General features: G+C 42.7%; 92 protein-coding genes, 1 other RNA gene and 2 riboswitches (1 of these 95 running past the window's edge). Of the genes, 58 read left to right on the top strand and 35 right to left on the bottom strand.

Features of this window, described 5'->3' with window-relative positions:
• The 3 genes from B6K83_RS10740 to B6K83_RS10730 all read right to left on the bottom strand — a co-directional run.
• On the bottom strand, nt 1-936 hold the 5' portion of the coding sequence (locus B6K83_RS10740; RefSeq protein WP_085284915.1) for an AbgT family transporter. Its footprint begins 639 nt before the window's first position; only the first 936 of its 1575 coding nucleotides appear in the window; its start codon is at nt 934-936; the stop codon falls past the left edge of the window.
• A 312-nt stretch (nt 937-1248) separates the two neighbouring features.
• Nucleotides 1249-2592, bottom strand: a complete 1344-nt coding sequence (locus B6K83_RS18655; RefSeq protein ID WP_085284914.1) for a S9 family peptidase — start codon at nt 2590-2592, stop codon at nt 1249-1251.
• A complete protein-coding gene (locus B6K83_RS10730; RefSeq protein ID WP_085284913.1) occupies nt 2511-3476 on the bottom strand; it encodes a DPP IV N-terminal domain-containing protein in 966 nt (321 codons plus the stop codon). The genes B6K83_RS18655 and B6K83_RS10730 overlap by 82 nt, the downstream gene beginning before the upstream one ends.
• Before the next feature lie 144 nt (nt 3477-3620).
• Between B6K83_RS10730 and B6K83_RS10725 the strand changes: the two genes are divergently transcribed.
• Genes B6K83_RS10725 through B6K83_RS10715 form a run of 3 tightly spaced genes read left to right on the top strand, consistent with a single transcriptional unit; the run spans nt 3621 to nt 6482 of the window.
• Nucleotides 3621-4001 carry a TonB-dependent receptor plug domain-containing protein gene (locus B6K83_RS10725; protein ID WP_085284912.1) on the top strand — a complete coding sequence of 127 codons (381 nt, stop codon included), beginning with the start codon at nt 3621-3623 and terminating at the stop codon, nt 3999-4001.
• Nucleotides 4002-4041: 40 nt separating this feature from the next.
• Nucleotides 4042-5223: a TonB-dependent receptor gene (locus B6K83_RS10720; protein WP_233143950.1), complete on the top strand. Its 1182-nt coding sequence runs from the start codon at nt 4042-4044 to the stop codon at nt 5221-5223.
• Entirely contained in the window at nt 5124-6482 is a 1359-nt protein-coding gene (locus B6K83_RS10715; RefSeq protein ID WP_085284910.1) for a TonB-dependent receptor domain-containing protein, read from the top strand. The genes B6K83_RS10720 and B6K83_RS10715 overlap by 100 nt, the downstream gene beginning before the upstream one ends.
• Before the next feature lie 229 nt (nt 6483-6711).
• Here the strand turns inward: B6K83_RS10715 and B6K83_RS10710 are convergent, their stop codons facing one another.
• The gene (locus B6K83_RS10710; RefSeq protein WP_139175535.1) at nt 6712-7668 is read right to left on the bottom strand and encodes an AEC family transporter; all 957 of its coding nucleotides are present in this window, start codon (nt 7666-7668) and stop codon (nt 6712-6714) included.
• 342 nt (nt 7669-8010) lie between these two features.
• Here B6K83_RS10710 and B6K83_RS10705 point away from each other — a divergent pair, with 342 nt between their 5' ends.
• Genes B6K83_RS10705 through B6K83_RS10685 form a run of 5 tightly spaced genes read left to right on the top strand, consistent with a single transcriptional unit; the run spans nt 8011 to nt 12622 of the window.
• Entirely contained in the window at nt 8011-8841 is an 831-nt protein-coding gene (locus B6K83_RS10705) for a substrate-binding domain-containing protein (protein ID WP_085284908.1), read from the top strand.
• A 9-nt stretch (nt 8842-8850) separates the two neighbouring features.
• Nucleotides 8851-9885 carry a tripartite tricarboxylate transporter substrate-binding protein gene (locus B6K83_RS10700; protein WP_198951680.1) on the top strand — a complete coding sequence of 345 codons (1035 nt, stop codon included), beginning with the start codon at nt 8851-8853 and terminating at the stop codon, nt 9883-9885.
• An 11-nt stretch (nt 9886-9896) separates the two neighbouring features.
• Nucleotides 9897-10349: a tripartite tricarboxylate transporter TctB family protein gene (locus B6K83_RS10695; protein ID WP_198951679.1), complete on the top strand. Its 453-nt coding sequence runs from the start codon at nt 9897-9899 to the stop codon at nt 10347-10349.
• An 11-nt stretch (nt 10350-10360) separates the two neighbouring features.
• The gene (locus tag B6K83_RS10690) at nt 10361-11860 is read left to right on the top strand and encodes a tripartite tricarboxylate transporter permease (protein WP_085284907.1); all 1500 of its coding nucleotides are present in this window, start codon (nt 10361-10363) and stop codon (nt 11858-11860) included.
• Nucleotides 11861-11869: 9 nt separating this feature from the next.
• The gene (locus tag B6K83_RS10685) at nt 11870-12622 is read left to right on the top strand and encodes a sulfite exporter TauE/SafE family protein (RefSeq protein ID WP_139175537.1); all 753 of its coding nucleotides are present in this window, start codon (nt 11870-11872) and stop codon (nt 12620-12622) included.
• A gap of 2 nt (nt 12623-12624) precedes the next feature.
• Here the strand turns inward: B6K83_RS10685 and tcuB are convergent, their stop codons facing one another.
• A complete protein-coding gene (gene tcuB / locus B6K83_RS10680) occupies nt 12625-13782 on the bottom strand; it encodes a tricarballylate utilization 4Fe-4S protein TcuB (RefSeq protein WP_085284905.1) in 1158 nt (385 codons plus the stop codon).
• Nucleotides 13764-15170, bottom strand: a complete 1407-nt coding sequence (gene tcuA, locus B6K83_RS10675; protein WP_085284904.1) for an FAD-dependent tricarballylate dehydrogenase TcuA — start codon at nt 15168-15170, stop codon at nt 13764-13766. Before tcuA ends, tcuB begins: the two co-directional genes overlap by 19 nt.
• A 147-nt stretch (nt 15171-15317) precedes the next feature.
• Here tcuA and B6K83_RS10670 point away from each other — a divergent pair, with 147 nt between their 5' ends.
• On the top strand, nt 15318-16196 hold the full coding sequence (locus tag B6K83_RS10670) for a LysR family transcriptional regulator (RefSeq protein ID WP_158088339.1): 879 nt from the start codon (nt 15318-15320) through the stop codon (nt 16194-16196).
• 3 nt (nt 16197-16199) lie between these two features.
• Here B6K83_RS10670 and B6K83_RS10665 read toward each other — a convergent pair whose 3' ends face one another.
• Together B6K83_RS10665 and B6K83_RS10660 are read right to left on the bottom strand one after the other, a co-directional pair.
• Nucleotides 16200-17561, bottom strand: coding sequence for a sensor histidine kinase (locus B6K83_RS10665; RefSeq protein WP_085284902.1), 1362 nt, complete (start codon nt 17559-17561; stop codon nt 16200-16202).
• A gap of 13 nt (nt 17562-17574) precedes the next feature.
• Complete coding sequence (locus B6K83_RS10660) at nt 17575-18240, bottom strand: response regulator transcription factor (RefSeq protein ID WP_085284901.1); 666 nt, start codon at nt 18238-18240, stop codon at nt 17575-17577.
• Between the two features lie 230 nt (nt 18241-18470).
• Between B6K83_RS10660 and B6K83_RS10655 the strand changes: the two genes are divergently transcribed.
• From B6K83_RS10655 to B6K83_RS10640, 4 genes are all read left to right on the top strand, one after another.
• Nucleotides 18471-21239, top strand: coding sequence for a TonB-dependent receptor (locus B6K83_RS10655; protein ID WP_085284900.1), 2769 nt, complete (start codon nt 18471-18473; stop codon nt 21237-21239).
• Nucleotides 21240-21332: 93 nt separating this feature from the next.
• Nucleotides 21333-21857, top strand: a complete 525-nt coding sequence (locus tag B6K83_RS10650; protein ID WP_092251347.1) for a hypothetical protein — start codon at nt 21333-21335, stop codon at nt 21855-21857.
• Complete coding sequence (locus B6K83_RS10645; RefSeq protein WP_139175539.1) at nt 21857-22951, top strand: Bug family tripartite tricarboxylate transporter substrate binding protein; 1095 nt, start codon at nt 21857-21859, stop codon at nt 22949-22951. The genes B6K83_RS10650 and B6K83_RS10645 overlap by 1 nt, the downstream gene beginning before the upstream one ends.
• 288 nt (nt 22952-23239) lie before the next feature.
• A complete protein-coding gene (locus B6K83_RS10640; protein WP_092251348.1) occupies nt 23240-23743 on the top strand; it encodes a DUF3016 domain-containing protein in 504 nt (167 codons plus the stop codon).
• A gap of 112 nt (nt 23744-23855) precedes the next feature.
• On the opposite strand, the gene B6K83_RS10635 is transcribed toward B6K83_RS10640, so the two are convergent.
• Both B6K83_RS10635 and epmB read right to left on the bottom strand, forming a co-directional pair.
• Entirely contained in the window at nt 23856-24152 is a 297-nt protein-coding gene (locus B6K83_RS10635) for a hypothetical protein (protein WP_085284896.1), read from the bottom strand.
• Nucleotides 24153-24257: 105 nt separating this feature from the next.
• Nucleotides 24258-25274 carry an EF-P beta-lysylation protein EpmB gene (epmB, locus tag B6K83_RS10630; RefSeq protein ID WP_085284954.1) on the bottom strand — a complete coding sequence of 339 codons (1017 nt, stop codon included), beginning with the start codon at nt 25272-25274 and terminating at the stop codon, nt 24258-24260.
• Nucleotides 25275-25332: 58 nt separating this feature from the next.
• Here epmB and efp point away from each other — a divergent pair, with 58 nt between their 5' ends.
• Nucleotides 25333-25905 (top strand): elongation factor P, encoded by a 573-nt coding sequence (gene efp, locus B6K83_RS10625; protein WP_085284895.1) that lies wholly within the window; start codon nt 25333-25335, stop codon nt 25903-25905.
• A gap of 90 nt (nt 25906-25995) precedes the next feature.
• Here efp and B6K83_RS10620 read toward each other — a convergent pair whose 3' ends face one another.
• On the bottom strand, nt 25996-28284 hold the full coding sequence (locus tag B6K83_RS10620; protein ID WP_092251349.1) for a S9 family peptidase: 2289 nt from the start codon (nt 28282-28284) through the stop codon (nt 25996-25998).
• A gap of 184 nt (nt 28285-28468) precedes the next feature.
• On the opposite strand from B6K83_RS10620, the gene B6K83_RS10615 reads away from it, so the two are divergent.
• The 4 genes from B6K83_RS10615 to panP all read left to right on the top strand — a co-directional run bounded on the left by B6K83_RS10615 (nt 28469) and on the right by panP (nt 32951).
• Complete coding sequence (locus B6K83_RS10615) at nt 28469-29413, top strand: ABC transporter ATP-binding protein (protein WP_085284894.1); 945 nt, start codon at nt 28469-28471, stop codon at nt 29411-29413.
• 1 nt (nt 29414) lies between these two features.
• A complete protein-coding gene (locus B6K83_RS10610; protein ID WP_085284893.1) occupies nt 29415-30188 on the top strand; it encodes an ABC transporter permease in 774 nt (257 codons plus the stop codon).
• 21 nt (nt 30189-30209) lie between these two features.
• On the top strand, nt 30210-30899 hold the full coding sequence (gene trmB / locus B6K83_RS10605; RefSeq protein WP_085284892.1) for a tRNA (guanine(46)-N(7))-methyltransferase TrmB: 690 nt from the start codon (nt 30210-30212) through the stop codon (nt 30897-30899).
• Nucleotides 30900-31322: 423 nt separating this feature from the next.
• The gene (panP, locus tag B6K83_RS10600) at nt 31323-32951 is read left to right on the top strand and encodes a pyridoxal-dependent aspartate 1-decarboxylase PanP (protein WP_085284891.1); all 1629 of its coding nucleotides are present in this window, start codon (nt 31323-31325) and stop codon (nt 32949-32951) included.
• A gap of 35 nt (nt 32952-32986) precedes the next feature.
• Here panP and panC read toward each other — a convergent pair whose 3' ends face one another.
• From panC to sfsA, 7 genes are all read right to left on the bottom strand, one after another.
• Entirely contained in the window at nt 32987-33835 is an 849-nt protein-coding gene (gene panC / locus B6K83_RS10595; protein WP_085284890.1) for a pantoate--beta-alanine ligase, read from the bottom strand.
• Nucleotides 33836-33885: 50 nt separating this feature from the next.
• On the bottom strand, nt 33886-34680 hold the full coding sequence (panB, locus tag B6K83_RS10590; protein ID WP_085284889.1) for a 3-methyl-2-oxobutanoate hydroxymethyltransferase: 795 nt from the start codon (nt 34678-34680) through the stop codon (nt 33886-33888).
• A gap of 53 nt (nt 34681-34733) precedes the next feature.
• Nucleotides 34734-35234: a 2-amino-4-hydroxy-6-hydroxymethyldihydropteridine diphosphokinase gene (gene folK / locus B6K83_RS10585; RefSeq protein ID WP_085284888.1), complete on the bottom strand. Its 501-nt coding sequence runs from the start codon at nt 35232-35234 to the stop codon at nt 34734-34736.
• A complete protein-coding gene (gene pcnB / locus B6K83_RS10580; RefSeq protein ID WP_408607210.1) occupies nt 35234-36733 on the bottom strand; it encodes a polynucleotide adenylyltransferase PcnB in 1500 nt (499 codons plus the stop codon). Before pcnB ends, folK begins: the two co-directional genes overlap by 1 nt.
• 100 nt (nt 36734-36833) lie before the next feature.
• The gene (gluQRS, locus tag B6K83_RS10575; protein ID WP_233143944.1) at nt 36834-37751 is read right to left on the bottom strand and encodes a tRNA glutamyl-Q(34) synthetase GluQRS; all 918 of its coding nucleotides are present in this window, start codon (nt 37749-37751) and stop codon (nt 36834-36836) included.
• A gap of 11 nt (nt 37752-37762) precedes the next feature.
• Nucleotides 37763-38203, bottom strand: coding sequence for an RNA polymerase-binding protein DksA (gene dksA / locus B6K83_RS10570; protein WP_085284885.1), 441 nt, complete (start codon nt 38201-38203; stop codon nt 37763-37765).
• A 283-nt stretch (nt 38204-38486) separates the two neighbouring features.
• On the bottom strand, nt 38487-39209 hold the full coding sequence (gene sfsA, locus B6K83_RS10565) for a DNA/RNA nuclease SfsA (RefSeq protein WP_085284884.1): 723 nt from the start codon (nt 39207-39209) through the stop codon (nt 38487-38489).
• A 93-nt stretch (nt 39210-39302) separates the two neighbouring features.
• Between sfsA and pepB the strand changes: the two genes are divergently transcribed.
• Nucleotides 39303-40610, top strand: coding sequence for an aminopeptidase PepB (gene pepB, locus B6K83_RS10560; protein ID WP_085284883.1), 1308 nt, complete (start codon nt 39303-39305; stop codon nt 40608-40610).
• An 85-nt stretch (nt 40611-40695) separates the two neighbouring features.
• On the opposite strand, the gene B6K83_RS10555 is transcribed toward pepB, so the two are convergent.
• Both B6K83_RS10555 and thpR read right to left on the bottom strand, forming a co-directional pair.
• A complete protein-coding gene (locus tag B6K83_RS10555; RefSeq protein ID WP_085284882.1) occupies nt 40696-41106 on the bottom strand; it encodes a hypothetical protein in 411 nt (136 codons plus the stop codon).
• A 113-nt stretch (nt 41107-41219) separates the two neighbouring features.
• Nucleotides 41220-41795: an RNA 2',3'-cyclic phosphodiesterase gene (thpR, locus tag B6K83_RS10550; protein WP_085284881.1), complete on the bottom strand. Its 576-nt coding sequence runs from the start codon at nt 41793-41795 to the stop codon at nt 41220-41222.
• Between the two features lie 130 nt (nt 41796-41925).
• Between thpR and hrpB the strand changes: the two genes are divergently transcribed.
• The 4 genes from hrpB to B6K83_RS10530 all read left to right on the top strand — a co-directional run bounded on the left by hrpB (nt 41926) and on the right by B6K83_RS10530 (nt 47484).
• The gene (gene hrpB / locus B6K83_RS10545; protein WP_085284880.1) at nt 41926-44484 is read left to right on the top strand and encodes an ATP-dependent helicase HrpB; all 2559 of its coding nucleotides are present in this window, start codon (nt 41926-41928) and stop codon (nt 44482-44484) included.
• A 226-nt stretch (nt 44485-44710) separates the two neighbouring features.
• Nucleotides 44711-45316 (top strand): PEP-CTERM sorting domain-containing protein, encoded by a 606-nt coding sequence (locus B6K83_RS10540; protein ID WP_085284879.1) that lies wholly within the window; start codon nt 44711-44713, stop codon nt 45314-45316.
• A gap of 66 nt (nt 45317-45382) precedes the next feature.
• The gene (locus B6K83_RS10535) at nt 45383-46792 is read left to right on the top strand and encodes a superoxide dismutase family protein (RefSeq protein WP_085284878.1); all 1410 of its coding nucleotides are present in this window, start codon (nt 45383-45385) and stop codon (nt 46790-46792) included.
• Between the two features lie 293 nt (nt 46793-47085).
• Complete coding sequence (locus B6K83_RS10530; protein ID WP_233143942.1) at nt 47086-47484, top strand: CBS domain-containing protein; 399 nt, start codon at nt 47086-47088, stop codon at nt 47482-47484.
• Between the two features lie 104 nt (nt 47485-47588).
• Here B6K83_RS10530 and miaA read toward each other — a convergent pair whose 3' ends face one another.
• Nucleotides 47589-48497 carry a tRNA (adenosine(37)-N6)-dimethylallyltransferase MiaA gene (gene miaA / locus B6K83_RS10525; protein WP_085284876.1) on the bottom strand — a complete coding sequence of 303 codons (909 nt, stop codon included), beginning with the start codon at nt 48495-48497 and terminating at the stop codon, nt 47589-47591.
• A 352-nt stretch (nt 48498-48849) separates the two neighbouring features.
• Between miaA and mrcB the strand changes: the two genes are divergently transcribed.
• Nucleotides 48850-51213: a penicillin-binding protein 1B gene (mrcB, locus tag B6K83_RS10520; RefSeq protein ID WP_085284875.1), complete on the top strand. Its 2364-nt coding sequence runs from the start codon at nt 48850-48852 to the stop codon at nt 51211-51213.
• Between the two features lie 235 nt (nt 51214-51448).
• Nucleotides 51449-51868 (top strand): hypothetical protein, encoded by a 420-nt coding sequence (locus tag B6K83_RS10515; protein ID WP_085284874.1) that lies wholly within the window; start codon nt 51449-51451, stop codon nt 51866-51868.
• 372 nt (nt 51869-52240) lie between these two features.
• On the opposite strand, the gene B6K83_RS10510 is transcribed toward B6K83_RS10515, so the two are convergent.
• Genes B6K83_RS10510 through B6K83_RS10495 form a run of 4 tightly spaced genes read right to left on the bottom strand, consistent with a single transcriptional unit; the run spans nt 52241 to nt 55685 of the window.
• Nucleotides 52241-52813 carry a BON domain-containing protein gene (locus B6K83_RS10510; protein WP_085284873.1) on the bottom strand — a complete coding sequence of 191 codons (573 nt, stop codon included), beginning with the start codon at nt 52811-52813 and terminating at the stop codon, nt 52241-52243.
• Nucleotide 52814: 1 nt separating this feature from the next.
• The gene (locus B6K83_RS10505) at nt 52815-53405 is read right to left on the bottom strand and encodes a phosphoheptose isomerase (protein WP_085284872.1); all 591 of its coding nucleotides are present in this window, start codon (nt 53403-53405) and stop codon (nt 52815-52817) included.
• A gap of 41 nt (nt 53406-53446) precedes the next feature.
• On the bottom strand, nt 53447-53821 hold the full coding sequence (locus B6K83_RS10500) for a YraN family protein (protein ID WP_332888834.1): 375 nt from the start codon (nt 53819-53821) through the stop codon (nt 53447-53449).
• Nucleotides 53808-55685, bottom strand: a complete 1878-nt coding sequence (locus B6K83_RS10495; RefSeq protein ID WP_085284871.1) for a penicillin-binding protein activator — start codon at nt 55683-55685, stop codon at nt 53808-53810. The genes B6K83_RS10500 and B6K83_RS10495 overlap by 14 nt, the downstream gene beginning before the upstream one ends.
• Before the next feature lie 62 nt (nt 55686-55747).
• On the opposite strand from B6K83_RS10495, the gene rsmI reads away from it, so the two are divergent.
• The 3 genes from rsmI (at nt 55748) to B6K83_RS10480 (ending at nt 59633) form a co-directional block, all read left to right on the top strand.
• The gene (rsmI, locus tag B6K83_RS10490) at nt 55748-56602 is read left to right on the top strand and encodes a 16S rRNA (cytidine(1402)-2'-O)-methyltransferase (protein WP_085284870.1); all 855 of its coding nucleotides are present in this window, start codon (nt 55748-55750) and stop codon (nt 56600-56602) included.
• Nucleotides 56603-56664: 62 nt separating this feature from the next.
• Nucleotides 56665-57070, top strand: an RNA gene (rnpB, locus tag B6K83_RS10485) — RNase P RNA component class A.
• A 286-nt stretch (nt 57071-57356) separates the two neighbouring features.
• Nucleotides 57357-59633, top strand: a complete 2277-nt coding sequence (locus tag B6K83_RS10480; RefSeq protein WP_085284869.1) for a hypothetical protein — start codon at nt 57357-57359, stop codon at nt 59631-59633.
• Between the two features lie 632 nt (nt 59634-60265).
• Here B6K83_RS10480 and B6K83_RS10475 read toward each other — a convergent pair.
• Together B6K83_RS10475 and putA are read right to left on the bottom strand one after the other, a co-directional pair.
• Nucleotides 60266-60547, bottom strand: coding sequence for a hypothetical protein (locus tag B6K83_RS10475; protein WP_085284868.1), 282 nt, complete (start codon nt 60545-60547; stop codon nt 60266-60268).
• A 206-nt stretch (nt 60548-60753) separates the two neighbouring features.
• Entirely contained in the window at nt 60754-64578 is a 3825-nt protein-coding gene (putA, locus tag B6K83_RS10470; RefSeq protein ID WP_085284867.1) for a bifunctional proline dehydrogenase/L-glutamate gamma-semialdehyde dehydrogenase PutA, read from the bottom strand.
• A gap of 465 nt (nt 64579-65043) precedes the next feature.
• Between putA and B6K83_RS10465 the strand changes: the two genes are divergently transcribed.
• The 13 genes from B6K83_RS10465 to B6K83_RS10410 all read left to right on the top strand — a co-directional run bounded on the left by B6K83_RS10465 (nt 65044) and on the right by B6K83_RS10410 (nt 81569).
• On the top strand, nt 65044-65403 hold the full coding sequence (locus B6K83_RS10465) for a CopL family metal-binding regulatory protein (RefSeq protein WP_139175547.1): 360 nt from the start codon (nt 65044-65046) through the stop codon (nt 65401-65403).
• 150 nt (nt 65404-65553) lie between these two features.
• Nucleotides 65554-66078 (top strand): DUF411 domain-containing protein, encoded by a 525-nt coding sequence (locus B6K83_RS10460; protein WP_085284866.1) that lies wholly within the window; start codon nt 65554-65556, stop codon nt 66076-66078.
• Nucleotides 66078-66227, top strand: coding sequence for a hypothetical protein (locus B6K83_RS18570; RefSeq protein WP_233143937.1), 150 nt, complete (start codon nt 66078-66080; stop codon nt 66225-66227). The genes B6K83_RS10460 and B6K83_RS18570 overlap by 1 nt, the downstream gene beginning before the upstream one ends.
• Nucleotides 66224-67510 carry a TolC family protein gene (locus tag B6K83_RS10455; RefSeq protein WP_233143935.1) on the top strand — a complete coding sequence of 429 codons (1287 nt, stop codon included), beginning with the start codon at nt 66224-66226 and terminating at the stop codon, nt 67508-67510. Before B6K83_RS18570 ends, B6K83_RS10455 begins: the two co-directional genes overlap by 4 nt.
• Nucleotides 67507-69324: an efflux RND transporter periplasmic adaptor subunit gene (locus tag B6K83_RS10450; protein WP_085284865.1), complete on the top strand. Its 1818-nt coding sequence runs from the start codon at nt 67507-67509 to the stop codon at nt 69322-69324. The genes B6K83_RS10455 and B6K83_RS10450 overlap by 4 nt, the downstream gene beginning before the upstream one ends.
• An 18-nt stretch (nt 69325-69342) precedes the next feature.
• A complete protein-coding gene (locus tag B6K83_RS10445; protein ID WP_085284864.1) occupies nt 69343-72525 on the top strand; it encodes an efflux RND transporter permease subunit in 3183 nt (1060 codons plus the stop codon).
• Nucleotides 72500-73213 carry a PepSY domain-containing protein gene (locus B6K83_RS10440; protein ID WP_139175541.1) on the top strand — a complete coding sequence of 238 codons (714 nt, stop codon included), beginning with the start codon at nt 72500-72502 and terminating at the stop codon, nt 73211-73213. The genes B6K83_RS10445 and B6K83_RS10440 overlap by 26 nt, the downstream gene beginning before the upstream one ends.
• Nucleotides 73213-75069 (top strand): 2Fe-2S iron-sulfur cluster-binding protein, encoded by a 1857-nt coding sequence (locus B6K83_RS10435; RefSeq protein ID WP_233143933.1) that lies wholly within the window; start codon nt 73213-73215, stop codon nt 75067-75069. The genes B6K83_RS10440 and B6K83_RS10435 overlap by 1 nt, the downstream gene beginning before the upstream one ends.
• A gap of 68 nt (nt 75070-75137) precedes the next feature.
• Complete coding sequence (locus B6K83_RS10430) at nt 75138-75614, top strand: YybH family protein (protein WP_085284863.1); 477 nt, start codon at nt 75138-75140, stop codon at nt 75612-75614.
• Between the two features lie 119 nt (nt 75615-75733).
• On the top strand, nt 75734-78007 hold the full coding sequence (locus B6K83_RS10425) for a heavy metal translocating P-type ATPase (protein WP_085284862.1): 2274 nt from the start codon (nt 75734-75736) through the stop codon (nt 78005-78007).
• 115 nt (nt 78008-78122) lie between these two features.
• On the top strand, nt 78123-78401 hold the full coding sequence (locus tag B6K83_RS10420) for a cupredoxin domain-containing protein (protein ID WP_233143931.1): 279 nt from the start codon (nt 78123-78125) through the stop codon (nt 78399-78401).
• A gap of 325 nt (nt 78402-78726) precedes the next feature.
• On the top strand, nt 78727-79728 hold the full coding sequence (locus B6K83_RS10415; RefSeq protein WP_139175543.1) for an OprD family outer membrane porin: 1002 nt from the start codon (nt 78727-78729) through the stop codon (nt 79726-79728).
• A 170-nt stretch (nt 79729-79898) separates the two neighbouring features.
• The gene (locus B6K83_RS10410; protein WP_085284860.1) at nt 79899-81569 is read left to right on the top strand and encodes an RluA family pseudouridine synthase; all 1671 of its coding nucleotides are present in this window, start codon (nt 79899-79901) and stop codon (nt 81567-81569) included.
• Between the two features lie 160 nt (nt 81570-81729).
• Here the strand turns inward: B6K83_RS10410 and B6K83_RS10405 are convergent, their stop codons facing one another.
• From B6K83_RS10405 to B6K83_RS10395, 3 genes are all read right to left on the bottom strand, one after another.
• Nucleotides 81730-82197, bottom strand: a complete 468-nt coding sequence (locus B6K83_RS10405; RefSeq protein ID WP_085284859.1) for a 2TM domain-containing protein — start codon at nt 82195-82197, stop codon at nt 81730-81732.
• Between the two features lie 128 nt (nt 82198-82325).
• Nucleotides 82326-87947 carry an ABC transporter substrate-binding protein gene (locus tag B6K83_RS10400; RefSeq protein ID WP_085284858.1) on the bottom strand — a complete coding sequence of 1874 codons (5622 nt, stop codon included), beginning with the start codon at nt 87945-87947 and terminating at the stop codon, nt 82326-82328.
• Between the two features lie 24 nt (nt 87948-87971).
• Nucleotides 87972-88994 carry an HD-GYP domain-containing protein gene (locus B6K83_RS10395; protein ID WP_085284948.1) on the bottom strand — a complete coding sequence of 341 codons (1023 nt, stop codon included), beginning with the start codon at nt 88992-88994 and terminating at the stop codon, nt 87972-87974.
• Between the two features lie 152 nt (nt 88995-89146).
• Between B6K83_RS10395 and cobC the strand changes: the two genes are divergently transcribed.
• The 6 genes from cobC to B6K83_RS10365 all read left to right on the top strand — a co-directional run bounded on the left by cobC (nt 89147) and on the right by B6K83_RS10365 (nt 96369).
• The gene (gene cobC, locus B6K83_RS10390; protein ID WP_085284947.1) at nt 89147-89782 is read left to right on the top strand and encodes an alpha-ribazole phosphatase family protein; all 636 of its coding nucleotides are present in this window, start codon (nt 89147-89149) and stop codon (nt 89780-89782) included.
• Nucleotides 89783-89976: 194 nt separating this feature from the next.
• Nucleotides 89977-90152, top strand: a riboswitch (cobalamin riboswitch).
• Nucleotides 90153-90314: 162 nt separating this feature from the next.
• A complete protein-coding gene (gene cobT / locus B6K83_RS10385) occupies nt 90315-91388 on the top strand; it encodes a nicotinate-nucleotide--dimethylbenzimidazole phosphoribosyltransferase (protein ID WP_085284857.1) in 1074 nt (357 codons plus the stop codon).
• On the top strand, nt 91378-92220 hold the full coding sequence (locus tag B6K83_RS10380) for an adenosylcobinamide-GDP ribazoletransferase (protein WP_085284856.1): 843 nt from the start codon (nt 91378-91380) through the stop codon (nt 92218-92220). Before cobT ends, B6K83_RS10380 begins: the two co-directional genes overlap by 11 nt.
• Entirely contained in the window at nt 92217-92816 is a 600-nt protein-coding gene (cobU, locus tag B6K83_RS10375; RefSeq protein WP_085284855.1) for a bifunctional adenosylcobinamide kinase/adenosylcobinamide-phosphate guanylyltransferase, read from the top strand. Before B6K83_RS10380 ends, cobU begins: the two co-directional genes overlap by 4 nt.
• Entirely contained in the window at nt 92813-94327 is a 1515-nt protein-coding gene (locus tag B6K83_RS10370; protein WP_085284854.1) for a cobyric acid synthase, read from the top strand. Before cobU ends, B6K83_RS10370 begins: the two co-directional genes overlap by 4 nt.
• Nucleotides 94328-94343: 16 nt before the next feature.
• A riboswitch (cobalamin riboswitch) is annotated at nt 94344-94470 on the top strand.
• 69 nt (nt 94471-94539) lie between these two features.
• A complete protein-coding gene (locus tag B6K83_RS10365; RefSeq protein ID WP_085284853.1) occupies nt 94540-96369 on the top strand; it encodes a TonB-dependent receptor domain-containing protein in 1830 nt (609 codons plus the stop codon).
• Nucleotides 96370-96440: 71 nt separating this feature from the next.
• Here B6K83_RS10365 and B6K83_RS10360 read toward each other — a convergent pair whose 3' ends face one another.
• Nucleotides 96441-97520, bottom strand: a complete 1080-nt coding sequence (locus B6K83_RS10360; protein ID WP_085284852.1) for a phosphotransferase enzyme family protein — start codon at nt 97518-97520, stop codon at nt 96441-96443.
• A gap of 95 nt (nt 97521-97615) precedes the next feature.
• Entirely contained in the window at nt 97616-98458 is an 843-nt protein-coding gene (locus B6K83_RS10355; RefSeq protein WP_085284851.1) for a LysR family transcriptional regulator, read from the bottom strand.
• Between the two features lie 129 nt (nt 98459-98587).
• On the opposite strand from B6K83_RS10355, the gene B6K83_RS10350 reads away from it, so the two are divergent.
• The 4 genes from B6K83_RS10350 (at nt 98588) to argR (ending at nt 103745) form a co-directional block, all read left to right on the top strand.
• Entirely contained in the window at nt 98588-99781 is a 1194-nt protein-coding gene (locus B6K83_RS10350) for an acyl-CoA dehydrogenase (RefSeq protein WP_085284850.1), read from the top strand.
• Between the two features lie 153 nt (nt 99782-99934).
• Entirely contained in the window at nt 99935-102139 is a 2205-nt protein-coding gene (locus B6K83_RS10345; protein ID WP_085284849.1) for a dehydrogenase E1 component subunit alpha/beta, read from the top strand.
• On the top strand, nt 102136-103182 hold the full coding sequence (locus B6K83_RS10340) for an ACP S-malonyltransferase (RefSeq protein WP_198951678.1): 1047 nt from the start codon (nt 102136-102138) through the stop codon (nt 103180-103182). The genes B6K83_RS10345 and B6K83_RS10340 overlap by 4 nt, the downstream gene beginning before the upstream one ends.
• Before the next feature lie 86 nt (nt 103183-103268).
• A complete protein-coding gene (argR, locus tag B6K83_RS10335) occupies nt 103269-103745 on the top strand; it encodes a transcriptional regulator ArgR (protein WP_085284847.1) in 477 nt (158 codons plus the stop codon).
• A gap of 19 nt (nt 103746-103764) precedes the next feature.
• Here argR and B6K83_RS10330 read toward each other — a convergent pair whose 3' ends face one another.
• Both B6K83_RS10330 and ispB read right to left on the bottom strand, forming a co-directional pair.
• The gene (locus B6K83_RS10330; protein WP_085284846.1) at nt 103765-104871 is read right to left on the bottom strand and encodes an aldose epimerase family protein; all 1107 of its coding nucleotides are present in this window, start codon (nt 104869-104871) and stop codon (nt 103765-103767) included.
• An 88-nt stretch (nt 104872-104959) separates the two neighbouring features.
• Nucleotides 104960-105931, bottom strand: a complete 972-nt coding sequence (gene ispB / locus B6K83_RS10325; protein WP_085284845.1) for an octaprenyl diphosphate synthase — start codon at nt 105929-105931, stop codon at nt 104960-104962.
• A 245-nt stretch (nt 105932-106176) separates the two neighbouring features.
• On the opposite strand from ispB, the gene rplU reads away from it, so the two are divergent.
• The 7 genes from rplU (at nt 106177) to B6K83_RS10290 (ending at nt 113972) form a co-directional block, all read left to right on the top strand.
• Nucleotides 106177-106488, top strand: coding sequence for a 50S ribosomal protein L21 (rplU, locus tag B6K83_RS10320; RefSeq protein ID WP_085284844.1), 312 nt, complete (start codon nt 106177-106179; stop codon nt 106486-106488).
• A gap of 16 nt (nt 106489-106504) precedes the next feature.
• Nucleotides 106505-106762 (top strand): 50S ribosomal protein L27, encoded by a 258-nt coding sequence (gene rpmA / locus B6K83_RS10315; protein ID WP_085284843.1) that lies wholly within the window; start codon nt 106505-106507, stop codon nt 106760-106762.
• Nucleotides 106763-106928: 166 nt separating this feature from the next.
• Nucleotides 106929-108089, top strand: coding sequence for an Obg family GTPase CgtA (gene cgtA, locus B6K83_RS10310; protein WP_085284842.1), 1161 nt, complete (start codon nt 106929-106931; stop codon nt 108087-108089).
• Nucleotides 108090-108227: 138 nt separating this feature from the next.
• On the top strand, nt 108228-109715 hold the full coding sequence (locus tag B6K83_RS10305; RefSeq protein ID WP_233143921.1) for a site-specific integrase: 1488 nt from the start codon (nt 108228-108230) through the stop codon (nt 109713-109715).
• A gap of 4 nt (nt 109716-109719) precedes the next feature.
• Nucleotides 109720-111555: a hypothetical protein gene (locus B6K83_RS10300; protein ID WP_233143917.1), complete on the top strand. Its 1836-nt coding sequence runs from the start codon at nt 109720-109722 to the stop codon at nt 111553-111555.
• A complete protein-coding gene (locus tag B6K83_RS10295; RefSeq protein WP_074498717.1) occupies nt 111552-113534 on the top strand; it encodes a site-specific integrase in 1983 nt (660 codons plus the stop codon). Before B6K83_RS10300 ends, B6K83_RS10295 begins: the two co-directional genes overlap by 4 nt.
• The gene (locus B6K83_RS10290; RefSeq protein ID WP_074498716.1) at nt 113535-113972 is read left to right on the top strand and encodes a hypothetical protein; all 438 of its coding nucleotides are present in this window, start codon (nt 113535-113537) and stop codon (nt 113970-113972) included.
• Nucleotides 113973-114069: 97 nt separating this feature from the next.
• Here B6K83_RS10290 and B6K83_RS10285 read toward each other — a convergent pair whose 3' ends face one another.
• Nucleotides 114070-115158 (bottom strand): ATP-binding protein, encoded by a 1089-nt coding sequence (locus B6K83_RS10285; protein ID WP_198951677.1) that lies wholly within the window; start codon nt 115156-115158, stop codon nt 114070-114072.
• Nucleotides 115159-115343 lie beyond the last annotated feature (185 nt).

The raw sequence follows: 115343 nt of genomic DNA, 5'->3' as shown, positions 1-115343 counted from the left end.
TTTGACTAAGCCAGTTTCTTGATTTCTTAATATACCGTCGGCAGGCACTATGGTAAGCGCCAGTAAAATGGCTAAGCCAAGGAAGGTGATGCCAGCAAAAGCTAAACCCTTACGCTCTAGTGCAGAAAGGTGCTCAATATTGGCATCTAGTGGCTCGCTGGCTTCATGATCATGATATTTTCCTAAGCGCGGCTCCACCACTTTTTCTGTGATCAGCGTGCCTAAAATCGCGATTAAAAACGTTGAAATCATCATAAAGTACCAGTTAGCCTCAGGGCCAACTTGATAGTTTGGATCAATTAACTGTGCGGCTGGTGTGGTAATGCCAGCTAAAAGAGGATCTATAGTGCCCAAGAGGAGGTTAGCGCTATAACCACCTGATACCCCAGCAAAGGCTGCCGCTAAACCTGCAAGTGGGTGTCGACCTAAGCTGTGAAAGATCATGGCAGCAAGCGGAATTAACACCACATAGCCAAGCTCAGAAGCGGTATTAGACAAAATGGCCGCTAACACTATCATAAAGGTGACTAAACGCTTCGACGCGCCCATCACCATGCCGCGTAGCGCGGCAGACAAAAGCCCTGAGTGCTCGGCAACGCTGACACCAAGTAAAGCCACTAAAACCGTACCTAATGGTGCAAAGTTGGTGAAATTGGTGACTAAGCCGGTGACGATTTTTGCTAACCCTTCACCGTTTAATAAGCTTACTACCTCAATCACACCATCAGGGTCTCGGCCGGCGGCGCCAATGGGGCGCGGGTCAATAGCGCTTAAGCCAAACCAGTCGGCAATACCACTAAAGACAATAATAAATAGACAAAATAAGGCAAATAAGGTGATGGGGTGTGGCAGTAAATTGCCCAAAAATTCAACTGAAGCTAAAAATCGATTAAACCAAGTATCTTTTGGGGCTTGCGGTATAGTTTTTTCGGTCATGAATTTATATCTAAAAATAATCAAAAAGGTGAGGTTAACATTTTCTTGCCATAAATGGCGAAAAAAAGCGTCGGCTTAGTCAGCGATAAAACATACGAGGCTGGTGAAAGAGGTATTTGCGCAATCAAATTAATTGCGCATTATCGGCTAGCGCTCAAGTTGGCCATTTATTGTGTATTGGTAACGAATCAGGGCCATATCGCGTTATAAACACAGCTAGTACACTTTTGCAGTTGTATATGACGCCGTTAATCCCCCTTTAGGGTCTGACAAGTAGCGTCTGATCAGGGGGATTAAACTAAGTCGCGGTATTTATGGCATTAAGTGCTTAATAAAGAACTGCCAGCGTTTTTCAACAAAATAAGGGCTATCATCTAAGACATGGCCCATTTTCGGCATAATGAGTAGGTCGAAATCTTTATTGGCCTCAATCAGCTTGTCCACTAAGCGCAGCGTTGCTGACGGATGAACATTACTGTCTAACTCGCCGTGGGCAAGTAATAACTTACCTTGTAAGCGCTCTACATTGGTGTAGTTAGATTGCTGCTGCCAATGCTCGGTAACCGGCCAACCCATCCAAATTTCATTCCAACCGGTTTTATCAACGCGAAAGTCGTGATTACCCGAGGCACTTACTCCCGCCTTAAAAAAGTCATTATGACGCAGCATTGCCTGCATGGTGTCATAGCCACCGGCACTAAAACCAAAGATACCAACTCGGTTAATATCGAGGTAGGGGCGTTGTTTTGCTAACTGTTTAATGGCCCAAACATGGTCGTCGGTACCGGCTGCTAGGTTTTTATAACTGTGACGATGAAAAGCTTTGCCGCGTTTATTGGTGCCACGACCATCCATTTTAATAACAATAAAGCCTAGCTCAGCTAAAGCCGGGCGCTGGTTGCTAAAGGTATTAAACGACTTAGGGATAAAAAAGTTGTGCGGGCCAGTATAGGTATCATCAATAATGGGATAGCTTTTCTTCGCATCAAAATGGCTTGGCTTATACATTAGACCATACAGTGGCGTCTTACCGTCATCGGCAAGCACTGAAAACGGCTCAGGTGCTTGCCAACCGATTGCGGTTAACGCACTGACATTGGCTTGATCCAATAACGCCAGTTTTTTTCCGCTTTTAGCCGAACGCAACCAAGACTGTGTTGGCGTTTGGCTGTCAGAATAATTATCAACAATATAGCGAAAGTTTGGCGACAAATAAGTATGATGCTCATAAGGCTCAGGAGTCAATAAGGTTAAGTTTAAGCCGTCTAAATTAACGCGATATAAATGACGTAAATAGGGGTCTATGCCTGGTTCTTTACCTGAAGCTTCAAAATATAACTGCCCCTTGGCTTCATCGACGCCTTTTATACTTCTTACCGTAAACTCTCCTTGAGTAATGGCGTTAACAAGCTGTCCGTTGTTGGCGTTATATAAGTAAAGATGTTGATAGCCCGTGCGTTGTGAGCTCCAAATAACCTGCTCAGTTTGACTCAAGTTTTGGTAGGTTTGTACCCAAGGGTCGATAAATTCTGCGTCAGTTTCTTTAATTAATGAAATAACGCGGGCTTCTTTGGCTATAACTTTGCGTAAATGGTATTCGCGGTTGCCACGACGTCGATCATGGTAATAAAACGCGTCGTTATGCCATTTCCCCATAATGCGCCGCCATAGTAGGTTTGCATCACTTTGGGGGCGGCTAATAATGTGCCTTGTTGCTTAGCAACGTCAATTAAATACAGTTGTGCCATTGGCAGGGTTTCATCACCGGCTTGCGGGTAATAATAACTGACGGTATCGACGCTAAAGTCATCGCCAGCGGTACTGTCAGTCAAAGTAAGCTTATTAACACCAGCGCGAAATAGTTTGTAGCTAATTAAGTATTGACTATCGTCAGACCAATAAACTTGTAAATGTTGTTGCGAGTCAAAATTTTTAGCTGCTAATAGTGTTTCAGGGTAAGGGTGCTTAAGGGCATAGGGTGTATTTTCTGTGCCATCTCGAGTTAATTGCTGGCAACTTTCTGTGTCTGCGCGACAAAGTGACAAGTTATAGTGTTCAACTTTGACAAAGTGTTTGCCATTAGGCGATAAATAGCGCTCGCTGCGCTCTGGGGGCGTGTCATTTAAGGTGCAGCGATAAGGCGTGGTATCAATAGCACAATCATAAGCTTGTTGCTCAACAGAGAATGACAGCGCTTTACCATCAAAACTCACATTATGTAGCGGTTTATCTTGCCAGTTTAGCGGAACATCAACGAGTGCCTGCTGCAATTTTTCTTGGCTAAACAGCGCATGCTTTTTGGTGTCAACAACTCTGATGAACTGCTGTCCTTTATTTTGCGAGTAGCGCTCATACCAAAATTCATCCTTAGTATCGGTTAACCATTGAGGACTCAATGATAAATTATGCGCTTTGTTTGCTAAGGTAGTGGCAGTAAATAATCGTGCCCGTTCGATATTTGCGCCTTTATTTACTGTGCTGGGGGTTAACTGGCAACCCAACAAAAGCAAACTTAACAACAACATCAACACTTTATTCATTTTTATTCCTCTTAATTTTTTCGTGTTTATTTGATATTTCTGGATAAAATGCCAATATATTGTATGCAATATATTGGCATTGCATATTTAGTATATTATAGTGTGCGATGTTTAAACAATAATTAAAAAAACGCAGGAAAAGTTATGAACAAAAGCAATAAAATAAATTCGCTGTTCGCTCGGAAAAACATGCTATCGCTGGCCATTGCGGCCGCGGTTACCTCGGTGCCCGTTTACGCCGAAGAAGCTGAGCAAGCGGAGTTAGATGGCGATATTGAAAAAATTGAAGTCACGGGTTCTCGTTTAACGCGAACTACATTTGACGCACCAAGCCCTACAACGGTGATCAGCGCTGAGACAATTCAAATGTCCGGCGCGTTAAATATCAATGATTTACTATCGACTATGCCACAGTTTGGTAAGGGCTTTGACGCCACCGATGGTAACTACTCGTTTGGTAACTCAGGGATAAATGCGCCTGACTTACGAGATTTAGGACCCACACGTACACTTATACCTAATTAATGGTAAGCGTCCTGTATCTATTACTAATGACAGTAATATCATGCTGACTGATATTGGTATTATTCCGACTGAGTTAGTGGAGCGCGTGGAAGTGTTAACCGGTGGTGGTTCAGCAGTCTACGGCTCTGATGCGGTCGCTGGTGTAGTTAACTTTATCTTGAAAAAAGATTTTGAAGGCACGGCAATACGTGCACAAGCCGGTGGTACAGATGCTGGCGGCGCAAGCAGTCGCTCAATGACCATTACCCACGGTTTAAACTTTGACGATGGTCGTGGTAACTTTTCAATGTCGGTTGACTACTTTGACCAAAGTGCCTTGTACTATAAAGACCGTCCAGGCTCAGCGAATACTAAGCGCTATATTCCAAACCCTGAAGATACTGGCCCTAATGATGGCATTCCAGATCAAATAATAGCGACAGACTTAACTTACCCATCGTTTGGCGCTAATGAAAATGTCTATGGCATTTGGAATGGTGCCGCTGGCGGCGCTGACTGGTTCCAAATCAATAACGGTGAGTCTTCTTTGCGAACCCCAGCAGCTAATACGCAAGATGGTTGGTTGGCAACTGACGGCAGTGGTTTTGACCCGTTAGCATGGGGTATGGCAAGAAACCCCTATGATCGTACCAATGCCTATGCCCGTTTTGGCTATGCCTTTGATGAAATGTCTGTGGCCGTCGATGTCATGTACTCAAAAACAAGATCTGAAGATGAAATTGATCCGCCATTTGTTTGGGATACTTGGCAGCATGTCGATACTTTAGCCGCTAATGGTATTGCGATCCCAAGCTCAGTACAAGATAACCTAGACGCGTACGGTGATAGCTGGTTATTGATCCCTTATACCTTTGATGAAGCCGGTGGCCGTGGTCATAAAAACGAGCGCGAATATTTCTCAACCAGTTTAACCCTAGAAGGGGATTTAAACGATAATTGGATGTGGGATGTTTATTTAACCACAGGCTTTACTAAAGCAGAGCTTAAGCGAGAAAATGGCTTACGCAATGACCGCTTTAACAGTGGCAACTTTACCTTAATAGGACCATGTGCAGAGCAAGGCAATTGTCCAAGCTTTAGCCCTTTTGAGCCCCGGCTTCACAAGAAGTTATTGACTACATTATGGCGCACGACACCACCACCACTGATGTTAAGGGTCACGGCTTTGCCGCTAACCTTTCTGGTGACGTCTATGAATTACCTGCCGGTAGCGTGCAAGTGAGTGCCGGTATCGAGGTGCGTTATGAAAGTTTAGATTATCGCCCGTCTGAGCTTTGGTCGTCGGGTAAACTATCATCGCAAATGACCGGTATAGACGATGTTAGCCGTAATATTAAAGAAGTTTATGGTGAGTTTTTAATTCCAGTATTGAGCGACATGGCCTTTGCGAAAAGCTTAGAAATTGAAGGTGCGCTGCGTTACGCTAAGTACTCAACTGAGTCAGCGAGTTTTACCAGCTCAAAGCTGGGTGTTAACTGGGCGATTAATGATGACTTCCGTTTTAGAAGTACTTATTCTCGCGCGGTAAGAGCACCACAGCTCGGTGAAATGTTTGCTGGCACCTCAATTGGTTTTAGCGACTTAACCGACCCGTGTGACTCTGATCAAATTGATGGTGGTCCGTCAGATGGGCGCAGAAAGGCGAATTGTCAGGCATTAGGGATCACTGATGGCTGGGATTCAAACCTAAAAGGCAAGCGTGGTAAGGTTGTTAGTTCTGGTAATACGGAACTCGGTGAAGAAACCGCAACCACCATGACCGCAGGCTTTGTTTTCCAACCCAGTGATGTCGATAACTTAAGAATCTCTATCGATTACTATGATATTGACTTATCAGACCTTATTGTTAGCTTTGGTGCTAGCAGTGTCTTAAGTAACTGTGTTGACTTAGAGTCAATTAACAATGAATATTGTGGCCAAATTGAACGTGCGAGCAATGGTGATGTGTTATCGGTGCGTGATACCTTCTTAAACGCTGATAACTCACGTCGCCGCGGTGTTGACGTGGAAGCCGACTATGCTATCGATATGGCAAAATCATTTGATTTAGCCGGTACCTTTAGAATTGCGATGGGCGTCACTCGTCAATTAGAAAAATCCTATACTGAGTACGACTTTGTTGAAGGTAAGCCGCTTAAATCTGAGTCACTGGGTACCTTAGGAGCGCCGAAATGGAAAGCTGACGTGATGGCGACATACTCAGTCGATGACATCAGTGTGCGTTGGACCACTAAATTTACTCAAGGTGGACCATTTTACGCTGATTTAAACCCTGATCGTTACCAAAACCAGAACATTAGAAACTCAGTTGTGCATAATTTCTGGGTTGGTTATGACATCACACCAGAAGCTAATGTTTACTTAGGTGTTAATAACGTGACTGATGAAACTTGGTTAGATAATCCGTTTACTAACTGGGATCGTCTAAATTACTCGTTATTAGGTCGCGCCTATTACGCGGGTGTAAACTATAAATTTTAATGACGATAGGTTGCACATGAATGTGTCATAAGTAAGGGCATATCCAGGTAATCAATGGTCTTTAAAGCTTACGTTAAGCACGTAAAGTAAAGTATTAAATCTCTCATCGTAAAGCGCTGAGAGATTTTTTTTCGCCAGTAAAAAGATATTAATATCTTTTTACTGGCGAAAGCGTTAATAGGACAATACCTGACACTTTTTCGAGCTAAAGCTAGCTATTATGCTAGTACTAAATTAATGCGAAAGATTTCAATATCGCTAAGCCAATACTGACGGTAAATAATGACGCGACGGTGCTTATAACAATAATGTTAGCGGCCAATGCTTCATTACCTTTCATCGCTTTCACCATGATATAGCTCGCCGCCGCCGTTGGCGTACTCGACATAAGAAATAAAATCCCCAAATCCATTTTTGAAAAACCACTCAGATAACCGATAGTCGTGATGATCATAGGGCTGACGATCAACTTAGCTATCACAGCTACCGAGGCCAGCATTTTTCTGTCTTTCATCTTAGCAAACGACAAGCTAGCCCCAATGCAAAGTAGTGCTAAGGGCAAGGCTAGTTGCCCTAAATAATCTGCTGTTTGCATTAATACCGGATGCACGGGGATAGGCAGTAAATTAATCATCACACCCAGTATAATACCAATGATGAGTGGGTTTTTAACTATGCTTACCATCATATTGATTAGCTTGAGTTTTTTCTCCGTTAGCGTTGTTGTTAAGGTGTAAATAGACAAAATGTTATACAACAGCGACAGTATCGACATAACAATAGAGACTTTGGCAATCGCTGCTTCACCATATAAGTTGACACAAAGCGCTAAACCGATAATCGCTAAGTTGCCTCGAAAAGCGCCTTGCACATAGACGCCTTTATCACGCGGATTTTTAACAAAAACAAAGGCGGTTAGTGTTAACAAAATAAAGACCAACAAGGTGGATAATGACGCATTGGCAATAATTGTCGGGTCAAAAACGCTAGCAATGTCGGTTTTTATCATACTTATACTCAGTAACACTGGCAGCGATATTTTAAACACCAGTATTGCGGCTTGATCGACAAAGGCTTGACCCATAATGCCGCAGTGTTTAAGTAGGCCGCCTAACACCACCATCATAAAAATGGGGCCGGTGACCGAGAAAGAAAAATGGAGAGTTGATAGCAGTTCAGTTAGCAAATTTGGCTCAGTTAGTTAAGTAGTTATAAGAAAATACACGAATTAACGAAATTTTTTTTGCTGATATGACATTGCAGTGTAGCGATTAAATAGCTGTTAAATCAATAGCCTTAGCCTGACATTAAGGTTAAGTCGGCTAAGTCAGTGGCGTTGAACCATAAACAGCAGCTAAGCCCAAAATAGGCTAGTTTCGGCCTTGGCGCTTGCCTGTATGCCTAACGGGGGGAGTGTTTACGGATATGCTATTTATTTATGCCATCAACAATCATAACTGATGAAAGCGGTCTGAAAGAAAACTTTGTTAGCATTATCGGGTAGCAATAATAAAGTCGTGGTTGTTAAATGGTTACTTACTTAAAGATTACCTTAAATAATATAAAGCATCATGTTTTAGCGCTAGTCATTGCTTTTTTGGTCGCGGGTTGCAGCAATGAAGTTCCTGCAGCTAGCGTTAAACAACTACATGTTATTACCTCAGGTGGATTTGCCACCGCTTATAAAGCATTAGCCCCAAAATTTGAGCAGCAAACGGGGATTAAATTAATCACATCTTATGGGTCGTCATCAGGCGGCGCGCCTGACTCTATTCCTGTGCGCTTAGCCGATGGGCAACAATTTGATGTCATTATTTTATCCAAAAATTCATTAGATAATTTACAGTCGTTAGGCTATGTGTTGCCAAATTCAGCGCTTGATTTAGTGCGTTCATCCATTGGTATGGCGGTTAAAGAGGGGGCAAGGGTTCCAGATATCAGTAGTAATGAGGCATTTATCAACACGCTGTTAAATGCCAAGTCTATTGGTTATTCAGCCAGTGCCAGTGGTACATATTTATCAACGGATTTATGGCCTAAACTTGGCATATGGCAAGCTATTAGGGGGAAAAGTAAACGTATATTAAGTGAACGCGTCGCGACAGTTGTTGCCCGTGGCGAAGTAGACATTGGCTTTCAACAAGTCAGTGAAATTTTACCGATAAAAGGCGCTAAGTTTGCCGGAAAAATACCGGCAGATTTTCAAAAATTAACGATATTTTCCACCGGTATCGTCAAAGGCTCTTTATCTGTGCAAGCTGCAGAGCATTTAATCAGATTTTTATCATCGAAAGACGCTGCATCCACGATTCAAATGCAAGGACTTGAGCCATTAGTGCTTGAGCTTGAACATCAGTAAGGTATCCATATGAATAGGCTAATGTTAACAACGCTATTGGCGATTAAGCACAATTATAAAAAAATCATTCCTTTAACTCTTATCCACTGTCTTTTTTTTAGCCATATTGCATTTGCTCAAGAAGAAAGTGAAGACGTGTTTCCAAATAGGCCCATTACTATGGTGGTGGGCTTTGGTGTCGGTGGTGGTACAGATCAAATGGCGAGAAGCCTGTCAAAGTATTACGCCGAAGAGTTAGGGCAGCCGGTACAGGTGGTGAATAAAAAAGGCGCCGGCACCTTGATAGCGGCAAATTATGTGCTGAATAAACCCGACGATGGCTATACCATTTTTGCTTCTGGCTTTAATCCATATTTAACCAATACCATCCTAGAAGGCAATGCCGATTATGGTATTGAAGATTTTGCCTATCTTAATTTTCAGTGGTTTGATGAAGATTTAATTGCGGTATTCAAAGAGAGTAAATATCAAACCTTACAGCAGTTAATGGCAGAAATTCGCACTAAACCCAAAACAGTACGAGCAGCCGTCGTGCGAGGTTCAGGGGGGCACTTAATCGCAAAATTACTGCTCGATGTCACGGGTATTCCACAAGAAAATTTAAATTTAGTGACCTACAACAGTGGCGGTAAAGCCCGTGCCGCGGTTGCTGGAGGTGTTGTTGACTTTATTATCATCAGCGCTAAAGGCTCAGAAAGTATTCGAGAATATATTAGACCGTTGGCGATTATCAGTGATAGCGACAATGAAGACTGGGGCGCGATGGCTATTGGCAAAGCGGTTGCTCCAATGAATGTCGATGTGCCGGTTTTACAAGGCACTATCCGCGGTTTCGCCACCACGACAGCGTTTAAAGAAAAATACCCAGAACGCTTTGCTTATCTTGCCGACGCAATGGAAAGAACCCTACAAAATAAGGAACTACAAGCGTTATTAAAGCGTGCAAGTATTTCAGGGCGATGGACGGGGCCAGAAAAATCAGAAGAGTTAATGAAAGTTAATTTTGAAGTATTTAAAAAATACGCCTACCTGTTAAAGATGTAAGGAATAGCTTGGTGAAAAATAACATATCAAAACATAAGTTAGCTGATTTATTTGTATTAGCGTGTTTATTTTTATTAGTGTGTTGGTACGCTTATGACGCATATTCAGCGTCTAGTCATATTTCCAACTTAATTTTAATTGTCCCTGTGACGGTCATTGTCTTGGTGCTATGTATTATTGAATTTATTCGCATGTTTGCGATTGATGAGGTGACAGAGCAAGATCCAGTTACAACGGTATTACCGGTTATTTTGTTGTTTATTGGTTATGTATTGACCTTAAAGTGGCTCGGTTTCGACGTTGGGACCTTTTTGTTTATTGCCTTATTTTTGTGGCTCCATGGCGAACGCAGAAAAATATGGGTTATTGGTTATAGCCTAGCATTTGCCACCCTAATATCACTGTTTTTTTCAGGCATGTTGCCTTATCCCATGCCGATGCTTGTGCTGTCGACAGCTTATTAAGGACACTTTTTATGATAAATTTTGAAGACTTATATGCAGGCTTATCGTTACTTTTCTCTGATCTTTCACTGTGGCTAATTGTTATCCCTGGCATTCTTATAGGCTTAATATTTGGCGCTATACCAGGCTTGCAAATATCGATGGCAATGGCGATATTTTTACCGCTCACCTTATATATGGACTTTATGCAAGCCATGCTGTTTTTGACGGCAATTTTTACCGGTGGTGGCTTTGGGGGCAGTATTCCCGCGATATTAATGAATATTCCCGGGACTTCCTCCTCGATAGCGACAACATTTGATGGTTACCCTATGTCGAGATCCGGTAAACATAATATCGCATTAGGCATAGGTTTAGCGGCATCTTGTATCGGGGTGATCATTGGTTATACATTACTGCTGTTATTGATAGGGCCAATTTCTGAATTAGTATTGAAATTAGGGCCTGCAGAAATGGCCGCTATTATTTTATGGGGCATTACCCTCATTTCTAGTTTAAGTGGCGTTAATATCAACAAAGGGATTATTTCAGGCTTTATTGGCTTGTTAGTGGGTACGGTAGGTTTTAGTGAAGCAGGTGTTACTCGCGGCACGCTCGGCAGTGTTTACCTACTCGATGGCATTCCCGCTATTCCCGCTATGATGGGTATGTTTGCGGCATCTGAGTTATTTAAATTGGTCAATACTAAATATTTAGTTACCGATAAGGCTTTACGTAAAGTCAGTGTAAAAGAAATACTGGCCGGTTTTAAAATGGCATTTACCTATCCTTGGGTGTTAGTGCGCGGTAGCATTATTGGTGTTTTTGTTGGTGCTGTGCCGGGCGTGGGCTCGTCAGTCGCTAATTTATTATCCTATATTCAAACTAAACGCAAAGATAAAAAACCACAATCATTTGGTAAAGGGAACCCTGCTGGTGTTGTTGCCTCAGAGGCCGCCAATAGTACCTCTGAAGCGGGCTCTATGGCGACATTATTAGCCTTAGGTATTCCAGGAGGCGGTGCAACAGCGGTAATGTTAGCCGCTTTTGCTATGCATAATATTACCGGCGGCCCACAGTTTATTCGCGAACAAACTGATGTCGTGTACGCCATTGTTTTTGCAAACTTTGGCCAAGCATTTTTGCTGATTATTTTAGGCTTAATGTTTATTCCACTATTAGCGAATGTGGTGAAAGTGCCGATGAACTATTTAGTACCATCAGTCTTGTCATTGTCGGTTTTTGGCGCCTTTGGTTTAACCGGTGATTTAACGGGCCCCATTACTGTGATGGTGTTTGCCTTGATTGGTTGGCTGTTTAAACGCTTTGATTATTCTGTACCCGCGGCCGTAATAGGGCTGCTATTAGGCGGTATGGCTGAAGAGTCGTTAATCTATTCTTATCAAATTAGTGGCGGTTTATGGAGCTACATACTCGAACGACCGGTCACTATGGTTATTTTGGTGTTATTGGTATTGTCACTATTTGGCAGTAAGTTAGTCGCTATGCTGACTCGTAAAGTTACGACCTAGGCTAAGGCGTTGTTAATCGAACTTTCGCTGTTGATGTGGCTGGTAGTAATACTAGCCGCCTTTTTTTGTGGCATATTACATGGTGCTACGGGCATGGCTGGCGGCCTAGTGATGACCGCTATACTAACGCAGATTATAGGTATAAAAGCGGCAATCCCAGTGATGACGGTGGGCTTGATTTTGAGTCAAATCAGCCGGGCCTATTTGTATTGGGTTAATGCGGATTGGCAGATAGTTAAGCGAGTTTTACTCTCAGGCTTACCGACGTTAATTCTGGGCTCATATGTCTTTAGCCTGTTATCTCCCCTTACGATCACGGCTATTTTCCTGACTTTTTTGATATTTTCTTTGCCCGTTAAATATTATGCGCGCAATAAAAACATCAAAACAAGCCCTAAGGTACTATCTGTCGCGAGTGTTTTTTGGGGCGCTTTAGCGGGTAATGTTATTGGCCCAAGTTTCTTTCTTGCGCCTTTTGTTCTAGGGATAGGCATTAGTCGACTGACGTTTGTCGGCACCATGGCGATGATCACCACAGTGATGAACTTCACTAAAATCGTGGTGTTTAGCTCGACGGCGATGATGACGCCTAACTTATTAATACTCGGTATTATTGTCGGTATGTTGATGATGCCCGGTAATTGGATAGGTAAAGTTATATTGCATAAAATTGACGATAAAATGCATCTCTTTCTGATCGATTTTTTAACGATACTCGTTATCATCAATTTTATTTATTTACTCTATAGCGGCTTGCGTTAAGCTTATTTTTTTGTGGCTGCTTGCTCATGGTAAAACTTGAGTAAGGCGACAAAACGGTAAAGCGCATGGACAAACTTGCTGTAAGGCAATATCAAAAACAAAGCGAAGACAAAGCCCAGATGTATTATCAGTAACATGCCCATGGCAGACGTCGATCTAAAGCCCAGCAGTAAAAATCCCGTGATGCTAATGCATAATAGCAATAATAAAAACGCATAATCCATGCCCAAATACTTAATAGAGATGATTTTAGGATCAGTGATTATTTTCAGCCAAATTAACCCTAGCGGTCCGACAATTAACCCTAGCCCCCCTAAACTGCCTAAAATAACCGGTAAGCTGATGACGGGAAACGGTGACATAATATCAAGGCTATATTCAAAGAGTGTCGCAACACTGGTGGCTAAAAAGCAAAGCACAAAACCCCACGCCATCGCGTGATGAAAGTATCGACGCGTATTTGAAAACGACTGGTCTTTGGTATGACAACCTTGACCATTGCCACCGTCTAAATATTTCAGTGTGCCTGCCGCGTAGCTCGCTTTGACTAAGACATTGTTGCTAAATATATGGGCGAGCGTAATGGTATTTGCCCGACAAAATTTAATAAAACTGACCAATAGCGCGATAATTGCAAAACCAAAACTTGTGCCGGCTAATGCCACCATTGCTTGATGGCTAATGACTTGATAAAAAGCGCCGGCGCCTAAATGTTGAGTAAAAACTGGTGTGCGGTCTTGAAATAACAGCAAGCTGCTCAGTAGCAATATCATGGCAAGTACCACAGCGATCGCAACCATTAAACCATTGCGATGAAACAATGAGCCTAGCTTTACCGGCCATGCATATTTTTGATAGGTTTCTGCGCGTAATTCGGCCAAGGTTTGCGGTAAGTTAATACTAAATTCATGCGGTGGCGCATACTGGCACGCGTGATAACAGGCACCACAGTTATGGCATAAGTTAGCCAAATACTCTAGGTCATGTTCATTAAAGTTTCGTCTTTGGGTAATGGCTGGAAATACCGCACAAAAGCCTTCGCAGTATCGACAAGCGTTACAAATATTGGCGATACGCTCAGCCTCAACCAGCGCAGTCGATGGCGTGTTGTTGTTTGTTATATCAACTATTTCAACTATGGCTATTTTTTCAACTGACATGCTGCTGCTTCTCCTGCAATTCGACCAAAGACGGCGCCTATCGTCATACCTGTACCTGCACAATATCCTTGGCCGAGAATATTACCGGCCATAATTTCCCCGGCCGCATACATATTTTTACTTGCCGTGCCGTCGTTCATCAGCACTTGCGCTTTGTTATTAACCTTTACGCCTAAGTAGGTGAACGTAATGCCCGGCCTTAATGGATAAACATAATAAGGTGGTTTATTAATCGGTAATGCCCAATTCGTTTTTTCGGGTGTTAACCCCTGCGTACGGCATTGGTCTAATATTTTCGGGTTGTATTGTGCCGTTTTTTTATCTGATGCTAAGGCGTTATTATATTGCGTAACGGTAGCGGTTAGCACACTAGGCTCAATGGCAATTAATTGCGCCAGTTCTTCGATACTGTTCGCTTGCATTGACGGGAATACCGGCGGCATAAATTGCTCGGTCACTTGTGAGTCAATAATAGAATAGGCAATTTGTTCAGGTTGTTGCGCAACTAATCGCCCCCATATAGCATAACGTTTCGGCCAAAAGTCTTCGCCTTCGTCATAGAAGCGTTTGCCGTTTTTATTGACCACGATACTAAAACTAATGCAATCGATACGTGTCACTATGCCGCCGTCATACTTAGGTGAGCGTGCGTCAATAGCAACAGCATGGCATTGCTCAGGTGTCGCAACCGAGGCAACATCTTGAGCCAATAAGCTTTTTAATACGGTGCCTTGGTTAAAAGGTGTGCCGCGTATAATAAAATTGTCAGCGACGCAGCCCCAAATCTCTTTCATCCAGGCTTTATTGGCTTGAAAGCCGCCTGAGGCAAAAATAACGCTATCGGCGGTTATGGTCTGCTTAAAGCCGCGATTAGTTACCGCTGCTGACTTGAAAGCGCCGTCTTCTAGATGAATTGAGGTGACTTCAGCATGATAAAATATTTTCACCCCTATTCGCTCAGCCGTTAGGTACTGGGCATTAATCAGCGCTTTGCCGCCGCCTAAGAAAAAGGCGTTGGTATGACTTAAGCTCAGTGTGCCGCTCAGTGACGGTTGAAAGTGGATACCCATGCGTTGTAACCAGGGTAATAGCGTGGCACTTTGCTCTATCATAAACTCAGTTAACGGCTGATCCATATTACCTTGGGTCACCTTTAAAAGATCATCAAGATACTCTTGCGCAGAATAGCTGTTGTCTAGCGTTGCGGTTGGCGCATTATGCATTACCCGTAAATTTCGCGTATGTTTTGAGTTGCCGCCGCGCTCTTGCTGATCAGAATGTTCAAGTAAAACAACCTGTGCGCCAGCCTCCTGAGCCGCAATTGCTGCGCAAAGCCCAGCATTGCCACCGCCAATAACGAGCACATTCGCGTGGCTTGGTATCGTCATTAAATCACCTCTGTGTTAGGTTTTGTTACAGGTTGGGTTGGTGTTTCTTACGCTATAACTGTTATTGTATAGATGTTAGGCTATTTAACTAGCGAGTTTTATTGACTTAATGTGTAAGTTTTTATTACATATTTGATGAGGGATAGTGTGGAAAGTTATCGTAGATTACCGTCATTAAAGGCATTGCAAACCTTGCAGGCGGTTGTAACGCATAAAAGCATTAGTCAAGCGGCTAAATCATTAAACTTAACGCATTCTGCGGTAAGCCAAAGTATTAAACAACTAGAAGAGGTTTTAGGTTATAAGGTGCTATTGAAAGACGGGCGAAATATAGCTCCAACAAAAAATGCCGATGAATATGTACGTGAAATCAACGATGCATTAACTCATTTATCGCTAGCCACGCAGCGCTTTAAACAGCGAGAGGGCAGCAATATTGTGACCTTGAAAATGGTAACAAGTTTGGCAATGCGTTGGTTTATTCCGCAGCTAAATGAGCTGAAAATGGCTTTTCCAGCACTTGATATTCGACTGGTTTCAGAACACTTTTCAGATATAGACGATTTACCCTTCGACGTTGATGCGGGTGTCGGTTACGGCCTTGAAAAAGACTTTATGCAATTGCATTCGCATAAAGTCTCAAGCAGTGAATTATTATTACTAAGCCAGCGACCCTACTGCAATATTGCTCAGGCGTTACAAGAAAATACCGCTATTTACGTTGCCAGTGAGTTAAGAAAAAATGACTGGCAAGCGTGGTGTCAGGCGCTAGGAATTGAGCAGCCAAGTCATGACAAACGTTTAGTGCTGCCTAATAGCGCACAAGCATTAGAGGCGGTAACTTCTGGGGTCGGCGTATTAGTGAGCCAAAGTATTTTCGTTAAGCCGATGTTAAAAACCAAGTTACTGTATCAAATCGGAGGTTCAGTGGTTAATGACAACCAAGGATATTATTTTTATTATCGCCCAGAACAAATTAATCACAGTGCATTAACGGCACTAGCGCATTGGTTGGCAGCGCGTTAGCATTTATTGTTTATTGGGAAATATACATTCAACACAAGTGCCTTGACCATTACTGGGCGTGGTAATAGTTAATTTACCTTGGTGCGAGGTAATAATTTCAGCGACAATCGCTAACCCTAAGCCTGAGCCTTTAGCGTCACTTTTTAGGCGAAAAAACCGCTCGGTTACTTTTGCTTTAAATTCGTCAGGTATACCTTTGCCGTTATCTGTTACTGATAACACGGCGCAGCCATCGCGTTGCTCGGTTTTTAGTATTATTTGTACGTTTTCACCGGCATGTTTAATGGCATTGCCTAATAGATTTTTAATCACTTCTTCAATAAGCATGGCTATGGCAAACGTAGGCGCAGGCTGTATATCTTGTGTAATATTGGCGTTAGGGTAAGCGTCGGTAATGATGTAACAGGTTTCTTTCGCGACATCAGCTAAGTCAATTGGCGGAAAGTCATATTGTCCAATCGAGATAGATTCAGCATAGGTTAAATTAAGCAGCTGATTGGTTAAACGGGCAATCTTTGTGGCGCTTTTGCTAATTTTATCAAAGGCAATACGTTCACGATCACTTTTGGCGTTTCTTAGCGCTAATTCTGTTTGTGGTAATAATGCCGTTACTGGCGTTCTCAGTTGATGGGCAGCATTTTCAACAAAGCGTTTAGTAAAGGCTAAATGCGCGGTCAGTCGTTCGAGTAAACCGTTGAGTTCAGCGACAAGCCCGGCAATCTCTTTTGGTAGGTTTTCATGTTTTATGGGCTGTAAGTCTGCAGGCGAGCGGTTATGTACTGACTGTTGTACCTTTTTTAATGGCCGTAACGCGAGCGAGACACCAATCGATAATAAGACGCTGGTAATGATAATTAAAATTGCAATACGGTATAAATCATCGATTAAAAAAGCCTGCATGTATTCTTCTCTATCAAGCAGGGTTTGCGCAACATAGGTGGTCATCCAGCCTTGATAAGTGTCATTATTAATCAGTGTTTTTACCGCCGTAACCCGCACCGGTCGATCTAAAAAAGTGGCATCGTAAAACTTCACATTGCTAGCTAAAATATTGAATTCGTCAATGGGCGCTGGAATGTCTTCATAGCCCATGATAAAGGCGTTATCTGGGCCGATAACTTTGTAATAGAGCTCATCGTTGGTGGTGTTTTTTATCACCTCTAAGACATCTTCAGTGAGTAAATCACCGTCTGATGAAATGGCATGTTCCGATATACTAATGGCTAGGGTGATCAGAAGCTTATCGAAAATTTTCTGGGTGTTTTTTTGAATGTCATGATACGAGGTGGCAAAGTGCGCAAAGGACATAAATAGCAGCGGCACAATTAGCCAAGCTAACAATCGAAACTGTAATGATTTAAGCATAGTTATAATTGCGTTAGGTTTGTGTTAGCAAATAACCCAAACCTCGCTTTGTGGTAATAGCGACATTGCATTTACTGAGTTTTTTTCTGAGTCGATGAATATAAATTTCAATGGAAGAAATATCGGCCTCATCATCAAAATTAAAAATATGATCGGCGATACTTTTTTTGCTCATGACCCGACCATTTTTTCGCAGCAATAATTCTAAAACTGAGCGCTCTCGGGGCGTTAGCTCTAGCGGCTGATCTTTTAACCAATATTCTTTGGTGTTTTGATTAAATGCTAAGTGGCCAAATTTTATTTGTGTGCAGCGCTCGTTTGCGGTGCGGCGAAACAATGCTCTAACTCTAGCTTCAAGTTCAGCTAATTGAAACGGCTTAATTAAATAATCGTCAGCCCCTAAATCTAAGCCTTTGACACGTGCTTCAACAGTAATTCTTGCCGAAACAATTAATACCGGTGTATCAGGCTGAATTTTCTTAAAACGCTCTAAGACACTCAAGCCATCCATATCAGGCAAGTTAAGATCTAAAATGAGTAAATTATATTGGCTAACATCAGCAGCGCTCAAGCCAAGTTTTCCAAGCGGAAAATGATCTGAGGTAATGTTCATATGCTGTAATGATTGCTGGATACAATCTGCTATTTCTTCGTTGTCTTCAATAACCAGTGCTTTCATGTATTTGAGTTCATGTGTTTTAATTTTTATTGTGTAACCTTTTGAAAATACAGCTAATTAAAGTATTTGTAATTGAAAGGTAACTGAAAGTTGAGTTGCATATACTATAGGGGAAGTGAAAGAATAGTCCAATGATTTATTGATGTAGTAAAGCAAAAAAATCGCTTTCTTTAAAGTTGCTCTTGAATCTCGCTTTAATCATTTCGTAAAAAACAATTAGGGTAAGAAAAATGCAAAAATCACATATAACAAGATGCATTCAATTAGCAATAATTAGTAATTTAATTGGTTTCAGCAGTGCGGGGCTTGCTGAAGAGGGAGTCGAGAAAAAAACAGAGCGCATTACAGTAACGGGTTCAAACATTCGTAGTAGTAATATCGATATTGAATCGGCATCACCAGTGCAGGTGATGGGAATTGAAGCTATTGAAATGGCCGGTGCAGGGCAAGTTCAAGATTTATTCAAAAATTTATCAGTCAACTCTGGCTCTGAGATGTCAACGAGCCAAAATTCACGACAAGGTCTGTCACAGTTTAGCTTACGTGGCTTAGGTGTCAGTGGTACATTAACCTTAGTCAATGGACGTCGTGCTGGTTTATCACCTGTGGCCAGTGATGACGGCTTCTTTTTTACTGATATCAATCAATACCCAGTGAATATGATTGAGCGCGTTGAAGTATTAACGGATGGGGCATCAGCAACCTATGGTTCTGAGGCCGTCGGTGGTGTTGTTAATATTATTACGCGCAGTAATTTTGAAGGTTTTGAAATTGGTGCTGAAGCGCGAGATTCAAGCAATAGTGCCTATCAATTAAATGCTGCTATCGGCTCTGCTTTCGAAGAAGGCAAGTTTTCAACGTTTATCAACTATTACCAACAAGATGGTAATTTTCGCGGTGACTTTGATTTCATTCAACAGCGCAGTAATAATGGCGGTAATGGTTTAAGTACCGATTCACAATTTGATTCAGGCACCGGCGCGGGTCGTTACCAATTAGCGGAATTAGGCGCTGATGGCAATTATTCGCGCTCGGGGGCGACTGTACCGGATCCACATTGTGCTGATTCAGGGCCAGTAAACTTTGTTGCGGGTAGTAATTGTCGCTACAATTTCATTAACCAACGCCGCTTAATTGCCGAAGAAAGTCGTTTACAAGTTTTTACCCAATTTGATTATGCCTTAAGTGACGATGTCGAGCTTTACTCAGAGTTAAGTTACTCAAGCAATGAAATTCGTGATGCTATCGGTGGCGCGGTGCTCAGAACAACCACACACGATGGCGGCTTTTTAGTACCGGAAGCGCACCCGTTTAACTATTTTGTTAGCGACGGCAGTGGTGGCATTGCTTGGGATGAAGCAGCCGTTGCAGCCGATCCAAGCCAAGCCGTGGATGTTATTGTGCGTCAGCGGCCATTAACGTCAGCATTTGATGGTGATAACGCCGCTGATATTGTGCGTCAATTCGATAATACCCGTACCTTAGTGGGGTTAGATATAGCGTTAACAGACGATTTATATTTGGATATGTCGTACATGTACGCCCGTTCAAAAATGACCGACAGGCAACCCAGAAGTTATAACGCAGACGCATATGCTGGCGCTATCGCCTCTGGCCAGTGGAACCCCTTTGGCTTTGCCAATGCAAACCCTAGCGCTGTGTCTGTCAAAGATGGCGTCAGTGTTTCAGGTAATAGCGATGCTGCATTAGCGTCATTCTCTTCAAATCGAACTTTCGTTACCGAATCAGTGCAAAAAGTCGCTGAAGCAACGGTGAGTGGTGATGTTTTTGAATTAAGCAATGGCAATTTTGTTTCTATGGCGTTTGGTGCGCAATGGCGTGAATTCACCTATTCAGATATTGCTGATAGTCTTTCTGAGTTTCGTTTAGACGGTCGTGCCGATCCGGTATTTTCTATTATTGATGCGAAGCAAGATGTCTATGCCGTATATACCGAGGCGTTAATCCCAGCATCAGATGACTTGGAAATTCAATTAGCCTTGCGTTATGAAGATTACGGTAAGGATGAGGGGGGCGATACAACCGATCCTAAAGTTGGTGTTAAATATCAAGCCACTGACAACGTATTATTACGTGGTTCATGGGGCACGTCATTCCAAGCGCCATCCATCAGAAACACGTCAGGTGCGGTGGGCTCTGGTGCCTTAGATGATTTAGCTAATGGCATAAAAGCTGGTGATCCTTGTAAAGCTGACGCAGACGCACTCAACGCAGCACAAATCACCTTAGGGCGAGACTTAAAACCGCAAAGTTCGACTAACTATAACTTAGGATTAGTCTACGAAGGCGACAATGGTTTTACTACATCGTTAGATTACTTTGTTTATCAGTATGAAGACTTGATTCAAACCGGTGATGATTTTCAAACCATTGTTGATGGCGAGTGTTTAAGCGGTACGTTTAAGCCCGATAGTCGAGTGGTGCGTGATGCCGCGGGTCAGTTAAACAGTGTTACGTCAAGCTTTGTTAATGTTGGCGAAGTTAAAGCGACAGGCTTGGACTGGACCGGACAATATCGTATTGATGATGTCTTTGACGGCGAACTTCGCTTAAACGGTAATGCAACGTATATCACTAAATTTGATATTGCTCTAGATAACTCAGGTACCGCTTTTGATGGTGCCGGTAACCGTAATAGGTTTATTGGCTTTGGTGCTATTCCAGAATTAAGAGCGAATGTTGGCATGAGCTGGATTAGCGAAAATCATATGGCGGGTTTATCGCTGCGCTATATTAGTGATTACCGTGATGATACGCCAGACGAGTTAGGTGAAGATATTGATAGTCAAACCTTAGTTGACGCGCAATATACTATTGTTTTAGATGATGTTATGAATACCACAACGAGTTTTACGCTAGGTGTGAATAATTTATTTGATAAAGAGCCGCCTGCAGTAGATACTCGTATTGCTTATGATGGACAAACGCATGATCCCAGAGGACGCATTGCCTACCTTAGAGCAAAAGTAACTTTTTAAGTTAACTTAACGATGACTAAGCACGGTAGCATTACCGTGCTTAGTGTATAGGGCCTTATGAAAGTAGATTGTAGATTCAAACAAATAATTTTTATGGTATTTTCTCTTGTTGTATTGCCGGTGTTTTCTGCTGACAATACTACGCTGCAAGCACAGGGGAAAGCCTGTAGCGCCATTGCAGCGACCGCCGTTCGACTAGCCTGTTATGACAAATTATTTTTATTTAAAAATGAAAGTAAACAAGCAAGTGCAATCACTCACCCAAGCCAACGAAACTCTCAAGCTATTATTGCCGCAACCGTTGCGTCAAATAACCTTATTACTCCCGCTCAAGATAATGCTAAGCGAAGTGATAATGCCGGTAAGAAATATTTAGCTAGTGTTACAGATAATGGGCAGGCTATTTATTTGTCATTAGTAAAAATGCAAAGAAATAAAGATAATATTCATGTGTTTTATTTTGAAAATGGTCAAATATGGCAACAGTTAGAGCCTTCCTATCTCGCTAAACCTAAGCAATTTCCCATTACCTCACGTTTGACCTCTGGGGCTTTTAGCAGTTATAACTTACGACTTGGTAATAAAGCTAAAAAAATAAAAGTAAAAAGAGTGAAATAGTGCTTAATCTTTTCCGTATTATGGCTTTTTATAGCCTTTACCTCAGTATTTTTGTCGCTGCTAATGCTAATGCTAATGCCAGTGACAGTGTCGACTTTTCAGGAAAAACCATTGAATGGATTGTGCCTTTTAAAAGAGGTGGCGGGGCGGATCAATGGGCGCAATTCAATGCGCCTTACCTGAGCAAGTACTTACCCGGAAACCCTGAGGTTGTGATCAAATATATCCCAGGTAGTGGTTCAATTAAAGCGGCTAATGCTTTTGAAAAAAATGCAGCATCAGACGGTTTGTCATTATTAGGTACATCATCGTCCACTAAGCTACCTTACTTACTCGGTGATAAACGCGTAACTTATGATTTTAGCAAGTGGCAAGTACTATTAATGTATCCGACCGGCGGTGTGGTATATGTATCGCCAAACTTAGGCATTAGTAGCTATTTAGAGATTGCCAAGTTACGGGGTAAAAAACTAATCTATGGCAGCCAAGGCGCGACATCATTGGATATGATCCAACAGTTAGGCTTTGAATTTTTAAATTTACAAGTCAGTACATTTTTTGGTATTAGAGGACGCGCAGCAGGGCGATATGCTTTCGAAAAAGGTATCGCCAATCTCGATACGCAAACCTCGTCTTCTTATCTTAAACATGTGCAGCCTATGGTAGAGCAAGGCCGTGCGATTCCTCTCTACAGTATGGGGGCATTAGATGAACATGGGGCACTGATACGCGACCCGCAATTTCCAGGCTTACCGACATTAGCTGAAGTCTATGAATTACTTGAGGGCCATAAACCGAGTGGCGAAAAGTGGGATAATTGGTTTAGTCTTTTAACCGTAGGCTTTGGCGCGCAAAAATCACTGGTTTTGCCAAAATCTACCCCGCAAAATATTATTGATACCTACCACCAAGCCTTTGAAAAAATATTGATTGATCCTGAATATATGGCGAAAAAAAATGCCGTATTGGGCTCTTATAAACAATTAACCGGTGATGCGGCGGTGCGCCTTTATCAGCAATCTATAAAACCCATGAGTAATCAGTATTGGATCAGGCAGATGTTATTAGAAAAGTTTAATCTGAAAATCAAATAACACCTGTTAATAAAATTTATCTCTAGCCCTCTACAGCCGTGGCAGTTTTTAATTTAAGAAGACAGGTAAACTTATATTTTAGCGAAGTTAATCAATTACTTAGCCAATATGCCGGTGATGTTGATAGTGCGGGTGTAGGAACAACGAACAGGCTATATGGCTGGCTGAGCTGCATAGGCTTGGCTTTATAAATAAGGTTAATATTTTATCGCGCGTTAATGAACAATTAGAACGACACTTTTCCCTGACTGTACGGTCTACTATATTGAAAGTGATAAAGAGGACGAAATGATGAAAAAATTTATTGGATGTTTATTAGGTTTTGCTGCATTGATGACCCAAGTGTCGGCATTACAAGCAGCAGAAGTAGAAGTAAAGTGGACAAACCCAGATAAATATACTGATATTGATGCTGGCGAAGAACACCGAAAACACTTTAAAGCAAGGGTTTTTAAGTCTTTTGAAGAACACTTTGTGAAAATGGCGGCCTTGTTGCCAGCACAGCACAAACTGGTGCTTGATATTACTGATGTTGATTTAGCGGGTGATGTTAACTTTGGTGGTACTCGGCGCATTCGTATCGTCAAAGAGCTGTTTTTTCCACGTTTGGAGTTTAACTATCAATTATTAAATGCTGATAATAGTGTGGTGAAAAGCGCCGAGGTTGCTTTAAAGGATATGAGCTTTTTAATGCATAGTGGTTTGAAGTATCGTAGCAAGTCATTTGGCTACGAGAAAGAGATGTTTGATAAGTGGTTTTATAACACCTTTGCGAATGAGTTAGTGAAATAGCGTTTGTTTTAACGCTCGCTGGGTTTTGATAAATGCAATATGAAAAAACGCAGCTAGGCTGCGTTTTTGTATTTTAGTTAATGCTTAACTTAGCGTTAAGTTAACGCTAAGGTTAGCTCTGTTCAAACTTAGCTAATACGCTAAACAATTGCTCAATCTTTTTCACGATATCAATTAAGGTTTGTTGATCTGAGGTTTTTTGCCAGAACATTAAATCGTTAGCCACTTCTTCCACATAAGGCTGAAAAGTGTTGGCTGAACATTTAAAGCCGGCCTCATCGGTAAATATCGCGGCAAAGCCCGCTTGTTTTTTTTCTCGTAACTGAACTAGTGTTGCATCGGCAGCAAGTGACTTTTTTAAGATGATTGAAATATTTTCTACTAATTGTTTATGTACGGTTTCGCTCATGGTAACCCAAGTGTCTGACTGTTTTCTAATGGCGCTATTATGTCAAATTGTCTGGCCATTTGTTAGTGTCAGCACAATATTTTTCTCGCTTAACTTAAGCTTAGATTAAGGTAAATTGATCGGCGTTTTGCTTGCTTCACCGGCAATTTCACGCACCAGCTTAGGCATTAAAAAGCCGGGTAAAATTGCCATTAACTCTAGGGTGATTTGCTTGGCCACGGTTTCGGGGGTATCAAAATGTGCTACGCCTTGAACTTTATCAAACAAATGCAAGTAATAGGGCTGAATGCCAATATCAAATAAACGCTCACTCAGCTCAGCCAAAGTATTAGCGTTGTCATTAACACCTTTTAGCATCACGCTTTGGTTGAATAACGCAATGCGTGCCGCTCGTAAAGGTTCAATGGCTTGGCTGACATTTTCATCAATTTCATTGGCGTGATTGACATGAAATACAATCGCTACTTTCAATTTGGTATTAGTTAAACTGTGTACTAAAGCAGGCGTTATCCGCTGTGGAATGACAATGGGTAAGCGGGTATGAATACGCAAGCGTTTGATGTGCGGAATTTTTTCTATTTCAGCAATTAACCATTGTAAGTGGTCATCGTTGGCCATTAACGGGTCGCCGCCACTAAAAATTACTTCGTTAATTTCTGGATGAGCAAGTATGTACGTCAGCGCTTGTTGCCAACGCGCCTTATTGGGGCTGTTGTCTGCGTAGGGAAAGTGACGACGAAAGCAATAACGACAATTAATCGCGCAACCGGTTTTCACCATCATTAAGACGCGGTGTTTATATTTGTGTAATAACCCCGGGGCGACGGTATCGTGTTCTTCGAGAGGATCTTCGCTGTAGCCGTCAGTCATTGAAAACTCAGCATCTAAGGGCATTACTTGCTTGAGGATAGGGTCGTTGATGTCACCTTTTTGCATGCGTGCCAGCAAAGGGCGAGGCACTCGCACTGGAAATAGCTTACGGGCAGCAAAGTGTTGTTGATAGGCCGTTGGTGAAATATCAAGCAATTCGAGTAAGATTTTTGGATCAGTAATAACATTGGCTAATTCTTTTTGCCAAGAAGTGTGCAATTTATCACTGATTTGGGTTATTATTTGCGGCATTTCTATATTCAATTTTTAACCTTTACGTGTAGTACGTGAACGAGCGAGCATAATAATTATGGCTAATTTTAGCACTAACCAGTTCAAAGCTGGACTTAAATTAATGATTGATGGTGAACCTTGTAACATTATCGATAATGAAATAGTAAAGCCAGGTAAAGGGCAAGCATTTAACCGCATTAAAATTCGTAAGTTGATATCTGGTAAGGTATTAGAAAAAACTTATAAATCAGGCGAAAGCGTTGAAGGCGCTGATGTTATGGAACAAGATCTTGGCTATTTATATGCTGATGGTGAGTTTTGGCATTTTATGAACAATGAAACCTTTGAGCAAGTTGCCGCCGATGAAAAAGCGGTTGGCGATGTCGCTAAATGGTTAGCCGAAGGCGATATGTGTACTATCACCTTTTGGGATGGCAACCCTATTTCAGTTGCTCCACCAAACTTTGTTGAATTAGAAATTACTGAAACAGACCCAGGCTTGAAAGGCGATACGGCGGGTACGGGCGGCAAACCTGCAACCTTAACCACGGGCGCTGTGGTTCGTGTGCCTTTATTTGTGCAAATCGGCGACGTGGTGAAAGTAGATACTCGCACCGGTGAATATGTTTCACGTGCCGGTAAGTCTTAATTTGCGCGCGATGCGCTTAAATCGCACATGGTTATGAAGAAAGCCTGCATTAGCAGGCTTTTTTATTGCGCTTTGTGCGCTAGACCTGAGTTACTTTAAATGTTCATTAAAATAATTAGTCATCATGGTTTTGAGGTGCAAGCTTGTTCCTTCCCCTTCGCGGATACTGTGACTGCGATTAGGGTAAGACATAAAATCAAACTGGCGATTATGTTTGATTAACTCGTTTATCAACCGCTCTGTGCCTTGGTAGTGCACGTTATCATCGCCGGTGCCGTGCACAAGCAAAAGCTTACCTTGTAAATTTTTTGCGTGAGTGATGGGAGAGCTTTGCTGATAGCTTTCAGCATAGTCGGTTAATAAGCCAGAGTAACGCTCTTGATAAATGCTATCGTATAAACGTTGATCCGCCACGGGCGCTAAAGCGATTCCGACTTGGTATAACTCGGGGTAGCGAAATAACATGTTTAGGGTCATAGAGCCGCCACCCGAGTGCCCCCAAATGCCTACGCGCTCGGTATCAATATAAGACCAACGAGCCGCCATGGCTTTAAGCGCGTCAGCTTGATCGCGTGATGCTAAAATACCTACAGCACCGTAAATAGACTTACGCCATGCGCGACCTTTAGGCGCAGGGGTACCGCGGTTGTCTATCGAGGCAACAATAAAGCCTTGCTCAGTTAACAGTTGATCCCAAAAGTAGGCATTGCCACGCCACTTGTCTTGTGCGGTTTGTCCAGCAGGTTCACCGTATACATAGAAAATTATCGGGTACTTTTTGGTCGCATCAAAATTAGCGGGGCGCATAATATAGCCATCAAGTACAACCCCGTCTTGCGCCGTCACTTGAAAGAACTCATGTTCAGGCTTGGCAAGTTTTGCCATTTGCGCGTGCAACTCTTCATTAGTCATTAATTGCTGTTGCTGTTGATGCCCTTCAACCTTGATCAGCTGTGCTGTTGTAGGGGTGTCAAAACTTGAATGACGATGAATCGCCCACTGCCCATCAGGTGACATTTGGTATTGGTTTATACCCATATACTGTGCTGGCGTTACGCGCTGATTAAGTAAGCTGCCATCAAGTTTACTACGATATAAGTAACGCTGGGCAACATTGTCTGGTGAGGCAATAAAGTAGAGCCAACCCTGTTGCTCATCAATCATGGTGAGCTCAGTAATATCAAACGCGCCATCGGTTAAATTTAGCATGCTAGTGCCATCGCGAGCGACTTTATAGATATGTCGCCAACCGCTGCGCTCGCTTTTCCAAATAAAGTGATTGCCATTGGTTAACCACTGGGCATCGTCATAAAAATCGAGAAAATTTTCTTCTTGCTCGGTTAACACTAAGGAAACTTGACCGGTTTTTATATCAGTTAAATACAGGTGATTAGTATCTTGCTTACGATTAACATGTTGGATCAATACTTGACTTGAATTTCCCGACCAATTCATGCGTGGCACATACATATCACGCGAGTTATTGGGTAACTTAGCCCAAGTCGTCTTGGCCGTTGCTAGATCAACGATACCTATTTTGGCTAACGCATTTTGTTCGCCAACTTTAGGGTATGGAAACCTAGTTAAGCTAGGGTAAAGGGCGTCAGTGTTGTTAATCATGATGAAGTCTTTACTGCCTCGGGTATCTAATTGCCAATAGGCAATGCTGTTACCGTCAGGGCTCCAACGAAAACCATCACGAATAGAGAATTCTTCTTCATATACCCAATCAAATAAGCCGTTAATAATGCCTTCGCTCGCATTGCTGGTGACCTGCTTAATGCTATGATTGCTTAGGCTTTCAACATAAATGTTGTTATCAAATACATAAGCAACTCTGTTACCATCAGGGGAGAACTTGGCAAACATTAGGCTGCTATCTTTGACGTTTTCACCGCCTAAGCGTGTCAGTTTGCGGGTTTTTAGCTTGAGCAGCCAATAATCGCCGCGGCTATTTGAGCGCCAGACTTTTTTACTATTGGTATAAATGAGTAACTGTGAGCGATCATTCGACCAAAGGTAATTATCAATGGCTAGCGGTTCAGTGCTACCTTCAGGAATAAGTTGCTCTGCGGCTATAAGTACGGTGCGCGCTAATGTTTGAGGATGATAAAAAACAATGTCTTCAGCCGAGTGAGTTTGATCCGATTTTGCAGCTATAGGGCGAGACTTTTCCACCGCAGTATAGCCACTGCCATCAGCTAACCAGCGAATTTGACCTAGCCATTGTGATTTAAAGGTTTGTTGATGATAAATTTGATCTAACGTTATAGGCATTGCCTTTTGCTGTTCGTGCTTATTGTCATTTGGCGTATTCTGACAGGCCATCAAGGTGACTGAGAGGGCGGCTAAAGTGCACCAGCGATACAAGTTATTCATGCTATAGAGGGTCCTTTATGGGTGATAGCGCTACTTTAAATAGTATACAATTGCATAGCAAACGTATTTATCGTCACAATTGCGCGCTTGGTCAGAATCTGTACTAGCAACAATAAGCAATGATACATTGAAAATACTTTACTTGCCCCCACGTTAAAGAAACGTAAATTTTTTGAGGTTAGTTATGCCATCAGCATTAGCAATATCAGGATTAGAAAAAACCTACAAAGGCGGCTTTCATGCGCTTAAAGGGATCGAGCTCAACGTTGAGCAGGGCGATTTTTTTGCTTTACTAGGTCCTAATGGTGCCGGCAAATCAACGACTATAGGAATTATTACTTCCTTGGTGAATAAAACGGCCGGTAAAGTCAGTGTTTTTGGCCATGATATTGACCTAGAGCTAGAACAAGCGAAAAGTTTTATCGGCTTAGTGCCGCAAGAGTTCAACTTTAATCAATTTGAGCCGATCATGAAAATACTGCTTAACCAAGCAGGGTACTATGGTGTTGAACGTAGTATTGCCTTAGGGCGTGCGGAAAAGTACTTAAAACAATTGGATTTATGGGATAAGCGCAATGAGCCGGCTCGTCAGCTTTCCGGCGGCATGAAACGGCGTTTAATGATAGCGCGGGCCTTGATGCATGAGCCGAAAATTTTAATTCTCGATGAACCAACAGCTGGCGTAGATATTGAGCTAAGACGCTCGATGTGGAACTTTTTGCGCGAGCTAAATCAGCAAGGTATTACCATCATTTTAACCACACACTATTTAGAAGAAGCAGAAATGCTGTGTCGTAATATCGCCATTATCGACTCGGGTATCATTGTCGAAAATACGGATATGAAATCACTATTGGCTAAGTTAGATATAGAAACCTTTGTTTTTGATTTAAAGCCTAGCACTGCGCTGCAATCGTTTAAGCAATTTAATGCCAGAGCGGTGGACGATCACACCTTGGAAGTTGATGTGAAGAAAAGCCAAACCATCAACCGCGTGTTTGATGAACTCAATAAACACGGACTTGACGTGTTAAGTATGCGCAATAAAAGCAACAGACTAGAAGAGCTATTTGTCAATTTAGTTGGGCGTGGACAGTTAGCTGACGAAAATGTAGTGAAGGAAAAGTAGCATGGCATCATCAAAAAATATTATTGCACTGAAAAGTATTTTACATAAAGAAATTCACCGTTTTATGCGTATTTGGGTGCAAACCCTAGTGCCACCCGCCATCACCATCAGTTTATATTTTGTGATTTTTGGCTCGTTAATCGGCGCGCGTATTGGCGAAATGGCTGGCTTTGATTATATGTCATTTATTGTGCCAGGCTTGATCATGATGAGTGTGATCACGAATTCATATTCTAATGTTGCCTCGTCATTTTTTAGCGCCAAATGGCAACGCAATGTTGAAGAAATGTTAGTCGCCCCCGTGCCGAACTGGGTTATTGTTGCCGGTTATGTTGGTGGTGGCATGGCGCGGGGTATTTTAGTGGGCGGTATAGTCACCTTGGTCGCTATGTTTTTTGTTGATATTCAAATACACAGTTTTGCTATCATCATTATCACTGTGGCGTTGACCTCGGCAACCTTTGCTTTAGGCGGGTTAATTAATGCCATATTTGCCGGCAGCTTTGATGATATCTCGATTATTCCCACCTTTATATTAACGCCGTTAACCTACTTAGGGGGGGTGTTTTATTCCATTAGCTTATTGCCTGAGTTTTGGCAGGGAGTGTCACAAATTAATCCTATCGTCTACATGGTTAACGCGTTTCGATATGGTTTTTTAGGCATATCAGATGTCAGTTTGATACACTCCTTCGCGGTTTTAGGTATTTTTATTGTTAGTTTATACACCATAGCTATGGTATTGATAAGCAAAGGTATTGGGCTTAGAAGCTAACAGATTTTAGGTAACGATTTAATGAACAACACTGAAAGCAGCGGTAACTCAAAAGCCATTATAACCAATCAACCCGGCATTCATGAAAAGCTGGCTGAAATTGTAAATAAGCATATTGCGCATCCCTCGCAAAAGCCAATACAAACTCATACCCAAGCAGCCTTTGATGAAATCAATAACATTGTTCAAGCCTTTGCCGGTGAAGTGATTTTAGATTCATGCTGTGGCGTTGGTCAGAGCACACGCTTATTAGCCAAAGCCAACCCAAATGCCTTAGTGATAGGCGTTGATAAATCAGCGCACAGGATTAATCGTAATGTTGATGAAATTGAGCGCCAAGATGGTCAAGGCTATGTTAGCAATTATCACTTGATCCGCGCCGATTTAAATGATTTTTTTCGTTTGGTAGTTGCGGCAAAATGGCCGGTAAGTAAACACTATATTTTATATCCTAATCCGTGGCCAAAAGCTAAACATATACAAAGACGTTGGCACGGTAGCGCCGTATTTCCTGAATTGATGGCAATTGGTAAAGAAATTATTTTGCGCAGTAATTGGCGGTTGTATTTGCAAGAATTCCAACAGGCGGCAACCATGCTTGACGTGTTTGGCGAGCTCACGCCTGTTCAGCAACAGCAAGCATTAACGCCGTTTGAGGCAAAGTATCAAGCGAGTGGGCAACAGTGCTGGCAACTGGCACTACGCAGATGATACTAGCTGAGTATAATTAACAAAAATTAGTGAAACCGGCAAAATTTTAGCGAATTTGCGCGCTCTTGTGTTTGTGCTTTTGGCTGTTCTTTATGGTTTTATATTTAAATATCAGTTGGTTAGGTTTTTTGGTCTAAATATTGTAATTACCTGAGTATAGCAATGAAATATTTAGGATGAATAACATGACGAGCAATATTAAAAAAACTGTTTTTATGATGGCATTAAGTAGTTTGGCGCTGGTTGAATTAGCTTTGGTGTATGCGGCAACACTACTAGGCTAAGTTGCCATCAACAGTAAATTATTTGCCTTTAAGCTTAACTTTGCATGAAAAAACGAGACATTTGTCTCGTTTTTTATTAAAGTGCCGCACTTGTATAAAAATCAACTTGTCTGGTGCAAGTGGTCAAAAGTGAATAAATATGACGGCGAATAAACGCGCGGCAAAAGCGTCTGAAGAGACTCTACATCGTATTTTTACCATCCCAGTGGCGCCTAATTCAACTTTAGGTCGAATTGAGAATGAAATATCGCAAAACCTAGCAGGCTTTCTTGGTGCGCATATTGCGGCCAGTGATCAAGCCCTTACTGAGATAGAAAAAGATTTTGCTGACTCTCAGATCCCTGAAGATCCTGCTTTTGTTTCCGATCATATGCACCACTTACTGGATAAGTTGGTGGCACAATCTGTCCATACTTCAAGCCCTAATTTTATTGGTCATATGACCTCAGCGCTACCGTACTTTATTCTGCCGCTTTCTAAGTTGATGATAGGTTTGAATCAGAATTTAGTAAAAATAGAAACCTCAAAAGCTTTTACCCCTATGGAGCGGCAAGTATTAGGTATGATGCATCGACTGGTTTATCAAAATGACGATGCTTTTTACCAACAATGGATGCACAGTGCCGCGCATTCGTTAGGGGCATTTTGCTCGGGTGGCACTATTGCCAATTTAACCGCACTTTGGGTTGCTCGCAATAACTTACTTAAGCCAGAAGGTGACTTTAGAGGTGTCGCCCGTGAGGGGCTGTTTAAGGCGCTTAAACACTATCAATATCAAGGCTTGGCTATCCTGGTATCATCTCGTGGTCATTACTCGCTCAAGAAGTCAGCAGACGTCTTAGGTTTAGGGCAAGACAGTGTGATTGCGATCCCCACTGATGAAAATAATAAAATCGATTGCCAATTACTGGCTGCGAAATGTCAACAACTGGCAAATGAGAACATTCAGGTACTGAGTATTGTTGGCGTAGCTGGCACGACAGAAACCGGCAATATTGACCCGCTGCAGGAAATGGCGGCGATAGCCAAACGCTATAACGCGCATTTTCATGTCGATGCGGCTTGGGGCGGAGCAACGTTATTATCGAAAAAATACCGGCCGATGTTGAAAGGCATCGAGTTAGCAGACTCAGTCACCATTGATGCTCATAAGCAAATGTATGTTCCTATGGGCGCGGGGTTAGTGGTGTTTAAAAACCCCGCTTCGGTGGCGGCAATTGAACATCATGCTGAGTATATTTTACGAAAAGGCTCTAAGGATCTCGGTAGCCACACCCTTGAAGGCTCAAGGCCGGGTATGGCGATGTTAGTATATGCGGCACTGCATGTTATTAGCCGTCCAGGCTATGAAATGCTGATCAACAGTAGTATAGAAAAAGCCCATTACTTTGCCTCACTTATTAAACAACATGCCGACTTTGAGTTAGTGACCGAGCCAGAGTTATGCTTGTTAACTTATCGCTATAACCCAGAAAGAGTACAGCAGCGATTGGCCAGTGTGGAGCAATCTCAGCAAGAAGAAATTAATGTGTTATTGGACAAGCTGACTAAGTTTATTCAAAAACGGCAACGGGAAAATGGTAAGTCTTTTGTCTCTCGAACCCGTATTGAAGTAACAAGATATCAAGGACGCAAAACCTTAGTGTTTCGTGTGGTGTTGGCAAACCCATTAACAACGCAGAAAATACTGCAAGATGTGCTGGCTGAGCAAGTACAATTAGCCCAAGAAAGTGAAACCTTTTTACCCCAGTTATTAGCGTTAAGTTAACCTTACTAGCATGGCGTTAGGTAGCGTCAGCTGGCTTAAGGCAAGTTAACGCGCAAATTATCAATTAACCGAGCTTTGCCACAATAAGCTGCAGCTAGAATGACTAACTCTTTATCATCTTCACTGGCCGGTTGCAGGGTACGCGCGTGACAAATGTGCAGGTAATCGGTTTTCAAGCCCGCATCGTCGATAAATTGCGCAGCTTGCTTTGCAAGGCCAACAAAATCATTACTGCTTTGAATTGCTTGCGCCAGCCAGCGCATGTTTTTATTCAAAGCGGGCGCTATTTGCTTTTGTTCTGCGCTTAAATAGCTATTGCGTGAACTTAACGCCAAACCTGAGGCTTCGCGCACGGTTTCCACCGGCACGATTTCTATCGGCATGGATAAGTCTTCTACCATGGTTTGAATAACTTGTACTTGCTGATAGTCTTTCAAACCAAAACAGGCGAGATCGGGTTGCACAATATTAAACAGTTTGCACACGACAGTAGCCACGCCGCGAAAATGTCCAGGGCGACTTTCACCGCAATAGCCAGAAGAAACATTGGGCACTTCAACATAGCTTTGTTTATCTATGCCTTTAGGGTAGATAATATTCGGTGTCGGTGTAAATAATAGATCACAGCCGCTAGCTTGTAGCTTTTCTTGATCGGCCGCCATGGTGCGTGGGTAATTGTCGATGTCCTCATTAACGCCAAATTGCATTGGGTTAACAAAAATACTGACAACCACTATATCGGCAAGCGTGCGCGCTTTTTCGACTAAACTGATATGGCCTTGGTGTAAATTGCCCATAGTGGGCACAAAAGCGATGCGAAGACCTTGTTTGCGCAAGTGTCGAATTTTTTCGCGTAATGCTGGAATATTATCAATTGTTTGCATGGGTATTCTACTTATGACTTAGGCGGCGCTTATGGCAACAAAAACCAGTATTATTTAAAGATATGCTCTGGACCTGGAAAATTGCCATTGCTGACTTCAGTGATATAAAGTTCAATGGCTTTTTTGATGTCACCGGTGTCAATCAAAAAATTACGCGAGAACTTAGGCATATAGCTGCACGAGATCCCTAAGGCATCGTGCATCACTAAAATTTGTCCGTCGGTATCTTTACCAGCCCCTATACCTATCGTAGGAATAGCGACTGCATCAGTAATGGCTTTACCTAAACTGCTTGGGATACACTCTAGTACTAATAACTGTGCGCCAGCCGCTTCGAGGGCTTTAGCGTTGGCTATCATTGCAAGTGCTTGTTCGTTGTCTCGTCCTTGTACTTTAAAACCACCGAAAACATTGACCGATTGCGGGGTTAAGCCAAGATGAGCACAAACCGGAATACCGCGCTCTACAAGCCCTTTAATGGTGCTTTCTAACCATTGACCCCCTTCAATTTTTACCATGCTAGCACCAGACTGCATTAGCTTGGTGGCATTAACATACGCCTGCTCAGGAGTAGCAAAACTCATAAAAGGCATGTCAGCAATAATCAAGGTATTTTCGACACCGCGACTAACACATAAGGTGTGATACGCCATGTCATCAATACTTACAGGTAGCGTATCATCATGTCCTTGTAATACCATGCCAAGTGAATCACCGATCAAAATGGCATGAATACCTGCTTGATCGAACAATTTGGCGAAGCTAGCATCATACGCGGTGATAGTGGTAATTTTTTCACCTTGTTGTTTCATTTTTTTCAAGGTGGCTGTGGTTATTTTGGCCATGTTATTTTCCAGTGATTATACTGCTGTGTTGTCAAGATATTATCATTTTAGAGTTAATAGTCTAACACTAACTTACTGTGAACTTTTAGTCCATTTTTATCAATTTTTTCCGCAAGCGTTAAAATGCTATCGCCATCAGGTAACACTAACTCTGGCGCTATTTCTGCTAAGGGTAACAAGACAAACTCACGCTGTTTAATACCATAATGTGGAATAGTTAAGCGTGGGCTATTGATGACTTGTTGACCAAAGCACAGTATGTCTAAATCGAGCACTCTTGCCCCCCAGCGCTCGCCATCGCGAACACGGCCTGCCGAAGTTTCTATGGCTTGTAATTGCTCGAGTAAAGCAAGCGGAGCTAAGCTCGTTTTGATAGCGGCCACTGCATTCATATAATCGGGTTGATCCTGCGGCCCCATAGGTCGGCTGAAATAAAGTGACGAATGCGCTTTCAGCACACAGTGCGCTAGTTGTGATAGCTTATTTAAAGCTGATAATATTTGCGCTTTAGGGTCGGCTAAGTTACTACCTAAACCAATAAAAACTAATGACATTATGCGTTATTACTCGTGTTTTTAATGCGAGGTTTTCTGCGTTTTCGGGTGCTGCGCCTAGGACCATTTTTACTGGAGACTACGCTTTTCACTAGCCTCTGCTGTGTTTCACTATCGCTGTCTTGGAACTCGCCCCACCATGTCGCCAATGCCTGTAGCTCGGTATTAGCCGTGTTATCTCGCTTGGATGTCTCTATTTCAGCACGCAACAGTAAAAAGTCATAACCGGCCCTAAACTTAGGGTGCTCGAGGGTTTTAAATGCCCGTTTGCCGTCACGGCGTGACAACTTGTCTTGCAATATCCAAATATCTTTCATCACGGCTTGAAAGCGTTTAGGGATGGCAATACTTTGCTGTTGTTCAGACATGATGACACTCAAAGCACTAAAAAAGGCATCTTGTGGGCTTAACTTTTCAGCACTATGCGCTGCTTGAATCTGCGCTTGTAATGGATACCATAGCATGGCAGCAAATAAAAATGCTGGCGTTACCCGTTGCTCATGTAATATGCGTAGGTCAGTATTTTTTAGTGCCAAGTGAATAAAGTCGGCTAAATAGGGCTGTGTTTGTTGTTCAAGCTGGAGTTCAACGGCAGGGAAAAAATATTGAAACAAACGGTATTCGCGTAACAGATGAAAATTCTCACTGGCTTTGCCCGACATAAATAGTTTGAGGAACTCCTCAAATAAACGTGCCGGTGGGATATTCGCCATCAAGGGAGCTAATGACTTAATCGGCGCTTTGGTGTCTTGATGAATACTCATATCCAGTTTGGTGGCAAACCGAATCGCGCGTAACATACGCACAGGGTCTTCACGGTAGCGTGTTTCTGGGTCGCCAATTAAGCGAATTTGCTTTGCGTATACGTCAGCAACACCATTGGCAAAGTCATAAACCTTAAAATCTTTGGCGGAATAATAAAGGGCATTGATAGTAAAGTCGCGTCGTTCGGCGTCTTCTTCTATGCTGCCATAAATATTGTCACGCAATAGCATGCCATCTTCACTTTGCTTTGAGATTTTTTGGTTACTTTGTTGCGCATTATCGCTGTCGTGATGGCCTCTAAAGGTAGCCACTTCGATAATTTCTCGACCAAAAATAATGTGTGCGAGACGAAACCTTCGGCCAATTAAGCGGCAATTTCTAAATAGGGCTTTTATTTGTTCAGGGGTTGCGTTGGTGGCAATGTCGAAGTCTTTAGGTGTTAAGCCCAATAAAATATCACGAACGCCACCACCAACTAAATACGCATCAAAGCCGCCTTTATTCAGGCGATATAATACTTTTAAGGCATTTTGACTGATGTGTTTTCTCGATACCGGGTGTTGATCACGAGCAAGTATATTAGGTTGTGCAAATGACGGCTGATTGCTAGTGGATTTTCGTGTTTTACCCAGTACTTTTTTACACAAGTTGATCACTCTTTTGATAACCAATGGCCTTATTCTATCAATAAAATTTATCGCGCAATGATATAACAGTGTTGAGGAAAAGAGAATGCACGCTAGTTGAAAAATCAACCTTTATTGTCAATCCTATTCAGTGCTTGTGGTTTGGCGGCGTTTTTAGTGACGCAGATGTGCCATGATTTGAGCGTACTTAGTCACCTTGAGGGTAAGTTATTTCAGTGACTTTGGGGACTTGTGCGATTGACCAATGCGAAGTCGCCCAAGCTAAAATTTCTGCTACGCTTGCTGATAGTAATTCACTTGGCGGTTGTTGACCAAGAAATTGTAAAGCAGCAAAGAGCGCTGGGACTGGGTTGTTATTGTCTATCGCGGGCGCTCTATTTTGTTTACTTAATTTGTAGCCTTGAGCTGTTACGGCAAGTGGTACATGGGCATAACGAGGCGCTGGTTGCTGCAATATTTGGTAAAAGCTAAGTTGCCTTGCCGTGGGTTCGAGTAAATCACAGCCGCGAATTACATGACTAATACCTTGGTATATATCGTCAACTACCACCGCCAACTGATAGGCGAATAAGCCGTCTCTTCTGAATACAATAAAGTCTTCTTTGGCCAGCTCAGGGTGGCAGGAAACGCGACCTTGTATAAGATCTTGATACTGTGAAATAGCGGCTGAGTTTTTAACCCGAATGGCACTGTGGTATTCAGGCTGAGCAAGGTTTCGGCAATGACCTAAGTAAATACCGCCATTGGCTTTTATGTCGGCGCGAGTACATTGACAGTAATAACTGAGTTGTTGCTGTTTTAATTCTGCCAAAACTTGACGATAAATTGCGGTTTGTTGGCTTTGATATAAAACGTGTTCGTCCCAATGCAAGCCAAAGCACTCTAGGGTCGTGAGTATGCTTTTACTCGCGCCAGCTTGCTCGCGCGGAGGATCAATATCTTCAATGCGTACTAACCATTGACCGTGATTATGTTTGGCATCTAAATAGCTTGCCAGCGCGGCAATTAAAGAACCAAAGTGCAGCGGGCCTGACGGAGAAGGGGCAAAGCGACCACGGTAACCTGAGGGTCTATCGGGTCGCAATGTATTTGCAAGGTCAACCAAGATGGAGGATTTTAACCGGCGAGTTGACGTTCTTTAATTTCTTGTAAGGTTTTACATTCGATACAAAGGTCGGCGGTTGGACGAGCTTCTAAGCGACGAATGCCAATTTCAATGCCACAAGAGGTACAAAAACCAAAATCATCATCTTCAATCAGTTGTAAGGTTTTTTCAATTTTTTTGATCAGTTTACGTTCACGATCTCGGGTGCGTAACTCTAAGCTAAATTCTTCTTCTTGTGCGGCACGGTCAACAGGATCAGGAAAGTTTGCTGCTTCATCCTGCATATGGGTTACGGTACGATCAACTTCTTCGCGAAGTTGTACACGCCACGCATCAAGGATTTTTTTGAAATGCTCTAGTTGCGCGTCGTTCATGTATTCTTCGTCAGGCTTTTCAACGTAAGGCGTAACACCTGCTAATGCTAAAATACCTAATGCTTTGTTTGCTGGCATGCTAATTCTCCTAATGCTACTAGATCTAAATCGATGAATATGCGTTACTTCGTGTAACTTTATCGCTTGGTTGCATCTGCCAAATTAATTAGACCTGAAATATCCCAACTATATTGTGTTAACTCATATAAAATTCAAGGCTTAGTTAATAAAAACTACGATAAGGTCAAAGATAATGCAGTTATCTATGCGATATTTCAGCCACAAGAAAATATGAGCAAGCCCTTGTAGCAAGTTTTAGGGCTTGACGTCAATCATTATCGTACAAATAGTTACTTAGCGGTTAAATTAGCACCGGCACTTTTGTCGTTAAGGCCATGGAAAAATGATGACCTTGTTGTTTGAACTCAGCTTTATAAGCAAGGATCTCGACCCCTTGCTGGCTAGCTTCAAGTAACAAAGTTGCATATTGCTCATCAATATGAGCGGCAGCTTTGACACTATCGATACCTGAATGTAGTACAGCAAACAGCAATACCGCGCGATGTCCTTGTGCAGCCACTGTCATTAATTCTCGCAGGTGCTTTTGTCCGCGCAATGTTTTTGCATCGGGAAAATAGCCTTGGTTTTCACTCAATAAGGTGACACTTTTAACCTCAACAAAGGTTTTTTGACCCTTGTTATCAGTCAGCTGAAAGTCGATTTTGCTCTTTTCATCACCATAACTTACTTCACGCTTTAATTCTTGATATGGGCAAAGCTCAGTAATAGCTCCTCGGGCTAGAGCTTGCTCTGTTAATTGGTTAGCGCGCAGGGTATTAACGCAAATCCAATGTTGTGCTTGGGTAAAAGTTAGCTCCCAACTATTGGGATATTTGCGTTTTTTATTGCTTGATGTGCTGTACCAAACGGTATCACCCGCTTCAGCACAACCTGTCATGGCACCCGTATTGGCACAGTGTAGGGTAATTTGTTGGCTGTTATTATTTTCATCTATTAGCAGAACATCGGCCAAAAATCGCTTATAACGCTTAATGAGTGTGCTAGGTTGTAATATTAAATTCATTGCTACAATTATGGATAACTCAGTGGTATAGGTTAAATATTTGTATGCTTAGTGTAAACTATCGGCTTAAAAATTAATTATTAAGGTGAGATCATGACCACAGCGAATTCTGCACCCGTCACTATTACATTAACCACAAACAATCAAACTTCAGGGTGGCAGCAAGATAAAACCCTGCAAATTAGCAATGAAGGCATTGCCATTTATCTAGAGCAAGATAGTCAGTTTCGTTTACGAAAAATTCAAATGGCCGCGCGCAGCATAGAAAAGCTTGGTGTTGCACATGCCCAGCTTGCAGGAGATGACTGGGACGAGGCTAGCCAATGGGCGTTTGCCTTGGGATTTAGCTGTGTGAATAAACTGGAAAGTATCACGTTTTGTGGTGCGGCTGAGCTGGTTGAAAGATTAAACAACAAATTGGCCGTTTATGCGTGGAGTCGTGATTTAACCAACCAAACACCCGCCGAACTTTATCCGCTTAAATTAGCTGAGCTCACGTCAAACTACATCAAAAACTTAGCCCCCGCGCATGTAAAAACACGCCTTATACAAGGTAAAGCACTGCAAGATGAACAATGGCAAGGTATTTATAATGTTGGTAAAGGCAGTGTAAATGAGCCCTGTTTATTAGAATTAGATTTTAACCCCAGTAATGATGAAAACACGCCAGTGGCAGCTTGTTTGGTGGGCAAAGGTATAACGTTTGATAGTGGCGGCTACAGTATAAAAAGTAGCGCTGGTATGTTTGACATGAAGTGTGACATGGGCGGCGCAGCAGTTGTTGCCGGAGCCTTAGCCTTGGCCATTAAGCAAGGACTTGCGCAACGGGTGAAGTTATACCTATGTTGTGCAGAGAATATGATCAGTAATGATGCCTATAAATTAGGTGATATTATTACTTATAAAAACGGCGTGACTTGTGAAGTAGCAAATACCGACGCAGAAGGTCGCTTGGTGTTAGCCGACGGTTTATTAGCGGCCAGTGAAACCGGCGCACCTTTGATCATTGACGCCGCCACCTTAACTGGCGCCGCCGTTTTAGCAACAGGCGGTGATTATTCTGCGCTATTCTCACTTGACCCAGCAGCAGCAGCAAAAGCACATAACGCGGCGAAAGCAAGCAATGAAGCGCTATGGCAATTGCCGTTAGAGCCATGGCATCAAGACAAGTGCCCTTCGGTATTTGCTGAAACCGCCAATAGTCGCACGCAAAAGGGCGGTGGCGCAGGTGGTGCGAGCAATGCTGCAGGTTTTCTATCTCGTTTTGTTAACAACGAGGGAGCCGGTTGGCTGCATTTTGATTTGGCGGCGGCCTATAATGCCGATGCCACGAGTTTATGGGCGGCAGGGGCAACGGGTTTAGGTATTGCCACTATCGCAGACTTGATTTCAACGCCATAACTTTCCCGTTGTAATGGTAGTAAGCTGGGTATTGCTCAGCTTGCTTTTTTTATTTTCACTTTTGTCTTTTCAATGTCTCTACCGATTAGCCGGTTTGGCTTTGTGATAAAAATTGTTCTAACCAAGATTTTGCGCTGCTAATATCACTAAAAACATAAAAGGTTATATTACAAGCTTGGTAAATTCTTCGCAGTTGTAACTGCTGAATATCGGCAGTACTACTGTCAATTAACACACTGGCGTTGGCAATTAGCCCATGTTGCACTCGGTATTTATTAACTTTGATCAAGGCTGCTTCTGCTTCAGGTGAAAAAACACTGTTGCCATAAAAGGAAATTAATAAGCCCCAAGGTTGGCCGGCAAATTGCGCACAGGCACCGTACATGTCGTCGATATATTTTTCCGTAACATGGTCATTAAAAGGCCCATAGGCCTCGACTTGCAATATGTTGGTTTGCGACCTGATAGAATAGTTATCCTTGACTATGGTTTCCATGGCTTCACTCCTTGGGTTTATCGGGTGACAAGTGATAGCAGTAATTTATGGGTTTGCCAAGTAAGCAGATTTTTTTAATTTTTCAAGTTTAAATATTTTTTAATTATCAATATTTAAGCTTTTAGTGGCCAGCGTCTTATTGCTTGATAACACACACCTGATGGCGTTGAGTCAGAGTGATACAAACTAAAGCTAGATAAGATGGTTGGCGACTTAAATGGCGCAGCATATAGCGCGTTAAGCTCAGGCATAGCTTGCAATTTTGCGTTTCGATATAGTGTTAAATGGGGGCGATACGCGTGCTGGGTAATGGTGATATCGCATTGAGCGCTCAACTCTACTAGCAGTTTATTAAGCAGAGCGAGCCACTCAGGGCAGCTTGTTGGTTGTAGATGTAAAATTTTTGCTTTGCCAAAGTACCCTAATTGTGTCAAGTGCAGCGCAAAAGTTTGATTTGCGCTCAAGCTAGTGGCGAGGGCTTGTTGGATTGGCCGGCGTTGTTGATCTATCAAGGATATGAGTTGCTGTTGTTGTCGGTTATCGATTAAACCAAGGAACACTAAGGTAATATGTAAGTTTTTCTCATCAACAGCCTTAAATGGCATGGCTAAATGTTGTTGGCGCCAATGAGCAATTTGAGCTTGGTGTTGTGGGCTAATATCGAGCGCAAGAAACATTCTTTTTTTCATGATTACTGCCAATGGTTATTTAGGTGCATAGCCCAACGGTACTAGTGCTAGTGGCTGATATAATCAGCGTAGTGTTATGTTAGTATGAGCACCATAAAAAGCCAACTAATACCCGCTTAAAAAAACAACTATGAGCAATTTAAATAAACTCCCCATTGAAGCCATTAAATCTGACTTTATGGCGACCTTAAACCAGCACAGCACACTCTTATTAACAGCGCCACCTGGGGCGGGTAAATCGACCTGTCTCCCGTTGTGGCTATTAACACTGACCAGTCTAGCCGATAAAAAAATATATTTATTGCAACCGCGCCGACTTGCGGCCAAAAATATTGCCTGTTATTTAGCGCAACAGCTTGGCGAGCCTGTTGGTGAAACCATTGGCTACCGCTTACGCAATGAAAGCAACGTTTCTGAACGTACTCGCTTAGAAGTGATCACCGAGGGCATTTTGACGCAATTTATGCAGCAAGATGTTGAGCTATCGCGCTGTGGTTTGGTGGTATTTGATGAGTTTCATGAGCGTTCATTGCATGGCGACTTAGCTTTTGCACTTTGCCGTGATATTCAACAAGGATTACGAGAGGACTTAAAAATACTCTTGATGTCGGCGACACTGGCCACGCAGTCGATAGCTAAGCAGTTACCTGATGCGAAAACGCTGTGCAGCGAAGGGCGCAGCTTTCCTGTTAGTATTAGTTATCAGGCACCGAGTAATATGCGCCTTTGGCGTCAACACGCCTTGGCGGTGATAAAATCAAAGCTCGTCTCACATCGCGGTTCTATTTTGGTGTTTTTACCCAGCACTGGCGATATTCGTTATTTAGCACAGCAATTACAGCCTAGCATGCCTGATCATAAGCTGTTGTGCCCCTTATACGGGCAGTTGTCGCTAGCGCAGCAGCAACAAGCTATCGCACCTGCGCCTGCAGGATATAGCAAGCTGGTATTGGCCACTAATATTGCCGAAACCAGTTTAACCATAGAAGGGGTTGATTTAGTCATAGATTCTGGCTTAGAAAATGTGGCGATTTATGACGTGCAAACCCTCAGCAATAAACTTACCCAGCGCAGTATTGCCAAAGCCTCTGCCATTCAGCGCGCTGGCCGCGCTGGGCGCTTACAAGCAGGGCATTGTTTACGCTTATATAGTTATGATGACTTTCAACGACGAAATGAACAAGCTAGCAGCGAAATTCAACAAGCTGACTTATTACCTATGTTGATGGAAGTGGCGCGATGGGGGGCGACAGCGTGTCAACAACTGCCGATGATAGAGCTGCCCAATGCCAGTCGAGAAAAATTAGCTTGGCAAGAACTCATTGATTTAGCTTTAGTGTCTGAGCAGCATCAGTTAACAAGGTTAGGCAAGCTAGCGGCGGCCTTACCCTGTCACCCAAGGTTTGCCAAGATGTTGCTGTCAGCCTCACAACTTGAGCAAAGTCAACAAGAGCCGCATTTGCTCAGCTTGGCGTGTTTATATGCCGCATTACTTGAAGAGCGAGATATTTTTACCGCTGAGCAGCGCCAAGCCAATAGTGATATCAGCCTTCGGATGAGCCTACTTTTACAACAGCCCAAAAAAGCTCAGCACAGACGCATCATAGTGCAAGCGCAGCGTTTGTTTCAGACCCTTTGCCAACAAATTGATAGCCGTCAACGAGCCACCGATTTTTGTCAGCAACTCGCGTTATTGCCTTTGACACACTCTGGGTTATTGCTGCTATTAGCCTTTCCTGAGCGTTTAGCGCAACAAAGAGCACAACAAGGTCATTATTTAACCGCTCAAGGCAAAGGCGTGATCATGAGTCTTGATGATGCCTTAGTTGTACAACCGTATTTGGTGCTTGCACAGTACTTTCAGCGGCAACAGCAGTTAACCGTTGCGCTAGCGGCAACAGTAGACTTATCGCAAGCATTGGCTTGGAATATAGTGCAACTTAGCAGTAAAACTCAGCTCGCTTACGAGCAAAAGCAACAGCGCATTCGCAGTACAGAACAACAGATGATTGCTGCTTTAATCATTCGTGAAACCAATAGCAATGAAAAGCCACAACCAGAGCAGTTGCTTGCTTGTTGGTGCCAGCAAATTAGTCAACGCGGCCTTAGTTGGTTGAAATTCGACGCTAGTACGCAAGCATTATTAATGCGCTGGCGCTGGCTCAATCAAACGCAATCGCACTTAGCACTACCTGAGGTGAGTGAGCAGCATTTACTAGCTAACCTAGCACTATGGTTAGGGCCATATTTAGTTAATATCACCCGTAAAACGCAACTTGATAAGCTGAATATGACCGAAATATTAATGGCACAATTAAGCTATCCGCAGCAACAAATGTTAGCGCAATATGCGCCCAGTTACTTTATTGGGCCAACAGGGCGTAAAGGTAAAATTCGTTATTCATTGCAGCAAGCGCCAGTCGTTTCCTTACCGATGCAAGAGCTCTATGGCTTAAGTCAAACACCGTCAGTAGGTGATAGTCGCCATAATAGCGAAGTGCCGCTGATAATCGAAATACTATCGCCGGCGCAGCGACCGATTCAAATCACCCAAGATTTAGTGGCATTTTGGCAGGGAAGTTACCGTGAGGTACAAAAAGACATGAAGGCAAAGTACCCCAAGCACTTTTGGCCAGACGACCCCGCCAATGCTCAAGCAACAAGGAAAATGAAAAAGCAGCTAAAATAACCCTTAGCCGCGAAAGTGAGTCGTCATCGCCGTTTATAACCGATTCCTAGCCAATTTTGTTAGCTTAAATACTAGTTTACTGTTGTCAGTTTTTTTTACACATATTCTCTGTATTATTTTTTGTTTATCTTAAATTGTTGTTAAATAAGTGTAAATACTGATTGGTTTGATTTTTGCTTAAGTGGTGTTGAGGATAATAATAATTGATTTTTCTAAGGATGTATAAATGAAAGCAACAGTATTAGGTTTATTAATGTTTTTAGGGCTGAGTTTTTCAGCCAATGCCGCGCATATTGATGAACTAGGTATTAATATTACCTTAGTGAGTAGTGACGGAAATGGTAACTTTAGTGTCTTGTATGAAGAATACTTTGGTGCCGATGGTTGGATGTGGGGACGTGACAACCCTAACTTATGGAACGCTGACTACAGGGCTAGTGTTTCGGCGTCATTAGCTCAAGGTCCAGGTACTCTTTCAAACCCAGGTAACTTTTTCGCTACATTTGATGGTATTACCGATTTAAATGCTAATGAAACCCTAGGCTTTGGTACCAGTCAAATCAACATGCATTTTGTTAATGACACCACAGATGCCGCACGTTATAGCAAAATACTTGACTTTACTATTACGGGCTTTGATAGAACCCAGTCTTATTTAGTCGACGTCAGCGCGAATGACTGTTGTTACGTAGTTGGCAGTGGCAGCACCTCTTTTAATGGTCAGTTACAGTTTGATATTACTCAGGTTGTTGGTGTGCCAGAGCCGACAACATTAGGCTTAATGTTGCTGGCAACATTCGGACTATTTGGTCGTCAATTAAGAAAGAAATAAACAAGTAAAATTGACAAACAAGGTGGTGTTCAGCCACCTTTTTTATGGGTAAAAAAGGACTATTAGGTGAGCTATTTTAGTGTTGTATTGGTTATCATCATTTTTTTCAGCAATATCGCACAAGCCGATATTATCAAGATTTCGCCAACAGATGTTGCGACATCTTCGCAAAATAAAACCTTACTTGCACAACAAGAGATTAAGCGATTGAGCAGTCAAGTTGAGGCTTTGCTTGCAAAGGAGAAGCCTGCTGCTGCACTTGAGCTTGCAAAATCGTCGGCTTTGAAAATGCCAAATTTGGCAAAAGTGCAGTTTTTTTATGTATCGTTATTAGTATTTTTAGAGCAAAAACCACAAGCGCTTGAGCATTTAGTATTGTTAAAAAAGCGTTTTCCACGTAATGATAACGCATTTTTTATGTCAGGCGTGTTGCACTGGCAACAAGGTGATAGCAATCAGGCCATTAGTGACATGAAAAAAGCCACAGAATTGTCACCAACCACTTTGAAATATTGGTTAATGCTATCGCAAATGAATCATGACGGGGAAGGGCATGGACTGAATGTGCATGTCGGCTCATTACAGGCGCTGTTAGCGGCTGAAAAGTATCATGGAAAAAACACAGATTTACTCTATCGCATTGCCATAACCTATGATGAAGAAAGTAAATCAAAGCAAGCCTTAGCTTATTATGAAAAAGTGCTGGCAATTGACCCTTCACATAATAACGCCAATGCATCATCTGCGATTAACCTATTGAAGATCAATGCACAAGCTGATGTGATTAAGTGGCAGAAAGCAGCCGCATCTAAAGCCTATCGTGATTATATTCGTGGCATTAAATTGATTTATAATCAGTCATTTGATGAAGCTTATCAAGTGCTTAGCGCGCTAAAAGCTGACATGCCGCGAAATGGTCACTTAGATTATTATTTAGCGAAAGCAAGCTTAGCTTTGGCGAATCAAAGTCAAGCGCTTAGTTTTGCAAACGCTGCCATAGATAAGGGTATTTTTCCTTTGGAACAAGGCGAAATGGTGAGTCTGATCGCAAATGTAAAGCCAGCAACTTTTACATTTACAATGCACAAGATTAGCAGTCAAGGTATAGGCGAGGCGATTGGTAATATTGATATTATTGAATTATCGAAAGGCATAGTGATCAAGCCGGCTTTAGCGGGGTTAGCGACGGGTAGCCATGGCTTTCATGTGCACCAAGAGGGCACATGCGACAATGTTGTTGTTGATGGTAAAAGTGTCAGTGGTGGCATGGCTATGGGACATTATATGGGCCATCAACATCATGGCTCACCCGCGGGAGATTTAGCTAATATTGTTTTTGACCAGCAGAAAAAAGCGCAGCAGGCAATTTATGCACCACAGTTAACATTTGCGGAAGTTCAAGGGCGTTCATTTATGATCCATGCCTTGGCGAGTAAAAATGCAGACTTAAGAATTGCTTGTGGTGTTGTGCAATAAAAACACTATAGATGCTGATAGCATTGCTGTATAAGCTTTGCTTAGCAATAATTATTGCTAAGCAAAGCATGTTAGCGATTTATATGCGGCGCAGCATGATAAATCGTTTCACTTGATAGCACTCAGTCGAGTGCTAAATTTTCATTCGTTTTGTGATAAAAGTAATTACCTAAAAAGCAATATTAACTTTCTTTGCAATAGCCGTTTATTTTTTGCCTAGGGTAAATTAGCCTGTTATGGTGCGTAGTTGTCGTTAGTATGCAAGTGAGGGTGCGATGAAAATAAGCTTGTTAATGAGTAAAAACCTGTTTACGGTGGCAATGGATGATGCGATAAGCAAAGTCAAAGATATATTTGAGACAAAAGGTTTTCACCATATGCTAGTGGTAGAGAACGAAAAACTGTGTGGTGTCATCGCCGATCGAGACTTATTAAAAGCTATCAGTCCAAATGTTGATAATTTTGCCGCAAGCAATCAAGACTTAGCAACACTGAATAAGCGAGCGCATCAAATTATGGTGCGTAATCCTATCTCGTTAAGTCAGCATGCCAGTGTTATTGATGCGGTAAAATTGTTTAATGAACACAAAATTACCTGCATTCCTATTGTGGATGAAGAAAACAGGCCGGTTGGCATTGTTTCTTGGCGTGACATTATGCGAGTCATTATTAAAAAGAAAGCGCCGCAATAGCAACAACAAGATAGCCTAAGTTGTTTATTTTAGTCGCATTATCGCAAGGGCGAAAAATATCCATAGTGAATATTAAAATAACGCCTCTATGCAATTAAAGCAGATTATCGGTTATAGCTTGCGATGACTTTCATGGCTTGTGCTGTGGTGTTCTGACCGCCGGTTAACCAGTGAATATGGCTACCATTGCGCTCTAAGCGACGCAGCCAAGTGTCTTGCTTTTTAGAAAACTGATGAATAGCGGCGTTGAGCTTTTGAAAGCAGTCATTTTTAGTTAACTGCCCTTGTAAATGTTGGGCAATAAAGCGGTACTCTAAGCCATAAAACTCTAACGTTTGCCAGCTCACCCCCTGCTCATGCAATTGAGCAACCTCTGCAATTAGCCCTTGTGCCATGCGTGCTTTTAATCGCTGTGTGATGCGTTGGCGAATAAGATCTCTGGGCCATTTGATGGCAAGTATTAACGGCTTAAACTCAGGGATTTGAACAGTGCTGTCATCGACGGCGAGTTCGCCTTGTGCAATTTCAATTGCTCGCACAAGTCGCGCTCGATCGATAAGATCAGTACTGTTATGCTGGACAGGTTTAAGTGTGTGCAATTTCGCGACTAAAGCATCGTGGCTTAAGGTTGCAAGGCTCGCGCGTAATTGCGTGTTTTCGGGCACAGCCACTAATCGGTAACCTTTTAATATTGCATCAACATACAGCGCTGAGCCTCCCGCTAAAATAGCAAGTTTATTTTTTTGGCTAATGCGTTGATAAGCACTGATGGCATCTTGTTGGAATTGATAAACGTTATACTCATAACCAGGGTCGACAATATCAATTAAGTGGTGTGGAATTTCTTGATATTCTTCAAGATCTTTACCACTGCCAATATCTAAGCCACGATACACTTGACGCGAGTCCGCCGAAATAATTTCACCATTTAACCTTCTGGCTAACTCAACCGCTAATTTTGTTTTGCCTGACGCTGTTGAGCCAAGCACAGCCAGCATGTTAAAGGTAGACATAGACCCTCTAAGCTAATTATCAAGATGTGTTGAACGCTGCATTATATCGCTAATTTGCCGACTATGCTCATTTATCCCTGTGTGTGTGTTCTAGTGTCTTGGTTAACTATCATTAGGGATATGCTGTTTGCTGTTTTATTATAGTAGCTAAGACGATATAAAATACATTATGCTATGCAACCTTGCGCCGGTGCAGCACGCCTTTTGGCTGTTATGGTCATTGTTGAAATTGGTTGTATGGCTGGTTAAGCAATAGTTAATTTATCGTCTTGGCTAAAGCCAAATGGCTATCAACAGGTTATAGTAAAACTGGCCCGTAAAAATGCATGTTTTAGAGGCACATTAAGAAAAAATGTCGGCAAAAAAGAACGCTACAAAAGTGACTAAAAGCGCGCACTCGAATCAAAAAAACTCGTCAAAAAGCTCAACCAGTACACGCACCTTAGGCGTCAAGTCGAGGTTACGCTGGTCTGTATGGTTGTTAATTAAAGTAACGATTGCTCTAGTATTTGTGTTGGCGCTGTACAGTATTTATCTCGATGGCAAAGTACGAAGTAAATTTGAAGGACAACGTTGGCAAGTACCCGTACAAGTTTATGGTGCTATTAAAGAATATCGGTTAGGCGATAAGTTAGTGCTTGCTAACTTGAAGCGGGCATTATTAGCAAACCGCTATAAAAAAGTCGCTCAAGTGCACCGGCCGGGTGAATTCGCTTTGTCAAAAAATCGCGCGATTATTTATCGTCGCGCGTTTGACTTTGGTGCAGGCATTGAAGCGGCAACTCCAATAACCATTGATCTTAAACAGAATAAAATTACCGCTATTTTTGTGGCGCAAGATAGCGCTACAGAGGTAAAGTTAGAACCATTATTGCTAGATAGAATTTTACCTGAAAGCAAAGAAGACAGGGTTCTGGTGTCGTTACAAATGGTGCCAGAAAGACTGTTAGATACATTATTACTGGTAGAGGACAGAGACTTTTACTTTCATCATGGAGTTTCACCCTTGGGTATATTAAGGGCGCTATATCAAAACCTTAAAGCAGGCCGAACGGTACAAGGTGGCAGTACTTTAACTCAGCAACTGGTTAAAAATATGTTTTTAACCCGTGATAAAACCTTGTGGCGTAAGGTCAATGAGGCGTTAATGGCGCTGATCTTAGAGTATAGATACAGTAAAGACCAGTTGCTTGAAGCTTATGTTAATGAGGTGTATTTAGGTCAGCACTATGCCAATGGTATTTATGGTTTTGGGCTAGCAGCGGACTTTTATTTTGGTAAGTCAATTCAGTCGTTAAATGTCGAACAAATGGCGATGATCATTGGCCAAGTAAAGGGACCTAGTTACTATGATCCTTGGCGTTACCCAGAGCGAACTATAACGCGCCGTGATCTGGTGTTACGCTTGATGTATCAACAAGAGATTATATCGCAGCATGAATTTGAACAAGCGTTAGAGTCACCGCTGTCGGTTAGAAAGCATCGTCGCTTAACAAAAGAGCAATTTCCTGCTTATATGCAGCTGGTAAAGTCGGAATTAGCCGAGCATTTATCAGCGTATCAACAACAATCCGGGGTCAGAGTCTTTACCGGTTTTGATATTAACCAGCAATTAGCCCTGCAATTGAGTATTGCAAAAAAATTGCCTGATTTAGCACAACAGTCGGGTGCTGATTTACAAGTTGCCATGGTGGTATCTGAGGTGAAATCAGGGGTTGTGAGTGCGCTTGTTGGCGGCAAAGAAGCGGGTTATGCCGGCTTTAACCGCGCCTTACATGCTAAGCGACCGGTTGGCTCTCTAATAAAACCTGCGGTATTTCTTGCCGCGTTAGAGCGTTATCAGCGTTTTAACTTCGCAACTAAAATTGATGACAAAGCCATTAGTTTGTCAAGTGGTGATGGTACCCTGTGGCGACCCAAGAACTATGACGGAAAATTCCGAGGCCAAGTGACTTTAATAGATGCCTTGGTGTTGAGTTTGAACGTGCCAACGGTAAATTTAGGCATGCAACTGGGCTTAGATAACGTGGCGAAAGCCATTCATTTATTGGGTTATCAAGCAGACATTGTTACGCGACCGTCGATGTTGTTAGGAGCGCTAAACATGTCAGCGATGGAGATTCATCAACTTTATATGGCCATCGCCAACCAGGGCGTGGCAGAAAAGTCTCATGCCATTGAGCGCATTGTCAGTGCTAGCGGTGTGACCTTGTGGCAGTTCCAGCCTCAAAAAGCGCAGATTATTTCCAGTCAAGCAGCGTATTTACTCGACTATGCCCTGCATAAGGTTGCGACTGAAGGTACTGCTCGTTCGTTAACATGGCGCTTGCAAGGTGATTATGTGGCTGGAAAAACCGGCACCAGTAATGATCAAAGAGATAGTTGGTTTGTTGGATACGACGCTAAACATATAGTGACCACTTGGCTTGGTCGCGATGATAATAAGCCTACCAAACTCACCGGTAGTAGTGGTGCGCTTATTTTGTTTGCTGACTTTATGCAAAGCCTTGGTACTGTTAATCGGCAAACTCCCGTGCCTAGCAATGTGGATTTTGTGCATTTTGATGGTAAAAGTGGGCAAGCGGTTGCGCAAGCTTGTGCGGACTCGTTGTTTTTACCTGCGGTGATAACTGGCCTAACTTATCAGCGTCATTGTCAACAAGCGCCAAAAACTGAAAAAACAAAATCTTGGTTTGAAAAGTTATTTGGTAATTAGATTTTTAGCAAATTCAATTGTTAAGCTATTAAGGCATTTAATTTGTTGTTAAAGCGTTTGTATAACTGCGTTTGCAGCACTATGGTTAATGAGTAGTGCAAGCAACAGGATGGCCAAATAAAGCAAGCGTGCTAAGTAAAATTATCGTTAGCAATAACACCTAAGGATGGGGGCAACTACAGGGAAAGATCCAGTAACTTCCTATAAATAAACTATAAATTACTCAAGGAGCGTAATGAAACATAGGTTAAGTTTTGGTTACTTTACACTGCTAAGTGAAAATATCGTTGAGGTGACAATTGATGAAGGAGTTGAATTGTCATTAGAAATGATAGAAGAATGTGATGCGTTTTTTAAAGCACATATTTTTGGTGATTTTGGCATGCTGATTAATCGAGTCAATGACTATAGTTACAGTTATGAAGCGCAATTAACTTTGGGTTCTTATCAAGGTCTAAAAGCTATTGCCTTTGTTTACTATTCAGAGCAAAGCAAAACGCTAGTGGATAATATTCAACAAACTCGACGGCATGACAAGTTGAATAGCCGTATATTTTCTGGTTTAGAGCTTGAGTGGCAACAAGCATTGCAATGGCTACAAGGTGAACTAAAAGAAAATGATCAGCAAGTGATAGGTAACCTTATTCAGGGGTAGTATCAAAGCCGTTATGACTTGTAAGCAAGCGAAGGTAATGGCCAAGCTGAAGTTATTTTTACGCGGTAAATAATGCAGCATAAATTCAAAAGCAAACCTGTGGGTTTGCTTTTTTATGTTCAGGACGAACGGTATGCCGCGGCCACATGGATGTGAAGTAGCGGCGATGTTCAGGACGAACGGTATGCCGCGGCCACATGGATGTGAAGTAGCGGCGATGTTCAGGACGAAGGGTATGCCGCGATCACTTGGATGTGAAGCAGCGGTGATGTTCAGGACGAGAAGGTCACTGTTCGCTTAATGAGTCAAGAGCGGCCATATAGAGCAAAACAATTACGCTAGCAGCCGCTCCTTTAAAAAGTAACGCTTAGGTTATTCAATATATTCAAAAACTTTAAAGACGCGGTTAACGCCACCGATATTACGAGCAATATCCACAGCTAACTCAGCTTCTGCTTGGCTAATTAAACCCATTAAAAAAACTTCGGCATTTTCGGTGACAACTTTGATGTTAGTAGCGTCAAGTTTATCTGTACCAAAAAGGGCGGTTTTTACCTTAGAGGTTAGCCAAACATCATTGGCTTTGGTCGTGATTGCAACCTTATTGCTAATGCGTATTTGGTTGTGCAGTTGCTTAATACCACGAACTTCATTGAGCGCCTTAATGGCTTGATCACGCAAGTAGCTATTAGGTGCTTGTCCGACGACTAAAACACTACCATTTACGCTTACAACTTGTAAGTTTGTATTGCTAGATAATCCTTTGCTTTTAGACAGCTTAGCTTTGGCATCAATTTCAATTTTTTGATCGTCGATAAGGTTGCCTAAAGAGCGGTTATCGGTTGCGATACTGGCGCCGCCGACGACGCCAACAACCGCCACCGCGGCGCAACCTTGTAGCAGTAAGCTGAGCAGTATGGCAGAGAAAATAACCCGAATAGCCATATTAAGCCTCAGACTGCGGAAACAAAGTAGTATCAATAATGTCACACAAACAATGAATGACCACTAAATGTACTTCCTGTATGCGTGCTGTGCGGCTCGAAGGCACGCGAATTTCAACATCATTTTCACCCAGTAAGCCAGCAATATCGCCGCCGTCTCCGCCGGTTAAGGCAATAATCGGCATATCACGCGATACGGCCGTTTCAATGGCTTTAATAACGTTGCGTGAGTTTCCGCTGGTGGAAATTGCCAGTAAAATATCACCATTATTGCCTAGCGCTCGAACTTGTTTTGAAAAAATCTCATCAAAATGATAGTCATTACCAATCGAGGTTAATGTTGAACTGTCTGTGGTTAAGGCAATGGCCGGTAGTGGCGGGCGCTCGGTTTCGTAACGGTTTAACAATTCCGCTGAAAAGTGTTGCGCATCACCCGCAGAGCCACCATTACCGCAGCTGAGTATTTTATTACCCGCTAACAGGCTTTGCACCATTGCCATGCCAGCTTGCTCTATGGGCGCTGCCAATAACTCGCTTGCGGCAATTTTTGTTTGAATGCTTTCGGTAAAATTACTTTTTATCCGTTCTAACATAATGGAATTAACTCCGTGGTTTCATTTTTCTATGACATGGTTTAAAAGGCATTTTTAAGCCATGTAATTACTGGTGCGTTGATATCACCTTGCATGGCAACAACATCGAACCGGCAAGGGGTATTATATTCATTTAATCCCATTTGTTGCAGGTAAAAAGCAGCACATTGCTTAATCTTTTGTTGTTTTTTTAGCGAAACAGCGGCAATAGCACCGCCAAAGTGGTTATTTTTGCGATATTTTACTTCTACAAACACCCAAGTTGTCCCTTGGGTCATAATGAGATCGATCTCACCGGCTCGATTTTGAAAGTTGCAGCTTTGCAAACTCAAGCCGTGCTGCTGTAAATATTGGCTGGCCAATTGTTCACTATTTTTACCCATAGCGACAGTAGAGGCTTTATTAGTCCAAGGCAATTTCTTGTACCTTGCTGCGACTGTATCTGCCCCAAATTAAGCTGCGAGTTAAAATATTATCTTCACCTAGCTGTAAGATACCCGTTTGACCATAGTGACGAACATAAATTCTATCTTGCATGGCAGAAATTTTGTCGACTAAAGCTAAGCTGTCAAAGCCCATCGCAAAAATAGTTTGTAAGCTGCTACTGCGGTTTGGCCAAAGCTTTTTGGCCTGTGCGAGTAGTGCTTTATTTTGCAACTTACTGTCGAGTTGCCATGGCATTTCTGTAAAAATTAACCCTGATAAATCTCGATTATCGCTTTTATCAATTTGAGTACTATGACTGCGAGAGCTAGCATAAACAGGTATGAGATCAGCAAATGGGCTGATATTAACGTCAATGTAAGGCTTTAATAGCTTGGTTTCTAGCGGTAAGCCCACCACATAAATCATATCAATATCGCGACGATTACGAAATTCACTTTTAATGGAATACTTGATGTGTCGGTTCAGCTCTTTTGTGCGTTGTTCGCTTGCGTCAACGCCTAATCCTGCCTTGATTTGTTGCTGCATTTTTGCATCGTTTGAAAAGTAGACAATTTCTGGCGTTTGAGCGCTGATATGCTGCCATTGCTGACTAAAAGTGTTAGCAATGCGCCGACTGGCACTATCTTGCTGGCTTAAAATCAATGGCTGTTGATACTTTTGTCGGCTCAAGGTGGTAGCAGCTTGTATAGCTTCGTCTTCAGGGCGCATGGATAAGGCAACTTGATGTGGTTGCAGGCGCTGATTGCTTGGTAAGTTCAGCAATAGCGTTGGTATGCTCAACTCAGTTTGTGCCAAGTAGCGATTGACATTTTCTTTCAGTAAGGGACCTATAACATAGTCGATATTTAACTTAGCAAACGTGGCGTTTAATGTCGCCATATCTGTGGTGGTGGCATCAATAAAGTGCAAGGTTTTGTCACTGTCGTTCTGATACGCTGCCAGTATGCCTTGTTGGGCAACTTTACCTGCGCGCTCTTGCTTGCCGGTAAGCGGAATAATAACGGCAATATTATGATGTTGGTTGCTGAACATAGGTGGCTGCTGCAATAAATTATTAACCACTACTTGTGCTGGATGACTGCTAAACTTTCGTTGCCACTGCTTTAAATAGCGCTTAAACCTTGCCTCGTCATGACCGAATTTATTGGCCAGAGTTAATAGTTGACTCCAACCATTAACATTGGGTGCGGCCATTTTTGCTAATTGCTGCTGTTGCCATGGTGCTAATCGACTTAGCTGCTGCCAAAGTTGTTCAATATCGCTATCACTAGCTGCTGGATTTAGGTCAAAGGCGCGTAGGCTGGCATCAAGCGCGGCAATGGCTAAGTTGCGCTGAGTTTGTACGCTCGCTAAGGTTTGATAATAAGCAAAGCTGTGTCGTTGTTGTTTGTTTTCTACCAGCTGTTCAGCCTGCGCTAGCGCTTGCAAGGCTAGAGGGAGCTTTTCTAGTACCAATAAGCTTTTCGCCGCAATAATATTTAGTTGATATCCTTGGTTCGCTGTTAGGGCTAACGGCTTTAATTGCTGGGCAAGCCACAATGCTTTATGGGGGTTGCTTTGCTCAATAAATAACGCGCTAGCCTTGAGTAACGCGCTCAGTGCTGCCGAGCTATTATTGGCAGCTAAATCTAGCTGCGCTTGCGCAATCAATTGTTCAGCAGTCAAATCGCTTTCAACAACAGTGAATGTGTCTGTTTGCTGTTGCGTTGGCACCACGACTTTGTCGGATTTTGTGGTTGAACAACTTGCCAGCAGTATGACAGTTGTCCACACGAAAAAAGCACTTTTATGCGCTGAAAACCATTTACTGAGTGTCAAAGTTAATAAATCCATACTTTTTAATAGTGCTTTATAATAAACTCCATCCACTTTAGTCTCAACACAAGTATTTTATTATGTCGGAATCTCAAGTGCAGCCGAGCACCTTATATATTGTTGCTACCCCAATTGGTAACTTAGCTGATATTAGTCAACGTGCACGCGATATATTAGCGCAGGTAGATGTCATTGCCTGTGAAAATACGCGACATACCCAACGTTTGTTATCAGCATTTGCCATTAAAAATAAAACACTGTCTATGCATGATCATAACGAGCGTCAGCGCCAAGAGCAAATTGCGGCTTTATTAAAAGAGGGGAAAAGTGTTGCCTTGGTATCGGATGCTGGCACGCCATTGATCAGTGATCCAGGCTTTCATCTGGTACGCCATTGTCGCCAACAAAGTTTGAATGTATCACCTATTCCAGGTGCGTGTGCGGCTATCGCTGCGCTGTCTGTTGCCGGCTTGCCCACGGACAGGTTTACTTTTGAGGGCTTTTTACCGTCAAAATCTGGCGCTAGGCAGGCAACTTTAACTGAACTAGCTTATGAAACTCGTACTATGGTGTTCTATGATGCGCCGCGCCGCGCTATTGATACGGTTGAAGATATTGTTAAAACTCTAGGCGGTGAGCGTTATGTCGTCATGGCGCGGGAGCTAACTAAAACCTTTGAAACTGTACACTCAGACACGGCAGAGAACTTATTGGCTTGGCTGCAACAAGATCCGAATCAGCTAAAAGGTGAAATGGTTTTGATCATTGAAGGTAATAAGGTTGACCCAACGGCTATTCCAGCCCATGTGGTGGCGACATTAAAGCTATTATTAGCTGAAATGAAACCGAAAAAAGCGTGTGCCATTGCCGCAGAAATTCATGGCGTTAAGAAAAATGCACTGTATGAATACGCCTTAGCGATGAAAGAAAGCTAGCGGTGAACACTATGTTTAATGTGTCGCTTTCCAAGTTGCTTAATATCACGTAGAATGCGCCTCGAGTTGACCAGACAATCGCTGCTTTATCTTAATGATGTTTATTTTTATAAGCACCAGCGAGCTAAAGGGGAGGAAAGTCCGGGCTCCAATGAGCAGGGTGCCAGGTAACGCCTGGGGGGCGCGAGCCCACGACAAGTGCAGCAGAGAGAAGACCGCCGATGGTTGTTCTTAGGAACTTCACAGGTAAGGCTGAAAGGGTGCGGTAAGAGCGCACCGGATTGCTGGTAACAGTAATTGCAGGGTAAACTCCACCCGGAGCAAGACCAAATAGGGTTTCATATGGCGTGGCTCGCGTTGAAACCGGGTAGGTTGCTTGAGCTATAGAGCGATTTATAGCCTAGACGAATGATTGTCACTTTTTCTTCGAAAGAGATACAAAACCCGGCTTATAGGTCAACTCACTACTTCCTATAAAAGCTTGATTAACTTTATGGTTAATCAAGCTTTTTTCTATTTCCGTTATACGCTTACCTCTAGAACTCTGTGTGGCTAACTCAATATGAAAGCTTAGCTGATGCTTTTCATACGAGGGAATATGCGATTTTATTGCGCGATTTTAAGCATAATGGCATAGTTTAGTCATAAAGCGATTGGAGTAACCCTAGCTGTGGGATTAGCTAGCAATTCAATTAGGGTTTGGCGCTATTATTTGGTTTATAAACCTTAAAATTAGAATAATAATGGAGTAACAATGCGATTCAAATTCAGTTTTTTAAAGTATACCCTTGGTTTAGCCGTTTTAACTTTGCTAACTGCCTGCGGCGGTGGTGGCAGTGACACTAGTGTTGAAGAAAAACCACAAGAACCGCCACAAGAAGAGCTCTTTATTTTAACTGCCTCTGGGCCCGATTCGGTTTATTCGTGGCAACCGATAGATGTTATTGTCACCACCAACAAGGCTGATAGTGAGTACTCTTGTCTTTGGTCTTATGATCGAATGACATGGACGAGTTCACCGCATAATAGCTGTAGCCATGTACCTACAAATATATCTGAAGATACAATAGTCACTTTACAAGTTACCGGCTATTACCAAGGTGAAGAGTTATCGTTTGAGCAGGATATTGTTATCAATTATCAGTATTATATCAACCATGATCAAAGAGTGGTTGCGGAGCATGTTTTACTGACGCAAAATCAATCAATAAATCTGGCTGATATTAGCTTTAACTTAGTTGAACAGGTAGTTAACACTCCAACCAGTCAGACAAAAGCGTGCCAAACGGAAGGCAATTATACGCTCGATTTTTATGATAATAACACAGACTTACTTGTTTCCGTCGGAGATGTAATCCAAGTTGACTTTCAATCTTGCTCTTTTGACTCCATGGATACACTGTTAGACGGTCAACTGGTGATAAATATTGAACAATTATCAGCAGCCGAGCAGCCAAGTGAGTTAAAAGTGATGCTAGCAGGCTTGAACATTGATGTTGACAGTTTTTATCAAACAGAGGTATTGACGATCACCGGTGATTTTTCCGCAGTGCGCTCACAATCTGAACTGAAAATCATAACTAACTTGAGTGCTGATGCGTTGGAATTTTGGGCGCCAAATGAGCAACCTTTACGCTTAACTAACTTAAATACAGAAAAACGTGAAAACTATCAAACAGGCCAGTTGCAGTTGCAAATGTCAGTCAATATTGAGCAAACGGCTGATACGGGGGCGTATTCAGTGGATTATATTTCACCTATAATTGCTCCATTTGGCTCATTTCCAATTGCAGGCCAAATTAAAATTACTAATTTGGAAAATAGTGAGGACGTTTTATTTATTGAAACGGTTGAGTCGCATAGTCGAGGAGATGTCTTCCGGGTTGTTGATATAGAGCAAGGGGTAATTGCACTGAATGCAGCAAACCGAAACGGAAGCGCCGCCTATCGCTTATCTGCCCTTGACAATATTTATATTAATAATTATGTAGAAAATGAGCTTCGCTTGCTAGGGATAAGTTCGCCAAAATATAACTATGAAGTAATGGACTCCTTTACATTAGTATTATCTCAACCCATTAGCTCGGTTGAGGGTCAAGCCATTTTTTACGAAAACAATGTTAATGGTAACCGTGTAACAGGCTCGACAGAATTCCTTGCGACAAAAGTGACGGTAACCCCAGATGATTTTCTCCAAGCGGGCAGCGCATATAGTTTGAGTTTACCCACTCTTACCTCGCAAACAGGTGTAAGTGCGAGCTATCTTTCAACTGATATTTTAATATCAGATAATATAGTTCCTGTCATTTCAATGTCACAAGGCTATTTCTCAGAACTTAGCGCCCCAATCTTATCCGCTTCACAAAGTGAATTGAATAAAGGCACAGAGCCTAGATTTTTGTGGCAGGCACCGGATAACATCAACGTTACTTTTGACACGCCAAATGAGTTAGAAACAGCTATTGAAATAGGCGCAGATGTAACCCAAGATATTGATTTACAACTTACCGTTACTAACGAGTTAGGAAATCGTGCCATAGTTAAATCACCGCTTAGATACCTAGATATCAATGCTTCCTACATGTTAATTATTGGCACAGAGGAAAGTTATGTAGCACAAGGGCAGACCTGGCCACTGAATGAAAAAGATGGTGAGTTTATTCTTAAAACCAAACCCTATGACGAAGCTGAAAAGTCACAGTCATTTATTTCTATAGATTACCACGGGCTTGACTCATGGAGCTTAGACGTTGCAGCACCAGCAGGAGAAACGTTAAAAATTGGCAGATATGAAGGGGCTACACGATACCCATTTCAGGACGACGCTGTGGCTGGTTTAGACTTTGGTGGTCAAGCGAAAGGTTGTAATGAAAGCTTCAGTGACTTTGAAATTTATCAAATAGAGTTTGATAGCGAAATGAATTTGATAAAACTTGCGCTGGATTTTGATCTGGCATGTGAACAGTCAACTCGGAAACGACTTCAAGGGACGGTTAGAATAAACTCAGACTATCCTATGATGTCAAATTAAAAGGCGTTAGCTTGTCGTGTTTAATAGTCAAAATCAGCAGGTTAAGTTCTGTACTTAAATCGACAGATACGTTAATTCGATGAGTTAAAAGGCGCTTGATTATTGCAATGTCATTAAGCGCCTTTGTGTATCCGATTTGGCAACATGTTGTTTATTTCAGTGTTAGAGTAGGCTTTTAAGTGGAAATCAACCCAATCAACCTCTGCTTACAGTCAGACTAGGCAGTTTCTGCTAGTTACTTAAGCTTTAAAAATAGGTATAACCCTTGGATTAATTAACATCTGTCAGGGCTTTGGTACGCCGTGTGGGCTAAACGATTGGCTCTAAATAGTTAAGGTTTATTTTCAAAAGGTTATTTTAAGTTTAAAGGTGTGTTTTGGGGCCAACAGGTAACCTAGGCAGCGAAGACAAGACAGTAGTTGCTAATGCTTTGTTGATGGCCAATTTTACATAGTGGCGATGGTTATTAGCGTCAACAAGTGTTTTTTTAACCGGCCGTGTGCGGGTTGATTTGGATACTAAATGCAAAGCCATAAATATGAGGTTTAATCAGACAAGGCCTTTCTAGCATTGATGTAATTATTAACGGTATTTAGTCAGCTAACAGCGAGTAGTCAGCTAGCGGCAAGGCTTCAAGAACCACACTTTATGACTTTCTCACCCAAATGATAAATATTGTTAACCGCGACATAAGTACTTGAGATAACGGCAGTGCTTGGCAGGGTAATGAGCGATAAAAGTTCATCATGCCATTGATAAAAGCTGGTATCACCCGCCATTAAGTTGACGACTTTTAGGGTTTTCTTATCGCTAGATAAGCCGCATTGGTAATGCTGGTTTTCCTTGACTTCAGGCAACACTACACAAGCAGGAGTTATCAAAATGGCTAGTACTAATAGCGGAGATTTTAACACTGCGCAACCTTATTGGCTTTATTTTACTTGTGTATTCACAGTGCAGCAGCTTAGCAATTTGATTGACGCTTGCCTATAGTTCGTTGTGGCGCTTAACGCTGCGGCTAACAATGATTGGCAATAAAAAAACGGGCAACTAAAAAGTGCCCGTTTTTATGTTACGGCTAAGTTTTCTTAACTTATATTCATTAAGCTAACTTGCCTGATTAATCTTCTTCAACCAAAGTCATCAGAGAGGTATTACCACCAGAGGCGGTAGTATCAATACTGATGGTTTTTTCGGTTAACAAACGCTGTATTAAGTTATCAAAATACTCGGAGCTGATCACAGGTAATATTGCCCCTTGACGCTCAGCAAGCTTTTCACTGAAAAAGTGTTTGCGATCACAGTTACTGTCGACCACTATGCCTGATAACGCAGGGTGCGCTAGCATAGTGGTTAAGTGGCGAAGTCTTGCCACTTGGAAGACGTTTTCACCTTCGCCGATGGCTATAAACTTATCCCGAAAGGCAATAGCTTCGTCGTAATATAGATCAGAAACTACCGCGATGACGGTATTACCGGTTGCCAATGCGGTAACAATTGATAATAACCAAAAGTGAAAGCTAACGTTTTTATCGGCAAAACAAATGATATTACCGCGGTTCTCTAAATACAGCACATTTGACTCACCCGTTGGTCCTGGCAAAAATGTTGGCTTTTTCAGGTGCTTTTCAATATTAATTAATTGTGAGCGTGCTGCCTTTAATGAGCGGTTTAAATCGTCTGCCAAGTCATCAACTATTTCAACATGGGCGATTTTTGCTAACAATTGGCGCACACATGAAATACGCGTATTTAATTCCGTTAAGCGCCAACCTTTTTCGGCGGCGTTGGCTTTCTCCATGATCAAGTTAGCTTCTTTTTCTGAAGTTTGGTCGCCGTCCAATGCGTCAACTTGCCAAGGCAGTAGGTTAAACTCCTCTGGATCGGGTGTGGCTTTTTCAATCACCAAACGGCTAAGGTAGTTAGGGCCACCTGCTTTAGGGCCAGTGCCAGATAGGCCGCGACCACCAAAGGGTTGTACACCAACAATAGCGCCAATCATATTGCGGTTAATATAAACGTTACCTGCACGAGATAATTTCGCTAATTCGAATGCACGGTGTTCAATACGGGTATGAATCCCCATAGTTAAACCAAAGCCAGTGCCATTGATTTGATCAATAATAGCTTCAATATCATTACCCTTGAAACGCACCACATGTACACAAGGGCCGAAAACCTCTTGTTTTAACACGCTAATGTCGCTAATTTCGTACAAACGTGGCGCAAAAAAGTAATGTTCATTGTCTTTAACTTCAGCACCGAGTTGGCATTGGTACAATAACTTACCATGCTTTTTCATATAGTCACTGTGAGCATTTAGTGCCGCCAGCGCTTTTGAATCGATCACAGGTCCGATATCGGTACTTAAATATTCAGGGTTACCGACGTGCAATTCGGCCAACGCGCCCTTAAGCATAGTAATGACGGTATCGGCAATATCTTCTTGTAAAAATAGCACGCGCAAGGCTGAACAACGCTGGCCAGCAGACTGAAAGCCAGATGAGATCACATCATCAACCACTTGCTCAGGCAATGCGGTTGAGTCAACTATCATACAGTTTTGACCACCGGTTTCCGCGATTAATGGTACTTGATCACCACCACGCGCCGCCAAGGTTTGCGAAATAACTGTGCCAGTTTCTGTTGAGCCAGTAAACATCACGGTTTGAATGCGCTCATCTGGAATAATAACACTGCCTACTTGGCTGCCACGAGCAATCACCGCTTGCACAACACCTTCTGGCAAGCCAACGGATTTCATTAGCTCTATGGTGCGCAAGGCAATTAAGCTGGTTTGCTCAGCCGGTTTTGCTAACACAGTGTTACCGGTTGCTATGGCGGCAGCAACTTGGCCTAAAAAGATGGCTAACGGGAAGTTCCACGGGCTAATACATAGCACTACACCCCGTGCTTCTAAGCGTTCATCGGCAGCAATATCAATGGCACGGTTGGCATAGTAACGACAAAAATCTACCGCTTCTCTGACTTCGTCGATACCATCTTGTGTCACTTTACCTGCTTCTTTAATACACAAGGCGATTAGCTCGTCGGTATGACGCTCAAGGATATCAGCTACGCGGCACAGTAATGCCGCGCGCTCAGCAACAGGCGTAGTTGACCAAGTAGCAAAGGTTGCTTCAGCCACGTCTATCATGGCAAGCATGTCATCTTTGCTGTGATGATGGTGATAACCAATAATTTCACTGTGATTAGCAGGGTTTTTAACGGCAAATGCACCTTCAGGTACGTCGCTTGCGCTAATCAGGTGTGACTCAAACCAACTATCTAACGAGGCTTTTAACGGCGTAATAACATTAATATCGGTAAGGTCTAAGCCCTTAGAGTTATCACGAGCACTGCCCATTTCCTCATGATATAAGGCAATAGGTTTAACAATTTGAGTGTTATATTTGTCTTTTAAGCGTTGGGTTTTTTCCACCGGATCGCCCAATAAAGATTCAACCGGCTGTGACTCATCAACAATAGCGTTAACGAATGATGAGTTAGCGCCATTTTCTAATAAACGTCGTACTAAATAGGCTAATAAGTCTTCGTGATGACCTACCGGCGCATAAATGCGGCATTGAATTTGTTCACCTGCGACGATTTGGTCGTATAACGAGTCACCCATGCCGTGCAAGCATTGGAACTCAAAACCTTCTTTGTCATCGCCAGCTAATTCCACGATAGTGGCGGCAGTATAGGCATTATGGGTAGCAAACTGTGGGTAGATGGAATCACGGTATTCTAAAAGTTTGTTGGCACAGGCGTGATAAGAAACGTCTGTTGACGACTTACGGGTAAATACCGGGAAGTGTGAATGGCCATCTTTTTGCGCATTTTTAATTTCAGTATCCCAGTAAGCGCCTTTAACTAAACGTACCATCATTTTACGGTTAACGCGCAAGGTTAACTCGCGTAGCCAGTCAACAACAAAAATAGCGCGCTTTTGATAAGCCTGTAGGGCAATACCAAAACCATCCCAGCTTCCTAATTCGTTGTCGCTAAATACGGCTTCAATAATATCAAGCGAAATATCTAAACGCTCTGACTCTTCAGCGTCTACGGTTAAGCCAATATTGTAACTTTTTGCCTGTAAGCATAGCGCTTTAAGTTTAGGGACAATTTCTGCCATGACCCGTGCTTTATGGGTGAATTCGTAACGTGGGTGGATTGCCGACAGTTTCACTGAAATACCCGGTACTTTGCGCGGGTCATTTTTGCCCGTTGCTTGCGCCACTTGACCAATGACTTCAATCGCATCTTGGTAGGCTTTTAAATAGCGTTCGGCATCTGCCATGGTACGAGCGCCTTCACCGAGCATGTCATATGAATAAACATAGCCTTTTTGCTCTTTCTCTGCGGCACGTTCCGTTGCTGCTGTGATCGTTTCACCCATCACAAACTGTTTACCCATGATTTTCATGGCATAGTTCATGGCTTTACGAATAACCGGCTCGCCTAGTCGACCAATAGTTTTTTTCAACAAACCAAAGCTGTCTTGTTTGCGTCTATCTGCATAATTGACCATAGCACCCGTGATTAACAAACCCCATGACGAGGCGTTAACAAAGAGTGACTCGCTGCTGCCTAAGTGGCTACTCCACTGACCTTGCGAGATTTTGTCACGAATTAAGGCGTCTTGTGTGTCTTTATCAGGTACGCGTAACAAAGCTTCCGCTAAACACATTAATACCACACCTTCTTCACTTGATAGTGAATACTCATTTAATAAGGCATCAATGGCACCGTTACCCGACTGGTCTTGGCGAATTTTTAACACCATTTTACGCGCCCGTTCCCAGGCTCGACTACGGGCACTAACATTTACTTCTGCAAGTGGAAGAATATGATCAACCGCGACATTTTCATCGATACGATAGAAGTCACGAATCTTTTGACGAATAGGGCAGTCTGTGATTAACGAATCATTAAAAAGCATATGCTTTCCCTCAAAATGACTAACTAGTAATTGTACTAATTAGCGCTAGTTACAATAGAAATTATGCCTGCATTCTAATTAAAAGCTTACCGTATGTGCTAATTAATTTTGGCTTTTAAACCATGTAAAATATGGTGTAAATAATAATTGGCAGTATAAACTATCAAACATTAACAAATTTAACATATGTGAAATTGTCAGTTGTCGAAAGCTCGATTGCCCTTTGAGACAGCAAATTAGCAGAATAGTTATACGTCTAAGGATTTGTTTGTTAGCTGTGGTAACAACAGTCATTAAACTTGTCCGTTACGGGCCGATTTTTGGTATTTCTAAACGCTTAATCTTTGTCATAATGTTTTCATTACAGAGAAAATAATTCGTTGAATAATTTAAAAACTTGGGTATTATTAGTGCTAGTGTTAATCATAGTGATCGCCTGTGCCTGTTCCGTTTAAAAATACATTGATGTTATTGCTACTGTGTTTGAGCTTTTTTGGCCAAACAATGGCAGCAACTGCTATGTCTTATCATATGATGGTTATGCAAGGCAGCAGTGCAGAGTCATCTAGCAACAGCACTATGACTATGATGGATCATAGCCACCATGGCATGATGATGGACAGCAGTGGCGACTCACCAGAAAACACAGAAGATTGCTGTTTACAAATCTGTAACTGCTTTACCGGAGGCTGCTCAACGGTAGCCGCCTTAATTGAGCATAGTTATCAAAGCCCTATTCACAGCACCTATAAAATTCATACCTATTTACAACAACTCACCAGCCATCAAGTCAGCTCACTTTATCGTCCACCCATATTAAGCTAAATACAGCATAGTTGTGTCCAAAATTTGGCACCTTAGTAAAGCACACTGTATTAGGCTTTTGATGAATACGGGTATTATTTGCCACTATTCGTGACCTCAAAACTACCCTAATTGTTTACCAATAACTATTTGTCCCGTTAGGGGGAACTGATGATATTTAAAAATTTTTTGTTAAAGTTTACCGTGATTTTTTTCGCTTGTTTGACGCTGGCCAGTTGTTCAGAAAACGGCAATAATGTTGCCAACAGAGATAACGGCACTGTAAAGTCGCAGCCAATTGAATTGGCTGTCTATAAAAGCCCTAATTGTGGATGTTGTGTCAAGTGGTTAGATCATATTCATGAGCATGGCTTTGCATCAAAAGTACACGACTTTCAAGACGTGACTGGCATTAAAGAGCAACAAGGTATTGCACCGCGATATCGCTCATGTCATACCGCTGTCTCAGCTGATGGCTATGCCTTTGAGGGGCATGTACCCGCCAAGTTTATGCATAAATTTTTGCAAGAAAGTCATGGTAATGACGTAATTGGTTTATCAGTCCCTGCCATGCCTGTCGGCACGCCAGGCATGGAAGTTGACGATAAATTTCAGCCGTATCGAATTTTATTACTAAAAGCCGATGGCAGTTACCAAATTTACGCGCATATCAAGTCGTATCAGGAGCAGTTCTAATGGCCAGCACCTTGCAAAACCGAGTGCAGGTTAAGTCGCTAACAGCAGCACTAATGTTGTTGATGGGTTTGCCTGCTATTAACCACGCCATGGCCTACACCCAAGGGCAGCTATCGTTTGCACAAGCCATTAAACTCGCGCAAAAATGACCGGCAGTCGCCATCAACAACAGGCGACAGAAGCGGCGAGTATTGCTGCAAACACGTTACCCGATCCTAAAGTGTCGATTAGCATGGCAGGCTTGCCCACCAATGGTTTTGACCTTAATCAAGAAGGCATGACCCAACTCAAAGTTGGCGTTAGCCAAATGCTACCGCGTGGCGATAGTCTGGCATTTAAAAGCCAGCAATTACAATTGCAAAGTGAAAGTTATCCATTGCAACGGTTAGATCGACAAGCCAAAGTCGCCGTTACGGTTGGCGGTTTATGGTTAGACGCCTATCGCGTTCAGCAAAGTATTGCCTTAATTGAAAAAAATCGCGCCTTGTTTGCACAACTCGCCGATGTAGTTGAAGCAAGTTACTCCTCTACATTGGGTAAAACTCGCCAACAAGACCTTGTTAGAGCACAACTGGAGCTGACCCGCCTAGAAGATAGGTTGAATAAACTGGCCCAACAGCAGAATAAATACCATGGCATGCTATCGCAGTGGCTAACTGTGGTGAACAGCACTGAGTTAGAAAATTATGCGCTAACTCGGAACAGCATAAACACTTATAACATGCGTTTGACTCAGCAATTGCCGCAATTAGCGTTACGAAATTCGGATTTAGTGTACGATGAACGCTGGCAACAAGCACAAAGCTTAGTGCCTTACTTAGCACAGCACCCAGCCGTACTTGCCGTGGATAAAAAAATTGACGCCAGCAAAACAGGCATCAAATTAGCGCAGCAAAAATATAAGCCAGAATGGGGGCTAAACGCCAGTTATGGCTACCGCGCTGATGATGCGATGGGGCGCAGTCGCGCTGATTTGTTTTCCGTTGGTATCACCTTTGATCTGCCACTGTTTACTGAAAATAAACAAGATCAAGAAGTGCGCTCTGTGACCGCGAAAACCGAAGCGATAAAAACTGAAAAACATATCTTGCTGCGCCAGCTACTCGGGAGTTATGCCAGTGCCAAAGGTCGATTGTTGAAGCTCAAAAAACGCCAAGCCTTATATAAAAACAGGTTGTTGCCACAAATACATGATCAAGCCTTAGCATCACTTACCGCTTATACCAATGACGATGGCGACTTTGCCGAAGTGGTGCGTGCTCGCATAGCGGTATTAAATGCCGAAATAGATGAATTAACCTTGAATGTCGATGAGCAAAAAATACACCTGGAATTAAATTATCTGTTTATCGGTGCGATGAATGCCGATATGACAAAAAATATTAAAGGCCGCAGTCGCCACTATGCTGCGATGCTTGGAGAGATAGAATGAGCACTATGCAAGCAATGAATATCAAGCCTATGGTAATCGGTCTGCTAATAGGCGTTATATTGACTCTTGCCGGCTACCGTTTGGTAGCACCTGAGAGCAATAAACAAAGCAGCAATAATGAACCTGCTGCGGCCAAACCTTTATATTGGGTGGCACCTATGGATGCCAATTATCGCCGAGATAAACCCGGTAAGTCCCCCATGGGCATGGATTTAGTTCCAGTCTATGCTGATGATGGTAAAGGCCCTGACGCGGGGGCGGGCACTATTCGCATTTCGCCGGATGTGGTTAATAACTTAGGGGTGCGCACCAGCGCTGTGCGTTACCAGTCGTTAAATACAAAAATTAATACCGTGGGTTACGTTGCCTATAACCAAGATAAATTAGTGCATATTCATCCGCGTGTGCAGGGGTGGATAGAAAAACTGTATGTTAAAGCCATTGGCGATCCGGTGCAAAAAGGACAAGCGTTATATGATATTTACTCCCCTGAACTAGTTAATGCGCAAGAAGAATTATTATTGGCCATGTCGCGGAAAAATAGCCGCTTATTAGAGGCTGCGAAAAGCCGTTTATCTGCGCTACAAATACCCAAGCAAGCCGTTGATAAACTAAAACAAACAAAAAAGGTGCAACAGCGTGTGACCTTTTACGCACCGCAAAATGGCGTGGTGGAAAACTTAAAAATTCGTGAAGGATATTTTGTTAAACCCGGCTCTACCATAATGTCGATAGGAGATTTGTCGCAAGTTTGGCTAGAGGCGGAAGTATTTGAGCGTCAAGCAGGGTTAGTAAAAAAAGGTACAGCGGTTACTATGACCCTTGATTACCTGCCGGGCCAAGTTTGGCAAGGTAAAGTCGATTATATTTATCCTACGCTAGATGCCAAAACTCGAACCGTAAAAGTGCGTTTACGTTTTGACAATAGCCAAGGCTTACTCAAACCTAATATGTTTGCTCAAATTGTTTTGCATGCCGAGGCCGAGCAAGCCAGATTATTAATTCCAAAAGAAGCGCTGATCAGAACCGGTCACCAAGATCGTGTAGTACTGGCGCTAGGCGAGGGCAGCTTTAAGTCAGTTGCGGTTAGTGTTGGGCGTTTTGATAGCAAAAATGTTGAAATACTTGCTGGCCTAAAAGAAGGCGATCATGTGGTAACCTCGGCGCAGTTTTTATTGGACTCTGAGTCCAGTAAATCATCAGACTTTATTCGTATGCACCATGGCGATAGCGCAACAGAGCAGCCAAATTCGGTATGGGTGTCGGCAACAATTGCTAGCATTATGGCGGCACATCAAATGTTAACGCTTGAGCATGAGGCGATTCCTGAGTGGGATTGGCCGGCAATGGTCATGGACTTTAGTGTTGCTGATGATGTCGACTTTTCTGATCTTTATCAAGGGCTTAGTTTGCATGTTGAAGTCACTAAAACCGCCAATGGTGATTACCAAATCAGTAATCTTCATATCCCAGATGGCGCCGCCATGGCTGAGCATAGCGCGATGGACAAAGCCGATAACATCCCGTCAGCAACCGTTACTGGCACCATCAAGGCATTAATGCTTGAACATAACATGGTCACTATCAGTCGCGCTGCGATAGAGAAATGGCAACGACCGGCCGCCACGATGGACTTTATCAGCGCAGACAGCGTCAGCTTAGCTGGGTTGAGTGTTGGTATGCAGGTTAAGTTCACCTTTGAAATTCGCGATGGCGAGTTTGTGATTGTGGCAATTTCGCCGGTAAGCCATGATGACACATCAGCACTCACTTCTGCGCAAGAAGTGCCTGCTGTTGATCATTCACACCACTAGCACAGGAGTAAAATAGCTATGATTGCTGCTATTATTCGTTGGTCGGTGGCCAACCGCTGTTTTGTGTTATTAGCGACATTTTTATTGGTAGCGGGTGGATTGTATTCGGTAAATAAAACCCCGATAGATGCCTTGCCAGATTTGTCTGATGTACAAGTAATAATAAAAACCAGCTATCCGGGGCAAGCGCCACAGGTGGTTGAAGATCAAGTCACTTATCCTTTGACCACGGCCATGTTGTCAGTACCTGGCGCGGTAACCGTGCGTGGTTTTTCGTTTTTCGGTGACTCTTATGTCTATGTTATTTTTGACGAAGATACCGATCTCTACTGGGCACGTTCGCGGGTGCTGGAGTATTTAAGTCAAGTAGCGCCAAACTTACCCAGTGATGCTAGGCCGCAACTCGGGCCTGATGCCACAGGCGTTGGTTGGGTGTACTTATATGCCTTAGTTGATAAAACCGGACAACATGATTTAAGCCAGTTGCGCAGCATTCAAGATTGGTTTTTAAAGTTTGAATTGCAAACTGTGCCTGGGGTGTCTGAAGTTGCTGCACTAGGTGGCATGGTTAAGCAATATCAAGTCAGGGTTAACCCTGATAAATTGCGTGCTTTTGCGGTGCCGTTATCATTAATTCAAACGGCGATTAAACAAGGTAACCAAGAAATTGGCGCTTCTGTCGTGGAAATGGCCGAAGCGGAATATATGGTGCGAGCGACCGGCTATATCCAAAGCGTTGAAGACTTAGAAAATATTCCACTGGGCGTGAATGAAAATGGTACGCCGTTATTGCTAAAAGATGTCGCAGAAATCGGCACAGGGCCACAAATGCGACGCGGTATCGCAGAGCTTAACGGTGAAGGCGAAACGGTTGGTGGTATCGTCGTGATGCGTTATGGCGAAAATGCCCAACAAGTCATTAATGGCGTTAAAGCTAAGCTTGAGCAACTTAAAAAAGGCTTACCTGACGGGGTTGAAGTGGTACCGGTTTATGATCGCTCGGCATTGATAGAACGTGCCGTGGCTAACTTAGCCGACAAACTACTAGAAGAGTTTGCCGTTGTTGCGCTAGTGTGTGTAATTTTCTTGTTTCATGTTCGTTCATCGTTAGTGGCTATTTTTAGTATCCCTGTAGGTATCTTAACTGCGTTTGTGGTGATGCACTGGCAAGGGCTCAATGCCAACATTATGTCATTGGGTGGCATCGCCATAGCTATTGGCGCTATGGTTGACGGCGCGATTGTGATGATAGAAAACATGCATAAACACATGGAGCGATTAAGTGCGCAAGGTAAAGCATTAACCAAGGAAAACCGTTGGCAAGTAGTCACTGACGCTGCCAGTGAAGTGGGGCCCGCGTTATTTTTTACCTTATTAATCATCACCGTTAGTTTTATTCCGGTGTTTACCCTTGAAGCGCAAGAAGGGCGAATGTTTGCGCCGCTAGCTTTTACCAAAACTTACGCCATGGCCGCTTCTGCCGCGCTCGCCATTACCTTAGTACCAGTATTAATGGGTTACTTCATTCGCGGTAAGGTCTTGCCTGAGCATAAAAACCCGGTAAATAGGTGTTTAACCTTTATCTATATGCCCGCTTTAAAAACTGCGCTAGGGTTTCCAAAAACGACCTTATTCGCAGCTCTGGCGGTACTGGCAATGGGTTTTTACCCACTTGATAAAATTGGCAGTGAGTTTATACCGCCGCTTGATGAAGGTGATTTGATGTATATGCCCACCACTTATCCGGGCATATCTATCGGACAAGCACGACAATTATTACAACAAACCGACAAGCTAATAAAAACTGTCCCTGAAGTGCAGAGTGTGTTTGGTAAAGTGGGACGGGCAGAAACGGCCACTGATCCTGCGCCACTAACTATGATTGAAAGCTTTATTCAATTAAAACCCCAAGCGCAATGGCGACCTGGCGTGACCACAGAAAGCTTAAAGCAAGAGCTAGATGCATTAGTGAAACTACCAGGGCTAACCAATGCTTGGGTAATGCCGATAAAAACCCGCATTGATATGCTAGCAACGGGTATAAAAACGCCGGTTGGCATTAAAATAGCGGGGCCCAAACTCGATGTTATTCAAGATATAGGTCAGCAAATTGAGGAAATATTAGCGGATGTGCCAGGTACCGCCTCGGTGTACTCAGAGCGAGTTGCTGGCGGTCGCTATATCAAAGTGGATATTCAGCGGGCAAAAGCAGCGCGATACGGACTCAATATTGCTGAAATTCAACAGGTTGTTGCCACCGCTATCGGTGGTATGAATGTCACACAAACCATAGAAGGCTTAGAGCGTTACCCGGTTAATATTCGTTATCCACAAGCATATCGTGATTCACCCGAGCAACTGTCACTATTGCCGATTGTCACGCCTAATGGCCAACGTATTACATTAGCAGATGTCGCTAGCGTATTTATTGAAGACGGGCCGCCGGGCATTAAATCTGAAAATGCCCGCTTAAATGGTTGGGCGTTTGTTGATATTGATGGCGTTGATGTCGGCAGTTATGTAGAAGCTGCGCAACAGGTTATTGATAATAAGCTTAAATTGCCCGCTGGTTACTCTATTGCTTGGGCAGGACAGTATGAGTATATGGAACGTGCAAAAGCTAAATTAGCGTATGTGGTACCACTAACACTTTTCATCATTATTATTTTACTGTATTTAAACTTTAGAAACGTCACTGAAGTGGCAATGATCATGGGCACTTTGCCACTGGCGATGGTGGGCAGTATTTGGTTAATGTATATAGAAGGCTTTAACTTTTCGGTAGCAGTGGGGGTTGGCTTTATTGCGCTTGCTGGTGTTGCCGTTGAGATTGGCGTCATCATGTTAGTGTACTTAAATCAAGCTTACCAAGCCATGGTAAAAGAGCACCAAGCAAAAGGCATTGCGATAGCGAGAGCGGATGTTTTACAGGCTGTTTTACATGGCGCGGGCATGCGTGTGCGACCGGTAATGATGACAGCCGGCACTGTGATTGTTGGTTTGCTGCCTATTTTATATGGCTCAGGCACAGGTTCAGAAGTTATGAGTCGCATTGCCGCGCCTATGGTAGGTGGTATGTTCAGTGCGGTGATATTAACGCTATTGGTTTTACCAACCTTATATTATTTGTGGCGTAGCTCAACATTAAAAAGTCAATTAGCACAGGGAAGTAGGCATGAAGTTACTAAAAACGAGTCGTAAATTTCACCGCTGGTTAATGCTATTTGTTGGTGTACAGTTTTTAATATGGTCAATATCCGGCGCCTATATGGTGATCTTTGATATTGACTATATTCACGGTGACAGTTTAGTGGTGAACCACCAAACCAAGGTTGAGGTGAGTAAAATTGGCTATCCTTTAGCGCAACTTCAGCGGCGATACCCCGATGCGAAAGATATTGCACTTGAGGTGTTCATTGAGCAGCCGGTATACCGGTTTCACGAAAACGATAGTCAGTACCTTGTCAGTGCAGTAAACGGTACGCAACTCTCACCATTAAGCCAAAATGAGGCGGTTCGAGCGGCAAAGCATTACTATCGCGGGCATGGTAAGGTTGTTGATGTCAGTCTGATCACAACGCAGCCGCCGACAGAATTAAGTTCTCGAGCTTTACCCGCTTGGCGGGTTAACTTTGAGCATTTTAGTCAGCCATCTATCTATGTTTCAGCGCAAACCGGTAAATTGGTGGGCAAGCGACATCAGTTTTGGCGAATTTTTGATCTAATGTTTAGCTTTCATGTCATGGACTATCAAGACGAAGACCCGAGTAATCAACTGCTATTTTGGGTGTTGTTATTCGCAATTTTAGCTGCGATATTTGGTGCTATTTTAAGCTACTTGTTGATATTTCGTGGTAGCAAAGCCCATCAACAAGCAGGTGAACTGTGATGATGAGCATGATCAAAAAACTCCATAAGTGGTTATCACTTTTAGTGGCTTTGCAGCTATTTATATGGCTTGGTACGGGCTTATTCTTTAATTTGATGGATCATGAAAAGGCTTCGGGGAATCAATATCGTCAGTCGCTGCAAGTGGCAGCAATAGAGCAAGCTCGGTTAATAGAGCCCTCATTAGTGCTAGCGTCGGCGCAGCCGGTAGTATCAATAAGGTTAATTTCGTTATTAGCAGAGCCGTATTATTTATTAACGCATCAGCAAGGTTTATATCGACACTTGAAAAGTGAATATAGCTTAGTACATGCGTATACCGGCGCACGGGTGCGTATAACTGAGTTGATGGCCGCTGAAATTGCGCAAGCATCTTATAGCGGTGCCGGGCAAATTATCAGTGTTGTAAAACTATCACCTCCTTATCAAGATATACCTAAAGAAAAAAATCAAGTGTGGCAGGTCAACTTTGCAGATCAAATTAACACGAGTGTTTATGTTGATAGTCAGTCAGGGCGTATCGTCAGCCATAGTAACGATGATAAACGCTTTGTTGATTTTTTCTTTATCTTGCATTTTATGGATTATGGCAATACCGGCAGTTTTAATAATATACAGGTTATCGTGTTTGGGCTGCTGACTATGTTGTTTTGCTTAACGGGCTTTATTTGGACGGTAGACTTAGCGCGGCACGGGCAATTTAACTTCAGTGTTAGCCGTCAAAAGCGTCAATTAATACTGTTAAATAAAAGTCAGCACACGATTGCCAAGTTTGAAGTTAGCAAAAGGGTTAACTTACTTGATGCCCTTAATCAACAAGATATTGCCCTGCCGTCGAGCTGTGGCGGCGGTGGCAGTTGCGGTCAGTGTAAAGTAAAGCTGAAAACCAGCAGTAAAATAACCAGTGCCGAACAAGCGCATTTTAATAACCAGCAATTAAAGCAAGGCTATCGCTTAGCTTGCCAGCATAATGCTGGTGAAATTGAACAGCTTAGCCTGCTTAATGATGTGGCCTTAGCCAAAAAGCACTTACTGGAATTAAGTCATAGTGAGTTTATTAGCCCATTTATTAAAGAGTTGCGATTTAAAGTAGTAGGGGGCTATCGGTTACGTTATAAAGCGGGTGCACATATGCGATTTTTTATCCCCGCCGCTAATGGTGTTTCAATTCCACAACGCTTGCCTGAAGCGTTAAAACCGCATTGGCAGGAGATAGCACTTTTGCAATATCAACATAAAGCTTGTAGTCGGCACTACTCCCTTGCGTGTGGCAAGGGGCAAGTGGATGGCGGAACCAATGAGTTGGTGTTTACCATTAAAATTCAAAACGCGGCTAATAACAGTGTTTTACCGGGTATTGGTTCAAGCTATTTATGTAATTTAACACCGGGACAAACCATCTCAGCTGTTGGACCATTTGAGGCTTTCTATGCGCAACCTGCTAGTAATAAAACTATGGTTTTAATTGGTGCTGGTTCAGGTATGGCACCGCTGAAGGCGATAATCGAAGAGCAACTAAGTGCCGCGCAAGTTAGCAAATGCAAGTTGCGAGAAATACACTTTCTGTATGGCGCACGCACAAGGCAAGACTTACTCTATCAAGCTCATTTTTTGCAGTTAAGTCAGCAGTATCAACAATTTTACTATTATCCGGTATTGTCTAATCCCGACCCTCAGTGGCAAGCTGATAAAGGTTATGTGCAAGCGCTGTTAGCAACACAACTTCATACTATTTTTGATGTTAGTCATACTGAGTTTTACCTGTGCGGTCCGGCAGCCATGATGACAACCGCGATGGAAATATTGATAGAAAATGGCGTTGATGCCAGCAATATAGCTTTTGATAAGTTTAGTTAGCACCCATTAATGCCGCTATATTATGGGCTTTATCTGGGGGTGGAATATTGGTTAAAAAAGGAAAGAACATGGTAAAAAAATTATCGATAATGTTGCTCACTTGTTTACTGAGTGCTTTAACAGTCAACCTTAGTTTTGCCCGAGAGCAAGAGCAAACTGCAAAACCAGTGTTTGTTGGAGTTAACTCAGCACCAGGCAAGGTAGTTAAACAATTTCACCAAGCGTTACACAACGTTGATCAAGTTAATGTTCGCCGATTATTGGCTGACGAGGTGATCATTTTTGAAGCGGGCGCGGTAGAGCGTTCAGCTAAAGAATATGCCCAACAACATATGCTTGCCGATATGAAATTCCTCAGTGCTACTGAAAGTAAGTTACTGGAGCAAACGGTAAAAATCACTGGCAATAGTGCGCTTGCTATGTCGCGAGTGCACATTAAGGGCAAGTATCGAGGTAAAGCGATAGATTATCAAAGCCTAGAAACCTTAGTGCTCGAAAAAATATCAGGTCAATGGAAGATCGTCCATATTCATTGGTCTCATTAGTCTTGGTGAAAGTAATAATGCCTTTTGGCAAAGCTAAGTATGGGGGCGGGCTTTTAGGTAACAAGAATGCGAAAACCTAACTTATAGCCATAAACTTATTGGTAGCATAGGAGGATGCAATGAAGAGGTTGTCAGACAGTACCCAGATACCTGTTCGTCAAGAGTTGATTATTGATGGGGCCAGTTGTGCCAGTTGTGTTAGCAAAATTGAACAGGCATTGCGGGCGGTAACCGGTGTTGAGTCAGCCGAGATGAACTTTGCCTTAAGAACAGTAATAGTTACAGGTAAGGTGGATAGTCCAAGTTTAATTAAGGCTGTTGAAGCGATTGGCTATGGCGCGAAAAGCAGTAATGCCGCTAGTGATGATGAGTTATTAGACCAAAAACAGATTGCTGATGAAAAGTATTATAAGCAATTAATGAAGCAAGTTTGGGTGGCGTTAGGTCTGGGTATTCCATTAATGCTTTATGGCCTTGCGGGCGGCCCGATGACAGTCGTCACATTGCAAGAGCGCATGCTCTGGTTAGCGATTGGTTTGATATGTGCTGGCATTATGTACTTTGCAGGCAAACATTTTTATATAGGTGCGTGGAAATCTTTTGTTAATCACAGTGCCAATATGGATACCTTAATTGCCTTGGGTACCGGTACGGCATGGCTTTACTCTATGGTAGTTGTGCTTGCGCCGACCATTTTGCCTGAGATGGCTAGACATATTTACTTTGAAGCCACCGCAATGATCATAGGCTTAATCAATTTAGGCTTAGCCCTAGAAGTAAAAGCACGAGGGCGCACTAGCGATGCCATCAAACGACTAATAGGTTTACAGGCAAAAACCGCACGCATTGTTCGTGAGGTTAATGGCAAAAGCCAAGAGTTTGATATTGCGATAGAGCAAGTGCAACGCGATGATATTGTTCGGGTTAGACCCGGAGAAAAAATTGCGGTTGACGGCATAGTGATACAAGGAACAAGCCATATTGATGAGTCAATGTTAACGGGCGAGCCTATGCCGGTGGCAAAAGCAGAACATGATACTGTTGCAGCCGGCACGTTAAATAAATCAGGTAGTCTTTTGTATAAAGCGACGCATGTTGGCAAAGATACCGCGCTTGCCCATATTATTAATATGGTAAAACAAGCGCAAAACTCAAAGCCACCGATTGGACGTCTAGCCGATACCATTTCGTCGTATTTTGTTCCCAGCATTATGATTATTGCCATTGTTAGCGCTTTGACGTGGCTAAACTATGGCCCAGAGCCAAGCATTGCATTTGCGGTTATTTCTGCCACGACAGTATTAATTATTGCCTGCCCTTGTGCGCTTGGCTTGGCGACTCCTATGTCAGTGATGGTGGGGGTAGGTAAGGCGGCTGAATTTGGGATTTTGATCCGCAATGGTGCGGCACTGCAAACAGCGTCAAAAGTGACGGCTATGGTATTAGATAAAACGGGCACCATTACCCAAGGCGCGCCGACTGTTACTGATGTTGTTATTGCCGATGCGACTTATGCAGAGCGAGAGCTTTTAAGTTTAGTCGCTGGAATTGAAAGCGGCTCAGAGCACCCTCTAGCGCAAGCTATTGTCGATTTTAGCCTTCAAAAAAATATCGCACCAGCCGCTGTTAGCGAGTTTGAAGCGATTGCCGGTCACGGCGTCAGTGGCGTTTATCAAGAGCAGCAAGTTATTTTTGGCAACCAAGCATTAATGATGCAACATAATATCGCCTTAAATGACTTTGTTGCTCAAGCACAAAAGCTAGCAGAGCAAGGAAAAACGCCAATGTACTTAGCGGTAGATCAGAAGTTAACGGCGGTTATCGCCGTTGCGGATGCCATCAAAGCTGATTCTATTGCCGCCATTAAGCGTTTAAAAGCTAGTGGTTTACGGGTTGTGATGTTAACCGGAGATAACCGAGCAACGGCAACTGCCGTAGCAAAAAAAGTCGGTATAAACGAAGTGTTTTCAGATGTGCAGCCTGAAGATAAAGCAGATAAAGTGGCGCAGTTACAAGCGCAAGGAGAAATTGTCGCCATGACAGGCGATGGCATTAATGATGCCCCAGCGCTCGCATTAGCCAATGTGGGGTTTGCCATAGGCACAGGCACCGATATTGCTATTGAAAGTGCCGATATTACGTTAATGCGCGGCTCATTACATGGCCTAAGTGATGCTATTTTAGTTAGCAAAGCTACGTTAGCTAATATTAAGCAAAACTTGTTTGGCGCCTTTATTTATAACGTTGCTGGTATTCCTGTTGCCGCTGGCGTCTTGTATCCATTTTACGGCTTATTGCTAAACCCTGTGGTAGCTGGCGCTGCGATGGCGCTTTCGTCTTTAACTGTGGTGAGTAATGCTAATCGTTTACGATTATTAAAACATAAATATTAAAGTCCATGGCAAAGCTATATTAAGGGGAGTAACTAAATGATATGGGTTAATATGGTTGGAATACTGGCTATCGGGTTGATTATTTGGTGGTTTTGGTTATACAAATCGACCAAAGATGACCAAGGCTAACGTTGCAAATACCACTGTTGTGGTTAAGGGTGGTAGCTATCAACCGTCACGGATAAGAGTTGCTTCAGGCAAGCAAACTAGGCTGAAATTTCCTTGCAAAGATGCTAGTCCTTGTGCTGCAACTGTGTTATTTCCCGATTTTGAAATTAGTGAAGACTTGCCGATGGCGCGCGATAAGTTTGGTGAATTGCCGGCAATGTTAGCCGGAGAGTATACTTTTCATTGCCCGATGAAAAGGTCTCTCGGCAGCTTAATTGTCGAATAGCGAGCGAATAACCAGTGCCTAGCTGGTAATACAGGTATTGAGTAATTCGAGGCTAAAATGCTGGTCGTTGTCCCTAAAGTTAACCTTGTTAACGGATCACTGTTTATCGTCTTGCGTCAAGCTCAGCGCGCTTTCGCAGATAACAGATATTTTACATTGCTTCTATAGCCGTTAATCTTTATATTTTCGTCACAGCTATTAAATTTTGCAGCAAATACATGAAAGCTTTTACCGAGCCATTACGCCTTGCAATACTTGTTATAAGTCCTTGGTTTTTTTGAATGTTTTTTCCATTGCGGCGGCTAAGCCAGTAGGTGAAGCCGGAATGAGTGAGGTATCAGGAAACTTTCGCCTCGGCTACCTTGCAAGTACACCGGACAGTGGTCAGCGTCATGAAAGCTTTGCTGTTGGCGGCGCCTTAACATATCACAGCGCAAGTTGGCAGGGCTTTAGCGCGGCGGGAACGCTTTATAGTAGCCAGAAATTATTTAGCGATGATCATAGCGCTTTCTTTGGTGCAGATGGCACTAGCTATACCATAGTTGGGCAAGCCTATATGCAAGCTAATATTGCGAATACCGAGTTTAAAGTGGGGCGCTTTGGCTTTGATTCACCACACCTTGATATGGATGATGTTCGCATGGTACCTAATACCTTTTCAGGTATCTTAGTCACGAATACTAGTATCAGTGATAGCACGATTTATTTAGCGCATTTAGATAAATGGTCTGGCATAAGTGCGCCAGAGCCAGAAACTTTTACTGATATTGCTGGTAGCAAGGGGGTCAATATCTTAGGCGTGGTATATCACGGTGTAGAACACCTCAGCTTGCAAAGCTGGTTTTACCATGCGGATAACTTAGCTAATTTAGCCTATCTAGAAGCTAGCGTTGAAATAGCGCAACTTACATGGGCTGTCCAGTATGGTAAGCAAGTCGATAATCGTTTTGATAAAAGGGGCCCAGACGGCGATGTCTTTGGTGTTAGCGCCAGCTATAGCCTAGATAACTTTAGCTTTAGTGCGGCGTATAATCAGGTTTGGGGCACTATAATTGATGGTTTTGGTGGCGGGCCCTTCTTTACCAGTGCGGCGGATCACACCATTGGCGATGTCAAAGATCAAAGCGCTTTAGCCGTTGGCGTTGCTTATACCGGAATTGATAACCTAACCATAAGCTTGCTCAATGTAGCCTTTGATAAAGGTGCGGATGAATTAGACTTAACGCTACATTATGACTTTGGTAACGATATCGTCTTTGACTTTATTTATCATCATATGCAGGCCGATGGTGATATGGCACTGGCGCTGCTTAATGTCGGTTTTTAACGGTTAGCGTCAAGCAAGTACAAGTGCGGTCTGTTTAGCGCCGCTGTCGAGTTAGCGAGCATAGGCGAGAAAATAACTGGCTTTCTGGCTTGGCAAGTTTAGTGAGATAAGAGCTAATATGTTATTATCTGACATTATACCCTTGTTGAAAATTTCATCACCCTATTGCCATGTCAAACCTTGAGTGTTTTACCAAAATTTCCACGTCTGTTGCGCTAACAACGTTGCCAGAAAAGTTCACTTTTCCTTTTTATTATCAGCCACATCCATTAGCGATTGCGGCAGCGACACAATTACAACAGCAGCTTGAAACTCTGCCACTGAGGCCGTTTGATATACCCGCTAATGATCACCGTAGTGGCAAAATGTTCGGGGTCTTGGTGGTGAAAAATTACCAGCAGCAAGTGGGGTATCTCGCCGCATACTCGGGACAACTTGACGGTAACGATCTTAGTATTGCGTTTGTGCCGACGGTGGCGACGAGCCTAGCACAAGACCCTGCAATGGCGAAAGAAAGCGACATTATTAATAATATTAACGGTGAAATCGCTGCTTTAGAAGCGAGTAGCGAGTTAAAAGTCATCACCAGACAACTACAGAAAGCGAACGAAGGTTTTCAACAACAATTAGCGACACAGCAAAGTAAGATGGTGGCGAGTCGCAAGCGGAGAAAGCAACAGCGAAACGAAGGACTTAAACAGCTTAGTGAAAATGCTTATCAGCAGTTACAACAGCAACTTGCGGGGCAAAGCATTGCTGAGAAAAAACAACTACAACAACTAAAACAATATTGGCAAGCCGAAATTGCAACTTTAACGGCTAGACTTTCGACGCTAAATAGCGCTATTGAACGTTTAAAAAAGCAACGGAAAACCCGCTCAAATAAGTTGCAAAAAAAGCTGTTTGCGCAATATCAGTTTCTGAATGCACACGGGGAAAGCAAAGATCTAAATACTATTTTTTCCGACTTTGCACTTCACACGCCACCAGCGGGTGCCGGTGACTGCGCAGCACCTAAATTATTACAATATGCTTTTCAGCACAACTTAACGCCGATTGCGATGGCAGAATTTTGGTGGGGAGCAGCGCCTAAGTCCGCCATCAGGCACCATAAAAACTATTACCCTGCTTGCTATAGCAAATGTCAGCCGATTTTAACCCACATGCTCAAGGGCTTAGCGGTTGATGATAATCCACTGCTTACTAACCCCGCACAAGGTAAAACACTTGCGATTGTGTATCAAGATGACGATATGTTGGTGGTAAATAAGCCGGCTGAGTTTCTGTCTGTGCCAGGAAAACATATCACCGACTCGGTATACTTACGCATTAAGCAACAATTCCCACAGGCAACAGGGCCACTGATAGTGCATCGTTTGGATATGTCGACCTCGGGCCTATTAGTGATTGCGTTACATAAACGTGCGCATAAAGCACTGCAAAAACAATTTATTGAGCGTACCGTGCAAAAACGCTATGTGGCGTTGGTGAAGGGGAAGCTTGTCAAAGATAGTGGCACAATTGATTTACCCATGCGCATGGACTTTGATGATAAGCCTCGACAGCTCGTGTGCTACCAAGAAGGTAAACAGGCGCTGACCGAGTGGCAGGTCATTGCGCGGGAAAACAACAGTACACGGCTGCATTTATTTCCTAAGACTGGGCGGACACATCAATTGAGGGTGCATTGTGCGCATAAGCTGGGCTTAAATAGTCCAATTGTCGGTGATGATCATTATGGTGAAAAAGCGCAGCGCTTACATCTACATGCTGAGTACTTGGCGTTGCGCCATCCCGTCAGCGATCAGGCGCTTGCGTTTCAAGTGCCAGCAGACTTTTAATACCGACTCACACTAGCAACTAGCCTAGCTTATGCTAATTTGCGGGTAAAGGGCTTATGTTTGGCGATTAAAGGCCATGCGTTGCCCTAAATGTTGCTCACAATCGCTGCTGATATGGCAGCGATTAATCCTGTGCTGTAAGCTTGCCATTGACGCTTTGCTATAGCTTGCGACCTAAGCGCTTTTCAATTTGCTTTTTTTCCCAATCTGCGCCAAAAAAACTATAGACTTCAAAAACGCTCAAGCCGTGCGATATCACGCCAATACCCCAGCCTAGCGCTGCCCACCATGCCCAATAATATTCTGGGCTAGTAATAAAATTAAGCAAAAATAGCCCGAGTACGATCACTAAATAATTAATCAAGTGGCTGTAAAAACCTTTTATGTCTTGAACATGTTCAATGACACGATTTTCTTGTTCTTGATACGGCTTGCTGTTATCCACTGTATGCTCCTGTTGTAATTGTTCAAGTTCAATGTCAAAAACAGCCGCAAGTGCTTTTAGTGATTCTAAGCCCGCTTTTTGACCACGCTCGATACGTTGGATAGTGCGTACATTTAAGCCACTAAATTGAGCTAATTGCTCTTGAGACCATGCACGTTTGAGCCTTAATTTTCGAACAGTCATTAACTTCTCCCTTGTTGCTGCTTGCTTAGAATTATTGAGCCGTCGCGATAATTAATCCACGACTTTTACCTGACAATAATGTGACAGCACTTAAAAATCAATGGCTTAAAGTTAATTTTGTTATTTATCTATGAGTGCAGTTTAATGGCCTTAATGAGCTGCGCGGCATCGTCAAATTCGTACACGGCTACTTTCGCCATAATATCTTTAAGTTGCTGATGGTAATTTTGCTCTTGGGTCATGGCCAGTAATGTTGCTATGGTATCGATAGCGGCCACGTCATAGTTGTCAACCTCAGTCATTAGTTTTGTCATGAGTGTTTTACATTCAGCTAAGTTAAAGCGTGTGTGTTGTGGCTCTGGTGCTGACAGCTGTGCTAAGCCTTGCTGAATGATCGTCAGCTCTTCTTGTGCTTGTATAATAAGCTCAGTGGCAGGCGCTTGCTGTTGTGCACTGGCTTCTAATGACTGGCTCAGCTGATAAAGCTGTGTCGCGCCTATGTTGCCCGCAACCCCTTTTAATGTATGGGCCAGTTGTTCAGCACGAGCAAAGTTAGCTTGACTAAAAGCTGTTGCTATCGGGTTAATAGCATCTTGATAATTGGCTTTAAACTTTAATAATAGCCGTAAGTAAAGTGCAGCGTCATGTTGCGCAATTGCTAGCCCTGCACTGGTATCAATACCTGCAAGCTCAGGTAAAGTAGGGGGGTCACTGACATCGGGCTCGTTAAGCTTATGTTGCGCATTAAGCGTGCTAATATCAAGCCATTGCGCAAGTTTAGTGAACAACTCTTGGGTATTTATTGGCTTGCCTATATGCTCATTCATGCCAGCTTTGAGCGCTTTTTCACGATCGCCAGCCATGACATTGGCGGTCATGGCAATAATAGGTAAATCGTTAAACTTCGGGTCTGCTCTTAATTCCTCTGTGGCGGTGTAACCGTCTTTCACTGGCATTTGACAATCCATTAATACGCAGTCAAAACGCTCGTCTGCATGCAAGCTTTGCTGCAGGCGATCTATGGCTTCTTGGCCGTTATTGGCAATTTCCACGTCAATGCCGTGGTGCTGTAATAATTCAGTGGCTAATTCTTGACTAATCTCGTTATCTTCAACGAGTAATATTCTTGCGCCGCGAATGGCATTGATCGCCACTTGTTCAGCGCGAGGTGTCGCTTGGTAGCTGCGTTTGCGTAAATCTGTTTTACCTAAGGCAAGTAATATATTGTCGAGTAAATTGGATGCAGTGATGGGTTTATAAATGTAAAACAGTTTGTCGTCCTTGGTAAATTGGTTCGCGCCTATGTCTTGTCGACTCGCCAATACTTGTAACACCGGTAAATTAACTTCAGCCGCTCGCAGCAACTGAATATCAGTGCAAGCGCGTTGCGATGCGCAATTGAGTAGATCACATATCAAAATATCAAAGACTTGCGTTGCTTGTTTAATGTCGTTCAACACTTGTTTTGCCTCACGATAACAAACTAATTTAAAGCCAAAGGACTGGAGTAGTCGCTGTAAAATCGGCTTGAAATCTTCATTATTCGCTACTAATGCCACCTTTAACCCTTGTAATGGCGCTAAATTGGGTTGTTTCGCTTGAACTTGGGCTAGTGATTGACACTGATAGTTAAGCGTAAAGTGAAACTTACTACCGACATTTACTTCGCTGTCGAGCCAAATTTCCCCGCCGAGTAATTCAACTAACCGTTTGCATATTGCTAAGCCTAAACCAGTCCCGCCGTATTTTCGGGTGGTCGACGCATCGGCTTGACTGAAAGATTGAAATAACTTTTCTTGCTGATCTGCGCTCATACCAATGCCAGTATCGCAAACAGAAAACTGTAATTTCACCTGGTTATCTTGCTTGCTTAAACAGCTAATGCGTACTTTTATTTCGCCATGCTCAGTAAATTTTGCAGCATTCGAGCCAAGGTTGGTAAGAATTTGGCTCAGGCGCAAAGGGTCGCCTATTAAGTCCAATGGTACGTCTGCGGCAACATCAAATATTAACTCGGTTTGTGTTTTGAGTAGTTGGTCAATTAACACATTGGATAAGTTGTCGAGAATATCATCAAGAGAAAAGGCGATGTTTTCAATTTCTAGCTTATTAGCTTCAATTTTCGAAAAGTCTAAAATATCGTTAACTATGCCCAGTAATGATTCAGCAGAACGATTAACTTTGACAATATAGTTTTCTTGTTGTGGTGTGAGCTGAGTTTTGAGTGCTAACGCCGACATGCCAATAATGGCATTCATCGGGGTGCGTATTTCATGCGACATATTGGCTAAAAAGTTTGACTTTGCTTTAACCGCATCTTCAGCAAGTAGTTTTGCATGCGCTAAGGTTTGTTCGGCTTTCTTTTGTTCACTGATATCAACAAAAGTCCCCAGTAAGCCGCCAATGCTACCGTCGGCTTTCGCAAAACTTTTTACCCAATACATGGTGTCATGAGCTAAACCGTCGGCATAAGTCAGCGTTATTTCTTTTTTTACCATGCCCATATTAGCAATAATGCTAACATCTTCCGCTTGAAAGGCTTCGCGATCGGCTAGCGGAATATAGTCAAGCTCAAGCACGGTTTTTCCAATAAGATCGGCTTTGTTGACATTAAAGGTCTGCTCGTAAGATTTATTGACGTTAATAATGCGGGTATCAGCATCTTTCACAAAAATAGGGTAAGGAATAGTGTCGGTTAATGCTTGTTGAAAAAGAATTTGTGCCGCCAACGCCGCGTCATTTTGCTTACGTTCAGTAATGTCACGAATGATGGCAACGATAAATCTATCGTTGTGAATATCCAGTACTTTTACCGTAACTTCAGCAGAAAACTCTTCACCATTTTTGCGCCTGCCTAACAGTTCTATACGTTGCTTTTCTGCACAAGGCTCAGTGAGCAAACGCTGAAAAATATGCAAACTTTGCTCTTCGGGTAACAGTCGTTCGATTTTCTGACCCAGTAGTTCGGTTTTTTCATAACCAAACATGGCTAACACTTGTGAATTTACTAAGCTGTGGCTACGGTGCTTATCTAACATTAAAATGGCGTCGGGTGCCGATTCCATCAGCGCTTCAAATTGAGCTTTTGTTGCGTTGCGCTGCGTAACATCAATTAAGGTTAGGCGTACTTCGACTAATTGCTGGTGCTCATAAACAGGCAATGCCGACATCATAGTTTCTATGGTTTGGTTATCACTGATTTGAACGGGTATTTCACAATCTAATAACTGCGATTGTTGTTGAAATATTTCATGAACATAATGTGCTGGCGCAACAAAGTCACGCCAATTTAAGGACTCAAATGTTGCCCGCGGACGTTTAAACATTTTTGCAAAAGCACTGTTGTGTTTAATAAATTGTCCTTGGCTGTTTAAGGTTGCATAGGCAACTGGTGCATGCTCGTATAACTCCCACATTGCGCGTTCACGTTGATGCAATTCTGCCGTTCTTTGCGCTACGATGGCTTCAAGTTCAGCTTTTGAGCGGCGCATATATTTAGTTGAGCGTTGCCCAACTCTGACCGTGAAAATATTGGAGGTTAGGGTTAACAATAAGGTGATAACAACGATAACCAGTAGCATACGCCGCAGAGAGCTCACCCCCGACATAGCTTCGTCAGCGTCGATTTCCGTGGCAATACCAATGCCGTATTGACTATCCCACAACCAAGCGCCAAAAACACGGACTCCTCGGTAGTCGTTGTATCCGTTAACATTGCTGTATATTTTATGCTTTAAGGGCGAGTTTTGTTCATTGTTCAGGGCATGATTAATTAAATGTTCTGCCATTAACGTTAGCGGCAGTTGTTGGGGGTTTATCACCGCATCGGGATTGGCAAGTAGGTCAATACCAGGGTTTTTTAATGTCAGCAAGCGTTGTTGTTTTTTCAACTCTTGAAAATAAGGCAAGCTAGAAAGTTGCGCGTCAAAGCGGCTATTTGACAACATTTCTCCTTCAGCATTGACTAAATAGCTTTCGCCGGATGCGCCAATACGTCCTTGTTGAAAAATAGTGGAAATTGCCCCACCAGGCTCAACTTTTAAGGCTATTGCGGCAATGATCTGTTGGTTGGCATTCATGATAGGGCTAACAATGAACATTTGATATTGGCTAATTGCGCGCTTGTTATTAGCCAACTGCGAATTATCAGACGTTTTAATTGGTGAGACTATGCGTGTTTCACCCGCAAATACCGCCTTGAGTAATTCGGGTTGCTGCTGGGCAATTACATGAACTTGTGTAAGTGCGCTATGGTCACTGGCGGCAATAATTAAATTTTCTTTGTTAATAATATCAAATTGTTGGCCTAATGGCGTGCTTTGTTGTACATAGTGTCTAATCGCTTGCTGTGCTTGTGATGTTCTTAGCGGCGCTATTTGCACCGGCTGTTGTGTTAACTGTGTCAGCAGTTGAATGAGGGTTGGATCTCTACTTAATTGCTGTAATAAGTGGTTTTGATTATTAAACCAATTGTTTAGCCTTGTTTGGCTTGCTTGAACAACAAACTCAAGGTTTTTCTTGATGTTAGCTTGAGTTGTTTTTTCATTATCTTGCAAAGTTAAATAGATAACACTGAAAATAATGGCCATATTGATGATAGAAATGGAGTGCACAATTGCTGGAAATTTTCCGGACGCCATCAAGGCGACTAAGCGTTGTTCGCTGATCAACTTAGGTAAATATAAAATAATTAATATCAATAGCATCGAAAACAATATCATGGCGATGATCAAGATTTGGCTGCTATCGTGAGCACGGCTGCCATTGGCAAAGTGCGCTAAGGCGTCGTCGAGTAAAATATTTGCCGGTAAGAACGGCTCGCTCATCATGCCCAGTTGGTAATAAATCTCGCTAATTTTCTCCATTCGACTGGGGGTTATAGTGCCTAGCGGAATAAACTGGGCAAAAATTATTTGCTGCACTTGCTCTGCTTCGTATAACAAGTGAGCTCGAGACTTAGCTTGTGTATTGTATTGCTCAATAAATAAATCAATGATTTCTTTAGGGTGTTTAAGTGCGTACTGCCAGCCTTTGATAGTGGCTTGTTGCAGTGCCTGTACCCGTTGTGGTTGGCTGCGAACTTCCGATTCAGTGGTAAATAAGGCGTCACCATAAAAATCAATACCATAGTCTCTTGGGTCGATGGTAAAAATATCGACACCGGCTTGTTTAAATTGAAAAGGCTCATTGGTGTTATAGATAACAATAGCATCGGCTTGTCCTGACAGTAAGTCGTGGTGTAAGTCTGAGCTGTGTTGCCAAACGTAAGCGCGCTTATCTAATCCTGACTGCATTAACATAGCGCTTAACGTCGCAAAGTGACGTTGCTCATTACTTGCGCTGATACGCTTGCCAGCAAGCTCAAACGGGCTAGTAATATTGGACGAACGCAAAGTCGCTATTGTGGTTGCGGCATGTTGAAAAATTTGCGCCACAATCACCACAGGTTTACCTTGTGCTTTGGCCAAGATTAAACTTGAGTTGCTGATGCCGTAGTCAGCCTGTCCATTAATCACCTGCTCTTCACTGGTGTGTTGACCATCAAACTCGCGCAACTCAACATCAAACCCTGCCGCCTGATAATAACCTTGTGCTTTTGCCGCATAGTAGCCTGCAAACTGAAACTGATGATACCAGTTCAGTTGAATGCTCACCTTTTCCAATGTTTCGGCCCGTACTTGCCCAATAACGCCGATGCATAGGCATGCCAACATTAATAGGGTTTTATTAAGCGAGAAAAAATTAACCATAGGCCTAGGGTACTCTAAGGGGGATTATTCAGAAAATTGCGCTTTGACTGCTAGTATCTCATCTAAACTATTGAGAAAACAATCGACTAATTGTGGATCAAAATGTTTTCCAGCTTCGTTTTTTAGCAAATCAGTGGCTTTTTCAATGCTCCAAGCCGGTTTATAAGGGCGAGCAGAGGTTAGGGCATCAAAAACATCAGCAATGGCAATAATACGTCCCGCCAGTGGAATTTCTTCCGCTTTCAGCCCGTTTGGGTAGCCGCTGCCGTCCCATTTTTCATGGTGGGTTTGCGCAACAGTTTTGGCCGTTTCCATCAGGGCAGACGGGTTATCTTCGTCCAGTATTTTTGCCCCTAAATGGGCGTGTTGCTTCATAACTTGCCATTCGCTTTCCGTTAGTCGAGCCGGCTTTTTTAGTATGTTATCTGGAATGCCAATTTTGCCAATATCATGCATGGGGGCAGCATGCATCAAATTATCGGCAGCTTCTTGCGTTAAGCCATAGGCGCGGGCTAATACATGAGCATATTGGCTCATTCTTTTTACATGGTTGCCGGTTTCATTGTCTTTAAATTCAGCGGCTCGACCTAGCTTTTGAATAATATTGTAACGCGTTTCAATTAGTTCTTGGGTTTGTTGTTTTACTTGCCAATATAACTCGCGCTTTTGGTTACTTAAGGCAAGGTGTGTTTTTACGCGTTGCATGACAATAGCGGGGTTGACTGGCTTAGTTAAATAATCAACGGCACCCAACGCTAGACCTCGGGTTTCATCGGCCACTGAGATTTTTGCGGTAATAAAGATAATGGGAATATCTGCGGTCGCCAAAGATGCTTTTAAGCGTTTGCAGGTTTCAAAACCGTCAATTTCTGGCATCATGATATCCAGCAATATTAAGTCAGGACGCGGGCGAATGTTGGCGATTTTAATCGCCATTTCACCGTTGCGCGCTACTTTTAACTGATAACTCGACTTTAATATTGCTACTAAAACATCGATGTTTTCAGGTGTATCATCAACCACTAAAATAGTTGCCATGTCGCTCATGCTCACATCCATAATAAAAATGAGAATCTTTCTGCTTAAAACATAGCAGTCAGCTCGAAAACTGACAATAAATGGCCTTAGGTTGCGACTTTGTGGGTTTAAGCTTTATGATGTTGCAAAGTGATTAGTTTAGTTAGGGTTTTTCGTTGTCAGTGCTTAATATTTACCTACTTCGCCATGGTGAGCTTGTGCAAACCGGTGTTTTGTCTGGGCGCAGCGATATTGCGTTGTCGGACAAAGGTCAGCAGCAGATGCTAGCGCGTTGCAAAACATTGCCACAGATCAGCCAGTGCTTTAGTTCGCCGCTGCTGCGTTGTCGCGCCTTTGCACAAGATTATTGCCAACAATATGGTATACCTTTGCAGTTGGATAATGCGTTGCAGGAAATGGATTTTGGTGATTGGGATGGTAAAACTTATCAAGCACTGTGGCAATGGGCGCCGCCACAAGCCGTGCCAGAGTCACCGAAAAACCCTGCGACGCTCGGTGATTTTTGGCAAGACCCTTGGCGCTGTTCGCCCCCCAATGGTGAAACTATGGCAGATTTTAGCCAACGGGTAACCGGTTTTTGGCGATACTTATTAGCACAACTGGTCTTGCAGCCGTCAGCAAACACCTTAGTGGTCAGTCACGGTGGTGTTATTCGCTATATTTTGGCGACAGTATTAGGTTTACCGCTACCCGGCGTTAATCATATGACCACGCTCGATGTGCCTTATGGTGCACTTATTCACTTGCAAGTGAGCATAGATGAACAAGGTCATGCATGGCCAAAATTAATGCTTTGATCATAGGGACTTGGCTTTGTGGCAAAGGCTGAGTGCCTGTTTTCTTCTTGATAAGTCCAGTTAAGCGATACGGCAATAACTTGATATCGATGCTGTTTATTTGCATTTCATCTTAATGAGCAAAAAATAAACCTTGCTATTTTGGGCTAGCTGTCGATAATTTCGCGATAAATTAAATAATATCGTAGTCAATTTTACGATTTGTTTGCCATTTTTTGGCAAACCGAGAGTAAGGCTGGGAATGTGGTGTAAAACCACAACTGTACCCGCAACTGTGAACCGCGCAAAATGTTAAGCACAAATATTTGCTAATAGCAAAGTGCTTATTGACGCTGTAAGTCAGGATACCAGAAGTGCTATGAATATTGATGACCACGTCGAGCGGGTTACTCGGGCCTTGGAACTATTTTCTCTTTTCATTGTGACCTTGTCATAACTGACGATTGACATACTCCCGCCTACCCATACGCCGCCTTGACGCTAATCATCCTCTCGCAAGTCACGCATTACGTTGACGGGTATTAGGTGGAAAATGTTTAATATTGAATCGGTTAGCGAACAACACAGTGAAAAAATTCAAGCCATTATTGATAGTAAAACTAAACCGCTAGGGGCGTTAGGTGAGCTTGAGAGCTTAGCCATGCAATTGGCAAAAATTCAATTCAGTACCGCAGACTATAGTGCCGCCAACGCACTGGCTAAAAGCGCAGTTAAATTAACTTTAACCGCACCGCACTTAACGATTTTTGCGGGCGACCATGGTGTTGCGCGTGCTGGGGTTTCAATAGCGAGCAGTGACGTTACTCGGCAAATGGTGAACAATTTTGCTCGTGGTGGTGGTGCCATTAATGCGATTAGCCGACAGCTGGGCTGGCGGCTGAGTATCGTTGATGCAGGCATCTTAGAGCCTGTGGTCTCAACGCAGGTTAAAGATCAACGACTAGGTAAAACAACTCACGCCATTAATCAACATGAAGCCATGTCAAGTACACAAGTTGATTTAGGTTTTGCCTTTGCCAAAGCGCACATTGATGAACTGCACAGTAAGGGATGTAATCTGGTGGCGTTTGGCGAAATGGGCATAGGCAATACCACCATAGCGTCAGCAATTATGGCGGCGGTGATGGGGGTGCCGGCGGCTGAAACGGTTGGTCGCGGCACGGGTATTTCAGCTCAAGCCTTGATAAAAAAACAGCAAGTAATTGAGCAAGCGCTAGCCTTACATCAAGACAAACTCACCGATCCTAAGTCAATTTTACGCTGTTTGGGTGGTTTTGAAGTGGTGCAATTAACCGCCGCCATGTTAGCGGCAGCTGAGCATAAAATGTTAATAGTGGTTGATGGTTTTATTTGTAGCGCGGCGGCTATGTTGGCGATACAAACAAATGCTAATGTCAAAGATTATATGGTATTTGCACATTGCTCGGGTGAGCAGGGCCATGAAAAAATGCTGCAATGGCTAGACGTTAAGCCACTATTAAATTTAGGCTTGCGTTTAGGTGAGGGGACGGGCGCAGCGTTGGCGTTGCCCATAATACAAGCGGCGGTGAGCTTTTTTAATGATATGGCCAGCTTTAGCGATGCCGAGGTCACCAATGTCACCTGAGCCTGAATCAGCCAATAATCAAGCCTTACTAAAGCAGCAATGGCGATTATGGCTACTAGCGCTGAGTTTTTTTACTCGCCTACCGGTTAAGCATAGCGGCGAGATTAACGCCAGTATGCTCAATGAAGCGAGTCGTTACTTTGCCTTAGTAGGTGTGTTGATTGGCGCTGTGGCAGCATTAGTTTTTTATTTTTTTGCCTTGCTGTTACCGGTTGAACTGGCCCTGTTATTGGCGATGGTGGCCAGTGTGTTGTTAACAGGCGCTTTTCATGAAGACGGTTGGGCAGATGTTTGGGATGGTTTTGGCGGTGGCTGGACACTCGAAAATAAACTTAACATCATGAAAGACAGTCGTTTAGGCACCTATGGCGCGGCGGCGTTGTTTTTTATTTTGCTGCTCAAGTATCAGGCGCTCGTCGCCTTGCTGCCCACTTTGGCAGAGGTCAATAGGGTGCCTGATGAGGGATTAAGCTTGTTGACGATTTTTATTTTAGGTCATGGTTTAAGCCGTGTTGTGGCGACAAGCTTAATTGCCGATATGACATATGTTAGTGAAGATGCCAACACAAAAGTTAAACCGCTGGCGCAAACACTATCGAGCCAGAGTTACTTGATATTACTGGCGACGGGGGCAATTATCATGGCCTGCACCTTGTCATTTACACTGGCATGGCAATTATTATTGGTGCTATGGCTGACACGTTGGGCTTTAAAAAACTGGTTTAATCATCAACTAGGTGGTTATACCGGTGACTGTTTAGGTGCCGCGCAACAGCTCAGTGAAGTGGTCATTTATTTAGCGTTAATTGTGTTAACGTCGGTGGCACCATGAGTCAAATTCGTTTCATTTTAGGTGGCGCCCGCTCAGGTAAAAGTGCCTTGGCAGAGCGCTATGCAAAAGCATCGAATTTGCCGGTTACTTATATCGCCACAGCGCAGGCACTTGATGATGAAATGTTACAACGCATTAAGCATCATCAAGCCCAGCGCCCACCGCATTGGCAGCTGCTTGAAGCGCCAACACAACTTGCCAACGCCATTGAAGATACCCTGAGTGGCAATAAGCAAGGAGCGTGCATTGTCGTTGATTGTTTAACCTTATGGCTTAGTAACAGTTTATGTCAGCAAAAGGGTGAGCAAACAGCCGCAACTGATGGTGATTTAGCGTGTTGGCAACAAGAAAAACAGCAGTTATTGAGCCTGCTTGAGGGTATGCAGCCAGATAACAATATCGAGCTTATTTTGGTTAGTAATGAAGTTGGCCATGGCATAGTGCCGCTAGGGGCATTGTCGCGTCAGTTTGTTGATCAAGCGGGTTGGTTACACCAAGCCATAGCGCGCATTGCTCAGCAGGTAGAGTTTGTGATTGCTGGTTTGCCATTGGCCTTAAAAGCGTCACCACCACACTATGGAAAGGGGCGCAATTGAAAACCTTAATGATCCAAGGCACCACATCAGATGCCGGCAAAAGTACCTTAGTGGCGGGGCTATGTCGGGTGCTTGTCAATGCCGGTTATAATGTTGCGCCTTTTAAGCCACAAAATATGGCGTTAAACAGTGCCGTAACCCAAGATGGTGGCGAAATTGGTCGTGCCCAAGCGCTACAGGCCATTGCAGCAAAAGTCGCGCCGCGTGTTGATTTTAATCCTATTTTGCTTAAACCCAATAGCGACACTGGTGCGCAAGTGATCGTGCAGGGTAAAGCGTTAGCCAATATGGAAGCTGCGAACTATCACGACTATAAAAAGCGTGCCATGCAAGCCGTATTACAATCACATTATCGGTTGGCCCATGATCATGACATATTACTGGTCGAGGGGGCGGGCAGTCCGGCTGAAATTAATTTACGCGCCCATGATATTGCCAATATGGGCTATGCCGAAGCAGTTGATTGCCCTGTTATTCTGGTTGCCGATATTGACCGTGGCGGTGTTTTTGCTCACCTAGTTGGCACTTTGGCGTTATTATCAAACTCAGAACAAGCGCGGATAAAAGGCTTTATTATTAATCGTTTTCGTGGCGATATTACCCTGCTTGAGTCAGGGCTTAAGTGGCTAGAGCAGCGCACCGGCAAACCTGTGTTGGGAGTACTGCCGTATTTACATGACTTAGCACTAGACGCTGAAGATGCCATTGCCTTTGATAACAAGCTGAATCAGGCTAAGGTTACAATATTTGTGCCGTTATTGCCGCATATCAGCAACCATACCGATTTTGACCCACTACGGTTACATCCTGATATTGATTTACAATACATTAAAATAGGCCAGTCGCTGCAAGGAGCTGACTTAATTATTTTGCCGGGAAGCAAAAATGTTAGTGCCGACTTAGCGTTTTTAAAACAACAAGCATGGCCGCAAGAAATATTCCAACACTTGCGCTACGGCGGAAAAGTTATGGGTATTTGCGGCGGTTTGCAGATGCTAGGGAAAAAAATATTTGATCCTGAGCATGTTGAGTCAACACAAGCAGCAACTCAGGGCTTAGGGTTATTAGACTTTACCACCACGCTGACGGGCAATAAAACCTTACAACAGGTTAACGCTAGCATGAGCTTAAATGGTGAATCTTGTCAGTTGCGCGGTTATGAAATTCATTGTGGTGTCTCAAGCGGTCCGGCATTACAGCGACCGTTAATGCAAATCCAAGCTAAGTCAAACGCTAGTGCAGTGCAAAACGATGGTTGTATTTCCGAAGACAAGCAAATTATTGCCACCTATTTGCACGGTATATTTGATCATCCAGCGGCCACTAAACTGCTTTTGGCATGGCTTGGTGTCAGGGAATTAAGCCAAAACGCTATTGATATTGAGCAACACAGAGAAAAGCAGTTAGAGCGTTTGGCCGCGAGCTGTCAACAGCATTTAGCGATGGCGAAAATTAAGCAAATTATTGCCAACGGGCGTAATACGCCAGAAAATATTCAACCACATTTATAAACAGGCATGTGGTTTTTTAAGTGACAAGTACTGAAGGTTTCAGTACTTGTTTTTATATAGTAAGTTCGAGGGAAGAAGATGCGATTTCTTCACTGCCCCCGCAACGGTATTGGCAGTATGTCTGCCTAAGTCCGAGCACTCGAGCTTGCTTAATTACACTGCCATTTGTGCAGTCAACACTGTGGTGCGGTGGGCATCATTAATGAGGTTATATGAACATTAAGCAAAACAACTTTTTTCAAAAATCTTTACTATCACTTGCCGTGATCGGCGCTTTATCAAGCAGCACTCTGGTGGCAGCGAGCCAAGAGAGTGAGCTAGCAGCGACAGAAGTCATCACAGTGACTGCGACACGTTCGCAGTTAAATATTGATGATGCCCTTACCAGCCAAGTGGTGATCACTCGTGCCGATATTGAGTTAGCCAATCCATTGTCATTGTTAGACTTGCTGGCAACGGTACCCAGTATTGATATTGCATCAAACGGTGGTAAAGGCCAAACGGGCGCAATTTTTATGCGTGGCACTAACTCTAGCCATACTTTGGTTTTAGTTGATGGTGTGCGCGTTAGCTCAGCTACCGCGGGCAGCACCAGTTTAAATACTATTTCACCCGCCATGATTGAGCGTATTGAAATTGTGCAGGGGCCGCGTGCCGCCTTGTGGGGCTCAGACGCTATTGGCGGTGTTATCCAGATATTTACCCGCCAATTAGCCGGTGGCGAGTTATTTGTCGGTGCCAGTTTTGGCAGTGAAAACTATCAAAAATATGAAGCGGGCGCTGGAATTCGTCACGGCGATGGCCAAACTAGCATCACTTTAAGCAAAGAGCAAAGTGACGGTTTCGATGTGCAAAATGATATGGAAACCGACGATGATGGCTACGACTATACCTCGATTGCGATTCGTGGTCAGCAAAAGCTTAGCAAAGACTTCTCGCTAGACTGGTTGTTATCCAGTGATAGTGGCGATAATGAGTACGATGGTTTTTACAATGGCTCAGACATTAATAATCATGCTTGGTTAGTACGCGCCAATTACGCAAGTACAATCAAAGGGATTCAAAATCAAACAGTTTTTAGCGTTGGTCAAAACCGTGACCATGTTGATAGCTTGCGTGATGGTGTCTCACAAGGCATTTTTGAAACTCGCCGTGATCAATACGCATTGCTCAATAACAGCCAGCTTTCAGCAGACTGGCAAGTTAATTTGGGTGTTGATCACTACCAAGACGATGTTTCAAAAAGCAGCACGGTATATGACCAAGGGAAAAGAGCAACCACAGGGGTATTTGCTAACACCTTGTATACCCTTAATGATTGGACATTTGAAGCGACCTTGCGTCATGACAACGTTGAAGATATCGACTCAGAAAACACCTATAATCTTGGTTTAGGCTATACGCTAGATGCTGACAGTCGTTTGGTACTGAACTATGGTACTGGCTTTAAAGCTCCGACGTTTAATGATTTATACTTTCCTTTTGGCGGCAATGCAGACTTAGTGTCGGAATACTCCGAGTCAGTTGAGTTGTTTTATGAAACCAAAATAGCCGGCGTAAATAGCCGCTTTAATGTCTACCACTCTGATATTGAAGAGCTGATTGTTTGGGGCGGCACTCAAGCGGAAAATATTGATCAAGTGGAAATTGATGGCGTTGAGTTTGCCTTTAACCTTGACAAGTTTGGTGGTCGCCACGATGTAAACTTTTCTTACACTGACGCCAAAGATAAAGCCACTAACGAGCAACTTATTCGCCGAGCAAAAGAAAAGTTTAACTACAAGTTTACCACTTCAATTCAAGGAGTCGACGTGTACGGTGAATATCAATTTGTCGGTAGTCGCACTGATAGTGTTTGGGGCGTAGGTACGGTTAAACTAGCAGCTTATCAATTACTTAATCTAGGTTTGAACTACCAGTTATCTGATAATTTTACTTTGTCATCGCGGGTGACTAACCTATTAGATAAAGACTATGAAATGGTGAGTAACTACAATAGTCAAGAGCGGGCATTTTACCTTGGTGTAAGCTACCATAATTAATCTTGCTTGCGTTTAAGCCGCTAAAGGCTTGGCATGCAGTATTGCTAAGGCACCTATTACAGGTGCCTTTTTTATGCTGAGTATATGTTGCTGAGCAGGGCTTGCTGCTGGCAAAACAATTGATATAAATGCAACTGGTTTTTTGCTCGCACCAAATTATGCTCGGGGTAGTCAATTTTAAAATAGCGATTGCCGGCTAAAAAGTCAGTTAAAAAGCGTATGCCGAGCATAAAGGGCATGAGCTTAACGCCGATCGCTAAACTGGTGCGCTCTTGTTCACTCAATATACCGTTCAGCCCCGCAATATAGGCCTGTGCCAAGGTATTAAACTGAGGCCAATCAATGGCCATCTCAGCTAAGTTTGCACTGTCTTCGGCAATTGACGGGCAACAACTGCGCACCATATCGCCAAAGTCATGCATCAGGTAACCCGCCATACAGGTGTCTAAGTCAATGACCGCCATTGGCTTGTGGCTGTGTTTGCTAAACAGCAGATTGTTTATTTTGGTATCGTTGTGGCAAACCCGTTGGGGTAGCGTTGGCATGATCGCGGTAATGCTATCAATAAAGCTTTGCTGCGTGCCAATAAAGTGAATTAAACCTTGTGCTTGTTGCTGCAAACATGCGCTGGTGTTGGTTATGGCGTGTTTGAGCTGTTTCAGTCGCAGTGCTAAATCATGAAACTGTGGGATAACTGGCGCTAAATCGGCACTATTAAAATCACTGAGCGCGGCACTAAACTGGGCAAAGGCATTTGCGGTGTCCGCCGCTTGTTGCAGCGTTGTCATGGTTTCTAAGCTATAGCTTTGCCCTAAGTAGGGCAGTGCGCGCCAAAATTGCCCTTGCACTTTGACATGATTATCTTGTGTTTGCGTGCGTAGTTGCGTGACAGGCATCAAGGGATAGCGTTGTTGTTGATGCTTAGTTGTTAAGTGTTGGCTGATCAAGTCGGCGTTGTTTATTACTTCTAGCGGCTTAGGAAAAACCTGTTGATTAATGTGTTGTAATACAAAGCACTTATCGTCGCACTCGACTAAGTAAGTGCTATTGATCAGGCCATTGCCTAAGACACTATATTGGCAATGTGATGCAGTAACACCATAGTGTGCCAGCACTAAGGTGATGATTTTCGGTGATAGGTCGTGGCTCATAATGAAGTACTTAGTGGTTGAATAATCGCGCCGACAAAGCGGACATCTTATGTCATCGTTAGCAACATAGAAAGCTTGGTTTGTTTGCTCATAGGCTATTCGCTCAATTGCTGCGCATGTTTGCGAGCCAATCGCTTTAAATTATTGATTGCTTTTGTTGATGTCGTATATGCCAAAACGATTTCCCGTGTCAGTTGTAAGCCCGTGATCGGCCGAAATACTACATCACTGCGTTGAATAATTTCACTGTAGGCAGGCAAAAATGCACAGCCTAAGCCGGCATGTACTAAGCCAACCGCATAATCTATGGTGGTAATTTTTGCCCGTACATCTAGGCTTACACCGGCAACCGCTAAGGTATCTTGTAGGTGATTCCATGCATTGCACGGGGTACGTTGAATAAAGGGTAGTCCATCGAGTTGGGCAATGTTGATGCTGTCTTGCAGTGCTAATATGTGATCATAAGGCAGGGCGAGTAAGTAATCTTCTTGCCACATTGCTATGTATTGCTCATTCTCTTGCAACTCATCTTTTAAAATAATACGCGCATCAACGTTTTCATTATGCGGTACTAAGGTCAGCTCGACATTGGGCTTGGCAGAGGTGAAATCTTTTAACAACAAGCTCATACGTGCAACACCTAAACCCCGTGTTACCCCTAAATTGAATGGCTTTTTTAGCGGTTTTTCAGAGAATACGTTTTTAATGGCGCCCGCTTGTCCTAGCAGTTGCTTTGCTAACGGAAACAGCTTTTCGCCTTGCTCGGTTGGGGTAACGCCACGGGCATGACGGATAAAAAGCGTGACCTTAAGTTGTTGCTCTAGTTGCGCAATGGCAGCCGATACAGACGGTTGGGCTATAAAGCAAGCTTTTGCTGCGGCGCTAAAACTTTTTAGTTCGTAGACGGAAATAAAGTAGTTAAGAGATTTTAGATCCATATGTACCTTGGTTGTATTTGATATAGATTAAAACTATAGCAGTTAAAGGAAAAGAATGTTTTAACTTTGGCTTGGATTTGCTTATTATTTTTGTACTTTAATTTTTATCCATAAATAACAGGTAATTTCATGTCTAATTCAAGCAGTACAAACCGTCCGTCGTTTAATTGGCAAGATCCACTTTTACTCGACTCTTTATTGTCTGAAGAAGAGCGCATGGTGCGTGATAGTGCTCATCAATACTGTCAAGAAAAGCTCATGCCACGAGTATTAGAAGCAAACCGTAATGAAGTGTTTGATCCAGAAATTATGCGCGAGCTTGGTGGCTTAGGCTTGTTAGGCGCTACCTTACCTGAAAAATATGGTTGTGCGGGTGTTAATTATGTAACTTACGGTTTAGTTGCCCGTGAAGTTGAGCGTGTTGATAGTGGTTATCGCAGTGCCATGAGTGTGCAATCATCTTTAGTTATGCACCCCATTTATGCTTATGGTAGCGAAGAGCAACGCATGAAATACTTACCAAAACTTGCCACGGGTGAATATATCGGTTGCTTTGGTTTAACCGAGCCAAATTCAGGCTCAGATCCTGCGAGCTTATCAACCCATGCCACTGCCGTTGAAGGTGGCTTTCGTATTACCGGTAATAAAATGTGGATCACTAACTCACCTATTGCCGATATCTTTGTGGTTTGGGCTAAATTAGACGGCGTTATTCGTGGCTTTATTTTAGAAAAAGGTATGGCTGGCTTAACTGCACCGAAAATTGAAGGCAAGTTTTCGTTACGCGCTTCTATTACCGGTGAAATCGTGATGGATAATGTATTTGTGCCTAGCGACAACTTACTGCCTAACGCCAAAGGCTTGTCTGGGCCGTTTGGTTGTCTAAATAAAGCCCGTTACGGCATTGCTTGGGGCGCGTTAGGGGCTGCAGAATTTTGCTGGCATGGCGCGCGTCAATACACGCTTGATCGTGAACAATTTGGCCGTCCCTTAGCGGCCACTCAATTGGTACAGAAAAAATTAGCCGATATGCAAACCGATATCACCACAGGATTATTTGCCTGTTTGCAGGTTGGGCGCTTAATGGATTCAGGTCAATTAGCACCAGAGGCAATTTCACTGGTTAAACGCAACTCTTGTGGCAAAGCTTTAGAAATTGCTCGCATTGCACGAGACATGCATGGTGGCAACGGTATTGCCGATGAATTCCATATTATTCGTCATATGATGAACCTTGAAGCCGTCAATACCTATGAAGGCACCCATGATGTGCATGCCTTGATCCTTGGCCGAGCGCAAACGGGCATCCAAGCGTTTTACTAAACTTGGCAAAAAATAAGGCGTTTAAATACGCCTTATTTTTGTCTGCTACTTTATACGTTACTTAGTAAGGTTGAGCTGGTCGGCGCTCGTGTTAATGCTGCGCCTGGCTTAGCTATTGTTAAGGCGGTAGTCAATATTCCCTGTGGAGAGAGAATGTCTGATCGTAATCAGTTGGTGAAAGAAAATTTTATCAAGTTTGTCCAAGCACGCACCTTACCTGAGTCAAGCTGCAGCTTAAGCCCGAGTGACGTTGGCTTAACTGCTGCTGAGGTGATTGATCTGTTTGAAACGCAAGTGATGAGTCGACACCTCGACCTGCAGTCACGGGTAATGCAGAAAAAAGGCCAAAGTTTTTATACTATTGGTAGCTCAGGCCATGAAGGCAATGCCGCGTATGCCAAGGCATTTAGACCGACCGATATGGCATTTTTGCATTATCGCAGTGGCGCTTTTGTCATTCAACGCAGTAAGCAAGTGCCAGGGCAAACCCCACTGTATGACATGTTATTATCATTTGCGGCGTCTAAAGATGATCCTATCTCTGGCGGTCGCCACAAGGTGCTCGGCAGTAAAGCGTTAGCGATACCGCCACAAACCAGTACCATAGCTTCGCATTTACCTAAAGCCATGGGCGCGGCCTATAGTATCGACTTGGCGCAGCGCTTAGCCCATCAGGGTGAAATTCCCGACGATGGCGTTATTATTTGTAATTTTGGTGATGCGTCCTCGAATCACTCCACCACACAAGGGGCAATTAACAGCACTGCTTGGGCGGCGTATCAGTCAATCCCGATGCCAATCGTCTTTGTCTGTGAAGACAACGGCATCGGCATTTCAACCGCCACCCCCAAAGGCTGGATTGCCGCTAACTATCAACATAGGGCAGGCATCAAGTACCTGTATTGCGATGGTTTAAATATTCTAGATACCTATAAAACCGCCAAAGAAGCGCAGCGTATTGCCCGAGAATTGCGCCAACCGGTATTTTTGCATGTGCGTACCGTGCGTTTGTTAGGGCATGCTGGCTCAGATGCTGAGTTTGTCTATCGTGATATGGCTGATATTACCGCCACCGAGTTTCAAGACCCGTTATTACACACAGCACGCATTATTTTAGAGCACAATATTTTAACCCCCCAGCAATTGATTGATATTTATCAAAATATTGAGCAGCGCATTGCAATGGTGAGTGAAAATGCTGCCAGCAAAGCTAAGCTAACCAGTGCCGCTGAGGTGATGGCGAGTATAGTGCCGAGTGTGCATAAAGCGTCTACTGCAATTAGCGTTAGCCATGATACCCGCGCGGCAATTTTTAAACATGAAAAACATAACTTAGCAAAAAAGCAGCATTTAGCGAAATTGATCAACTGGGCCTTGATGGATTTAATGGCCGAGTACCCTAGCATAGTGATGTGTGGTGAAGACATTGCTAAAAAAGGCGGTGTTTATAACGTGACCGCTAAACTTTGTGAGCGCTTTGGTAAAAATCGCGTTATTAATACCTTACTCGATGAGCAAACAATTTTAGGCACCGCAATCGGCCTTGCCCATAATGGTTTTTTGCCGATACCTGAAATTCAGTTTTTGGCTTATGTGCATAATGCTGAAGACCAAATTCGTGGCGAGGCTGCCACCTTACCGTTTTTCTCCAATGGTCAATTTACCAACCCTATGGTGGTGCGCATTGCCGGCTTAGCCTATCAAAAAGGTTTTGGTGGTCATTTTCATAACGATAACTCGTTTGCGGTATTTCGCGATATTCCGGGTTTAATTATTGCCTGCCCGTCTAATGGCGCAGATGCGGTTGAAATGTTGCGTACCAGTGTGCGTTTAGCGCAAGAGCAACAGCGTATGGTGATATTTTTAGAGCCTATTGCGTTATACATGACCAAAGACTTACATCAAGAAGGTGATGGTTTGTGGACCCATGAGTATCAGCCGCCGGCCATGGCCGATAGCAGCATAGATTTAGGCGTTAAAGTTTCAGGCACAGGCAAGCAAGTGTGTATTTTAACTTATGGTAATGGCAACTATTTATCGCGCCAAGCGCAAGCTAAGTTAGCAGCGCAAGGTATCGAAGTTCGTGTTGTGGATTTGCGTTGGCTAGCACCGCTTGACGAGCAAGGTATTTTGGCGCAAGTCAACGCCTGTGAGCAGGTGTTAATTGTGGATGAGTGTCGTGAAACTGGCTCGATTAGTGAAGCCTTAGTGACCTTGCTGCATGAGCAATCGACACTGACAGCTAAGGTTAAACGTGTTACCGCCAGTGATAGTTTTATTCCACTGGGCGCCGCCGCTTACCAAGTCTTGCCATCTGTAGACGATATTATTGCCGCTGCTAAGGAGTTATGCCAATGAGCAATAAAAAACAACGCGCCGTGGTCATTTGCCCTGGCCGTGGCACCTATAACAAAGAAGAATTAGGTTACTTACAACGTTTACATAGTGATAAAACCGAGATTATCTCACTGATTGATGATTACCGTCAGCGCCAAGGACAACTGAAAGTGTCTGAGCTTGATGCTATGGATAAGTACAGTATGCGCATTCATACCGCCGGTGAAAATGCTTCAGCGCTGATATATGCCTGTGCGCTAGCTGATTATCAAGCGATTAATCAAGCGCAATTTGATATTGTGGCAGTGACAGGTAATTCAATGGGTTGGTATATTGCACTGGCCGTTGCGGGCGCCTTAGCTCCAGAGCATGCCATTACTTTGATCAATACCATGGGCTCTATGATGACCGACGGCTTAGTCGGCGGTCAGATGATCTACCCGATTATCAATGACGACTGGCAAATAGATGCGGCCAAAGAGCAACAAGTACTGCAATGGCTAGCGCAAGCAAATCAGCAAAGCGGCTGTGAAGTGCATGTGTCAATAAACTTAGGGGGCTATCTGGTTTTTGGTGGTAATAAAGCCGGCTTAAAAGCGTTAGAGGCACTGCTGCCAGTAGTGCAAGATAGGTACCCCATGAACTTATTTAACCATGCCGCCTTTCATACACCATTGCTTAAAGACGTGTCTGAACGGGCGTTGGGGCTAATGTCAGCCGATATGTTCAAAGCGCCTGACTTACCGTTAGTTGATGGTTTAGGCCAAATTTGGCAACCCTATAGCTGCGATGTCGCTAAGCTGCATCGTTATACTTTAGATACGCAAGTGGTAGCACCCTATAACTTCTCGAGCGCGATAGAAGTGGCGATTAAAGAGTTTGCGCCAGATAAACTGATCATTTTAGGCCCAGGGGCAACTTTAGGGGGGGCAACAGCGCAATGCTTAATTGCCCAGCAATGGTTAGGGCTAGAAAGTAAAGCAGACTTTATTGCTCGACAAAAGCAAGATGCCTTTATTCTTGCCATGGGCTTAGCCGAGCAACGCAAGCAAGTACTGCGATAAACGCTACGCCTTAGGTAAAATAAAATGGCTGAATATTTTTTTATTTTATACAATAGGCGTTAGGTATTTTCGTATTGAGTTAAGCAATGACCACAAGTCGTAAAAGAAATGAAGCAGAATTGATTTTAGCCTTTAAAGGGCTGTTGAAAGAGCAATGTTATGGCTCACAAAGTCAGTTGGCAGACGCGCTTGCCGAGCAAGGTTTTAAAAATATGTCACAAGCGAAAATCTCTCGCTTGTTGTCTAAGCTTGGTGCGGTAAAAATGCGTAATGCTAGCGATCAAGTGGTGTATATTTTGCCTGATGAGCTTGCGGTGCCTAAATCGAAACAAGCGATTCAGTCTGTGGTCATTAGCGTCAAGCATAATAATATGCAGATTATTTTAAAAACCGGCATTGGTGGTGCGCCTTTGATCTCGAGAATGCTCGACAGCTTAGGAGAGTCAACGGGCATTTTAGGTACACTCGCCGGCGATGACACTATATTTATTGCCCCGACAGATGTTAATCGAATTGATGAAATTGCCCGTGAGATCAGCGAACTACTTGGCGTTGCCGGTTAGGTCTTATCGCCAACAGTGATTATGTGGCTATAGTGTCAAAGACATAACGTGATTGGCTATAAAAAGGCGTATCGGGTCTTAACAAGGTGTTGTTAAGGTTAGCGCCCAATTTCGTGTTAGCCAGTCTTTGTGCTTCAAAGCAAAACGCGCCATGTTTTTGGTAGCCATAGCCCCCTTTACCCACTTGACTGCCATCAAGGTAGTTTGCCGTGTATAGCACTAAGCAAGTTTGATCTGTGTATAACGTTAATCGACGACCTGAGTTCGCATCAAATGCTTGTGCGGTAAAGGATTCACCGGCAATAGCATTTGCTGTTGTTAACCAGTAGTTATCAAAACCTTTGGCAATGCGCACTTGCTCATCATCACTGTTAATATGAGCGCCAAGCGGGGTTAATTGTCTAAAGTCGTGGGCACTATTGGCCACTGCACGAATTTCACCGGTCGGGAAAATCGTACTATCTACAGGTAAAAAATGCGCTGCATTGAGTTGAACTTGCTGTTGGTAGATATTTCCTGAATTGTGCCCTGCTAAATTAAAGTAACTGTGTTGGGTTAAGTTAACTGCAGTATCTCGGTCTGTTTCGGCAAAATACTCGACTTTAAGTTCATTGTGCGCAAATACGGTATATTTTACCGTGAACTTAACATTGCCTGGAAAGCCATTGTCACCATGGGGACTGGTGTGAGTTAATATTAGGCTTAGTGCTTCAGGGCTACGTTCGCTATTTGCTTGCCAAAGTTGTTTACTTAAGGCTTGAAAGCCACCGTGCAATTGATGGCCGCCATGATTTATTGTTAATTGATGTGTTTGTTGGCCAATGCTGAGTTGTCCTTGTTTGATACGCCCGGCAAAGCGACCGATAACAGCACCAAAATAACATTCATCACTTTCATAGTGGTTGACGTCATCAAAACCTAACACAATATCACCAAAAACGCCGTGCTTGTCTTTAGTTTCAAGACCGACAATAATCGCACCGTAATTGCTAACCTTTAGCTGCATGCCATTGTTATTGGTTAAGGTAAAAAGTTGCGCTACTTGCCCTTGGCTAATGCCGTGTTGCAAGGTGCCAAAGTCGCGTTGGCTTATATTAAGGCTATTATGCTGTGTATGAGTGTACATTATTGTCAATTCTGTTAGTGGTCATTGCGGTTAAAACCCGCTTATCAAACATAAAATATCATCATGACGTAGCGTTGAGCTTAGTCGGTTAATGGCTACGATTAGCGGCGATATGCGCCAGTGAAATCAGCGCCTGCTTATGTTCCGACTCAGGTAAAATTGCTATCGCGTTAATGGCTTTGTCGGCTTCTTGTTCGGCTTTTTTCTGGGTATACATTAAGGCGCCAGTTTCTTGCATTGCAGCGAGGATAGCGTCTAGGTTATCCATACCGTCGCCGTGTTCAATTGCGCTGCGGATCATGGCGCTTTGTTGAGCGTTACCTTGTTTCATGGCATACAGTAGCGGTAGTGTAGGCTTACCTTCTGCGAGGTCATCACCGACATTTTTTCCCATCTCCTGTGCATCAGCCGTATAGTCCATAATGTCGTCAACTAATTGAAACGCTGTCCCTAAGTGTTTTCCGTAATTTAGCATCGCCAACTCAGTGGCTTGATCTTGGTTGGCAATCACCGCCGCAAGGCGGGTAGCGGCTTCAAATAATTTCGCCGTTTTGCAATAGATCACCTGCATATAGCTTGCCTCTGTGGTGTCAGGGTCGTTGCAGTTCATTAATTGCAGCACTTCCCCTTCCGCTATGATGTTGGTGGCATCGGATAAAATATCCATTACAGCTAAGTTTTGTAGTTCACTCATCATTTGAAATGAGCGAGAATAGAGAAAGTCGCCCACTAACACACTAGCACTATTACCAAAGAGGGCATTGGCGGTTTCACGGCCGCGGCGCATATTTGATTCATCAACCACATCGTCATGTAGTAGGGTTGAGGTATGAATAAACTCCACTATGGCGGCAAGTTGTATATGATCATCACCTTGATATCCAATAGCTCTAGCTGCAAGCACGGTCAGTAGCGGCCGCATACGCTTGCCACCCCCATTAACAATATAGACACCTAATTGATTAATTAGAGCGACATCGGATTGGAGTTTAGAAAAAATGAGGTTGTTGACTGCCGTCATATCTTGCTGAGTCAAAGCTTGAATATTTTTGATGTTCATAAAGCGTAACAAGTTACCTTAAATAGACTTTAGTGTTAAAATACTGCCCAGAGAATTTAGCGACTAATTTTACACGAATTTTGCCACGAAAGTAGTTTTCCCGAACAGAAGTTTTAAGTTCGAGAAAAATAATAGCAAATGATAACTTTTGTACTTGCTCTCACCGATTTCTTCGCGTAGAATTCGCGCCCTATAATTTTAAATTTAAGCGTCGTCCATAGCTGATGGCGCAGTACGGAGTAGCTATGTACGCGGTATTCCAAAGCGGTGGTAAACAGCATCGTGTAACTGAAGGCCAAACAGTTCGTTTAGAAAAAATTGAACTTGAAATTGGTGCGGCAGTAGAATTCGAAAACGTTTTAATGATCGCCGATGGCGAGAACATCAATGTAGGCGCGCCTTACATTGCTGGTGGTAAAGTTGTGGCTGAGGTGGTAAACCAAGGTCGTGCTGATAAAGTTAAAATAGTTAAATTTAAACGTCGTAAGCATTCACGCAAGCAAGCGGGCCATCGTCAATGGTTCACTGAAGTGAAAATTACTGGCATTAACGGCTAATTAGGAGCGATTTACAATGGCACATAAGAAAGCTGCGGGTAGTACACGTAACGGTCGTGATTCAGAAGCTAAACGCTTAGGTGTTAAACGTTTTGGCGGCGAAGCTGTTTTAGCGGGTAACATTATTGTTCGTCAACGTGGTACACGTTTCCACGCTGGTGATAACATGGGTATCGGTAAAGACCACACTCTTTTTGCTTTAACAGATGGTAAAGTACAATTTGAAGTTAAAGGTCCTAAAAACCGCAAATTTGTAAGTATTGTTGCTGAGTAATAGTACGCAAATTTATAAAACCCTGCTGTTATGCAGGGTTTTTTTTTGCCAGTGATTTATCGTTATTGGCATCAATTGTATAAAAAATGACATTGTTCAAACAAAATGAAATAAATCATTTATAATAACGAGCAGAAAACAAAGTTGTGGAGTGTTTTAAAACACCATGAAATTCGTAGATGAAGTAGAAATTCGCGTAGAAGCCGGTGACGGTGGTAATGGCTGCGTTAGTTTTCGTAAAGAAAAGTACATAGAATTCGGTGGCCCTAACGGTGGTGACGGCGGTGATGGCGGTGATGTTTACCTGATTGCTGATGAAAGCTGGAATACCCTGATTGACTACCGTTTTGAACGTTTTCATCGCGCTAAGCGTGGTGAGAATGGTCGTAGTCGTGACTGTACTGGTAAAAGTGCAGATGACTTATTCCTGAAAGTACCGGTTGGTACACGCGCTATCGATCTCGATACCGGCGAGCAGCTAGGAGACTTAACGCAACACGATCAGAAGTTATTGGTCGCCAAAGGTGGCTGGCACGGTTTAGGTAACACGCGCTTTAAAAGTAGTACCAATCGCGCGCCTCGACAAAAAACTGATGGTACGCCAGGTGAAATACGCAACTTAAAGCTAGAGCTATTGCTATTAGCTGATGTCGGTTTATTGGGCATGCCAAATGCGGGTAAATCAACCTTAATTCGTAGCGTTTCAGCAGCTAAGCCAAAAGTCGCCGATTATCCATTCACCACTTTAGTGCCTAATTTAGGTGTGGTGCGTTTGGATGCACAGCGCAGCTTTGTTATTGCTGATATACCAGGCTTAATTGCCGGTGCTGCAGAGGGTGCAGGTTTAGGAACACAATTTCTTAAGCATTTAGAGCGTTGCCGTATTTTGTTGCATGTAATTGATGTACAGCCCATTGATGGTTCAGATCCGCTCGAAAATGCTCGCACTATTATAAGCGAGTTAGAGACCCATTCGGCGGAGCTAGCAAGTAAACCTTGCTGGCTAGTATTTAATAAGCTTGACTTGTTACTGGAAGAAGAAGCTAAAGAAATTACAGATCGTATAATTGAAGGTTTGGCTTGGGAAGGTGAAGTTCGCAGTATTTCTGCTTTCAATCGCACTGGCACCGATACACTATGTCAAGGCGTGATGAGCTTTATTGAAGCCTTACCTCCTGAGCAAGAGCAGGCCCCAATGGACGCGAAATCGGTTGAGTTTAAATGGGACACTTATCACGAAGATGCTTTAGCAGATGCTGATTTAGCTGATGATCTCGATGACGATGATTGGAACGAACACCCAAACACCTTTTACCCCAAAGAGTAACTATACACCTTGACGATGTGAGAATATCTACTATGTTGATAATAGCTAATAAGTATTATCAAGGTAGGTATTCTCATAGAAATCTTTTACGAAATAAAAACAACTGAAATTAAACCATATACATATCGCACCCCTTTAGTGATTGTAGATGACAATGGTGAACTCTCAGTTAAATACTCCAAACAAGATCCTGTTCATATTAAAAAGCTTACTTTATTGAATTTAGTAGGTAGAGATGAGTCTGGAACTATAGTCTCTTATGAACCATTAGAGCAGGTGAACCGGTTCTTGTTAGCTCATCATGTCGATGAATCAAAACAAGAATCTGATCAATATAGCAAAGCTTTAGTACACTTCTTTTCATTTCTGCTTAAATCACAAAGCCTATGGGATGCAGAGTATGATGAAGATTTATTTGATGAATTAATTGATTTACCTCGACCTACCTGGAATACCTTTCCCTTACGTAAAAATCAACGAATTACTTATCAATATCGAGCTGCGTTAAAGCATGCTGTTCTTGAAGAACAAAACCCTCAATTGAAAATTGCTAGAACAACAGCGTCAGCGTATATGAATGGTGTCGTTAAATTTTACTCCTATTATCTTAGAAATGGTTACCAATTTAATAATCCGCCCTTTAAGTATGAAGTTGTTACGATAAGTTTTCAAGCAAGTGGTACTAGCATGAAGGCTTATATGTCTAAGCAAGTTCATACAACTGACTTACGTTTAAACTTTGGAAAATCGAAGAAAAACGAAGGAGGTGGGCTCCCCTCGTCAAGACGCGATCTAAAGCCATTAGCAAATGTTGAGTGGACATCAGTAGAGAAGATACTACTAGGCTCAAGAAAGGTTATAAAAAATGTTGGAGGGGAACTAAAGAGGGCTTCATTTCCAATTGAGTATTGTTTATTTTTCCTTGTGGGTAGGTTCACAGGGCTAAGAAAAGAAGAAGTTGCAAGTTTACATAAAGGGCAAGTAGTAAAACCAAATCTTGAAAAGAAAATGATGCGCTTTGGTGTCGGTAGTACTTACGGCTCACTCACCAAGTCAAATGGTCATGATAATAAACCCAGACGCACAATCATTCCAACAAGTACGATGCAAATGCTCTATGAGTATACTCGTAGTGATAGGTATCAAGCGAGACTTGCTAAGTTTAAAGCCTTTTGTAGAGAAAGAAGAGCTTTGGGTGATAATGCACTCTTTGAAGTTGAAGACGGTATTGATGAAGAAAAAGACTACATTTTTATCAGTCAAACAGGTATACCTTTTTTCACTAAATTGACAGAAGCTAATACTCGTTGGAATGAAATTAGAGCCACAGTTGAAAATGATAATGGCATTAATATAAATGGGGTTATACATAATCTACGGCCAACATTTGCAGTCTCATTATTCAGAGTTTTATTGCGTAAAACTGATCCTGATACAGCTCTTGCACTAGTATCTGAATGCCTAGGTCATGAAGATGCGGCAACCACATTATTGTACCTTAAAATTGCACAAGATGAGCCGGCAGGTGATGAGATCTATGAAGATGTTTTAGACTACCTGGGTATATTTGATGGTCTAGGCGATATCGATGATGCCTTAACTCATGATATCTCAAGTGAGGTTTAAAGTATTGAAAGGTAAACGCAAAGAATTAGCCCCAATTCGTGATAATGTTGCACCAAGAGCTACAGTTAACCCAATTCATATAATAGACATGAATATCGCTGTACCTGGACGGGGAAAGATGTACTTTAAGCGATTTAAGTATAAAGGCTGTCCAGTTTTAGACAATCAAACTGCTGACTTTAAAAAAGGTGCTTTACTTGTTGATATGAAGCGCAATGATTTAATTCGTAACCTTTATCAATTAATGAGTAAAGATACTAATCAAACAACTTACTCTCATTTTTGTGGTGTTATAAATTATATACGCTGGTTAGATGGTTTTGGACTTAAGGCTATCAAAGGTGACTGGTTTCATATGGATTTAATAAATGAATATATGAAATGGTTTAGCGAAGAATGTGCGTTAAATCGGAAACAAAAAACTAGTTGGTCAGCAGATAAAAAAGCACTCTCGTGGGTACTTAAACAGTTAAATAGAAGTTTAGACGCTAAAAGCCTTCCATCAGTTAAAGGCGCTACAGTAGGCAATAATTCTTATCAGGCTCATGATCTTGAAACTGAGCTAAAACCTTTAGCTAAATCGTTGTTTAAGGCATATAAGTCTCTATTAAAGCATTTTAAAGAAAGTACATTACCGGAGCGACATCCTTTATACGATGAAGAGTTATTAAATAAGGTTGCCATTGAGAGAGGTCTAAAAGGAAACAAACTTGTAGGACAAAAAGCAGCGTTTAAAAAAGCACTTCAAAAATCAGATGCACGGAATCATATTGTAAGAATCGCAATGATGATTACTTACATGTTTACAGGAATAAATACTAATCCATTAGCAAAGCTTAAAATATCTGATATATATTTTAAAGAGGTGCAAGGTGGCAAGTATATTTTTGATTCATCAAAAGGTAGGGCTAGAAATCAAGAGCAAGATAATTCTCTCGGCTTTAATAAACATGCTAAGGAGTTTATAGAAAGCTGGCTTTCTGTTGCTAAAACTATGGCAGAAGGAGACATTTCAGCTCCAGTATTTCCCTACTTCAAACAAGACGGAAGCGTAACTACATACGATGCAGTGATCAATTCCCCGCAAACTTCTATCAACAAATTGCTTGAAAAACTAGGGCTTCCTACAATAAATCCGTCACGATTTAGAAAGTCCAAGTTGGATACATTATTTCGTGTTACACAGAGTGTCTATTTAGTCGCAATGTCTGGAAATAACAGTATAAATGTCGTGGCGAGAAACTATGTTCATGGAACGAAAACAGAGCATCAGAATAATCTAGGGGCTGCGATGGATGCTAAATATGCCATCGCTAATGGAAAAGAAATAAAAGCAGCAACGGAAGCTGCGAAATATAAATTTGCCGATATCCTTGATAACTATGAGTATGAGCATCTTAGAGCAGGAAAAGATAGAAATAACGAATCACGAACACCACTTGGTGTTCGTTGTAACGATAATAAAAAAGGTTCTGCAAGTATAATAAGAAAATTACTTAAAAAAGAAGGAGTTGATACAACCGTAGAAGAAAGTTTCTGTACAGATTTTCTATCATGTTTTGAATGTGAACATCATGCTCTAGTTGCTGATGTTATGGATATTTGGTTAATGCTTTCATTTAAAGAAACTTTACAGCAGCTTCAACAGTTACCAGCTGTTAACTCTATGCCTGAAAAGCGATATACATGGCTCTTCAATATTATTGAGAGTATTCTCAAGCGCTTTAAGGAAAAATCCAGCAGTAACTTCTTGTTAGCAGAAGAGAAGATAAAAGAAGCTGCACACCCGCTTTATAATAATGTTTACAGTTTAAATGACTTATTTGAGGTCTTCTCATGAAAATAAACGCAAAAGTTAAACTCAGAGATATACCTGAATTTAGTGCAGATACTATAATAACAACTCGTTCTGATGGTTTGCCTCGTAGTCGAATTTATGATGAAACATGGATTTACTCGGGGCAAGAAGCACGTGCAGTGGGGCAACCTTTTAAAGTTTCTTTTAAAAATATTGATTTAGCATATCGAGAAGGAATACAAAGAGCTTTAGGGGTTATTTCTGATAGGTATGAAGTAAAACACCACCAAAAAACCACATGCAGTCAAATACAGCGCTGGAAGAATGGCCTTATTAAAATTGCAACAGCATTAAATAGCTGTAATTGGGCATCTTTGTCAGATGATAATGTATTCTCTTCATTTACAAAACAAGTGGTTAAAGGTCTTAATAAAAAGTCAGAAACTACCATTGATGAAGTCGTTACTGCAATTAAAAAACTTCACGAGTACGGGCTATGTATGAGATTAATAAATCGAAATAGCCTAAGAAAGTTTGTTGAGTTAAGGCCAACTAAGCAGCATATTGCAATTCCTATAGGTATGTATCAACCTATTCTAGCTAGCGCAATTCAACTTGTTGAATTATATCAACCTTTCATTCATGAAATTGATCGAGTTATGAAGGAAGCTAGATTAATAAGGGAAGGTGAAAAAAATAGAAAAGAATTAAGTCAAAAACCTGGTTCAATATCACAAAGAACATTAATTAAAACAAAACAAATTCTTCATGATATTCCTGACTTTAAAATCCTCTTGGATGGTACTGTATTAAATAGAATACTGACCAATTGTAGCATTGTGGCTATAGCATTCTCTGGTATGAGGCTTGGTGAGATGCTGAGCATGTCAATTAATAGCTATAAAACAGTAATATCAGGTAAAGATAATGATATATCAGTTATTAAAGGAGAAACTTCTAAAGGGAATGACGGGGTTCCAAGGGTTGCTACTTGGCAAACTCATCCTGTTGTAAAAGACGCTTTAGAGTTAGCTTATGGCATAACTGAGCATTTAAGAAATGAGTACGTTAGTAAAGTTGAACAAATGGTGATTGCTGGAGAATTATCGAATGATGACTATCAACATGCACTTAGGGAGATTAATAGCGCATTTATTAGTACTTTGCCTGATAAGATCGACACTCGCTTTATTATCTCTGGTATGGAAAGGCGTTTTAACGACTCGTTTGCTGAATCAGGAATTGTCGCCTCTCAAAATGACGTTGAGGAATTTAATCGATTGAACCCTACCCGCGAAGGTGAACTGAAAGTTGGTGGGAAATTACCTAAACTCACACCTCATGATCTTCGTCGTACTTTTGCTGTTTTCTTCAAACGCTATGGTTTTGGTTCTTCTGCAACCATTAAGTTTCAATATAAGCATCAGAATATAAATATGTCTAACTACTACGCCAATAATGCTCAATTACAAGCCATGGAAGACATTTTAATGGATACCGAGTTATTAGAATTGATGGAAGAAGAAGGTATCCGTATGGGGGTGGATATTTTTGATGAAATTTATAATGAATCTGAAAATTTAAGTGGCGCAGGTGGTGAGCGTATTGCACAAGATAAATTTGAAAAGCTTGAAAATGGTCATCTTGTATATATGAATCGAGATGAAATAGAACGTTTAGTTCGAAATGGTACTCTATCGGTTGTTAAGCTCCCTACAGGAGGTTACTGCCTGAATGCATCTTGCAGCAGAGTATGCGGTATAGGTGAATTTCCTGGCGAGATAAAGCCTTGTGACCATCAACTAGTTACAGATAAAGAGGCTAAGAAAGTTTTACGTCAGAATAAACGTTTAATATCAAGCTTTAGAGAACTTAATACAGGTGACACAATGATGAACAGCATTTTAATTGGTATGAAACATAAGATAAAACGTAATGAAATAACAATTAAAAAGCATGATTTAAATTTTGAAGAATTTAATGATGCGATAAAGGGCGTCATAGCCACATCGGAGGTTTAAGTGGGAACAAAAGATATAACTGAAGCTAGGTTAAATAATGCGCTTGTTCGATTGTTAAAAGGAGAGCCTGAGCGTGTTAAAAAGCATGGAAAACTATCATTAAATAGGATTAATAATGAAGCAGGATTAGGACATAGTTATATTCATAAATTTAAAGATTTTGTGGATGATATAGCGATCCCTGCGATTGAAAAATTCAATAAGGAGTATGATCCTAACACAAGTGAAAATGATGATCCGTCAAATGATGTTGAAAAACTCAAAAAAAAATTAAAGAAAGAAATTGCGCTTAAAAAAAAGTATAGAAAGGAAAAAGATGAAGCAGTGATGATCCAAAAAGAATTGGAAATGCTCAATAGTACTTTAATGTTTAGGGTTTATGAACTTCAAGAAAAATTGCGCTCTAATAACATTATTGAGTTATCTCATAATAAATAGGTTAAATTTTAGTAGGTCATATCTTTTATCTAGGTTGTGACCTAAGCATACAGTTGATTAGGTCAGCAATTTTTAAAGCCTTGTGAATTAGCTAGAGTTAGTCGACACACATTCGCTGAGATATAGTTTCGAGTTTTTCCAAGTTTAAACGTTCACTCGCCCAACCTTGAGCAAATGGGATTGTATTAGATTTAGGCAATTGATCACTTTTCAAGTCTCTTATTCTAATTCGAGAAGGTAATGCAGCTCCTTCACCGACAAAAATAGCTTCTTGTTGAGATAAAATAGGTAAGGCCCCAACCATGCCAGATAGACCATCAGGCAAAAAGCGAGCGACATGTTGTTGATCAGCTGAGTTTGTAAGTCTTAATACAACCCATGTACCACATTGAGATATGACCGTACTATCTACATCTGCTGGTCGTTGACTAACAAGCATCAGGCCTATTCCGTATTTACGACCTTCCCTTGCAATGCGTCTAATTGCGCCCTGTGCAGCAGCGTATTGAGCTTCTCCATGATCTGGAACATATCTATGGGCTTCTTCACAAACTAAGAGAATTGGATCTTTTTCTTTTTCTTCTTGAGTCTGGAATATTTTATACTGAAAGAGCAGTCTGGCGATTAGAGCTGTCAGTGGACCTGCGACTTCGTTTGGCAGGCCTGAAATATCAATAATTCTGATATCTTTACCTTCCTGACTAGGAGCCCCTATAAATTGATTCAGGACTTGATGTAGCTTGATTTCATCTTCATTATCGAGCCAACACTTCATCATAAATGAAAGCCGAGTATCTCTTCGAAGAACCTTGAGCTTATCGAGTATGGATGGTACGGGAGATTTTGCTAGATCAGTATTTGACAAGCTCACATGACCAGCATTAGTTTTTCTCCCACCCTGTATATATTTAATATGACTTTCAAATTCTTCCAAACAGAATGGTCTAGGTTTATCACGGTCGAATTCCAGAATATCTGACGTATCTTTGCCATCACAAAGGTTTGGTTCATCAAAACTTTCTAAATGATCTAATTCATTTGTCCCAAACTCTCTTGGACAAGGCTTTACAATATTAGCTGCAACCATTCTTGCATGTGCAAGTGCTTTCTGGACTGCGTTATTCTGGCTAGTAGCACTTCTTTCTGTCTTACCGATAATCAGATTAGTAAACTCATCGCTAGACATTAACCAATATGGAAGCTTGATTTCATCTTGTCCATCATCACCTGTTGCTATGTCATATGTAAGCGTCCGGTGATCAGCACCTAGCTAAGCTTTACATTCCAAGGTAGCAGAGCTTCAACATCAACATTTTGATCACTGAGTTGTTCAAGACAATAAGCAACATAGTCGAAAGGAGTTAAACCATT

Source organism: Colwellia chukchiensis, from assembly GCF_002104455.1.
Taxonomy (GTDB): Bacteria; Pseudomonadota; Gammaproteobacteria; order Enterobacterales; family Alteromonadaceae; genus Cognaticolwellia; species Cognaticolwellia chukchiensis.
Note: the sequence above shows the minus strand (reverse complement) of the source record. Positions and strands in the feature narration are given on the sequence as shown.

What these genes read in the sequence shown, in the direction of transcription:
- B6K83_RS18655 (WP_085284914.1), bottom strand. Translation starts at nt 2,592, where the DNA reads ATGGGGAAATGGCATAACGACGCGTTTTATTACCATGATCGACGTCGT.
- B6K83_RS10730 (WP_085284913.1), bottom strand. Translation starts at nt 3,476, where the DNA reads ATGAATAAAGTGTTGATGTTGTTGTTAAGTTTGCTTTTGTTGGGTTGC.
- B6K83_RS10725 (WP_085284912.1), top strand. Translation starts at nt 3,621, where the DNA reads ATGAACAAAAGCAATAAAATAAATTCGCTGTTCGCTCGGAAAAACATG.
- B6K83_RS10720 (WP_233143950.1), top strand. Translation starts at nt 4,042, where the DNA reads ATGCTGACTGATATTGGTATTATTCCGACTGAGTTAGTGGAGCGCGTG.
- B6K83_RS10715 (WP_085284910.1), top strand. Translation starts at nt 5,124, where the DNA reads ATGGCGCACGACACCACCACCACTGATGTTAAGGGTCACGGCTTTGCC.
- B6K83_RS10705 (WP_085284908.1), top strand. Translation starts at nt 8,011, where the DNA reads ATGGTTACTTACTTAAAGATTACCTTAAATAATATAAAGCATCATGTT.
- B6K83_RS10700 (WP_198951680.1), top strand. Translation starts at nt 8,851, where the DNA reads ATGAATAGGCTAATGTTAACAACGCTATTGGCGATTAAGCACAATTAT.
- B6K83_RS10690 (WP_085284907.1), top strand. Translation starts at nt 10,361, where the DNA reads ATGATAAATTTTGAAGACTTATATGCAGGCTTATCGTTACTTTTCTCT.
- tcuB (WP_085284905.1), bottom strand. Translation starts at nt 13,782, where the DNA reads ATGTCAGTTGAAAAAATAGCCATAGTTGAAATAGTTGATATAACAAAC.
- tcuA (WP_085284904.1), bottom strand. Translation starts at nt 15,170, where the DNA reads ATGACGATACCAAGCCACGCGAATGTGCTCGTTATTGGCGGTGGCAAT.
- B6K83_RS10665 (WP_085284902.1), bottom strand. Translation starts at nt 17,561, where the DNA reads ATGCTTAAATCATTACAGTTTCGATTGTTAGCTTGGCTAATTGTGCCG.
- B6K83_RS10660 (WP_085284901.1), bottom strand. Translation starts at nt 18,240, where the DNA reads ATGAAAGCACTGGTTATTGAAGACAACGAAGAAATAGCAGATTGTATC.
- B6K83_RS10655 (WP_085284900.1), top strand. Translation starts at nt 18,471, where the DNA reads ATGCAAAAATCACATATAACAAGATGCATTCAATTAGCAATAATTAGT.
- B6K83_RS10650 (WP_092251347.1), top strand. Translation starts at nt 21,333, where the DNA reads ATGGTATTTTCTCTTGTTGTATTGCCGGTGTTTTCTGCTGACAATACT.
- B6K83_RS10640 (WP_092251348.1), top strand. Translation starts at nt 23,240, where the DNA reads ATGATGAAAAAATTTATTGGATGTTTATTAGGTTTTGCTGCATTGATG.
- B6K83_RS10635 (WP_085284896.1), bottom strand. Translation starts at nt 24,152, where the DNA reads ATGAGCGAAACCGTACATAAACAATTAGTAGAAAATATTTCAATCATC.
- epmB (WP_085284954.1), bottom strand. Translation starts at nt 25,274, where the DNA reads ATGCCGCAAATAATAACCCAAATCAGTGATAAATTGCACACTTCTTGG.
- efp (WP_085284895.1), top strand. Translation starts at nt 25,333, where the DNA reads ATGGCTAATTTTAGCACTAACCAGTTCAAAGCTGGACTTAAATTAATG.
- B6K83_RS10620 (WP_092251349.1), bottom strand. Translation starts at nt 28,284, where the DNA reads ATGAATAACTTGTATCGCTGGTGCACTTTAGCCGCCCTCTCAGTCACC.
- B6K83_RS10615 (WP_085284894.1), top strand. Translation starts at nt 28,469, where the DNA reads ATGCCATCAGCATTAGCAATATCAGGATTAGAAAAAACCTACAAAGGC.
- B6K83_RS10610 (WP_085284893.1), top strand. Translation starts at nt 29,415, where the DNA reads ATGGCATCATCAAAAAATATTATTGCACTGAAAAGTATTTTACATAAA.
- trmB (WP_085284892.1), top strand. Translation starts at nt 30,210, where the DNA reads ATGAACAACACTGAAAGCAGCGGTAACTCAAAAGCCATTATAACCAAT.
- panP (WP_085284891.1), top strand. Translation starts at nt 31,323, where the DNA reads ATGACGGCGAATAAACGCGCGGCAAAAGCGTCTGAAGAGACTCTACAT.
- panC (WP_085284890.1), bottom strand. Translation starts at nt 33,835, where the DNA reads ATGCAAACAATTGATAATATTCCAGCATTACGCGAAAAAATTCGACAC.
- panB (WP_085284889.1), bottom strand. Translation starts at nt 34,680, where the DNA reads ATGGCCAAAATAACCACAGCCACCTTGAAAAAAATGAAACAACAAGGT.
- folK (WP_085284888.1), bottom strand. Translation starts at nt 35,234, where the DNA reads ATGTCATTAGTTTTTATTGGTTTAGGTAGTAACTTAGCCGACCCTAAA.
- dksA (WP_085284885.1), bottom strand. Translation starts at nt 38,203, where the DNA reads ATGCCAGCAAACAAAGCATTAGGTATTTTAGCATTAGCAGGTGTTACG.
- sfsA (WP_085284884.1), bottom strand. Translation starts at nt 39,209, where the DNA reads ATGAATTTAATATTACAACCTAGCACACTCATTAAGCGTTATAAGCGA.
- pepB (WP_085284883.1), top strand. Translation starts at nt 39,303, where the DNA reads ATGACCACAGCGAATTCTGCACCCGTCACTATTACATTAACCACAAAC.
- B6K83_RS10555 (WP_085284882.1), bottom strand. Translation starts at nt 41,106, where the DNA reads ATGGAAACCATAGTCAAGGATAACTATTCTATCAGGTCGCAAACCAAC.
- thpR (WP_085284881.1), bottom strand. Translation starts at nt 41,795, where the DNA reads ATGAAAAAAAGAATGTTTCTTGCGCTCGATATTAGCCCACAACACCAA.
- hrpB (WP_085284880.1), top strand. Translation starts at nt 41,926, where the DNA reads ATGAGCAATTTAAATAAACTCCCCATTGAAGCCATTAAATCTGACTTT.
- B6K83_RS10540 (WP_085284879.1), top strand. Translation starts at nt 44,711, where the DNA reads ATGAAAGCAACAGTATTAGGTTTATTAATGTTTTTAGGGCTGAGTTTT.
- B6K83_RS10530 (WP_233143942.1), top strand. Translation starts at nt 47,086, where the DNA reads ATGAGTAAAAACCTGTTTACGGTGGCAATGGATGATGCGATAAGCAAA.
- miaA (WP_085284876.1), bottom strand. Translation starts at nt 48,497, where the DNA reads ATGTCTACCTTTAACATGCTGGCTGTGCTTGGCTCAACAGCGTCAGGC.
- mrcB (WP_085284875.1), top strand. Translation starts at nt 48,850, where the DNA reads ATGTCGGCAAAAAAGAACGCTACAAAAGTGACTAAAAGCGCGCACTCG.
- B6K83_RS10515 (WP_085284874.1), top strand. Translation starts at nt 51,449, where the DNA reads ATGAAACATAGGTTAAGTTTTGGTTACTTTACACTGCTAAGTGAAAAT.
- B6K83_RS10510 (WP_085284873.1), bottom strand. Translation starts at nt 52,813, where the DNA reads ATGGCTATTCGGGTTATTTTCTCTGCCATACTGCTCAGCTTACTGCTA.
- B6K83_RS10505 (WP_085284872.1), bottom strand. Translation starts at nt 53,405, where the DNA reads ATGTTAGAACGGATAAAAAGTAATTTTACCGAAAGCATTCAAACAAAA.
- B6K83_RS10495 (WP_085284871.1), bottom strand. Translation starts at nt 55,685, where the DNA reads ATGGATTTATTAACTTTGACACTCAGTAAATGGTTTTCAGCGCATAAA.
- rsmI (WP_085284870.1), top strand. Translation starts at nt 55,748, where the DNA reads ATGTCGGAATCTCAAGTGCAGCCGAGCACCTTATATATTGTTGCTACC.
- B6K83_RS10480 (WP_085284869.1), top strand. Translation starts at nt 57,357, where the DNA reads ATGCGATTCAAATTCAGTTTTTTAAAGTATACCCTTGGTTTAGCCGTT.
- putA (WP_085284867.1), bottom strand. Translation starts at nt 64,578, where the DNA reads ATGCTTTTTAATGATTCGTTAATCACAGACTGCCCTATTCGTCAAAAG.
- B6K83_RS10465 (WP_139175547.1), top strand. Translation starts at nt 65,044, where the DNA reads ATGTTATTGCTACTGTGTTTGAGCTTTTTTGGCCAAACAATGGCAGCA.
- B6K83_RS10460 (WP_085284866.1), top strand. Translation starts at nt 65,554, where the DNA reads ATGATATTTAAAAATTTTTTGTTAAAGTTTACCGTGATTTTTTTCGCT.
- B6K83_RS18570 (WP_233143937.1), top strand. Translation starts at nt 66,078, where the DNA reads ATGGCCAGCACCTTGCAAAACCGAGTGCAGGTTAAGTCGCTAACAGCA.
- B6K83_RS10455 (WP_233143935.1), top strand. Translation starts at nt 66,224, where the DNA reads ATGACCGGCAGTCGCCATCAACAACAGGCGACAGAAGCGGCGAGTATT.
- B6K83_RS10450 (WP_085284865.1), top strand. Translation starts at nt 67,507, where the DNA reads ATGAGCACTATGCAAGCAATGAATATCAAGCCTATGGTAATCGGTCTG.
- B6K83_RS10445 (WP_085284864.1), top strand. Translation starts at nt 69,343, where the DNA reads ATGATTGCTGCTATTATTCGTTGGTCGGTGGCCAACCGCTGTTTTGTG.
- B6K83_RS10440 (WP_139175541.1), top strand. Translation starts at nt 72,500, where the DNA reads ATGAAGTTACTAAAAACGAGTCGTAAATTTCACCGCTGGTTAATGCTA.
- B6K83_RS10435 (WP_233143933.1), top strand. Translation starts at nt 73,213, where the DNA reads ATGATGAGCATGATCAAAAAACTCCATAAGTGGTTATCACTTTTAGTG.
- B6K83_RS10430 (WP_085284863.1), top strand. Translation starts at nt 75,138, where the DNA reads ATGGTAAAAAAATTATCGATAATGTTGCTCACTTGTTTACTGAGTGCT.
- B6K83_RS10425 (WP_085284862.1), top strand. Translation starts at nt 75,734, where the DNA reads ATGAAGAGGTTGTCAGACAGTACCCAGATACCTGTTCGTCAAGAGTTG.
- B6K83_RS10420 (WP_233143931.1), top strand. Translation starts at nt 78,123, where the DNA reads ATGACCAAGGCTAACGTTGCAAATACCACTGTTGTGGTTAAGGGTGGT.
- B6K83_RS10415 (WP_139175543.1), top strand. Translation starts at nt 78,727, where the DNA reads ATGAGTGAGGTATCAGGAAACTTTCGCCTCGGCTACCTTGCAAGTACA.
- B6K83_RS10410 (WP_085284860.1), top strand. Translation starts at nt 79,899, where the DNA reads ATGTCAAACCTTGAGTGTTTTACCAAAATTTCCACGTCTGTTGCGCTA.
- B6K83_RS10405 (WP_085284859.1), bottom strand. Translation starts at nt 82,197, where the DNA reads ATGACTGTTCGAAAATTAAGGCTCAAACGTGCATGGTCTCAAGAGCAA.
- B6K83_RS10400 (WP_085284858.1), bottom strand. Translation starts at nt 87,947, where the DNA reads ATGGTTAATTTTTTCTCGCTTAATAAAACCCTATTAATGTTGGCATGC.
- B6K83_RS10395 (WP_085284948.1), bottom strand. Translation starts at nt 88,994, where the DNA reads ATGAGCGACATGGCAACTATTTTAGTGGTTGATGATACACCTGAAAAC.
- cobT (WP_085284857.1), top strand. Translation starts at nt 90,315, where the DNA reads ATGTTTAATATTGAATCGGTTAGCGAACAACACAGTGAAAAAATTCAA.
- B6K83_RS10380 (WP_085284856.1), top strand. Translation starts at nt 91,378, where the DNA reads ATGTCACCTGAGCCTGAATCAGCCAATAATCAAGCCTTACTAAAGCAG.
- cobU (WP_085284855.1), top strand. Translation starts at nt 92,217, where the DNA reads ATGAGTCAAATTCGTTTCATTTTAGGTGGCGCCCGCTCAGGTAAAAGT.
- B6K83_RS10365 (WP_085284853.1), top strand. Translation starts at nt 94,540, where the DNA reads ATGAACATTAAGCAAAACAACTTTTTTCAAAAATCTTTACTATCACTT.
- B6K83_RS10360 (WP_085284852.1), bottom strand. Translation starts at nt 97,520, where the DNA reads ATGAGCCACGACCTATCACCGAAAATCATCACCTTAGTGCTGGCACAC.
- B6K83_RS10355 (WP_085284851.1), bottom strand. Translation starts at nt 98,458, where the DNA reads ATGGATCTAAAATCTCTTAACTACTTTATTTCCGTCTACGAACTAAAA.
- B6K83_RS10350 (WP_085284850.1), top strand. Translation starts at nt 98,588, where the DNA reads ATGTCTAATTCAAGCAGTACAAACCGTCCGTCGTTTAATTGGCAAGAT.
- B6K83_RS10345 (WP_085284849.1), top strand. Translation starts at nt 99,935, where the DNA reads ATGTCTGATCGTAATCAGTTGGTGAAAGAAAATTTTATCAAGTTTGTC.
- B6K83_RS10340 (WP_198951678.1), top strand. Translation starts at nt 102,136, where the DNA reads ATGAGCAATAAAAAACAACGCGCCGTGGTCATTTGCCCTGGCCGTGGC.
- argR (WP_085284847.1), top strand. Translation starts at nt 103,269, where the DNA reads ATGACCACAAGTCGTAAAAGAAATGAAGCAGAATTGATTTTAGCCTTT.
- B6K83_RS10330 (WP_085284846.1), bottom strand. Translation starts at nt 104,871, where the DNA reads ATGTACACTCATACACAGCATAATAGCCTTAATATAAGCCAACGCGAC.
- ispB (WP_085284845.1), bottom strand. Translation starts at nt 105,931, where the DNA reads ATGAACATCAAAAATATTCAAGCTTTGACTCAGCAAGATATGACGGCA.
- rplU (WP_085284844.1), top strand. Translation starts at nt 106,177, where the DNA reads ATGTACGCGGTATTCCAAAGCGGTGGTAAACAGCATCGTGTAACTGAA.
- rpmA (WP_085284843.1), top strand. Translation starts at nt 106,505, where the DNA reads ATGGCACATAAGAAAGCTGCGGGTAGTACACGTAACGGTCGTGATTCA.
- cgtA (WP_085284842.1), top strand. Translation starts at nt 106,929, where the DNA reads ATGAAATTCGTAGATGAAGTAGAAATTCGCGTAGAAGCCGGTGACGGT.
- B6K83_RS10295 (WP_074498717.1), top strand. Translation starts at nt 111,552, where the DNA reads ATGAAAATAAACGCAAAAGTTAAACTCAGAGATATACCTGAATTTAGT.
- B6K83_RS10285 (WP_198951677.1), bottom strand. Translation starts at nt 115,158, where the DNA reads ATGTCTAGCGATGAGTTTACTAATCTGATTATCGGTAAGACAGAAAGA.